The following is a 111,380-nucleotide window of genomic DNA, read 5'->3' as shown; positions in this document are numbered from 1 at the left end:
GATCTTGCCGTTGCGGGCGATCAGGACGACGGCGCCGGGCAACTCGTTGTTCTTCACACCCTCGTTCAGCCGGTCGCTGAGCCGTTTGAGGCGGGTCGAGAGAAACCCTACCTCTTCCGGGGACTGGACCTTGGGGATGCCCTGGGCCCCTGCCGGACACGTCAGGGCGAGGCCAAGCGCCACGGCGGCGGCCATCCGAATCATCGACATTTTGCAGTCTCCTCCCGATATTTGAAGCATCAAAGCAATTGACCGAGGGCGAGCGCAAGCTTAACGAGTGCCTATCGACGGTCCTCCTTAACCGGAGGCTAACAGGGAATGCCGTGCCGCTCCCTCGGCTGGGAGCCAATCGGCAGCTGTACCCGCAGCTGTAAGCGGCGAGCGAGAGCCCATATGTCACTGGACTTCGGTCTGGGAAGACGGGCAGGAGCTGCGACCCGCGAGCCAGAAGACCTGCCGGCGATAGCGTCGCTCTTCCGATGGACGGGATGATCCAACGGGACGGTCAACCGAGCGGTGACGCGCTTAGTGCGAACCGTTTGGGAGATCGTCAGATGACGTCGATCCGAGGAATCCTGCCTGCGCTTCTTACAAATGCCACGCCGGCCGATGGGCCCGCCAGGCGCATGCAACGCTATGCGTCCACCTTGCATTCGAGCCCGGAACGCTGGGTCACGGTCCCGACCCCGACCCACAATGTCTCGCTGCCCTTCCGCCGCGGCGGCTTCACCAGCCTGACCGAGGCGCTGGACTACGCTGCCCGCGGCGAGACCGGCTTCAACTTCTTCGATGCCCGCGGCAAGCTCCTGACCCGCCTGCCCTACAGCCATCTCCGTACTGAGGCATTGTCGTTCGCGCGCCGCCTGATCGGTGCCGGCATCGAGCCGGGCGAGCGGCTCATCCTCATCGCAGACACCTGGCCGGGCTTCTGTATCGCCTTCTTCGGCTGCCAATATGCCGGCATCGTGCCGGTTCCGGTGCCCGTGCCGGTCGGACTCGGCGCCAAGGCGCATTACATCTTCCAGCTCAGGAAGCAGATCACCGCGGCACAGGCCGTGGGCGTGCTCGCCCCCGACGAGCTGGTCGAGTTCGCCCGCAGCGCCGCCGAAGGCACGACCGCGCGTCTCGCCGGTGGCATGGAAATCTTCACCGCCCTACCCGAGGCCAAGGTCGACCTGCAGCCGCTGCGCGCCGGCATGGCCTGCTACGTGCAGTTCTCCTCCGGCAGCACGCGGGCGCCGCTCGGCGTCGAGATCCGCCAGGACCAGCTCATGGCGAACATCGACGGCTCGATTGCCGCCCAGGGACTCGACGAGAACGATTCCGGCGTGAGCTGGCTGCCGCTCTATCACGACATGGGCCTGATCGGCTTCATCCTGGCGCCGATGTGCGCGCAGCGCAGCGTCGACCTGCTGGCGCCCCGCGACTTCGCGCGGCGGCCGATGCAGTGGCTTTCCCTGATCTCACGGCGCCGCGCCACGATCACCTACAGTCCGAGCTTCGGCTACGACCTCCTGACCCGGCGCGCGCTGACGGCGCCGGTAGGCGAACTCGACCTGTCGAGCGTGCGTCTGGCCGGCGTGGGGGCCGACATGATCCAGCTTCCCGTCCTGCGGCGTTTCACCGAGGCCTTCAAGGCGGCGGGCTTCGACGAGCGCGCCTTCATGCCGAGCTATGGCATGGCCGAGGTCTGTGTCGGCCTGAGCTTCGGCGCGTCGTTCGGCGGCGTCAAAGTCGACAGCTTCACCGATCCGCAATCGGGCCGTTCACGAGACTTCGTCGTCTGCGGCAAGGTGATGGCCGGACACAGCGTCGAGATCCGCGACGAGTCCGGCACGCCTCTCGGCGAACGCCATGTCGGCCGGCTGTTCGTTCGCGGCCCCAGCGTCATGCCGGGCTACTTCCAGAAGTGCGAGGAAACCGCGCGCGTGCTTCGCGACGGCTGGCTCGACACCGGCGATCTCGGATACTGGCACAAGGGCGAGCTGGTGATCACCGGCCGCGCCAAGGACCTGATCATCGTGAACGGCCGCAACATCTGGCCGCAGGACATCGAGTGGGCCGTCGAGGCGCTGCCGCAGGTCGGCCGCGGCGACGCCTGCGCCTTCTCGGTCGAGGACGGCGACATCGAAGCCGTCGTTGTCATCGTTCAGGCCTATCCGAGCGAGCCCGCGGAACGCGAGGCGCTGGTGGGCGACATCAAGCAGGCGGTCAAGGAAGCCGCCGGCGTCGACGGCCGGGTCGTCCTGATCAAGCGCCAACCCGGCCTGCCGCGCACCTCTTCCGGAAAACTCAGCCGTACGCACGCCAAATCGAAGTTCGCCGCCGGCGATTATCCGACCTAGCGCGCTCCTTCGGCACCCGATCAGGTGACCGCGATGGGGCCGCCGTTCGATCCCGTCGCGCCCCTGATGGGTGCGGGCGAGAAGATGTAGGCGAACTGGTATTTGCGGTCGGCGATCAGCCCGGTGAAATCCAGGTTCTCGTGGTTGAAGATGCCGTTCTTGGCGATCAGTTCGGCATGGACCGGGAAGGCCAGATCCTTGTTCGGGTTGGGCACGACCTCGGTTCCCCAGGTGTCGGCGCCGGTAAGCGCGATGCCCTTGTCGATGAACCACTTGGCCGCCTCCAGCCCGATGCCCGGTTCGCCGCCGTTGAACTTGTCGTTGTTCTTCATCCAGAGCTTTCCCCAGCCGGTGTTGAAGAACACCGCATCGCCTTCCTTGATGTCGGCTTCCTGCATGTTCTGCTTCTGCAGCGCGGCCTTCAGGTCGGCGATGGTGATCTCCTGGCCGGCTTCCATCATGGCGCCCTTGACCGCCTCGACGTCGAACAGATGGCCGCGCGTGAAGAACGGCTTCACGTTCTCGATGCCGAGCTTCTTCATGCCATAGGCGCTGTTCATCTCCTGGTCGGTGACGCCGTTGTAGTAGCGCATCTCGTTCTTGTCGCCGTCCTTGCCCATCTGGATGCCGATGTGGGCGAGGCCGTCGAACTGCGTTCCGGTCTGGCCGATCTCCGTCGACAGATACTCGTCGTTGTAGATCAGCCTGTTGGTGCCGAAGGGACCGCCGGTCGGGCTGCCGGGAATGCGCAAGGTGAAGGCGCGCTCGCCGAACTTCGGCATGGAAGATTCATAGATGCGGCCGATGCGGTAGACCTTGCCGTCCTTGATCAGCTTCACCGTGTCGAGGACCTTGGCCGGCGTCATGTAGTTCGAGGCGCCGGCCTGATCGTCCTTGCCCCACTTGGGATGCGGCCACCAGGCCTTGTCGGTCAGCGCGGGGGCCTGCGCGATCTGCTGCGCATGCGCGGCACCGGCCGCCAGCGTCCCGGCCGCCACGGCGCCGCCGATCAGGCCTGCCGTCAGGAACGAGCGGCGATCCTCGTCGATCTCCTGTTGCGGCCGCTTGAGCTCTTCGTTGTTCTGAAGATATCTCGAGTCCATGGACGCCCCTCCTTTTCTTTGTTGATCCCGAAAGCGTCATACCCTCAGGTTGCATCGTCAAGCAGAAGCGGCATCGTTACTTTGTTACATATGCGTATGTGAGGGTGTCATTCGATGAGCCTCTTCGATCGCGACAAGTCGGCCGGGCGGATGCCGGTGACGCTGTTCACCGGCTTCCTCGGCAGTGGCAAGACAACGTTACTCAACCGCGTGCTCGGCGACCCGCGCATGGCCCGAAGCCTGGTGCTGGTGAACGAGTTCGGCGAAGTCGGGCTCGATCATCTCTTCATGGAGCAGGTCGGCGGCGACATGGTGCTGCTGCAATCGGGGTGCGTGTGCTGCACCATCCAGGGTGACCTCGACAAGACCCTGCGCGACATCGCGAGCCGCCGTGCAAAGGACGAGATCCCGCCCTTCGACCGCGTGCTCCTTGAGACGACGGGCCTTGCCGATCCCGCGCCGATCCTGCAGCTCCTGCTCAATCATCCGATGATCAGCCATGACTACCGGCTCGACGGCGTCGTGACGACGGTCGATGCCGTGAACGGCGCGCGCCAGCTCGACGAGCATCCGGAGGCCGTGAAGCAGGCGGCCGTCGCCGACCGGCTGCTGATCAGCAAGACCGACCTCGCCGAGATCGCGGCCAGCGCCGGCCTGCGCGCACGGCTGACCGGTCTCAATCCCGGTGCCTCTCTCTTCGAGATCGTGCAGGGCGACATCGATCCGGCTCTTCTGTTCGACTCAGGCCCGTTCGATCCCGCGGGCAAGAGCGACAAAGTGCAGGCATGGCTGAACGCCGAGGCTCACGACCATGCGCATCATCCCCACCATCACGACCGGTCACGCCACGATGCGCACATCGCCTCGTTTTGCCTAGGCTTCGACGAGCCGCTGGACTGGGACCTCTTCAATCGCTGGCTGATGGCCGTGCGCGCCGCGTGGGGCGATCGGCTGCTGCGCGTGAAGGGCGTGCTGAACATCGTTGGCGAGGACCAGCCGCTGGTGATCCACGGCGTGCACCGCACCTTCCATCCGCCCACCCTGCTCGCCCGCTGGCCGGACGAGGACCGCCGGTCGCGGCTGGTGTTCATCACCCGCGACCTCGACCGCAAGAGCGTCGAGGAAAGCTGGAGGGAAATGACGGCGATGGCCTGATGGGGGTCACGTCCGAAAATCGCCAGACGCAACGCCAGCCGGTCGCCTAGATGACGCTCCCGATCAAGGAGCGCCGTCGATGGCAACCCAGCGCCGAGAGATTTCCCTGACTTCTTCAGCCGATCGTGTGTGGTCGGCCGTTCGTGACTTCAGCCGGGTTCACACGCGCGTGGCGCCGGGCTTCCTGACGGCGCTGGAGATGCAGGACGGCGACCGCCTCGTCACCTTCTTCAACGGCATGGTGGCGCGGGAACGGCTGGTCACTCTCGACGACGAGGGCCGGCGGCTGGTCTACGCCGTCGTCGACGGCCGGGCCAGCCACTACAACGCCGCGCTAGAAGTCATTCCTGCAGGGCCCCAGGGCAGCAGGCTGGTCTGGACGATCGACCTGCTGCCGGACGAACTCGCCCCGATTGTCGGCGCGATGATGGATCAGGCGGCAGGCGCCGTGCAGAAGACGCTGTCCGCCTGAGCCAAGGGTCGCTCAGGCCGCGTCCTGCTTCGGCAGAACGTCCTCGTACTTCTTGAAGCCGGGCAGCTTCTCGACCCGGCCCATCCACGCCTTCACGTTGGCATAGGGGCTGAGATCGATGGCGCCCTCTTCGGCGTAGGCAACGTCGCCATAAACCGCGACATCGGCGATGGTCGCTTCGCTGCCGACCAGGAAGTCCGACTTGGCCAGCGCGGCGTCGAGCACCTTGAGCGCATCGCCCGCCTGGTTGACGTACATCTGATGCACGTTGTCGTCGGCCTTCATGAAGCCGCGCTTGATCGCGCGCGGGCGATAGATGTTGGAGGCGAGCCGGTCGAACTCCCAGAACAGCCACTCGCGTACGCGCGCCTTCTCCTCGGCCGTCTTGCCGCCCATCTTGCCGAACTTCTCGGCGAGATAGAGCAGGATCGAGCCCGATTGGCAGAGCTTGAGATCGCCGTCGACCAGCGCCGGCACCTGACCGAAACGGTTGATGGCGAGATACTCGGGCTGCTTGTGCGCGCCGGCCCGCAGGTCGACATGCTTGTAGGCGAAGGGCTGCCCCATCAGCGACAGGGCAAGACCGGCCTTATAGGTCGGGCCGCTCAGCCAAATGCCGTACAGCGTGATCTTGGACATCGATATCTCCCTTGGATTCAGGCCGTCAGCATCGCACTTGAGGGAGGCCGGGGTAAGACTGTATGAGCGGGCATGAAGATTTCAGCACGCGATATCGATCACCTTTCCTTGACCGCCTCGGACCCTGCGGATACCGCCGCCCGGCTGGGCCAGATCGGCTTCAATCTGACGCCCGACGGGGTAGAGCCCCGGTGCATCTGCTTCCAGCCCGACCGCGACGACGTGCCGAATTACATCGAGGTGCTGCAGGGCCATCCGCCGCAGATTGCACTGGCCGTGAACGTCGCCGAACTCGAGGGCGAGGAGCGCACGCATGCCTGGGAAACCGAGGACGGTTTCGAGGTCGATGCCGGCGTCGTGGTCGGCGAGACCGCCGGCCCCCTTCCTTGGTTCCCCGTGAAACACGAGACGCCGGACGCCTTCATGGAACCGGAATGGATCGTCCATCCGAACGGCGCGCTGGGCATGATGGCCATCCACGCCATCGCCGAAAAGCCCAACGACACGGCCAAGGCGCTGAAGGCTGCCTGGGGCGCCAGCGTCGAGGAGATCTTCGACGGCTGCACCATGGTGAAGGCGGGCTCCGTCGAGCTGCTGATCTGGTCGCCGCTCGCTTTCCAGCTCGAATACAAGGCGCTTGAGATGATGCCGCCGAGCGAGCTCCCCGCCGTCGTCGGCGCCGCCATCGCCGTCGAGCGGGCACGCCCGCTGCAGGGCCTGCTCAGCGCCAACAACGTTCCCTTCGCCCTGGCGGAAGGCGATCGCGTCCTTGTCGCGCCGGAGCAGACCGGCGGCCTGATGATCGAGTTCATCCCGCAGAACTGACGGGTACGCCTCTCAGAATGCCGGTACCGGCGCCTGCGGCACGTACTTCCAGAAGTCGGGATCATGGCCGAAGAAGAGGCGCGCGCCACCTCTCTCCAGGGCTTCGAGCCGGTCGAGCGACGCCAGCATCTGCTCTCGGTCGTAGACGAAGCGCGGCAGGCGGCGCTCGCGCAGGGTCCGGCAGAAGTAGCAAGCGTCGCCCGTGATCACGATCTCGCCCGCCTCGGTCCGCACCTTCAGCGACTGATGGCCGGGCGTATGGCCGTAGGTCGGGATGCAGACCACGGAACCGTCGCCGAACAGGTCGTGCTCTCCCTCCACCTGCTTCACCGGATGGCCATGATCGAAGTCGGCCCGGAAGAAGCCGATCCTGGCGGCCAGCTCGGGATCGTGCGCCGCCTCCCATTCGCGCTTCTGGACCACGACCGTCGCGTTGGGCACCAGCTCGTTGCCACCGGCATGGTCGAAATGCAGATGCGAATTCACGATGAAATCGACTTTGCCGGGATCTCGATCGATCGACTCGAGGCGCGACTTCACGTCGTCCTCGGGACCGTACTGCTCGAACCCGAAGATCCGCGCGACCTGCAGCCCCAGGCGTCCGGCGGCATCGGTCCGGCATTGCGGGTGCATACCGGTATCGAACACCGCTCGGCCCTTGGGGTGTTCGATCAGGTAGGATGGGATGGGCAGTGCCACCTGCCCGTCTTCGCCCTCGATCATGTCCTTGAGGCGGCCAATCAGCCGCCCGCAGGTCATGGCGTAGAGCCTGGCGGCCATCGTCAGGCGTCGAGCGCTTTCTTGAGCAGCTCGTTCACGACCTTGGGGTTGGCCTTGCCGCCGGTCGACTTCATGACCTGGCCGACGAACCAGCCGAACAGCGTCGGCTTCGCCTTATAGGCCGCGAGCTGGCCAGGGTTGGCATCGATGACCGCCTTGATCGCGGCCTCGATCGCGCCGGTGTCCGTCACCTGCTTCAGCCCGCGCTCCTCGACCAGGGCGGCCGGGTCCTTGCCCGTCTCTTCCATGGCGATGAACAGGTCCTTCGCGATGCGGCCGGAAATCGTACCGTCGGCCTGCAGGTCGAGCAGTTTGCCGAGGTGGGCGGCGCTGATCGGCGAGGTTTCGAAGGTCGCCCCACGGCGCTTCAGCATGGCAAAGAAATCACCCGTCACCAGGTTGGCCGCCTGCTTGGCATCGCGGCCCTTGGCAACGGCTTCGAAGAACTCGGCCGTCGCCTTCTCGGCCGTCAGCACGCCCGCGTCATAGGCCGAGAGGCCGTAATCCTTGATGTAGCGGTTCTTCCGCGCGTCCGGCAGTTCCGGCAGAGTCGCCCGGATCTGGTCGACATACTCCTGCGTGAAGATCAGCGGCAGCAGGTCGGGATCGGGGAAGTAGCGGTAGTCCTGTGCATCTTCCTTCGAACGCGACGAACGCGTCTCGCCGCGCCCCGGATCGAAGTTCCGGGTTTCCTGCTTGATCGGGCCGCCCGCTTCGATCACCTCGACCTGACGGCGCGCCTCGTACTCGATCGCCTGCTTCACGAAGCGGATCGAATTCACGTTCTTGATCTCGCAGCGCGTGCCCAGCTCTCCGCCCGGCCTGCGCACCGAAACGTTGACGTCGCAGCGCATGGAACCCTCGTCCATGTTGCCGTCGCAGGTTCCGAGATAGCGCACGATCGAGCGCAGCTTGGTGAGATAGGCCGCCGCTTCGTCGGCGGTGCGCATGTCGGGCTTGCTGACGATCTCCATCAGCGCCACGCCGGATCGGTTCAGGTCGACGTAGGTCTGGCTCGGATGCTGGTCGTGCATACTCTTGCCCGCATCCTGCTCGAGATGCAGCCGCTCGATGCCGATCTTCTTGGTGACGCCGCCGTCGAGATCGATCTCGACCACGCCCTCGCCCACGATCGGGTCCTTGTACTGCGAGATCTGGTAGCCCTGCGGCAGGTCCTGGTAGAAGTAATTCTTGCGGTCGAAGATGGAGCGCAGGTTGATCTTGGCATTGAGGCCGAGACCGGTCCGGATCGCCTGCTCCACGCAGCGCTCGTTGATCACGGGCAGCATGCCGGGCATGGCGGCGTCGACCAGCGACACCTGGGTGTTGGGATCGGCCCCGAACGTCGTCGGGGCGCCGGAGAAGAGCTTGGCGTCGGAAATCACCTGGGCATGCACTTCCAGCCCGAGGACGATCTCCCACTCGCCGGTTTCACCTTTGATAAGCGACATAGCCGGTAAATAGCCAATACGGCCCCACTTGGCAAAAAAATCGATCCGTGGCCTGCTGTCCCGGAACCGGGGGCCTCCATGAACCTTTCCATGCGCCGCATCGTGCTTTTTACGAAGGACATGCCGGGAATGACCGCCTTCTATCGCGACGTGCTCGGCCTTCGGTTGCGAAAGGACGAGAAGGGTTGGAAGGAGTTCGACGCCAATGGCTGCGTCATCGCCCTGCACAACGGGACTTCGGAGGTCGGCCGGCGCCCGCCCAAGATCGGCTTCTGGGCCGCCGACATCGCCGCCGCGCGCCAGGAACTGATCCGCCGCGGTGCGAAGATGTCGAAGCTCATAGAAGGTGCGGGGCTGGTTCGTTGCGAAGGCAAGGATCCGGATGGCAATCCCTTCTCCGTCTCCGACCGACAATGACGTTTGAAATTCGCGAAGCGACGGAGGCCGATGCCGACCAGGGGTGCGAGGTCATGAAGCGGTCCATCCGCGAACTCTGCATCGCCGATCACCAGCACAAGGCCGGGATCCTGGACCGCTGGCTCGCCAACAAGCATCCCGATGTCTTCAGGGGATGGCTCAGGCAACCGGGTAATTCCCTGATGGTCGCGGTGGAGCACGGAGCGGTGCTCGCCGTCGGCGCCGTCACCGACGGTGGTGAAATCACCCTGAACTATGTCTCGCCCGACGCCCGCTTTCGCGGCATCAGCCGGGCGCTGCTCGCCAGCCTGGAAAGGCGTGCGGTCGAGCAGGGCAATGCGATCTCCAGACTGACGAGCACGGCAACGGCCCGGCGATTCTATCTTGCGAACGGCTACGAGGAAGCGGGTCCGCCGCGCCACAATTTCGGCACAACATCGGGCTTTCCGATGCGGAAGATGCTGAAGTAAAAGCGTGGACAAGGAGCGGTCGCCGCCGGCGCCGCCCAAAACAAGACGTATCCGCAGGGAGGATTCCATGACGACGTTCAATCGCCGTACGCTGCTCGTCGGCACCGCCGCCGCCGCGCTGGCCGCCCCCGCCCTCGTGCGCGCTCAGGGCACGGCCGACTGGCCGAAGGGTGCCGTCAAGATCATCGTCCCCTTCCCGCCGGGCGGTTCGACCGATCCGGTGGCCCGCATCATCCAGGCGAAGATGATCGAGAACACGGGCTGGAACATCCTGATCGACAACAAGCCGGGTGGCACCGGCGCGGTCGGTTCGGCGATCGCCGCCAAGTCTCCGCCCGACGGCCAGACCTGGATGCTCACCTTCGACAGCCACATCCTCAATCCCGCCTTTGCCTCGGGCCTGCCGTACAAGGATTCCGAGCTCCTCAACGTCATGCTGATCGGCCGCACACCGCAGGCGATCTGCGCCCATCCCGACCGGCCCTACAAGAATTTCGCCGAGGTCATTGCCGACGCCAAGGCGCGGCCGGGCAAGGTGAATGTCGGCGTGCTGGGCGCCAGCCAGGCGCTGGTGCTGATGACGCTCATCAAGAAAGAGAACGGCGTCGACCTCAACCTGATCCCCTACAAGGGCGGCGGACCGCTCAACCAGGACATCCTCGCCGGCGTCACCGACGTGGCCATCGGCAGCTTGACCTCCTTCAGCCCGCACGTCCGCGCCAACAAGGTGCGTGCGCTGGCCGTGACCGGCGAGAAGCGCACACCGGCGCTCCCCGATACGCCGACGCTGCTCGAACAGGGCGTGAAGAGCTTTCCGTCCTATTCGTGGTGGGGCGTCTATGCGCCGACCGGCACCCCGCGCCCGATCGTCGACCGCATGCATGCCGAGATCAAGAAGGCCGTGCTGGCGCCCGACGTGACGCAGAAGTTCATCGACCAGTTCAACATGGAAATCCTGACGACCTCGCCCGAGGAGTTCGCGGCCTACCAGAAGAGCGAACAGGACCGCTGGTTCAAGGTCATCAAGGACAACGACATCAAGGGCGACTGATCGCCCCCGATGCCGAGGTCGCGCGGGCCGCTCAGCCGGCCTGCGCGCCGCGCACCAGGCGCCCCGGCAGTGCGCCGGTGGCCTCGCCATCACGATAGGTGACGGCTCCCGAGACTATGGTCGCGCGGTAACCGCTCGCGCGCTGCAGCAGGCGCTTGCCGCCGGCCGGCAGGTCCCACTTCATGATCGGGGCCTCGACGCGCAGCTTGTCGAAGTCGATGACATTGAGGTCGGCCTTCTTGCCGACCGCCACGACGCCGCGGTCGTTGAGACCCACGGCCTTGGCGCTGTCGAGCGTCTGACGCTTCACCAGCCAGCTCACGTCGAGCCGCCCGGAGGGGCGATCGCGTCCCCAGTGGGACAGGAGATAGGTCGGGAACGAGCCGTCGGAGATCAGACCGACATGCGCGCCACCGTCGCCGAGGCCGATCAGCGTGTGCGGGCTCTGCATCATCTCGCTGCAGCAGTCGAGATTGTAGGCCGCATAGTTCGCGAACGGCGCGAAGATGAAGTTCTTGCCCTCACCCTCGATCAGGTAGTCGTAGACCAGCTCGCGCGGATCGCGGCCCTCGCGCGCGGCGCGGGCGCCGAACGAGCTTTCCTGCGGCGGCTCGTAGTTCGGCGGATCGCCCAGCGGGAACATGCGGTCGAAGTCGGTGAGACGCGCCGCCATCTCCGACCGCAGCGGCTCGCTGCTCTCCTTCAGGATGCGGGCGCGGAAGGACGGATCGCGCATGATCGCCAGCCGCTCCTCGACCGACTTGTGCTGGATCTCCTTGTAGGCGGCGCACATCGAGAACGGGATGCGGCTCGCCTGCAGACCCTGCAGCACGCCGATCGGCCGCGGCGCGACCTGCGCCTTCGCGCTGTGGCCCTTGGCGACCAGGCCCTCGACCAGGCCGAGCAGACGACGCCAGCCATCGGGTCGCGAGTGGCGCTGGGCCAGCGACACCGAGAACGGACGGCCCGACGCCGTGAGCAGCCGGTCGAGCATCTCGAACTCGCTCTCGGGATTGGGCGTGTTGAAATCGGAGATGAATTCGATGACGCCACGGCCGGCATCCTTCATGCCGAGCGCGATGCCGAGCAGCTCCTCTTCGGAGGCGCGCAGCGACGGCGTGGGATCGCCCTTGACCGTGCGATGATTGAGCGTGCGCGACGTCGAGAAGCCGATGGCGCCGTCGCGCATCGCCTGCGCGGTCAGGGCGCGCATCTGCGCCACTTCTTCCGAGGTCGCTTCCTCCAGTCGCGCCGCGCGCTCGCCCATCACGAAGACGCGCAGCGCACCGTGCGGCAGCTGGGCGCCGAGATCCATGTCGCGCGGCTTGGCATCGAGCGCGTCGAGATACTGGCCGAACGACTCCCACGACCAGTTGAGGCCCTCGTCGAGCGCCGCGCCGGGGATGTCCTCGACGCCTTCCATCAGCTCGATCAGGCGCTGGCGATCCTCGATCCTCACCGGCGCGAAGCCGACGCCGCAATTACCCATCACCGCGGTCGTGACGCCGTGCCAGCTCGAGGGCTGCAGGTAGGAATCCCAGGTCGCCTGGCCGTCATAGTGGGTATGGATGTCGACGAATCCGGGCGTGACCAGCATGCCCTTGGCGTCGATCTCTTCCCGGCCCTGCCCGCTCACCGTGCCGACGGCGGCGATCCTGCCATCCTTCACCGCGACATCGGCTTCCCTGATGGCGGCTCCCGTGCCGTCCGCCACGTTGCCGCCACGCACTACGAGATCGAAGTCCGCCATGTTCGTTCCTCCGGAATTTCCCGAAGTCTAACGCAAGTGGTCGCTGAACGAGAGGAACGTCCGGCTCCAAAGCCGCCATTCGGCCCGAAACAGGGCCGGCTTCTCGCCCTGCGATCCGATGTTGGACGCCGCATCGTTCAAGGCGCTGGCGGCCTCATTCGATGGTGATGTTCCCGTCGCGGACGACCTTGCCCCACTTGCCGATCTCTTCTCGAACGAACGCCGCGAAATCCGTGGTCGGCGCGCCTCCCGGAGCGGCCCCCTGCTCGTCCCAGATCTTCTTGAGGTCGGCGGCGGCGAACGCGGTTGCGACCGCGGCCTGCATCCGGGCAATGACGGCGGCATCGGTGCCCGCCGGCGCCCACAGCCCGTACCATGAAAGCGATTCCGAAGCCCGGCAGTCCCGCCTCGGCGGCTGTCGGGATATCGGGAAAGGCCGGCGAGCGTTGCGCCGTGAAGACCGCCAGTGCCCGCGCCTTGCCGCTGCGGATGTAAGGGACGGCGCTGCCCAGTCCCTCGAAGACCGCCGTCACTTCGCCACTGATCAAGGCTGCCGTGGCCGGCCCCGATCCCTTGTAGGGAACGTGCGTCATGCCGGCGCCCGTCTTGGCGTTGAAGATCTCGCCCGCGAGATGTCGGGTCGTGCCGAGTCCGGCCGAACCGTAGTTCACCTTGCCCGGATTGGCCTTGCAGTACGCAATGAACTCCTGGAGCGTCTTGGCCGGTATCCCTGGATAGACGACCAGGACATCGGGAACCGAGGCGACGCTGGTGACCGGCGCGAGATCCTTCACCAGGTCGTACGGCAACTGCTTGTAGGCCGTGACCGCGACGGCGTGGTGTACCGAGCCCAGCAGGAACGTGTAGCCATCGGGCTTCGCCTTGGCGACCATGGCCGCGCCCACAGTGCCGCCCGCGCCGGCGCGATTGTCGATCACCACCTGCTGTCCCAGTTCCTGGGAGAGCCTGGCCGCGAACGGACGGGCGAAGGTGTCGGTCCCGCCCCCGGGCGCGAAGGGAACGACCAGCGTGATCGACCGGGACGGCCACGCCTGCGCGCGCGCCGATCCCGCGAGCAACGGCGCCGCGAGGGCTCCGGCCAGAAAGGCGCGGCGCGCCGGACCCGTCTTGATGTTCATTGCCATCCCCCCTCGTTCGCTCGTCGCCCGTTCGAGAGAGGCAACGTTTCATGAAGGAAGATTGACATGCGGCAGCGGCCCTGTCGCCGCCGCGCGCTCAGTATCCGGCTGGCCTCGCGGCGAAGGCGGCCGCCTTCTCGAGCGCTGCCGCGGCACGCAGCAACGTCTCCTCGTCGAAGGAACGGCCGATGAGCTGCAGCCCGAGCGGCAGCCCGTCCTTGTCGAGGCTCACCGGCACCGAGATACCCGGCAGGCCGGCCATCGACGCCGGGATCGTGAACATGTCGTTGAGGTACATGGTCACCGGATCGTCCATCTTGTCGCCGGCCGCAAAGGCCGCCGTCGGCGCGGTCGGCGTCAGCAGCACGTCGCATTTCTCGAAGGCCTGCTTGAAGTCGCGCGCGATCAGCGCCCGGATCTGCTGCGCCTTCTTGTAGTAGGCGTCGTAGTAGCCGGCCGAGAGGACGTAGGTGCCGATGAGGATGCGCCGGCGGGTTTCCTTGCCGAAGCCGGCGCCGCGCGTGTTCTCGTAGAGCTCGGTCAGGTCCTTGCCCGGCACGCGCAGGCCGAAGCGGACGCCGTCGTAACGCGCCAGGTTGGACGAGCACTCCGCCGGCGCCACGATGTAATAGGCCGGCAGGGCGTACTTGGTATGGGGCAGCGAAACCTCGACCGGCTCCGCGCCGGCCGCCTTCAGCATGTCCATGCCCTTCGACCACAGGGCAACGATCTCCTCGGAGGTGCCGTCGACGCGGTACTCCTTCGGAATGCCGACCTTCATGCCCCTGATGTCGGGATTGCGCGCCGCGGCGGCGAAGTCCGGCACCGGCAATGGGGCCGAGGTCGAATCCTTCGGGTCATGGCCCGACATGGCCTGCAGCATCAGCGCCGTGTCCTCGACGGTGCGGGCGAACGGGCCCGGCTGGTCGAGCGAACTGGCGAAGGCCACGACACCCCAGCGCGAGCAGCGGCCGTAGGTCGGCTTCAGGCCGACGATGCCGCAGAAGGCCGCCGGCTGGCGGATCGAACCGCCGGTATCCGTTCCCGTGCTGCCGGGCACCATGTAGGCGGCGACGGCGGCGGCAGAACCACCGGACGAGCCGCCGGGCACCAGCTTGCGGTTGTCGCCCTTGCGCTTCCACGGATTCTCGACGCCGCCGAAGTGGCTGGTCATGTTCGAGGAGCCCATGGCGAACTCGTCGAGGTTGGTCTTGCCGACCATCACCGCGCCCGACTTCCACAGGTTCGCCGTCACCGTGCTCTCGTACTGGGGCACGAATCCCTTCAGGATGTTCGACGCCGCCGTCGTCTGTACGCCCTCGGTGCAGAACAGGTCCTTGATCGCCAGCGGCACGCCCTCGAGCAGGCCCGCCTCGCCCCTGGCGCGGCGCGCGTCGGAGGCCTCGGCCATCTCGCGTGCCTTGTCGGGCGTCTCGGTGATGAAGGCGTTGAGCGCGCGGTGCTCGTCGAGCTTGGCGAGGTGCGCGTCGGCCACCTCGACAGCACTCGCTTCCTTCTTGGCCAGCGCCGACGTGAGCTGGGCGATGGTGAGATCGGTAAGAGCCGCCATCGTCTACTCCAGCACCTTGGGAACGGTGAAGAAGCCACCGGCATTCTTGTCGGAGGGGTCGATATAAACCGCACCACCCGGCGCGTTGGCGAGCACCTTCTCCGCGATGCCGCCGTCGGTAACCTTGTCCGCGCGCATCGGGAGCGTGACGTCGGAGACCGACGACATCGGCTCGACATTGTCGGTGTCGACTTCGTTCAACTGCTCGATCCAGGCAAAAATACCCGAAAGCTCTCCGGCGAGCGGCGCCAGCTCCTCCTCGGGAACCTTGAGACGGGCCAGTCGCGCGATCCGCGCCACGGTCTCCTTGTCGAGCGACATCACAGCACTCCAAAACGCCCAGAAACAAAGCAATAATCGCGGTTGGTAGCCGGTTTGCCTTACAGGAGCAACTCGACTAGGAAGCTGCCTTGGCCTGGTTCTCCGCCTCACGCCGTGCCGCCACGGCCTCGACGGCCTCGCGCACTTCCGGCCGTCCGGCCAGTACCTTGTCGAAATCCTTCTTGTAGAGCACGAGCAGGTGGCAATAGCCGTTGGCGGTTACGTCGGCGCTGCGCGGCTGCGAGGTCAGCAAGCCCATTTCACCGAAGAAATCGCCTTCCTTCAACGTAATCTGCAGTCCCCGCACATGGACGGTGACCTCACCCGCCGCAACGAAATACATCGAGTCGGAAGGCGCACCGACTGCGACGATCTTCTCTCCCGGGAAGGCGACGAGGGCGCGCAGACGCTTGCCCACCTGGACGATGGTTTCCCGGTCCAGGGCCGCGAACAGCGACACACGGCCGATCATCGCCTGCAGCTCGAGGCCGAGATCGAGCGGCGGGCGCTGACTTACGGCGCCGCGCCGTTCGGCGAGCTTGTCCCGGAGGTCGTTGTAGACTTCGCGGCTGATGATGCCTTCGCGCAGCCGGCGGACGTATTCCGCAGCTTCGAAGCGAATGGCGGCCCGCTCGAGCTGGCGCTGCTGCACCGACTCCGAGTAGCCGGGATATTGCAGTGAGAGCGCCTTGAGCGCGCCCTCCACGCCCGCCTGCCGGCTGGCGATCAGGGCGGCGAGGCGTTCCTCGGCATCATGCTCCAGGAGGTCGGCAATCGAGTTGGCGTTGAACACCGCCAGCTCCCCCAGCACGCTGAGCGACACCATGAGGATCTCGAACCGATCGGCCAGTCGATCGGTCAGCAGGCGCTCGAAGCCGAAACGTCGATGCAGCCAGAGCGCGACGCGAAACCCGTAGTCTGGCTTCGAGATCTCCTCCAGCCACTCCTCGTAGCCTTGCACGCCCTTGTCGCGGACCGTGTCGATCAGGCGGTCGGCGTTGGCCGCGAGGATAGCCACCATGCGGCGGGACAGGATCTGTTGCTGGAACAGCTCGAGATAGAGCTCCTTCTCGCGTGTGCAGAGCGTCACGAGGCCGATCTTGACCCGCTCGTCCAGATCGAGAGCGAGATCCGGCGGTACGGGCTCGGCGGAAGGGTCGCCGGCAGAGGCCGGATCGACCGCAAACCCGTCCGTGCGCTCATTGTGCTGGCGGATGATCTGCTGCAGATGCCGCTCGACATTGATACGCGACAGCGCAAGGACGCGATCACGCAGGGCGAGTTCGAGGCGGCTGAGCTTGTCGAGGCCGAAAAAATGCATCACCAGCCCAAGCGTCGTGGCATTCACGAACAGCGTGAACAGCACGAACAGGACGGCCGAGATGGCGATGAAATCGCGGGTCTCCTCGGGAAGCTGTTGGTGGCCGGCGGCGACCATGGCCAGGACGATCGTCACCGCGCCGCGCAAGCCTCCCCAGACCAGAATCGCCTTGTAGCGGCGGTTCACGGGCTGGACGAGCCTGAGGGTCTCGAGCACCGGCAGCATGCCGAACACGACCAGAGCGCGGGCCGAGAAGGCGCCGACGGCAACCGCCGCGACCCCCCAGATGTAAAGCCAGCTGATCTTGAGCAGCACGTCAGCCGCGATCATCGACGCCAACACGAAGATGAGGCAGTTCGCCCAGAATTCGAGCTGCGCCCAAAGCTGGCGCAACGCCGTCCATTGCCTTGGATGCAGGTGGGTCGGCCCGTAGGCCGCCACGGTGAGGGCGGCCATGACGACGGAGACCACGCCGGAAACGTGGATGTACCGGTCGGCGACGATGAAGCAGAGATAGGTGAGACTTACCGTGACCGAAGCGATGGCGGCGTCCGAATCGCCCAGTCGCGGCAGGATCATCATGGCGACCCTCGCCATGGCGAAACCCAGAACGAGACCACCGACGAACTCGCGCAGGAACACGCCGATGGCCGCCGTCGGGTCGGCCGGCATGGCATCAAATGGATCCGAGGACGCACGGGCCACCAGGATACCCATGAACAGGCCGAAAGCGGCGATCGCCACCGCGTCGTTCAGCAGCGATTCGCCTTCGGCCAGAATCGACAGCCGCTTGGGTGCGCCGACGTCCCGGAAGATGCCGATGACCGCTGCCGGATCGGTCGTCGAGACGACGGCACCGAGCAGCAGGCAGACAACGATGTCGATGCCGGTCGCGAAATGGACGACCCCCGCCACGCAGGCGATGCAGACGAGCACCGCAACGACCGCCAGCAGGAGGACGGCATGGATCTCGTCCATCAGGCGCCGCACGTCGATCGTGAGACCTGCCGTGAACAGCAGGGGCGGCAGGAACAGCGGCAGGAACACTTCGGTGCCGACCTCGAGCTTGTCGAGACCGACGAAAGCGTCGGTGAGAACGCCGAGATCGATGCCGCGGCTTATGATCCACGATCCCAGGAAGCCCATGCCCATGCCGGCGATGGCCAGCAGCACGGTGTGCGGAAGCCGAAATCGTTCGGCGACCGGCACCAGCACACTCACAACCGTGAGAACGATCGCAATCGCCAGCAGGGCATAGAGAGTATCTGTCACCGTGTTCCAGCACCTTTCATCGGACCGTGTCGACCCGGTCCGCTGCACGCCTTATAACCTTGGTTATGGCCGGCTTGGCAGTCCTGATTCACGGCATGTGGGGAACGGCCGGCGTCTGGCATAGATGGCGCCCGTTCCTGCAAGACCGCGGGTGGGAAACGATTGCACACTCCCTGCGACACCATGACATGTCACCGGACGCGCCTCCCGTCGCGCTGGGTGAGACCAGCCTCCTCGACTATGTCGCCGATCTCGAGACGATGATCCTGGCACTTCCGGAAAAGCCGATGATCATCGGCCATTCGATGGGCGGGTTGCTGGCGCTCATGTTGTGCGCGAAGGGGCTGGGACGCGCCGGTGTTCTGCTCACTCCCGCCCCGCCCTCGAGCATTGTTGCCATCAGGCCGTCCAACCTCATGGCCTTTGCCCGGATCCAGGCACGCTGGGGCTGGTGGCGTAAGCCGCACAGGGCAACTCTCGGCGAGGCACTTTCCTACACTTTCAATACGGCAGATCGAGCGATGGCTGCCGAAGAGCATAGAGGTTTCGTCCACGAATCGGGACGTGCGCTGTTCGAGATCGGCTTGCCGTGGCTCGACCGGTCGAAGGCTGCGACCGTCGATCCGCGACGCGTGACCGTACCGCTGCTCTTCGTTGCCGCCGAGAAGGACCGGCTCGTGCCACCGGGCGTCGTGCGACGAACTGCGAAACAATTCGGCCACGTCTCCGACTATATCGAGTATCACGGCCAGGGACATTGGGTCCTGGGTCAGCCAGGCTGGGAGCGCATTGCAGACCATGCCGAAACCTGGCTCAAAGGTAGGGCGCTCTGAAATGCCGGTCATCGATTTCCCGGAACTCAAGTCGCTGCTGGTACGTGACGGCCGTTTGATGGCGCTCGATCTCGGCAGCAAGACCATTGGCATCGCCACATCCGACGTCCTGCGCATGCTGGCGACGCCCCTCACCACTTTGAAGCGAACGAAGCTGGCGACTGATCTTGCCACCCTCGCCGACCTGACCCGCAAGCATGAGGTCAAGGCGCTTGCGGTCGGCCTGCCTCTCAACATGGACGGCACTGAAGGTCCGCGTTGCCAATCGGTGCGTCAGTTCGTGACGAACATCCAGAATCACGGAGCGCCGGCGCTTGCGGCCCTGCCCATCATCTTCCAGGACGAAAGACTAAGTACCGCCGCGGTGACGCGTGGCATGATTGACGACTATGACATGACACGCGCAAAGCGTGCCGAACGCGTCGATGCGGCCGCTGCTGCCTGGATTCTCGAAAGCGTCATTGCGCGCCTGCGTTGAACGTCATCTGACAAAAAGCCGCAAACTTAACGGCACTGCAGCAAAGAAGTATGCATGATCAGCGCATGCTTCATGTTTGCAATCATATTGCACTCTTCGATCTTCGCGCGTACTTCATGATGACTTACGTAAAGAACGAGGACGGGTAAGCATGAAGATTAAGTCGATGGCCTTTGATGACCTCGTCGTGATGCGCGCGCAGATCGATGCCGAAATCGAGACCCGCATTTCAAAGCAACGCATGAAGTTGATCGAAGCTATTGCCGACCTTCGTGGAACGGTCCCCGGCAGGACGGGTTCGGAGCGTAGCGGCAAGTCGCATCCGTTGAAGGGAAGAGAACTGCCGCCGCTCTACCGCAATCCCAAGAACGCCGCAGAGACGTGGGCAGGTCGCGGAAATCGCCCGAGGTGGCTGACGGCGGCTCTCAAGAGCGGAAAGAAGCTGGAAGCATTTCTGATCAAGTAGAGCGCCAAAGCCCGCCGAACGCTCGCCTCAGGGGCAGAGCGATGACGGCGCCGGGCGGATCGGCGGCTCGGCGTCCAGCGTACGCAGAAAGGCCACGAGGTCGGCGCTCTGCTCCGTCGTCAGGCCGAGCGGCCGCACCAGTGCAATGCCGTCGCTATGCAGACGATCGGGACTTACCTCCGAATAGTGCCTGACGACGTCATTGAGCGTCGCAAGGCTGCCATTGTGCATGTAAGGGCCGCCGCGGCCCACTTGGCGCAAGCCGGGCACGCGGAATTCGCCGAAGTTCGAGTGCTGTCGCTGGACGTGCCGCGTTCGCCGCGTGGTGTTCCCCGTGGGATCGTCATTGTACTTGCCGAGCAGGTTGAAGGGGCTGGCTGCAAGGCGCCCTAGTCCGCCATGTCTGCCCGAGTCGACTTCTCCTGGGCGCACGAAGAACGGAATGCCGATGTCGCCGAACTCGCCGTTCGTGAATCGGGGTCCTATATGGCAGAGGTTGCAGCTGGCCTCGCCGATGAACAATTTGAGGCCGCGTTGCGCTGCAAGGGGATAACGCGACGCGTGCTCGCGATCGCCCGCCACCAGGGCATCACGGAAATCATCGAACGAAGTGCGCGGGCTGACCAGGGTCGCCTGGAAGGCCGCCAGCGCCTTGGCCGTATCCACCAGCAGCTGCTCGTCGTCGGTTCCGGGCCTGCGGCCAAAGGCTCGCTCGTAGCCGCATGCAAGCGTGGCATCGCCTCGCAACACCTCGGCGGCCCGCATCGGTCCGCCGTTCATCTCTCGCGGATCGAGCAACGGGCGGAGACTCTGGGCCCAAAGAGAATCGCCTGCGCCGTCCCAGCCGAACCAATGGAGATAGCCGATGTTCCAGAGCGACGGCGTGCGACGGTCGAGTTCGACCGCCCCGCGTCCCCTGGCGAGTCCGTCGCTCCACTCGCGCCCGGCCTGATGACAGGTCGCGCAGCTCATGCGTCCGTCGCCCGACAGACGCGCCTCGTTGAACAAATGCTCACCCAGCGCAATCCCGGCCGGCGTGCCGGACACCTTGTTCGAAAGATCGCGCACCGGTGGTGGCGGCCAGGGGCCGTGCTGACCGATTGCCCTGACCTCCTCCGGCGACCAGTCGAGTAGCTGTTGCGCCAGTACGCTGCCCGCCCATGCGACCAGCAACGACGCCAGCAGCGGCAGCAACCGGATCACTTGAGGATGATGTCGTGCGTCAGGCGCTCGCTTTCCTCGCCGGCGCGCACGTCGAAGGTGATCTCCCAGCGCCCGGGCATGTGGAACAACAGGCCCTCGGCCGTGAAGCGTCCGTCGCCCTTCCCGACGATGCTGGGATGGTAATTCATCAGATGGCGATGCTCGGGCATGTTGGCATCGACGGCCAGCAGCTCGGCGGGATCGCCGCTCTTGGTGCAGACATTCAGGAACAGCGCGAACGGCTCACCCACCTCGATGCGCAGCGGATCGGGACGGAACGCCATCAGGAAGTGATCGGAGAAGACGACCCACCCCGTGCCGCGGCCGAGATCGAGCGGACAGTCGGCCCAGGCCGGCGTCGCCAGAAGAACTCCCAGCAACGCGGCGGGCAGTCTCATTGCGGGCCTCCGAACAGCCGGTCACCGTTCTCGTAGGCAATCTTGCGTGCGACGTCGGGCGGCAGGTCCGAGAGCCATTGCCGCGACCAGCGCGCGTTCTCGATCACATAATGCCAGCGCTCCGGCGTGAACGTGTCGCTGCCCAGCACGAAGCGGTCGGGAAACTCGATGAAGAGTTCGCGCCAGCCCGGCGCCACCTTGCCGTTGGAGACATGCGACGTCAGGAAGGCGAGATCGCACCACAGGGTCGGATACTTGCGCAGCATCTCGCGCACCTTCTCCGGGCGTTCAAATCCCGAATGCGCCCACAGGACCTTGGCAGCGGGATCCTGCTGGAAATGGCGCGTCACAGCGTCGGCGTCGGAATGCGAATGCAGGAAGAGTCCGTACTGTTTTGCGAGTTCGACGACGCGGCGGACGTTGGGAAGGTCGGCATCGGCGCCATAGATGTGGAACTCGCCGATTGCCCGGTACTTGCGCTTCGACAACAGATCCTCGAGGTACGCGATCAGCGCCGGATCCTTGGCCCAGGTCGAGATCTCGCCGCGCGAGCGATAGGGCCGCAGCTCGGGCACGATCGTGCCGGGCGCCACGTCCTGCAGCATCTTGGTGCCCTCGTTGTTCGAGCTCGACACCATGGCGCGCTTGATCCCCGCCTTCTTCAGGATCTCGATCACCTCCTGCGGCGGCACCACCGACCAGGCATCGTGGCTGTAGTGCATGTGCGCGTCGAAGATCGGCAGCTCGTCGGCCGCTCTTGCGGCGGACACACCGGCCGTGGCGACCAGAAGAAGGACCAGGGCAATGAGGCGCATCGGCATTCCTTCAGCGGCCCACTTTCGGTGGACAGGCATAGTTGAAACTGATCGAGATGCGTTCGCCGGAGAAGTGCGCGGGCGGCACCTCGTGGCGCAGCCAGCTTTCGAAAAGAACGAGGTCGCCGTCATGAGCCGCGAGGCTCACGAAGGCGCGATAGGCCTCAGGCGTATCGGCGCGGCGCGGTGGCGCCGCCATCTGATAGCCGAGCCGCGGATCCTCGAACTTGATCGCCCCCGCTCCCTTCGGCACCGACACGTAATAGGTCCCGCTGACGAAGGAGGTCGGATGGATATGCATGGAATGGACCGTGCCGGCCGGCATGAGGTTGGCCCAGCAATCCGTCATCGCCAGTGTCCGGCCGGCAAGATCGTAGTGCAGGTCGCGTGCGAAGCTCTTCACATGCGAATCGATGCGACGGCGCAGCCGGTCGAACAGCGAAGAGACGAGGTGCAGGCGGTCTAGTGAACCGTAGGACGTATAGCCACCGAGATAGTTCTTGGCCGACCAGCGCTGTCCCGCCGCATCCGAGGCCGCCAGCGACTGGCACTCGTCGGCGAGATCCTGGTTGAAACGTCTCCAGCGCCGGTCGACGAGCGACTCGCGGTAGACAAGGGTGGGAAAAAGGGCACGGCTCGTCATCGCGCGATTATCGATGATGCGGGCTTCGCGTGCTATGATTTCCGCATGCTGACCGATCATCAAATCGAGAGCTACCGCCGCGACGGCTATCTCGTCATCCCTCGCCTGATCGAAGGGGCACAGCTTGCCGAACTGAGGCGGCTGACCGACCAGCTCGTTTCGGAGGCGCGCGGCGTGTCCGTCAACGACGATCTCTACGACCTAGAGCCCAGCCACAGCGCGACGATGCCTAGGGTGCGCCGCCTGAAACCCGCGATGTTCAAGCGCCATGCCTTCTTCCGCGACCTCGCCCGCGATCCCAAGATCACCTCTCTCCTGTCGCAGCTCATCGGACCGGCCATCCGCCTGCATGGCGGCAAGCTCAACATGAAATCGGCAGGCTATGGCTCGCCGGTCGAATGGCACCAGGACTGGGCCTTCTATCCGCACAGCAACGACGACGTGCTGGCGATCGGCATCTATCTCGACGATTGCGACGAGGCCAACGGCCCGCTCATGGTCGTGCCGGGCACGCACCACGGTCCGGTCCACGATCACCATGCAAACGGCCGCTTCTGCGGCGCGTTCGATCCGCAGGCAAGCGGCGTCGATGTCGGCAAGGCGGTGCCCCTCATGGGTCCGGCCGGGTCGATGACCATCCATCATGCGCGGCTGGTCCATGGCTCGGCGCTCAACCGCTCCAATCGCCAGCGCCGCCTCCTGCTGCACGAATATGCCGCCGCCGATGCCTGGCCGCTGATGGGAGTCGCCGACTTCGACGAGTTCAACAGCCGCATGGTGTTGGGCGAGCCGACGATCGAGCCGCGCGTGCGACCGGCACCGGTCCGCATGCCGCTGCCGCCGGCCGATCACCAGGGCTCGATCTATGAGAACCAGCGCGGATCGGGCCGCCGCTTCTTTGCCACCTACGAGGAGCAGCCCGCCCTTGCCGGCTAGGCTCGCCCGCACATGATCACGCGGCGGCGCGCGCTTGCCGTCACCGGCCTGCTGCTCGCCGCGACGCCCGCGCAGGCTCAACAAGTTCAATGGGCGGGTTGGCTTGGCACCTATGCCGGCACCGCTCGCTTCTATCGCTCGATCCCGCTGGAGGACATCGTCCCGCCGCCGAAGGTGCCGCGGGAGGAATTCGACGACGGAAAGCCTTTCGCTCTCCAGTTCGCGGTGCGCAACGTCGATGACAGGCCCGCCGTCTGGCTGCGCATCGACGGCGGACCCATGCAGACGGATGAGGCGGGAGAAACGATGTTCTTCGGCCAGGTGACGGGCGGTTTGGCTTTGCTGCGCTCGGCCGATGCGCGCGCCATGCCGCGTTCCGCCAGTCTGACGGTTCGGCCCAACCAACTCGGCACCGAGGCGTTGTTCACCCACGCCGACGGCAGCTTCTGGCGGCGGTATTTCACCGCCACCTTCACGTCGGCCGGCGCCGACGTGATTCTCTGGGTGTTCGACGCCACCGGGACGCGCGCCCGGACCTGGCGCGGCGCCACCGTGCGTCGCGCCTGAGGCTCAGTCCGGCCGCGGTCCGACATAGGTCGACTGCGGCCGGATCAGCCGCCCGCCCTTCTCCTGCTCGAAGATGTGTGCGCACCAGCCTGCCGCGCGACCGACGGCGAACAAGGCGGTGAACGCACTGCGCGGCATGTCGAGCGCCTCCAGCAGGAGTGCCGTGTAGTATTCGACATTGGTGTCGAGCCGCTGCTTCGGCTTGTACTTGCGCAAGGAGGCTATGGCGCTGCGCTCGACCTCGACCGCGAAGGCCAGCCGACCCGCCGTCTGCGGCAGCATCGCCACGGCGTTCTTCAGCACGTCGGCCCGCGGATCGCGCTTCTTGTAGACGCGATGGCCGAAGCCCATCAGGCGCGTGCCCTTGCCGAAGGCATCGTCCAGCCATGCCTCGGCACGCTCGGGTGATCCGATCTCGTCGAACATGTCCAGCACCGGGCCGGGTGCGCCGCCGTGCAGCGGGCCCTTCAGCGCACACAGCGCCGCCAACACCGAGGAGATCAGTCCGGCCCGCGTCGAAGCGACGACCCTGGCCGTGAAGGTCGAGGCGTTGAAGCCGTGATCGGTCACCGTCGCGAGATAGGTATCGAGACCCTTCTCGAAGGCCTCGTCGACACGGCTGCCCCGGATCATGCGCAGAAGATCCTGCGCCGTGGTGAGCGACGGATCGGGCGCGAGGGCCGGCTTGGAGTCTGCCGCTCGGAGCAACGCCGCGAGGAAGACCGGCAGCGCACCGCAGACCAGATAGTGGTGAGGTAACGGATCCAAATCGGGGAGCATGCCGAGCCCGACGCGCAGCCCCTCCACGGGGTTGAGGCCCGCGGTGGCCGTGAGCAGCTTCGGAACGTCCGCGAAGGCGCGCAGGCGTGCCGCCGCGAGGCCCGCGCGCACCGCCGCCTCGTCGCCGCCGCCCTCGGCAAGGCCTTCCCAGAGAAGCGCGGCGACGCCCTCGAAGCCACGTGTGCGGACGAGATCCTCGATCGCCTGCCCGCGGACGATCAGCCGGCCGGCCTCCCCATCCACCTCGCTCATCATCGTGTCGGCCACGATCACGCCGTCGAGCCCGCTGTCCACCCGTGTCTGCAGCATCGCAAATCCCCTTGTTGAGTCGGGGCCAACATTCGATCCAGCCTATGTGTTGTCAATATTGACTGACTTAATACATAATAAGAAATGGCAACGGAATGGCTGAGTTCGAAGGAAGCGGCGCGACGCCTCGGCGTCTCGGCCGCCACTCTCTACGCCTATGTGAGCCGCGGCCTACTGCGCTCCGAGGGCACCAACGGCCAGCGCGAGCGGCGCTACAGGGCCGACGATGTCGCCCAGCTCAAGCGCCGCCGCGACGTCGGCCGCAAGGCCGAATCGATCGCGGCCCATGCGCTCGACTTCGGCACGCCGGTGCTGGAATCCTCGCTCACGCTGATCGAGAGCGGACGGCTCTTCTATCGCGGCCAGGACGCGGCGCGGCTGGCCCGCAACAGCTCCCTGGAGCAGGTCGCGCAGCTTCTCTGGGATTGCGACGACCGCCCCTTCGCCCCCCGCAACCTGCCGCCGATGTCGGCCGCGCTGCGCAGCGCCTGGCAGGCCGCGTCCGCCTTGCCGCCGGTCGATGCCTGCCTCGTCCTCCTCCCCGCGGCGTCTCGCTGGGATCATCCGAGCTGGGTCGAGGATCGCACCGCCATGCTGGAAACGGGCGTGCGCATACTGCGGCTGCTGGCGGCTGCCGTGACCGGCCAGCCTCTGTCCGACCGCCCGGTCCACGAGCAGGTCGCCGCGGCCTGGAGGGTCCCGCCCGAGCACGCGCCGCTGATCCGGGCCGCGCTCGTCCTGTCGGCCGATCATGAGTTTAACGCATCCGCCTTCGCCGCCCGCGTCGTCGCCTCGACGGGCGCCAATCTCTATGCCTCGACAATGGCGGGGCTGGTGGCGATCAACGGCCCGCGTCACGGCGGCCTGACGCGCCGGGTGGCGGGTCTCCTTGCCGATCTTGCGGAAGCGCCCGATATCGACGCCGAGATCGCACGCCGGGTGACAGCGCGAGTCTACATCCCGGGCTTCGGTCACCAGCTCTATCCGGACGGTGACATCCGGGCCGCAGCCCTCTTCGCCATGATGCGTGAACGCGTCCCCGGCTCTGCAGAGCTGGCCTTCGCCGAACGCGTGGCAACCGCCGTCGAGCAGCAGATCGATCGCAAACCGAACGTCGATTTTGCGACGGTTACGCTGGAGCGGGTGCTCGGCCTGCCGAAGGATTCGGCGCTGGCCCTGTTCCTTCTCGGACGCACCGTCGGCTGGATCGCCCACGCCATCGAGCAAGCCGCACACGGTGCGCTGATTAGGCCTCGGGCGCGCTATATCGGACCACGGCCGGCAGCCTGAATTCAGTCTCGTCGGTTATCCACCAAAACGCTTCCTTGCGAGGGCAGCGCGTGCGTGCTTAACGTCGCGCTTTAGTGACAAACAATCGCGCGGGCGTGCCGAGGTTGCCCCACCTTCTCGGCATCGAAGGTCTTTCGCCTGAAACGATTTCGGGCTTGCTCGACCTATCTGAAACCTACATCGACCAGAACAGGTCCGTGGACAAACGGCGCGACAGGCTCGCCGGCCGCACGATCATGAACCTGTTCTTCGAGAATTCGACGCGCACGCGGACGAGCTTCGAGGTCGCCGCCAAGCGGCTCGGTGCCGACGTGATCAACATGGATGTCGCCACCTCGTCCGTCCGCAAGGGCGAGACCCTGCTCGACACGGCGATGACGCTCAACGCCATGCGACCCGACGCCATCGTCGTGCGCCACCACGAATCCGGCGCCGTCAATCTCTTGTCTCAGAAGGTCAACTGCGCCGTCATCAACGCCGGTGACGGCCAGCACGAGCATCCGACCCAGGCGCTGCTCGACGCGCTGACCATCCGACGACGACGCGGCAGCCTCGAAGGTCTTCTCGTGGCGATCTGCGGCGACATCATGCACAGCCGCGTGGCGCGCTCGAACATCCACCTTCTGCAGATCATGGGTGCGCGCGTGCGCGTGGTCGGACCGCCGACCCTGATGCCGACCGACATCGACAAGATGGGGGTCGAGGTTCACTACAGCATGAAGACCGGCCTCAAGGACGTCGACATCGTCATGATGCTGCGGCTGCAGACCGAGCGGATGCAGGGCTCGTTCGTCCCCTCGATCAGCGAATACTTCCATTTCTTCGGCCTCGACCGCGCCAAGCTGCAATACGCCAAGCCCGATGCGCTGATCATGCACCCCGGCCCGATGAACCGCGGTGTCGAAATCGACTCGGAAGTCGCCGACGATCTCGACCGCAGCGTCATCCACGAGCAGGTCGAGATGGGCGTCACCGTTCGCATGGCCTGCCTCGATGCCCTGATCGGCGGACAGCGTAACCAGTTCGGAGCCGTGGCATGAGCGGCAAGATCGACAAGACCGCACCGCCGCACGCGGGCTCGACCGCCTATATCAACGCCCGCATCGTCGACCCGACCGCCAACACCGAGTATCTCGGCGCCGTCCTGATCAGCGACGGCAAGATCGCCGATTTCGGCCCCAACCTCTTCGCCTCGGGCGCGCCCTACGGCATCCAGTCGGTCGACTGCCGTGGCTACTACCTCGCCCCCGGCCTGGTCGACACGCGCGTCCACACCGGGGAACCCGGCGAGGAGCACAAGGAGACGCTGGAAAGCGCCGGTGCCGCAGCCGCGGTGGGCGGCATCACCTCGATGGTGCTGCTGCCCGACACCGAGCCGCCGTTCGACGACGCCTCGCTGATCGAGTTCGTGGCCCGCCGCGCCCGCCAGGTGAAGCTGGCAAACATGTATGCCTACGGCGCGCTGACGGTAGGCCTCGAAGGCAAGGAACTGGCCGAGATCGGCCTGCTCGCCGAGGCCGGTGCCGTGGCCTTCACCGATGCGGACCATGCCGTCGCCAGCGCCCAGGTCATGCGTCGCGCCCTCTACTACGCCAAGACCTTCGACGCCCTCATCGTCCACCTGCCGCAGGAGCCGACACTGTCCGGCGGCACCATGACGAACGGTGCGATGGCGACACGGCTTGGCCTGTCCGGCTGTCCGCCGCTCGCCGAAGTGATGATGGTCGAACGCGACATCAGGCTCGCCGAGATGACCGGTGGCCGCATGCATCTCACCAAGATCTCGACGGCGGAGTCGGTCGAGGTGATCGCGGCCGCCAAGGCGCGCGGCCTCAGGATCACCTGCGATACCGCCGCGCCCTACTTTGCGCTGAACGATCTCGCCGTCGGCGACTATCGCACCTTCGGCAAGCTGGTGCCGCCGCTGCGCGCCGAGAAGGACCGGCTGGCGGTCGTCGAAGGGCTGAAGGACGGCACGATCGACGCCATCGTCTCCGATCACCGGCCGCAGGATCAGGACAGCAAGCGCGTGCCCTTCGCCCAGGCGGAGCCGGGCGGCATCGGACTGGAGACCCTGCTGGCGATCTCGCTGGAACTGGTGCACGGCGGCCATCTCACCCTGCCGCGGCTGTTCCAGCTCCTCTCGTCGACACCGGCGTCGCTGTTCGGCCTGCCGGCCGGCAAACTCGCCAAGGGTGCGCCGGCGGATCTGGTGCTGTTCGACGCCGACTATGCCTGGAAGATCGATCGCGACGATCTCTGGAGCAAGACCAAGAACTCGCCGTTCGACGAGCGCCCGGTGCAGGGCCGCGTCATGGCCACCATCGTCGGGGGGCGGACCATCTATCGCGACGACAGTTTCGTGACGGCGGCCGCTCTCGCCTAACGGCCGCCTTCAATCGGCCATTTGGTCTGATATGGTCGTTTCGTCTTTCAACGGGGAACCGATGATGCTCCGGCACTCACTTCTTCTCGGCGTCGCGTCCGTCGCGCTCGCCGGCACCGCCCACGCCCAGCAGCGCGGCGGGTCGCGCGACGACCTTCTGGATGCGCTGACGCGCCATATCCAGATCTGCGGCGAGATGACGGAAACCCAGGCGCGCCTGTCCTGCTACGATCGCCTGCAGACCCAGGTCGGCGGCGTGCAGGCGCCGGCAGCGGCGCCCGCCGCCGCGATACCCGCCCCGACCCCGACGCCGCTGCAGGCGACGCCCACTCCGCTTTCGCCGATGCCGAGTACCGGCTCGTCGATCAATGCCGCCCCGCTGGCCCCTCAGCCGCTGGGCGTGCCGGGTGGCGGCACGGCGACCCTGGGGAGCCCCCAGCCGCTCGGCGCGCCCGCGTCCTCCGGACCGGCGCCCTACGATCCCAACGCGGCGTTCGATCCCAGCCAGTCCACCTACCGGCCGCCGGAGGCCATGGGTCCGAAGCCGCAGCCGCAGGCCCGCCGCAGCGGCCCGCGCCCGGTGCCGAACTTCGCCACGCCGCAGCCGCTGGTCACCATCGGCGCCAACAACCTGACCTACGGGCCGTCGCGCTACTGGCAGGTCACGATCGTGCTGAAATCCAACATCCAGCGCGCGGTCGAAACCCAGGCGGTCTGCACCTTCATGAACGGCAGCCGCGCCCTGGAGGATGCCTATTACGGTCCGGTATCGATCCAGCCCGGCGAGCAGATCACGACGGAACTGATCGGACCGCCGACCACGGCCTATGTCGATTCGACGAACTGCAGGCTGCTGAGCCCGTAAGGACGCGGCCATGGTCTCGACCCTCATCCTGATGGCTGGCCCGTTCCTGATGGGCTACCTCATGGGCTCGATCCCGTTCGGCCTCCTGTTGACGCGAGCGGCCGGCCTCGGCGACATCCGCAATGTCGGTTCCGGCAATATCGGCGCCACCAACGTGCTGCGCACCGGCCGCAAGGGACTGGCCGCGGCGACGCTGCTGCTCGACGCGCTGAAGGGCGTCGCGGCCGTGCTGATCGCCGACCAGGTCGGCCAGCTTCCGGCCGTCGGTGCCGCCGCGGGCGCCGTGCTGGGGCACATGTTTCCGGTGTGGCTGGGATTCAAGGGCGGCAAGGGCGTCGCCACGACGCTCGGGGTCATGTGGGGCCTGTCCTGGCCGGTCGGCGCCATCGCCTGCGCGGCCTGGCTGCTGTTTGCCGCCGCCTTCCGCTACTCTTCCCTGGCCGCCCTGCTCAGCGTCGTGATCGCCGCGATCGCCGCCTGGTTCCTCACCGATCCGCGCGCCGCGATGCTGCTCACGCTCCTCGTGCCGCTCGTCTGGGTGCGCCACCACGAGAACATCGCGCGCCTGCTCAACGGCACGGAGTCCAAGATCGGAGGCGGCAAGAAGCAAGCGGCCTGATTACTTTTTCGCGGCCTTGCCCTCGTAGCGCTTCGTCCACTCCGCGAGGATGCGCGTGCGGTTCTCCGAAGCCCAAGCGAAGTCGTTCCTGATCATCGACTCGGCGACGCCCGCCGGATAATCGGGGATGTTGCTGGCGATGCCGGCCATCGCGACCTGGCTGACGAACGAGGCATAGAGTTCGTTGGCGCGCCGGCTGGCCGCGAAATCCATGAGGCGGCGCGCCGCTTCCGGCTTCTTGGTGCCGCGCAGGATCGCCGCGGCATCCATGTCCCAGCCGCCGCCCTCCTTCATCATCAGCCCGTCGATCGGGGCTCCCTTCTGCCGGGCGCTGGCGGCCGCCAGCTCATAGGAGATCCCAACCGGGAATTCGCCTGCCGCCGCCTGACGGCAGGGGCGCGTGCCGGAATGCTCATAGACCGCGATGTTGTCGTGGAGCCTGTCCATGAACTCCCAGGCCCTCGCCTCGCCGAACATCTGGATCCAGGCCGAGACGTGAAAGTAGCCCGTCCCTGAGGAGGCCGGATGGGGCATCGTGAGCTTGCCCTTGAAGCGCGGATCCAGCAGGTCGAACCAGGATTGCGGCTTCGGCAGCGAGAGCTTCCCCGCCTCGATGGTGTTGAAGCAGACGGCAGCCACCCAGGCTTCCATGCCCACCCAGGCGGGCGGGTTTGCGGGGTCGCGAAAGGCGGGCTTGATCGCCGCCAGGTTCTTCGGCGCATAGGGCTCGAGCAGACCACGCTGGTCCAGCAGCAGCATCGACGTGACCGCCAGCCCCCAGATCGCGTCGGCACGCTGCTGTCCCTGCTCGGCCAGGATCTTCGCCGTGACCACGCCGGTCGAATCGCGATTCCACTGGATCTCGATATCGGGATTCTCCGCCTCGAACGTCCTCTTGAAGTCGTTGAGGTTCTCGATCTCGAGAGTCGAGTAGACCTCCAGGCGCGTACGGTCCTGCGCCATTGCCGCGGATGCCGCCAGCATGCCCGCGATCGCCGCCCACCATCTCGTCATCGCACGTTCCCTCAAAACATTCCGCCGGGCGCAGGGTCACGGCGTCACATGGCTCATATATGCATCCTGCCGGTGCAGGTCGCTGCCATTCCTGTCATAGCAGCGGCGCATGAGCGTTTCCCCGTCCCGCAGCCTGCCGTGGGCATTGATCGGCGCCGCCTGCCTGGGGTCGTTCGCCGCGACCTCGAGCGGCACAACGCGGGCGCCGTTTCTTCTGGAAATGTCTCACGACCTCGATGTCGCAATGCCGCTCGTCGCCAACCTCGTTTCGCTGACGGCGACCGCCTGGGGCCTCACCTCGGCACTGGGCGGCTGGATGTCCGACGTGATCGGTCGGCGGTCGATTCTGATCGCCGCGCCCTTGGCGCTTGCCCTCACCCTGGTCGCCCAGGCGGCCGCCGGGTCGTTCTTCTGGGTCGCCGTATGGGCGGCCGCGGGCGGCGGCTGCGCCGGCGCCTTCACCGGAGTCGTCTTCGCCGAAGTCTCCTCGCGCGTGCCCGACAGTCAGCGCGGCCGCGCGCTGGGATGGGTGATGAGCGGCCAATCGCTGACGCTCGTCGTCGGCATACCGATGGCGGCAGCCGTCGGCGCCCTCATCGGCTGGCGCGGCTGGCTTCTCTGCGTCGCCGGCCTCTCGATCGCCGCCGTGCTGAGCCTGTTCCTCACCCTGGGGCGCGGCAGCGGCGGCCGCACGCGCGGCGCGGCGCAGCGCCCCTCGATGCGCTCGGCCCTCTCGCCGCGGGTCCTGGGGCTCCTCGGCACCGGAGTCGCCGAGCGCATCTGCTACGGGCTCGCCGTCGTCTATTTCGCCACCTTCATGCAGGTCACCTATCACATGACCCTGCTCGAACTCGCCCTCCCGCTGGTCGTGTTCGCGCTGGGCAATGTCGCGGGCACGGTGTTGGGCGGCCAGCTCGCAGACCGGCTGCGCGACCGGCTGCTCACCTTCGCCATTGCCATGGCGCTCTCCGGCGTCGCGGCGCTGCTTCTCTTCACCTGGCATCCCGGCCCGTTCGTCTCCGTGACGGTGGGCTTCTTCTATGTGCTGCTGAACGCCTTGGGGCGGCCTTCGTACATGGCGGCGCTCGCATCGGTCCCGGAAGATGTAAGGGGCACGGTGCTCGGCCTCAACGGCACCTCGGCCAGCGTGGGCTGGATCGGCGCCGCCGCCCTCGGTGCCGTCATGATCGGCTGGGGCGGCTTCGAAGGCTTCGGTCCGCTGATTGCCCTGCTGGCGCTGCTTGGCGCGGCGGGCGCCCTGCTCAGCCGCCGCAGCCGATCCTGACGGGTCGATTGCTACTATCGGTTGTTTTACACGCAGATATCACTCGCATAAAGTCGACCTCATGTTTGACGGTTCTGACCCTAGCGACATCGCCCCGGCGGAGCGCCGGGCCCGGCTGAGGCTGGCGCGCAGCGCACGGGTGGGCCCCATCACCTTCCACGAGGCGCTGGCGCATTTCGGATCGGCGCGCGCCGCCTGCGCCACCCTGGCGACGGTCTCCGAGACTGCGATCGAACGCGAAGAACAGGCGGTCGCGGCGCTGGGAGGGCGCTTCCTGGTGATCGGCGACGCCCACTATCCGGCCGCGCTGGCCGCCCTGCCCGACGCCCCGCCGGTCCTGTCGATGCTCGGCGATCCCGGCCTGCTCGGTCGCCCGACCCTGGCGATCGTGGGCGCCCGCGAAGCGTCACTGGCAGGACGCCACTTCGCGGCCGAACTCTCTTCCACTCTGGGCGCGGCTGGCTTCGTCATCGCGTCCGGTCTCGCCCGGGGCATAGATGCGGCCGCCCACGAGGCGGCGCTCGACACCGGCACGGTGGCCGTCCTGGCCTGCGGCGTGGATCAGGTCTACCCGCCGCAGAACGCTGCCCTCCAGAAAGCCATCGGTGCGCACGGCCTGATCCTGAGCGAGGTGGCGCTGGGCGCACCGCCGATCGCGCGCGCCTTCCCCCGGCGCAACCGGATCGTGAGCGGCCTCTCGGCCGGGATTGTCGTGATCGAGGCGGCTGCACGGTCGGGCTCGCTGATCACTGCCCAGCGCGCCGCCGAACAGGGCCGCGAGGTGTTCGTGGTGCCGGGCTCTCCCATGGATCCGCGATACGCCGGGTCTAACAGCCTCATAAAAGATGGGGCCATTCTGGTCCGTGACGCCAACGATATTCTGAGCGTCCTGGGTCGACCCGCGACTGACCGGCAACTCGTTGAAAAAACAACCCGAATCTCGGATGACACAGATACTGCACGAGTGGTGCAGGCGCTGGGCGCCGTGCCCACTGCGGTTGACGAACTGGTACGCCGATGCCAAGTGTCCGCCGCCTTCGTAGCGGAGGTTCTCATGGCTCTCGAGCTGGAGGGCCGCTTGGAGAGGCACCGGGGAAACCGTGTATCTCTGATATAAATCAGGGGTTTAGCTCCCGGTCTTTGTTGTCGAACCTGGAGCATTTTCCGGCGATGGACGTACTGGTCGTCGAGTCCCCGGCCAAGGCTAAGACCATTGGGAAATACCTTGGCCCCGGTTTCACCGTGCTGGCCTCGTACGGTCATGTCCGCGACCTTCCTCCCAAGGATGGCTCGGTGCGGCCCGAGGAGGACTTCGCCATGGACTGGGAAGTCGACGCCCAGTCGCAGAAGCGCATCGACGCGATCGCCCAGGCCGTCACCAAGGGCGGCAAGCTCTACCTCGCCACCGACCCGGATCGCGAAGGCGAAGCCATTTCCTGGCACGTGCTCGACATCCTGCAGCACAAGAAGGCGCTGGCCGGCGTCGACGTGAAGCGCGTCACCTTCAACGCGATCACCAAGAAGTCGGTCCTCGACGCGGTGGCCAATCCGCGCGACCTCGACCAGCCGCTGATCGACGCCTACCTGGCACGCCGTGCGCTCGACTATCTCGTGGGCTTCACGCTCTCGCCCGTGCTGTGGCGAAAGCTGCCGGGCAGCCGTTCGGCCGGCCGCGTCCAGTCCGTGGCGCTGCGTCTGATCTGCGAGCGCGAATCGGAAATCGAGGTTTTCAAGACCCGCGAATACTGGACGGTCGATGCCTATTTCGGCACGGCCAAGAAGCAGGTGCTGAAGGCCCGCCTTACCCATCTCGACGGCCGCAAGCTCGAGAAGTTCGACCTCGACACCAAGGAGCGCGCCGAGCAGGCCAAGCTCGAGATCGAGCGCCGCGCCTTCGCCGTCGCCTCCGTCGACCGCCGCCAGGTCCGGCGCAACCCGCCGCCCCCCTTCATCACCTCGACCCTGCAGCAGGAAGCATCGCGCAAGCTGGGCCTCGGCGCCGCCACCGCCATGCGCATCGCCCAGCGCCTGTACGAAGGCGTCGACATCGGCGGCGAAACGGTCGGCCTCATCACCTACATGCGTACCGATGGCGTGCAACTCGCGCCCGAGGCGATCGGCCAGACCCGCCGCCTGATCGAGACCAAGTACGGCGCCGACTATGTGCCGGCGAGTCCGCGTGTCTATACGTCCAAGGCCAAGAACGCCCAGGAAGCGCATGAAGCGGTCCGCCCGACCGACCTCTTCCGCACGCCGCAGGACGTCGCCGCCTATTTGGACAAGGACCAGCTCGGCCTCTACGAACTGATCTGGAAGCGCACCGTCGCCAGCCAGATGGAAAGCGCCGTGCTGGACCAGGTGACGGTCGACATCGCCAGCGGCGACAAGACCGTCCAGCTTCGCGCCACCGGCTCGGTCGTGAAGTTCAACGGCTTCCTCACGCTCTACGACGAGGGCCAGGACGACAAGAGCGACGACGAAGAGACCGGCGCCATCCTGCCCGACGTTGCCGAAAACGAGGCGATGGACCGGCGCGAGGTCGTGCCGGAACAGCATTTCACCGAGCCGCCGCCGCGCTATTCGGAAGCCAGCCTGGTCAAGAAGCTCGAGGAGCTCGGCATCGGCCGTCCCTCGACCTATGCCAGCATCATCGAGGTGCTGCAGCGCCGCAATTACGTGCGCATCGACCGCAAGCGGTTCATTCCCGAGGATCGCGGCCGTATCGTCACCGCGTTCCTCCAGACCTATTTCCCTCGCTACGTGGAATACGGCTTCACCGCCCATCTCGAGGAAGAGCTCGACGATATTTCCAGCGGCAAGATCGACTGGCACGAGGTCCTGCGCGAGTTCTGGAAGGCCTTTTCCGCCGCCGTCGGTGAGACCAAGGACCTACGCGTCAAGGAAGTGCTGGACAAGCTCGACGAGGAGCTGGGCCCCCACTTCTTCCCGGCCAACGACAATGGCGGCAAGAACCCGCGCGATTGCCCGTCCTGCGCGAACGGCCGACTGGGCCTCAAGCTCGGCAAGTTCGGCGCCTTCATCGGCTGCTCCAACTATCCGGAATGCCGCTTCACGCGGAAACTCGGCATCGTCGATGCCGACGCCGACGCGGCAAGCGGCGAGAGTCTTGACGGCCCAAAGATCCTGGGGATCGATCCTGTCACCGGCAAGCAGGTGACGCTGCGCAAGGGCCCCTATGGCCTTTACGTCCAGCTCGGCGAACCGGAGGGCAAGGAGAAGCCCAAGCGCCAGTCGCTGCTGCGCGACATGACGCCGGCCGACCTGACGCTGGAGAAGGCGCTGGCGCTGCTCTCGCTGCCGCGCGAACTGGGGCCGCATCCCGAGGATGGCGAAGTCATCCTGGCCGGTGTCGGCCGCTTCGGCCCCTACGTGAAGCACGGGCCGAAATACAAATCCGTCCCGTCCGACGAGAGCGTCCTCGACATCGGCATGAACCGCGCCGTGGCCCTGCTGGCCGAGGCGAAAACTCCCCGCGGCCGGGCCGTGGTCAAGCCGATCCGCAGCATCGGCAACCACCCGTCCGACGAGGCGCCGGTCGAACTCTATGACGGCCGCTACGGGCCCTATGTGAAGCACGGCAGCGTCAACGCCACGGTGCCGCGCGACATCAAGCCGGAAGAGCTGACGCTCGACCAGGCGGTCGCGCTTCTGGCCGAACGCGCCGCCAAGGGCGGAGGCAAGAAGCCGAAGGCGGCACGGCCCAAGAAGGCGCCAGCCGCAGCGGCCAACGACGCCGGCGACAAGCCGAAGGCGAAGAAGGCCGCGGCCAAGAAGAAGCCTGCTGCAAAGAAAAAGAAGGCGGCCAAGGCGAAGGACAAGGACGACGCCCCGCCCCGTACCGGTACCGATGGCTAAGGGCAAGGTTCCGACCCGCGACGAACTGCTGGCCTTCATCCGCGACAGCGAGACGCCGGTTGGAAAGCGCGAGATCGCCCGCGCCTACGGGCTCAAGGGCGACCAGCGCATCGAACTCAAGGAACTGCTGCGCGACCTGCGCGATGCCGGCGAAATCACGCCGGATCGCGCCAAGACCTTCCGTCATCCCGAGTCGCTGAGCGACATGATCGTGCTCGAGATCGTCTCGGTGGACGGCGACGGCCATCTCCTGGCCGTGCCGCGCCGTCACGACGACGACAAGGACGGCCCGCCGCCGCGCATCGAGGTCTCCGCGCCGGCGTCGCGCACCGTGCCTGCCCCGGCGGTCGGTGACCGCGTGCTGGCGAGCATGAAGCGCCGCGGCAAGAATACCTACGAGGCGAAAGTCGTTCGCCGGCTGGGCAGCGGACCGAAGAAGATCCTCGGCCTCTACGAAGAACCGCCCGGCCGCAACGGACTCGGCCTCGTCACGCCGACCGATCGCAAGCTGCGCCGCGAATTCGACGTGCGCCCCACCGACAGGAACGGCGCACTGCCCGGCGACATCGTGTGGATCGAGGAGACCGGCGGCGCACTCGCGCGGCGAGCGCGCATCGTCGAGCGCATCGGCCCGATGAGCGATCCGCGCACCGTCAGCCTGATCTCGATCGCCACCAACGACATTCCCGTCGACTTCCCCGAAGCCGCGATCGAGGAAGCCGACAAGGCCAAGGCCGCGCCGATGGGCCACCGCCTCGACCTGCGCGCCGTGCCGCTGGTGACGATCGACGGCGAGGACGCCCGCGACTTCGACGATGCCGTGTTCGCCGAGCCCGATCCCGACCATCCCGGCGGCTGGCACATCCTCGTCGCCATCGCCGACGTCGCCTGGTACGTGCGCCACGACCGGCCGCTCGACCGCGCCGCCTATCGCCGCGGCACGTCGGTCTACTTTCCGGATCGCGTCGTGCCGATGCTGCCTGAGCAGCTCTCCAACCACTGGTGCTCGCTGGTGCCGCACGAGGATCGCCCCGTGCTGGTGGCCGAGATGTGGATCGACGCCGAGGGTCATCTCAAGCGCCACAAGTTCCACCGCGCGATGATGCGCTCGGCCGCCCGCCTCACCTACAACCGCGTGCAACGTGCCATGAACGGCACGCCGGACGCCGAGATCGAGCCGCTGATGGACGCCGTCGTGCGGCCGCTCTACGGCGCCTACCGCGTCCTGCTGGCGGCGCGCGAAGCCCGCGGCGCGCTCGACCTCGACCTGCCGGAGCGCCAGGTGACGCTGGGCAAGGATGGCCATATCGCCACGATCGGCGTGCGCGAGCGTCTCGACAGCCACAAGCTGATCGAGGAATTCATGGTGCTGGCCAACGTGGCGGCGGCGCAGGCGCTGGAGCAGCGCCAGGCCCCCTGCCTCTATCGCGTCCACGATCAGCCCGATCTCGCCAAGCTCGAAGCCTTGCGCGAGTTCCTCGGCACGCTCGGCATCAAGGTCCCGACTGGCCAGCGGCTCCGCCCGGCCGACCTCAACCGCGTCCTGCACGAGGTCGCCGACAAGCCGGTTTCCCAGCTCGTCAGCCAGACCGTCCTGCGCAGCCAGAGCCAGGCCGTCTACAGCCCCGACAATCTCGGCCATTTCGGCCTCGCCCTTGCGCGCTATGCCCACTTCACCTCGCCGATCCGCCGCTTCCCCGACCTGATCGTGCATCGTGCGCTCATCGCCGCCTACGGGCTGGGCGAAGGCGGCCTCTCCACCGAGGACAGGGGTCGCTTCACCGAGTTCGGCGAGCATCTGTCGATGTGCGAGCGTCGCGCGGTCGCCGCCGAGCGCGGCGCCATGGACCGCTACGTCGCGGCGTTCATGGCCGGCCATGTCGGGGCCGTATTCCCCGGCCGCGTGAATGGCGTGACCCGCTTCGGCCTGTTCGCCACGCTCGAGGGCACCGGTGCCGACGGGCTGATTCCCATCCGCTCGCTGGGGCAGGAGTTCTTCCGCCACGACGAGGGACGGCAGGTCCTGATCGGCGAACGCACGGGCGAGACCTTCGGCCTGGGCGACCGGTTGCAGATCAAGCTTGTCGAGGCCGATACCGCCACCGGCGGCCTGCTGTTCGAGATCGTCGACGTGATCGAACGTGTGGAGCGACAAGCCGCGCCCCGCAGCTTCCGTTCGCCACAGGGCAGAGACGGTAACGGGCCGCCGCGGCGTCCGGTCGCGCATCGCGGGCCGTCACGGGACAAAGGGTCACGCCGACGCAAGTAGATGCTAGGCCCATCTTGCTTGCATGGATGACGAACACGCTCCGGTTGATTTCTGGACCGCCCTGATGCGGGGCTGGCACGGCCGATGCCCGCGCTGCAATCAGGGCCGGCTGTTCAGCAGCTACCTGAAGATGAAGGGCCATTGCGAGGTCTGCGACCTGGCGCTCGAACCCTATCGCGCCGACGACGCGCCGGCCTATTTCACCATTTTCGTCGTGGGCCACATCGTCGTGCCGCTGGTCCTGCTGGTCGAGCGCTGGGGGACCGAGCCCCCCCTGTGGGTCCATGCCCTTCTGTGGCTTCCCCTGTCCGTCGTCTTGGCGCTTTTTTTGCTGCCGCGCATCAAGGGTGCCGTAATTGCGCTGCTTTGGGCCCAGAAAATGGGTTCTCACAAGGCTGCGGCGACCGGAAGCCTCGACCGCTCAGCCTGATCGACGTGGCCGCCCGCCGACGGCCTGTGCTATGGTCCTGCCGCCGGATATGGATGTGCCTCAATTCCCTTTTCTGCGCTTGACGCTGCCGCGCGCGATCCTGTCGCTGCTGGCGGCCTGTCTGGTCGTGTCGTGCGCGACCTCGCCCGACACGCCGAGCCCCCAGGCTGACGCTCGCGCTCCCGCCGCCGCCGATGCCGGCATCGAACGAGTCGTTCTCCAGGCGTACCGAGCCATCGGCGACCGCCATCTCTACGAGCCCAACTTCCGAAATCTGTCGGTCGAGGCCTATCGGGGCTTCGCCAGCAGCGATTCGACGCTCGCCCTCGAGGCCAGCGACGGCAGCCTCACGGTGAAGCGCAACGGCAAGGAAATCGTGAGCCGCCCTGCTCCTGCCGACACGACGGACGGCCGCGCCTGGGGCAACACACTCACTGAATTGATGGCCGGGTCGATCGAGGCTTCCCCCGCTCTGCAACAGGTCGACCGCCAGGTTCTGATCCGCCAGGCGATGGCGGCCACGACCAAGCAACTCGACCGCAACAGCCGCTATGCCGACCCCGATGAAGCGAAGGACAACCGGTTCCAGCGCGACGGCGGCGGCGGCATCGGCATCACCGTCGAACGGACCGACGAGAAGAAGATCCTGATCCGCGCGGTCCAGGACGGTTCGCCGGCCGCCAAGGCGGGCGTGCAGGTCGGCGACCAGATCCTGGCCATCGATTCCGACTCGATGATAGACCGGCCCTTGTCCGACGTCGTGTCGAAGCTGCGCGGCGCGGTCGGCGCGCCGGTGAACATGACCGTGCTCCGCCCGTCCCAGGGCGCCGAACTCACCCTGGCGATGAAGCGCAGCCGCATCGTCCCGACCACGGTCGTCTATGAGCGCCGCGGCGACGTGGCGCTGATCCACCTGACGGGGTTCAACACCGCGACGACGGACAATCTCCGCGCCGCCCTCGACAAGGCAAAGGCCGAGATCGGCAAGGACCTGGCCGGCCTCATCATCGACATGCGCTCCAACCGCGGCGGCCTGCTCGACCAGGCGCAATCGGTCTCGGAAGTGTTCATCGCCGATGGCACGATCTTCTCGACCAACGGCCGCCATCCCGACAGCAAGCGCACCTACCGCAGCTCCAACGGCCGCGCCAACGGCAATCAGCTGCCGATCGTCGTGCTGATGAACGGCGGCTCCGCCTCGGCCGCCGAAATCGTGGCGGCGGCACTGCAGGATCGCGGGCGCGCCGTGGTTATCGGCACCACCAGCTACGGCAAGGGCACCGTCCAGACCGTCGTCCGGCTGGCCAACGAGGGCGAGTTGATCCTCACCTGGTCACGTCTGCAAGCGCCGTCCGGCTACACCTGGAACGAGCTGGGCGTGCTGCCCAACATCTGCACCTCCAAGGTCGGCGATGCGAGCAAGCTGGGCGTGGCGTCGGTCGATTCGAACCACACCTCGCTGATGCGCTGGCACGCGCTGCGCAATCCGACGCCTCAGGAAGTGTCCGACCTCCGCAAGATCTGCCCGCCGGGCGAATCCGCCCCGGAAGCGGATGTCGACCTGGCCGTCCGCCTGCTGCGCGACCGGGCTCTTTATGCCCATGCCGTGCAATCTGCGACCTTCCAGGCGGCTGCCCGACCCTAGCCCTTTTCATGGCTCGGCGCTTGACACGCCAGCCCTGCCGACTACTTTGCGCGCCTCTGCGAATTCGCCCTCCAGGGCTTAAGGACAATCGACATGGCCAAGCCGACTTCCATCCTGATCAAGATGATCTCCAGCGCCGACACCGGCTTCTTCTACGTCACCAAGAAGAACCCGCGCACCAAGACCGAGAAGCTCGAACTCAAGAAGTACGATCCGGTCGCGCGCAAGCACGTCGTGTTCAAGGAATCGAAGATCAAGTAACAGCCTGTCGCTCTGCAGGCTCGACGACCAAGCCGCCCTTCCGGGCGGCTTTTTCGTGGGATAGTCTCCCGCGCAATCCAAAGAGGAGGAAAGAGATCATGAGCGCCCAGCTTTCGCGCGACGACTGGAAAGGCCGCATCGGCGGTCTCAGCTACCGGAACCAGGCCTTCATCGGCGGCAAGTTCGTAGCCTCGCTGACCGGCAAGACCTTCGACTGCGTGAACCCGGCCACGGGCCAGGTCCTGACCAAGGTCGCCGCCTGCGAGCAGGCCGATGTCGACGCCGCCGTGAAGGCCGCGCGCGCCGCCTTCGAGAAGGGCACCTGGGCCAACATGGCGCCGGCCCAGCGCAAGCGCATCATGCTGAAGCTCGCCGACCTCATGATGAAGAACCGCGAGGAACTGGCCCTGCTCGAGACGCTCGACATGGGCAAGCCGATCGCCTTCTCGACCACGGTCGACATCCCGGGCTCGGCGAATACGGTGCAGTGGTTCGGCGAGGCGATCGACAAGATTTATGACGAGGTCGCCCCGACCCCGGGCAACGTCATCGCCATGATCACCCGCGAAGCCGCGGGCGTTGTGGCCTGCGTCGTGCCCTGGAACTTCCCGCTGCTGATGGCCTGCTGGAAGATTTCGCCCGCGCTGGCCGCCGGCAACTCGGTCATCCTGAAGCCGGCCGAACAGTCTCCCCTCACCGCGCTGCGTCTCGCCGAACTGGCGGCCGAGGCCGGCATCCCCGAAGGCGTGTTCAACGTGCTGCCCGGCTTCGGCGAGACCGCCGGCCAGGCGCTCGGCCGTCACATGGACGTCGACGTGCTGGCCTTCACCGGCTCGACGGAGGTCGGCAAGTACTTCCTGCGCTACTCCGGCGAATCCAACATGAAGCAGGTCTGGCTCGAGTGCGGCGGCAAGTCGCCGAACATCGTGCTGGCCGACGCGCCCAACCTCGACATCGCGGCGCGCCGCACCGCGTTCGGCATCTGGTTCAACCAGGGCGAGGTCTGCACCGCCGGTTCGCGCCTGATCGTCGAGGACAAGATCAAGGACGAGTTCCTCGCCAAGGTCATGGCGATCGGCCAGAAGATGATGCCGGGCGACCCGCTCGACCCGAAGACGCAGATGGGCGCCATGGTCGACGAGACCCAGACCAAGCGGGTCATGGGCTTCATCGACGCCGGCCAGAAGGAAGGCGCCAAACTCGCCATGGGCGGCAAGCAGGTGCACATCGACAATGCCGGCTCCTTCATCGAGCCGACCGTTTTCGACAATGTCGACAACCGGATGAAGATCGCCCAGGAGGAGATCTTCGGGCCGGTCCTGTCGGTCATCCCGGTCAAGGACGCCGAACAGGCCCTCACCGTCGCCAACGACACGATCTACGGCCTCGCCTCCGCGATCTTCACCTCCGACATCAACAAGGCGTTCAAGTTCTCCAAGGCCCTGCGCGCCGGCTCGGTGTGGGTGAACACCTATGACGGCGGCGACATCACCACGCCGTTCGGCGGCTACAAGCAGTCGGGCAATGGCCGGGACAAGTCCCTGCATGCTTTCGACAAGTTCACGCAGATGAAGACGACCTGGATCCAGCTCGGCTGAACCGTCTCCAATTGACCACACGACAAGGCGGCCCGCGGGCCGCCTTGTTTCGTTTGCTGTATCGGCTTGGCTCGAAACGTGCTTGATGAGGTCATGGGAGGCGTCATGACGTCACTGACGATCCGGCACGTCACGACCTACCGATACCGGCACCCGGTCGCCTTCGGCGAACACCGCATGATGCTGCTGCCCCGCGACTCGCACGATCAGCGCGTGATCGAGGTCAGCCTCGATATCAACCCCGCCCCCTCCAGCCTGCGCTACGAGAAGGACGATTTCGGCAACCACGTCGCCATTGCCGAGTTCGCCGGTGTCGCCACCGAGCTCACCTTCGCGAGCGTCGTCAGCCTCGAACATTCACCCGCCCGCGCCGCTCATCCCGATCTCGACGATGCCGCGGCCCTCTTTCCCGTCGACTACGCCGAGGAGAGGGCCGACCTCGCCCATTGCATCCATCGCTCCGATAGCGGGCCCGACGACGCGGTCGCCCAATGGGCGCGCCGGTTCCTGCCCGCGGACGGTCAGATCCCTGCCCTCGAACTCCTCAAGCGTCTTTCTCAGGGCATCCACGAGGGTTTCCTCTATCGTCGTCGCGAGGCCAAGGGCGTGCAGGCGCCGCTCGAGACGCTTGAGCTCGGGCATGGCAGCTGCCGCGACTTCGCGCTCCTGATGATCGATGCCGCACGCTCGCTGGGCCTCGCCGCCCGCTTCGCCTCCGGCTATCTCGCCACCATGCCGGACGTGGCGCCGACCGAGGCGCACGGCGCGACGCATGCGTGGGCGCAGGTCTACCTGCCCGGCACCGGATGGGTCGATTTCGATCCGACCAGCGGCAACGTCGGCAAGGCCAGTCTCGTTACGGTGGCGGTCGTGCGCGATCCCGAGCAGGCATTGCCGCTGCACGGTACCTTCGTCGGCTCCCGGGCCGACACTCTTGGCATGGAGGTTCACGTCAGCGTCACGCCCCATCCGGCCGAGACGGCCTGATCGATCTCCGCCGTATTGCGATTCGAGGGGCGTCCGGATGAAGATCCGCATTGGTTACGAGATCGTCTACGACCTACCGCAGCCCACGCCGATGATCATGATATTGGGCGCCCACCCGACGCGGTCCGGCGACCTCATCGAGCCCGACAGGCTGAAAACCGATCCGGCCGTCCCGATCACCCGCTATCGCGACGGGTTCGGCAACATGTGCAGCCGCCTGGTCGCACCGGCCGGACGCTTCCGGCTGTTCGGCAACGGCGTCGTCCGCGATTCGGGCATCCCGGAAAAGATCTTCCCGTCGGCTCCGCAGCATGCGGTCGAGGATCTGCCCTCCGATACCCTGGTCTATCTTCTCGGCAGCCGCTATTGCGACACCGACCGCCTGTCCGAAATCGCGTGGAGCCTGTTCAGTAACGGGCCGCCAGGCTGGGCCCGGGTCCAGGCGATCTGCGACTACGTGCACAATCACATCACCTTCGGCTACGAGTACGCCCGGCCGACCAAGACGGCGTGGGAGGCCTTCAACGAAGGCAACGGCGTGTGCCGCGACTACGCTCATCTCGCCATCGCCTTCTGCCGGTGCATGAACATCCCCGCGCGATACTGCACGGGCTATCTCGGCGACATCGGTGTGCCGCCGGTCGATGCGCCGATGGATTTCGCCGGATTCTTCGAAGCCTATCTCGGCGGCCAGTGGCACGTGTTCGATGCGCGCAACAACACGCCGCGCATCGGCCGAATCCTGATCGGCCGCGGCCGCGACGCCGCCGACGTGCCGATCACCCACACGTTCGGTCCCAACACGCTGGTGAGTTTCAAGGTCGTCACCGACGAGATCGTCTGACCGGCCCCCTGGCGCCGACCTTCGCAGCATCGCCTTCGACGCGTCCTGCGCGCCTCTGTATGCTCCGGAGACGCGACGGCACATCCTGGGAGCACGGGCGGCCGGCGCGACCGTGGGGGAGATCTCGAAGTGTTGGAACTCTGTATCGTGCAGCGCCTCCGGGCCTGCAATCCTGCCGTGCGGATCCCTTGGGACGAGATGGCGCACGCCGACCGGCCGCCCTCGGGCCGGTCATGAACAGCGAAGGATTGCACCGACTGAAGGAGCGCGGTCTCGACGAGATGCGCCGCTTCCTCCTCATGTTCGCCTATCTCTACGTGGTCTTCGGCCTGTTCGTCCTGAACGAAAGCCTGGTCCTCTCGGAGCGGAACCTGTCTTTCGCGCCCCAGGGGTTCGCGCTGATCAATGCCGCCGTCATGGCCAAGGTCATGCTGATCGCCGAGAACCTGAAGCTCGGCCGCCGGTTCGACCATATGCCCCTGATCTGGCCCGTGGCCTACAAGGCCGGCTTGTTCGCCCTGGCTTTCATGCTCTTCCACGCCGCCGAGCGAATCGGCCTCGGCATGGTGGCGGGCAAGACTCTGGCGGCCAGCATGCCCCATATCGGCGGCGTCACCTGGGAGGGCAAGCTGACGGTATGGGCCATCCTGGCCATCTCGCTCCTGCCATTCTTCGCGCTGCGCGAGATCGGGCAGATTATGGGTGAAGGAAGACTCTGGCGGTTGATGTTCCAGGCGCGTGATGCATCCGCGTCGGACAGGCGGCCGGTGGACACGCCCTAGACTCGACCGCGCAGGATCGCGTCGACGGAGGTCACCTGGGCGTATTCGCCATCGAGCAGCGCCAGCGTGAGCTGGTGCACGTCCTCCGCCGGCCAGAGCCGGCCCCTCAGGTCGCGCTTGTCGCACGACCAGCAGGCATCTGCCGGCAGCCGGATTTCGAAGCCGAGATTGGCGGCCACCCGCACGGTGGCCTCGACCGAGTTGGCGAGCAGGACGCCGCAGATCACGAGTCGAGGTTTCGCTCCGCCGCCTCCCGCCATCGCCTGCAGGCCGGCGGCAAGGTCGGTGCCGATGAAGGCGCTGTGGACCTTCTTGGCCACCACCAGTTCGCCGTCCAGCGGGGCCGTCAGGGGCAGGAAGTCGTTGCCTTCCTGGCCCGGGCGGAAGGGCGATTCGGGGTCGGTGCTGTCATGCTTCACATGGACGACCGGTGCCCCGCGGCGGCGCCAGTCGGCCAGCAGCCGGGCGATATTGGCCTCAGCGCCGGGATTGTTGCGGGGTCCCCATTTGGGATGATCCATGGCCTTCTGCTGGTCGATCACGATCAGAACGTCGTCAGCCATGCATCCCTGCCCTCTTGCGCCTCGCGCGCAATGGTAGTGGAGTTGCAGGCAACAAAAACAGGAGGAAACGATGCAGTTCGGTTATTTCACCATGCCCTCCCATCCACCTGAGCGCTCCCTGAAGGACGGGCACGAATGGGATCTTCAGGTGATCCGCTGGCTCGACGAACTCGGCTTCTCCGAGGCCTGGATCGGCGAGCATCACACCGCACCCTGGGAGCCGCATCCCTCGCCCGACCTGCTGGTGGCGCAGGCGCTCCTGCAGACCAAGAACATCCGCCTCGGTCCCGGCGGCTTCCTGCTGCCGTACCATCACCCGGCCGAGCTCGCGAACCGGGTCGCCATGCTGGATCACATTTCGGGCGGACGGCTGAACTTCGGCATCGCCGCCTCCGGCCTGCCCAGCGACTGGGCGATGTTCAACGTCGATGGCATGTCGGGCACGAACCGCGAGATGACGCGCGAGGCGCTCGACATCATCCTCAAGCTCTGGTCCTCGGCCGAGCCCTTCGACTACAAGGGCAAGTACTGGCACGTCACCAAGCCCGACACGATGTTCGGGTTCCTGAAGCCGCACATCAGGCCGCTGCAGACGCCGCATCCGCCGATCGGCGTCGCCGGCCTGTCCAAGGGCTCCGACACGCTGAAGCTCGCGGGAGAGAAGGGCTACATTCCGATGAGCCTCAATCTCAACCCCGCCTATGTGAAGAGCCACTGGGAGTCGGTGGAGATCGGCGCCGCCAAGTCGGGCCGCACGCCCGACCGCAACCAGTGGCGCCTGGTGCGCGAGGTCTTCGTGGCCGACACCGACGAAGAGGCGATGCGCCTGTCGGTCGGCTCGCACATGGGCCGCATGATGAGGGAATACTTCCTGCCCCTGCTCTCGCAATTCGGGTTTTTCGAATACCTGAAGCACGATGCCGGCGCGGCCGACTCCGACGTGACGCCGGAATATTGCGCCAAGCACAACTGGATCATCGGCTCGCCAAAGACCGTCGTCGAGAAGATCGAGAAGATCTATGACGAGGTCGGCGGCTTCGGCCAGCTCCTGGTCTTCGGCTTCGACTATGTCGAGAACCCGCAGGCCTGGCGCCGGTCCCTCGAACTTCTCTCGAAGGAAGTCATGCCCAAGGTGCAGCACCTCAAGCCCGGGATGGCGAGACTGGCGGCGGAGTAACGCCGCCGCCAGCCGATCCTGTTACGCCGCGACCGGCACGCTCTTGCCGGTCGCCGAGGCGACGCTGCCATGGAGATGTGCAACCAAGGCGTCGTCGAGCCTGAGGCGTGCGGCCAGCATCGCGAGATAGCCGCGCTCGGCGGCATTGTCGACGTCGATGGCCAGCAGCGAGGCGGTGTAGATTTCGGCCGCCTCCTCCGGCGTCGCCGCCGCGCCCGCGACGGCATCGACATCGAGCTTGGCGCGCAGCTCGTCCATCACGAACGCCTTGTCGTCGGCGCCCAGAGGCAGCTTGTCCATCTCGGCGAAAATGCGCGCCTGCTCCTGCGCGTCGACATGGCCGTCCGCCTTGGCGGCGGCGATCATGGCGCGCAACAGATGACGCGCCAGGGTCTGCTGGCCCGACTCGGTCGAGGGATTGAACGGGGTGCCGCTGGGCGCCGGCAACATGAGTACCGGAGCCTGCGGCGCTTGAGTCGCCGGCGCGGCGGCTTTGCCGCTCTGCCAGTCGTTGTAGGCCTTGTAGGCCAGCGCACCGACCGCAGCCATGCCACCGAGCTTCAGGGCCTCTCCGCCGATCTCGCGGCCGGCCTTACTGCCGAGCAGCAGCGCCGCAAGGCCCCCGGCCAGCGCCCCGCCACCGGCCCCGCTCAGGAAGCCGCCACCGCTGCCTTGGCTGCCGGTCGGGCCGACGCCCTGGCCGCCCGCCTGACCACCCATGAACTGTTCCAGCAAACGCTTCGCATCGAACATGACGCCTCGCCTTATTGGTTAGCTTGCGGGCTCAGATGATGTGCAATTGTGGCAAAACCGGGAGATTCAGGCTCGTTTCGAGAGAAACGCTGCCGCCGCGAACCCGAGGGCGGCGACCAGCATGATCCCGGCCAGGCCCCACAGGACGGGCGCGTACCCCCCGAACGCACCCCAGGCGAGCGAAGCCAGAACCGGCCCCGCGGCGCGCATGACGTTGGTTGGCATGGTCAGCGCCCCGGAGACGACGCCGTACCCCTCGGGGCCGATGAACTCGGGCACCGCCATGCCGCGCAGGATCGTCACGAGACCGTTGGCGACGCCGTAGACCACGGCAAACAGGATCAGAGCATAGACGTCGGTGATGCCCGTCGCGAGGAAGCCCATGGCAAGCGGAAAGGCGAAGTAGATCAGCGCACCCAGCTGGATGGTCGTGACGTGGCGCTGCCCGACCATCAGCAGCACCCGCCCCACGACCTGCATGGGGCCGATCAGGGCGATGATCGCCATGACCACGCCGGTCGGTACGCCGCGATCGTCGAGCAGCGGGATCAGATGGAAGCTCATGGCCGAGAAAGCGAGCCCGTAGCCCGCAAAGGCTACGACGAGCCCCCAGAAGGCCGGCACGCGGATGGCGGCGGCCAGGGGGCTCCTCCTCGCGATGCCTTCGGAGGGCGGCTTGGGCGCCGCGATGGGAACCGCCTCCACGCTCGGACCGGGCACGAACAGCCAGTGCATGACGGCGACACCGAGAACGATGACCGCCAGCACGTCGAGCGCGGGACGCCAGCCGATCCGCTCGACCAGGAACTGCGTGAAGGGAATGCCGAAGGTGCTCGCCAGGCCACCGAGGAACGTCATCAGCAGGATCGCCTGCTTGTAGCGCGGACCATAGACGCGGGTGATCACCGCGAAGGCGGGTTCGTAGAGCGTCACCGCCTGGCAGGCTCCGAGCCCGATCCACAACGCGTAGAACACCGGCAGGGACTCGACCCTCGACCACAGGAAAAGCAGCACCGAAGCGAGCACCGAACCGCCGGTCATCAGCAGGCGACCGTGACCGCGATCGATCCAGGCACCCACGGCGATGGAGCAGAGACCCGCGGTGAGCAGCCCCGCCGAGAGAGCACCGAACATCGCGCTGCGCGACCAGCCCAGCTCCCCGGTCATCGGCACGACGAACAGTGGGAAGGTGTAGTAGACGATGCCCCACGTCACGAGCTGGCCGAACGAGAGCATCCAGAGGATCGTCGACGGGCGCTTTCGCCACGCTCCCCCTGTTTCTTCCTTCGCCATAATGCCGCCAGCTCTGCCCGCTTCTTTACCGAACGATGACCCTAACGCCGCAAGGGCAGCGAGGATAGGCGCATGACCGACACCAAACGCATCAACCTCGCCCTGCAGGGCGGTGGCAGCCACGGCGCCTATACCTGGGGCGTGCTCGACGCGCTGATCGAGGACGGGCGACTCGAGTTCGAGGCGGTCAGCGGCACGAGCGCCGGGGCCATGAACGCCGCCATTCTCCTCCAGGGCTGGGCCAGAGGCGGCCCGGCCGGCGCGCGCGCGGCGCTGTCAGCCTTCTGGGGCGAACTCGGCCGGTTGTCGATCGCCAGCCCGATCCGGCGCACGCCGCTCGACCGGCTTCAGGGCAACTGGAACCTCGACGATTCACCCGGTGCCCTGTGGGCCGACCTGATCCAGCGCACCCTCACGCCCTGGCAGCGCAACCCGCTCAAGTACGATCCGCTGCGGGATCTGCTGACCCGGCACTTCGATCAGGAGTCGGTGCGCGCCTGTCACCAGATCAAGGCCTTCATCGCCGCGACCAACGTGGCGACCGGCAAGGTGCGCATCTTCACGCGCGAGGAACTGTCGATCGACGCGCTTCTGGCGTCCGCCTGCCTGCCCAGCATCCACGAAGCCGTAGTGATCGACGGCGAGCCCTACTGGGATGGCGGCTTCCGCGGCAACCCGCCGATCTGGCCGTTCATCTACAACAGCGACAGCGCCGACGTGGTGATCGTCGAGGTCGACCCGCCGCACCGCGAAGGCGTGCCCCGTTCAAATGCCGAGATTGCCGACCGACTGAACGAGATCACCTTCGGCGGGGCGCTGATGGCGGAGATGCGCGCCATCGCCTTCGTGCAGGAACTGATCGACAACGGCGCCCTCACCGGCGAATTCGGCGACCGCCTGAAGAAGCTCCTCATCCACTCGATCGGCGATCCCGCGACGCTGGCGCCGCTCGGCGCCGTCAGCAAGTTCAATATCGAGCCCGAATTCCTCGCCCATCTGTTCGAGGCCGGCCGCGCCTCCGCGACCGCATGGCTGGCGTCGACGTTCGACAAAGTCGGCGTCGAAAACAGCATCGACATCCGCGCGCGCTTCTTGTGAGATCGCTGCCGGGCAGGCAACGATGGAACGAAAGATGACACGTCTTCTCTCGGGAATTTGCGCGTTCGCAGTCGCCGCAGCGACCCTCGCGGCACCGGTACTGGCTTGCACGCGAACGCTCTATGTCGGCTCCGACAACATGGTCATCACCGGGCGCAACATGGACTGGGACGAGGACATGTCCTCGAACCTGTGGGTATTCCCGGCCGGGATGAAACGCAACGGAGCGGCCGGAGCGAACTCCATCGAATGGGTCTCCCGATACGGCAGCGTCGTGGCGTCTGGCTATGAAGCCGGCAGCGCCGATGGCATGAACGAGAAGGGTCTGGTCGCAAACCTGCTCTATCTTGCCGAATCGAAGTACGCACCGGCGGCGGTCGGACGGCCCGACCTTTCGATCGTCGCCTGGCCACAATACGTGCTCGACAACTATGCCACCGTCGCCGAAGCGGTGGAGGCGCTCCGCGGGGAGCCGTTCACGGTGCTGGCGCCCACCCTGCCCAACGGCGCGCCAGCCGCGCTGCATCTTTCGATTTCCGACCCTTCGGGCGATTCGGCCATCTTCGAGTATATCGACGGCAAGCTCATCATCCATCATGGCAAACGCTATACGGTGATGACCAACTCGCCGAGCTACGACCAGCAGCTTTCACTCGACGAATACTGGAAGACGGTTGGCGGCACGGCGTTCCTGCCCGGAACGGCGCGTGCAGCCGACCGCTTCGTGCGCGCCTCTTTCCTGTTGAGCGCCATTCCCCGCAAGGCCGACAAGAATTTCATCAAGGGCGTGCCGGAGCAGTCCTATGACTATCAGGCTGTAGCTAGCGTGATGAGTGTCATGCGATCGGTCAGTGTCCCGCTTGGCCTGACGACGCCGAACGAGCCCAACATCGCCTCGACCCTCTGGCGGACCGTCGCGGACCAAAAAAACCTCATTTACTATTTCGACTCGGCAACCCGTCCGAACACTTTCTGGGTGTCGCTCGGCAAGCTCGACCTGAAACCCGGCGCGCCGGTGAGGAAGCTCACCATCCAGAATGGCGAGGTCTTTTCCGGCGAGGTCGCTGGCTCGTTCAAGTCCGCCGAGCCGTTCAAGTTCCTGCCGGCCAGCCCGAACTGAGCACATGCGACTCCGGCTTCTCTTCAACCCGGCCGCGCCTGCGCAACCGGAGGGCTGAGCTCGACGTTCGATAAGTCGGCGCAGAGGACCTCATCAACATACCCGCGCGCTTTATATGAACAGGCAATGCGATTATATGGACGCTTCAGCCCCGAAAGGAACTCCATGAAGTCGCGCCTGTCCAAGATTTCGACCTTTGCTCTCTCCCTGGGTCTCGTCGCTGCGGCAGGCACGGCCTGGGCCTGCACCCGCACGCTTTACGTGGCCCCCGACAATACCGTCATGACCGGTCGAAACATGGACTGGGCCGAGGACATGGGCTCGAACCTCTGGGCGTTCCCGGCCGGCATGGCGCGGAACGGCGCGGCTGGCCCACAATCCATCGCCTGGACGTCCAAGTACGGCAGCGTCATCACCTCGAGCTATGAAGTCGGGACCGCCGACGGCATGAACGAAAAGGGCCTCGTCGGGAACCTGCTCTATCTGGCGGAGTCGGAGTATGCGAAGCCCGTGGCGGGCAAGCCCTATCTCTCGATCGCAGCGTGGGTTCAGTACGTGCTGGACAATTACGCTACAGTCGCTGAAACGGTCGAGGCGCTGCAGCAGACGCCTTTCAACCTGCTTGCGCCCACGCTGCCCAACGGCAAGGCCTCGACGTTGCATCTCGCGATCTCCGACGCCACGGGCGATTCGGCGATCTTCGAGTATGTCGGCGGCAAGCTTCAGGTGCATCACGGCAAGCAATATACGGTGATGACCAACTCGCCGATTTACGACCAGCAGCTCGCGCTGAATGAATACTGGAAGAGCATCGGTGGTCTCGTCTTTCTGCCGGGCACCAATCGCGCCGCGGACCGCTTCGCGCGGGCGTCGTTTCTCCTCGACGCGATTCCGCGAAAGGCCGACCCGTCCTACATCAAGAGCGTCCCGCAACAGTCTTTCTCGAACCAGGCTGTGGCGAGCGTCATGGGCGTCATGCGCTCGGTCAGCGTGCCGCTCGGCATTACGACCCCGGACCAGCCCAACATCTCGTCGACGATCTGGCGCACCGTCTCAGATCAGAAAAACCTGGTCTATTTCTTCGATTCGGCCACCCGGCCGAATACGTTCTGGGTGTCTTTCTCCAAGCTCGATCTCAAGCCGGGGGCTCCGGTGAAGAAGCTCACCATCCAGGATGGCGAAGTCTTCTCCGGCGAGACGGCTGGCGCATTCAAGGCGGCGGAGCCCTTCAAGTTCCTGCCGGCCACGCCCTGAAGCGATGCGGATAGGCATTGATCTCGGCGGAACCAAGATCGAAGGCCTCGTCCTTGACGATGATGGCTCGGAGCGCGCACGCCTGCGCGCGCCGACGCCCCGTGAAAGCTACGAAGCGACGGTCGCGGCCGTCGTTTCCGTAGTGCATGACCTGGAACGTGAGGTGGGCGCCCGTTGCCGGATCGGCATCGGGCATCCCGGCGCCATCTCGCCCGCCACGGGTCTCGTGAAGAATGCAAATTCCACCCGGCTGAACGGCCACCCGCTCGACCTCGACCTGAAAAAGGCCCTCGATCGCGAGGAAGTGCGCCTGTCGAACGACGCGAATTGCTTCGCCGTCTCAGAAGCGGCTGATGGTTCCGGTGCCGGTAGTGCCGTCGTTTTCGGCGTCATCCTGGGGACCGGAGTCGGCGGCGGTATCGTCATTGATGGGAAGCCGCTCATCGGTGCCCATGCCATCGCCGGTGAGTGGGGCCACAACGCCCTGCCCCTGCCGCGCGACGACGAGCGGCCCGGCCCGGGCTGCTACTGCGGGAGACGGGGCTGCATCGAAGCCTGGCTGAGCGGCCCCGCCTTCCAGAAGCAGTTCACACAGGCGTCCGGCCGCGACCTGCGTGCCACCGCCATCGCCGAGGCCGCCGCGTCAGGCGATACGCTGGCGTTGGAATGCCTAGAAACCTACTGTGATCGTCTGGCTCGAGCGCTCGCCAGCGTCATAAACCTGCTCGATCCGGACGCCATCGTGCTGGGTGGCGGGCTTTCCAAGATCCCGCAACTCTACGATCGCGTTCCCGAACTCTGGAAAGACTACGTCTTCTCGGAGCGCGACAGTATCGTCACGAAATTGCGGCCGCCCCGGCATGGCGATTCGAGCGGCGTGCGCGGCGCCGCCTGGCTCTGGCCGCTCTAGCGTCCTCTTCGCGGCACGGAGACGCGTCGCAACGCTCGCCAATTGCCCGGAATTGCCTTCACCTAAAAGGAAAATTTACTGCATCAATGCAACCCTAATGTTATGTATATTACTTAAGCTGTCATAGATTTTTCTCGTCGCGTGAGTTTTGCATGTCCCTGTTGCGCTCTGTCGGAATCGCCCTGGCCGCTTTGATCGCCAGTTGCACTTACGCAAGTGCCCAAACTTCCGCCGCGCCTCCGCCGGGAATGACCCAGGAACAGTTCAACAGCCTCGTCGATGCGATCAGCGATTCGGTGACGGAGAAGCTGAAGGCGGAAGGGGTAACGACCGCTCCCGCGGCAGCACCTGCAACGGCGCCGGCACCCGCTGCCGCCAGCAAGTCCAAGTCGAGCAAGGGGCCGCCGCCCGGCCCGAAGGTCGTGGTGACATCGATCAAGGATCGGCCTGACGAGTTCGGCATCTTCCTCGAAAAGGCCAGCCACGTGCCGGCCGCCCTGCCCGTCCTCGGAGAGAAGATCTCAAGTATTCCGAGCCTGCTCGATCGCAGCGCCCATGGCGGCCGCGGCGCATCGACCTTCCTGCTCCTGCTCGGAGCTGTCGCGATGGCCGCGCTGGCCGCGGAGGCGGTCCTTCGACTGCTGACACAGCGGCTTCGGATCCGGCTGTCGAGCGACGCCGGCCCCGAATTCGGGCTGCGTTCGCTGGCGCATGTCTCCGCCCTGGCCCTCATCGACGGCCTCGGCGTCCTTGCCGTCTGGGTCATCTGCCATGGCGCCGTCGGTGCCTGGTTTACGGGTCCGACGGGCCAGGACAAGCTCGCGGCCGCGGTGCTGACGGGTATCTTCTCCTGGCGCCTCTACATGCTGGTGTTCCGCATCATCCTGCAGCCGAATCTGAAGGCGGCACGGCTCTGTGATGTGCTCGACCAGGACGCCCGCGGGATGTACCTGCGAATCGCGGCTGTCATGTTCGTGATCATCCTCGGCCGCATTCTCGGCCAGGTCCTGGTTGCGATCGGCACGCCTCACGAAGCGATGATCGCCTATCAGGTCGTCGGGGCTGTGGCCTACGTCTGTGCCTTCCTCTGGCTGGTCCTGCGATCCCGCGAGGCCGCGCGGCAATGGTTCGTCGGCCTCGGGACGCTCGCACCGGTCATCGGCGCCATCGGGCGCAAGTGGGTGCCCCTCGCCACGGCCTTCTTCCTGGCACTCGGCGCCACACAGATCTATGGGGCCATTGCGGAACGGGCGCACGTCGCCAGCGCCATGCTGCTGACGCTCACCATCGTTGTCGGCATCCTGATCTTCGAGACCCTCATGCAGGCCGTCGTACGCCGGCTCGACTCGCTGATCGCGAGCCACAAGGCGGGCAGAACGACGACCACCCTGCCCGACATCGTGGCGCGCTGCGTCCGCGTCGCGATCATCATCGCCGCCGCTGTGATGATCGCCCAGAGCTGGGTCGTCGAAGTGTTCGCTCTCGTGAGCGAAGACGAGTGGGCCCACATCACGACCTCCTCGCGCACGGCAGGCTTCACCCTGTTCCTGGCGTTCGTGCTGTGGGAACTGCTCAAGTTCGTGACCGACCCCTACATGGGTGTGAAGAACAAGAGCGCGGCCGAGGCCATCGCCGATGGAGACGCGGCCGCCTCACCCGCCTCGCGCATCAGCACCATGATGCCGCTGCTGCGCAGGAGCGCGGCCGTCCTGATCGCCCTGGTGGCGATCATGGTCGCGCTCGACGATTTCGGCGTGAACATCACGCCGCTGATCGCCGGTGCTTCGGTGTTCGGCATCGCCATCTCCTTCGGCAGCCAGACGCTGGTGAAGGACATCGTCTCGGGCATCTTCTACCTGACCGACGATGCTTTCCGGGTCGGCGAGTACATCGACTGCGGAAAGGCCAAGGGCACGGTCGAAGGCTTCACCCTGCGCTCGATCAAGCTGCGCCACCAGAATGGCCAGGTCCATACGATCCCGTTCGGCCAGCTCGGCCAGATCACCAACTTCAGCCGCGACTGGATCACGACGAAATTCAATCTCCGTTTCGCCCGCGACACGGACATCGAGAAACTGCGCAAGGCGGCGAAGAAGATCGGAGCCGACATGATGGAGATACCGGCAATCAAGGCGGATATCCTGGCTCCCTTCAAGATGCAGGGCGTGGCCGACATTACCGACAACGCCTTGCTGGTGCGCTTCAAGTTCACGGCCAAGCCGGGCAATCCGGCCGCAATCCAGCGCGAAGCCATCAAGCGCATGTTCAACACGCTGCCGACCCTCGGGATCGAGTTCGCCAAGGAAGGCGCTGCAGTGGTGCTTCACACGACGACCGCCAGCGTCAACCCGGGCCAGGTCGCCCCGTCGGCTTCCGACACGCCCGTCGACGCAGTGGCCGCGGACATGCCGAAGGCTGCCGCAAGCTGAGGTGATCCCAGGGGGGGGGCGGTATCAACGCCGAACAAGCACCCAGGCAGGGAGGCCGGCCCGCGTCGGACGGTCCCTTTCAGAGAAAGTCTCTCGAATGAACACTGAAACAGAGTACCGCGCGGTGCCGGCACGCCGGCGGTGGGCTGGCGCGGCGCTCGCCGTCGCGCTTTCCGGCCTGCTCCCGTCAGGCGTGGCGCAGGCCGAGGAAGTGGAAGCTGACGGCTGGCGCTTCAATGCGACGGCCTATGGCTGGCTGACGAGCGTGAGCGGAAACGTGACGGCCAAGGGCCAGACCGTCGACATCAATGCCGGCTTCTTCGACGTCATCAACAACAGCAGTTCGGTGGCGGCCTTCAACGGCTACCTGGAGGCCGGCAAGGGCCCGGTCAGCGTCTATGGCGATCTCGTCTGGTCGAGCCTCGGTTTCTCCAAGTCCGCCGCGCGCTATCGCAATCCGCTGCCGCAGCTCACCGTCTCCGGCGTCGCCAACGCCCAAGCCAATTATACGATGACCATCGTCGAGGTGGGCGGGCTCTACGAACTCAAGCGCTGGGCTCCCAGCGAGGGTTCGTTCACGGCGTTGGATGCCCTGCTGGGTTTCCGATACTGGAACAATTCCGTCACCGCCAACCTCGGCGCGACGATCACCGCCGATCTCTACAATATGGGCTTCGAGCGCTCGTTCGGGCTGGCCACCGCCCGCTCCGGCACTCTCCAATGGATCGATCCGGTCGTGGGCCTGCGCCTGCGTCACCAGTTTGCACCGGGTCAGAACGTCTTCATTCGTGGTGACGTCGGTGGGTTCGGCCTGGGCAGCGTCTTCGCCTGGCAGGCCGTCGCGGCCTACACCTACTCCTGGCAGCGTCAGGGCTACGCCCTCGGCGCCACCCTGGGCTATCGCGCCCTCTCGACGAGCTATACCACCGGCTCAGGCCTCGATACCCAGGGCATCGACCTGATCCTGCACGGCCCGCTCATCGGCTTCAGCATTCGCTTCTAGGGGCGCCCGCCCGGCTACTTGCACTCGGGCTTGGGGAGCGCCTCCAGGCGGGTGATGCGGTATTCGATGCCGCCCTCGCCCTGCTCGTGGGTGCCGTAGAGTTCGATGCCGTTGTCCAGCGTGACGCTGCTCATCTCGAAGGCCGGTTCGCCCTGACCCTTGGCGTCGGTGTCGAAGAACCCGGCGCGGTAGTAGATGCGGGTGCGGCCGTCGACCAGCTCCTCGGCCCCTTCCGGGATCTTCACGTCGGCCAGCCGCCGCGGCACCTTGCCGATGACGGCATTGACCCGCTGGGGCGGCTTCACCTTGTCGCCGAAGAAGAACGGCGCATCGATGCCGTTCTCGCCGGCCTTTGCGGCGCGAATGGTTGCGCGCGCGATGGCGACCGGGAACAGCGTTCCGGCGGGCAGGGCAACCGTCTGGTTCGGAGGATCGCTGAAACGCGCCTCTCCGGTGCCATCGTCGGACATGGTCGCCTCGCCCTTCAGCAGGCTGGTCTGCTTGCCACCCGTGACGGAGCGATGCTCGAAGGTCAGCTTCCGGCCATCCTTGCTCTCGGTCATCTGCGTCTGCTGCTCGCTCACCACATCTGAGCGCTGGCCGGCGGTCTCCAGGCGAAGACGCTGGTAAATCACGTAGCCGTCACACGTGAGCTTCAGTTCGTAGGCGTAGGTGCCTGGCGTATTGCCCGTCGGCTTGCCGTTCTCGATCGCGGCGACTTCATAAACGGCCCGATGAGGCACCATCTCCTGCGCCGTCGCCGGAGACGCCAGGAGGACAAGGCCGGCAACGGGGACAAGCAGGGGACGGATCAGCATCGTGGCCTCGGCAGGGCTTGAAGTTGAACGAGACGGGAATCCACGGCGAAGTCACCGTAGTCCAACAGCATCGAGCGGGCGATGCCGTTACCCAGCAAGTCGAGGGCCAATTCGTACTCCGGATGGGCGCCCTGGTCACCGGTGGCGAAGAAGGCGAACCGCACGCTCCATGCGGGTTGGTTGCGCAGGAGCCCCACGTCGCCGCGCACCACCGGCGCACCGGTCTGCCGCGGCGGTCTGCCGATCACCGCATTCACCTGGAAGGCCCCGTCGAGACGCGCGCCGTCGAACACCAGATAGGACGCCGATTTGTCGCCGTCGCGGGCGTGGCGAAGGATCAGCGCGAGATGCGTCGTCGGGAACAGGGTCCCCGCCGGAAGCTCGAAGCTCCGCGCCTCCGGAAGCGTGAAACTCGCCCGCCCCTTGGCGCCCGGCGCATCGAGATCGGCATTGCCCCGCAACTCCTCCTCGACTTCGTTGTCCTGGATGTTGCGCACGCTGAACCGCAGCGAGAGGCCGTCCTTGGTCTCGTAGCTCGTGAAGCTCGAATCGGTCGTGAACTCATCCCCGTCGTTGCGCAGGAACGTCAGCTTGATCCGCTGCTTGACCTCCCAACCCTCGCAGGCCTCGACGGTCTCGAGCACCATGCGCCCGCTCACCTCCACGATCCCGCTGTTGGGACGTGCCACCGACAATTTCATGTCGTACGTCGCACGATGCGGCACGAGCGGCTGCTCCGCCTGTTGCGCCCGGGCGCCGCTTATCCACAGGCCCAGCAACAGCAGAACGGCGACGGCAGCGAGGACGACCGCTGTTTGGACGCGAGGACGGCGAATACTATACGTGGTCAACTGACGATGGCTTGAGCGCCTAGGCCTTGTAGCCGGACGGACAAGCGTAATATCCATGCGCGCGGAATACCAGAATGATCGCCTGCGTCAGGGCTGCACAGGGAGGATATCGTCAATGAGCAAAGCCAAGCCCCGGGTTATCGCCACCCGGCACTTCCCGCCCGACGTCGAGGCCCGTCTGGCAGAAAATTTCGACGCGCTGCTCAATCCCGAGGATCGACTTTACGACGGCCCGGCGCTGGCCCAAGCGTCCGTAGGCTTCGACGGCATCATGTGCGCTGCCGGCGACGCGCTGAATGCTGCGACCATCGCCGCCCTGCCCGCCTCGGTGCGCATGATCGCCACCTTCTCCGTCGGGTACGAGCATGTGGACGTGGCCGCGGCGGCCAGGCGCAACATCGTGGTCAGCAACACGCCCGACGTGCTGACCGACGCAACCGCCGACATCACGATGCTCTGCCTGCTGGGCGCTGCGCGGCGGGCGCACGAGGGCGCAACGATGCTGCGGACCCACAACTGGGTCGGCTGGACGCCGACGCAGCTCATGGGCACCCAAGTTACGGGCAAGAGACTGGGTATCCTCGGCATGGGTCGTATCGGCCAGGCGACGGCCGACCGCGCGCGCGCCTTCCGCATGCAGATCCACTACTCCAACCGCAGCCGGCTGGCGCCCGACCTCGAGAAGGGCGCGGTGTTCCACGCCAATCCCGACGACATGCTGCCGCATTGCGACTTCCTGTCGATCAATGCGCCGATGACGCCCGCGACCGCCAAGTGGGTGAATGCCGAGCGCATCGCCAGGCTGCCCAAAGGCGCGATCGTGGTGAACACGGCCCGTGGCGGCGTCGTGGATGACGAGGCCCTGATCGCCGCCCTGAAGAGCGGTCATCTCGCCTCGGCCGGCCTCGACGTGTTCGACGGCGAGCCCCGGCTGCACCAGGGCTACTACGGCCTCGAGAACGCGTTCCTGCTGCCTCATATGGGCTCGGCCACGGTCGAGACGCGCAATGCGATGGGCTTCAAGGCGCTCGACAATCTCGAGGCCTTCCTGCTCAGGGGGCAGACGCCGCCGGACCTCGTAAGGGCTTCTTAGCCGAGCGCTGGACCGTCTTCGCCTTCTTGGATTTGGCCGCCGCCGACGGCGCGGCCGCGACCGGCTTGGCCGGCTCGACGGTCGCCGTCATCGGCCCTTCCGCCGCGGGAGGCGGGGGCGGTGTGGTCTTGTAGGCGGCAGCATCCCAGCTCACGGCCGGCGCGTCGGAGGCCGGACGAAGTGGCGCGGAATACTCGACACCGCTCTCAGAGACCGAGCGCTGAGGCTCGGTATAGTCCGTGTTATAAGGATCCTTGCCGTCGACACGGGCCGTGCAGATCTGCCGGCCCCGGAAGATGCGCCAGATCGCGCAATCCTGCTTGGTCACCACTGAGTACACGTGGTCGGTCGACGTCTTGTCCGAGGCCGCAAGCATGCCGCCATCGGCCGCGTAGCTCGCCGCCGAAACGGCGACGGGCACCCCGCAGGCACTCGTCAGGAGAGGCATTCCCGCCACCAGCGGCAGCAGGAACCAGGAGAGCTGAAATGAGCTCATAATCTTCTTTATGAAAAGACTATAACTCATTGACCGTACTGGACTTTGCCAACCCGGTCAATTTGCACTCCTGGTGCCGGACCTAGTCCTTGCGGGCTGGCGGCAGGCGCAGCCCGATATGCAGCTCGCGCAGCTTCTCGGCCGGCACCTCGGCCGGGGCATCCATCATCAGATCCACCGCCGACTGGTTCATCGGGAAGGTAATGATCTCGCGGATGTTCGGCTCATCGGCCAGCAGCATCACGATGCGGTCGACGCCCGGGGCGGCGCCGCCGTGCGGCGGGGCGCCGAACTTGAACGCGTTCAGCATGCCGCCGAACCGCGCCTCGACCTCTTCCTTGCTGTAGCCTGCGATGCCGAACGCCTTGTACATGATGTCCGGCTTGTGGTTCCGGATCGCGCCCGAGCACAGTTCGATGCCGTTGCAGACGATGTCGTACTGCCAGGCCTTGATGGTGAGCGGGTCCTGCGTCTCCAGCGCCTCGAGCCCGCCCTGCGGCATCGAGAACGGGTTATGGCTGAAGTCGATCTTCTTCAGCTTGTCGTCGTATTCGAACATCGGGAAGTCGACGACCCAGCACAGCGCAAACTGGTCCTCGTCGATCACGCCCAGCTCCTGGCCGATCTTGGTCCGCGCCTGGCCGGCGAACTTCCAGGCGGTGTCGGCCGTGTCGGCGACGAAGAACACCGAGTCGCCATCCTCGGCACCGGTCAGCTCCTTCAGCTTGGCCAGACGCTCGTCGGCCACGAACTTGGCGATCGGGCCCTTCCCGGCCCCGTTCTCCAGCGTGATGTAACCGAGCCCCGGCTTGCCCTCGCCCTGGGCCCAGCTGTTCAGCTTGTCGAAGAAGCTGCGCGGCTGGCTGGCGGCCTTCGGTGCCCGGATCGCACGGACCACGCCGCCCTTGGCCACGATGCCGGCGAACACCTTGAAGTCGGAGCCGGCGAAGACCTCGCCCACCTCGTAGATGCGCAGCGGGTTGCGCAGGTCGGGCTTGTCCGTGCCGAAGCTCAGAAGCGCCTCGGCGAACGGGATGCGCGGGAACGGGAAGGCCGAAACCTTGCGCGGCGTCTCGCGGTTGAACGACGCGAACTCCTGGAAAACGCCGCCCAGCACCGGCTCGATCGCCTCGAACACGTCGTCCTGGGTGACGAAGCTCATCTCGAAATCGAGCTGGTAGAACTCGCCTGGCGAACGGTCGGCGCGAGCATCCTCGTCGCGGAAACAGGGCGCGATCTGGAAGTAGCGGTCGAAGCCCGACACCATCAGGAGCTGCTTGAACATCTGCGGCGCCTGCGGCAGGGCATAAAACTTGCCCGGATGCAGGCGGCTCGGCACGAGGTAGGAGCGCGCGCCTTCGGGGCTGTCGGCCGTCAGGATCGGCGTCTGGAACTCGGTGAAGCCCTGGTCGATCATCCGACGGCGCAGGCTGGCGATCACCTGGCTGCGCAGAATGATGTTCTTGTGCAGCTTTTCCTTGCGCAGATCGAGGAAGCGGTACTTGAGCCGCAGCTCCTCCGGCGTGGTGTCGTTTTCCTGGTAGACCGGGATCGGCAGCGGATCGGCCATGGACTGTACGATCAGATCGGCCGCATCGAGCTCGACGGCGCCGGTCGACAGCTTGGCGTTGACGGTCGAGGCCTCGCGGGCCACCACCTTGCCCGACACCGTGATCACGCTTTCGGTGCGAACGGCCTCGGCGGCCTTGAAGACCGGGCTGGACACGTCCACCACCACCTGGGTCACGCCGTAATGGTCGCGCAGGTCGATGAACAGCAGGTTGCCATGGTCGCGCTTGCGCTGCACCCAGCCTGACAGACGGGCCGGCTGGCCGACATGCTCGGGCCGCAGCTGGCCGCACGTATGGGTTCGGTAGACTGAAGACATTACGTTTTTCCGGGTTTGGAGGCCCGGCAAAAGGCACCGAAAGCCGAGGCAAGTCAAGGGAATGGCCGGTTCCCGCTCACGACAACTTTGCCGAAGGCGCCGCGGGGTCTATAGATCGTCCCCAATGAAGCTCATCACCACGACTGACGAGTTGGCGGCATTCTGCAAGCCCCTCGCCGATACCGAGTTTGTCGCCGTCGACACCGAGTTCATGCGTGAGCGGACCTATTGGCCCAAGCTCTGCCTGGCCCAGGTCGCCGGCCCCGACGACGCGGCCGCGATCGACACGCTGGCCGAGGGCATCGATCTCGCCCCGCTGGACGAGCTGATGCTCAACCCCAAGGTCCTCAAGGTCTTCCATGCGGCCCGCCAGGACCTGGAGATCTTCTATTTGCGCCTTCAGAAGGTGCCGGGCCCGCTGTTCGACACTCAGGTCGCCGCCATGGTCTGCGGCCACGGCGAGGCCGCCTCCTACGAATCGCTCGCGACACGTCTTGCCAAGGCCAAGATCGACAAGTCGAGCCGGTTCACCGACTGGAGCCGCCGCCCGCTCAGCGAGCGTCAGATCACCTACGCGCTCTCGGACGTCACCCACCTGCGGGTCGTCTACGAGAAGCTGAAGAAGCAGCTCGACAAGACCGGGCGGCTGTCCTGGATCTCCGAGGAGATGGCGATCCTGAACGATCCGGCGATCTATCGCGCCGATCCCGAGCAGGCCTGGCGCCGGCTGAAACCCCGCGGGGCCTCCCCGCGCGTCATGGCGATCCTGAAGGAGGTTGCGGCGTGGCGCGAGCGGACCGCGCAGCGCATCGACATTCCCCGCCAGCGCCTCGTGCGTGACGAGCAGTTGCTCGAGATCGCGGCCCATGCCCCGAAGTCGATCGAGGAACTCGCCGCGACGCGCGGCCTGGGCCGCGGCTTCGCGGAAGGCTGGCAGGGCCGCGAACTGATGGAAGCCATCGAACGCGCCCGGGCGCTGCCCGAGTCGGAACTGCCGGTCCGCGACAAGGCGCCCGAACAGATCCGGGCGCCCGGTGCCATCGTCGACCTCCTGCGCACGCTGCTGCGGCTGAAGGCCGAGCAGGCCGGCGTGGCGGGCCGCCTGGTGGCGAGCGCCGACGAGCTGGACCGGCTGGCCGCCGGCCAACGCGACATCGCGGCCCTCAAGGGCTGGCGACAGGAGGTGTTCGGGGCGGACGCCGTGGACCTGATCGAGGGCCGGCTGGCGCTGGCGCTGAACGGGGACCAGCCGAAACTGATCCAGCTCAAGCCGTCGTCCTGATCCCCAAATCTAGGCCGACACGATCATCGGCTTGAGTTCGAAGGCCTGGGCGGCCGTCTCCAGCCGTCGCGCGGTGACGTCTCCCAGGCTCCTCTTGAGCGCCGTCGGCACCAGCAACCGCAGCTCCCGCTCCGTCCGGCGAAGCTGCAGTTGCGGCAGCAGGCCGGGAGCGCCGCCGCTCAGATTGTAGGCAAGCCGCAGGCAGGCGCCGAGACGCCGGGCGAAGCTGCGGCCCTTGCTGTCGGTCAGGCGCAATGCCGTGTCGATCATCGCCGCCTTGGGGTCGCTCTTGTAGCGATAGGTGAGCGTCATCGCGAGGATGGCGCGCTCGCGGTGGCTCATCCCCGGCGCCGGCAGGTGCAGCACGCGGAAATAGGCTTGGTCGGCGCGATAGTCGGGATGGTCGTCCCATGAAATGTCGCTGAGGTGGCAGGCGGCCGTGCGCAGGATCCGCTCGCTCTCGCTCTCGCCGGCAAAGACCGGCGACAGCCAGTCGAAGATTTCTTGCGGCGAGAGATCGAACCGGTGCCAGCTCTCGCCCTGCTCCTCGGCGAAGGCGATCAAGGGATGACGAGCCCGCTCCTGCTCGCTCAGTCGCGAATAATAGAAACCCTCGCGCAGGCCGAAGGCCGAGAAGACGACGGTCTTGGGCTTCAGGACGGCCAGCAGCCGGTCGAGCGCCAGGCAGGCGAGCGGCAGGGTGTCGACCCGACGACGCGAGACGCCCGGCATTTTTTCCAGCGACTTGGGGCTTTGCACGGCGATCAGCCGCGCCACCGCCCGTGCCTCGTCGGCGGGAATCTCGTACTGGTGGATGATGTGCAGCGGGTAGCCCGCCTGCTCCATGTGCAACCGGGCAAAAGCACGCCACGCCCCGCCGACCGCATAGAAGACCTTGCCCGGCTCCTCACGCAGCCAGCGCACGCCCTCGATCGCATCGACGACGGCCTTGCGGGGATCGCCCTTGCCGGAGGACATGAGGCGCAGAGGTCCCACCGGCAGCGTGGTCGAAGAGCCGAGACGCCCCTGGGAGAGCGACGCCAGTTCGAGACTGCCGCCGCCCAGGTCGCCCATGACGCCCTCGGCACCGGGCATGCCGCACATCACGCCGTAGCCCGAGTAGCGTGCCTCGTCCTGGCCGCTCACCGTATGCGCAACGATGCCCGGACGACTCGCCAGCTCCCTCATGAAATCGGCGCCGTCGGCCGCATCGCGCACGGCGGCGGTTGCAAGCAGGTCGAGCGACGTGACCTTCATGTTGTGGGCCAGCGTCGCAAAGCGGTCGATGTTGGCCAACGCCATCTCGACGCCTTCGGGATTGAGGCGCCCGGTCGCGTCGAGGCCGCGTGCCAGCCCGCACAGGACCTTCTCGTTGAAAACCGGCAACGGCGCACGGCTCGCGCGCTCGTAGACGACGAGTCGGATCGAATTCGAGCCGACGTCGATGATGCCAACGCGGCCCTTTCGGAGAGGGTTGTGCGAGGCGGTGGCGCCCGTGGTCGGATGGCCGTCCATGTGCGCTCCCTCTAGCCGAAACCGCGGCGGATTGCAGCGCCGCAATGGGCGCGACCCGACGCCGCTGGCCCGCTCAGGAGCTCAGAACCAGTCGCGGCACCGCACCGCTCAACTTCAGCGCGCTGCCGCGCCCGGAGAGCGACGGGTTCGTCATGAAGTAGTGGTGCGCGATGAAGGGTTCCTTGCCGGTCTGCGGCCGGTGATAGTTACCGTCCTGTGACATCAGCCAGCTCTGGCCGTCATCCTTCAGGTTGGCCACCATGATCTGGTCGAGGACCTGCTCGCGAACGGTCTGGTTCTCCACCGGGCAAAGGAGCTCGACACGCCGGTCGAGATTGCGCGGCATCCAGTCGGCCGAGGACAGGAAGACCTTGGCCTCGAGCGAGGGCAACGCCCGGCCGTTACCGAAGCAGATGATGCGCGCATGCTCCAGGAACCGGCCGACCATGCTCTTGACGCGGATATGCTCGCTGAGACCCGGAACGCCGGGCCTGAGGCAGCAGATGCCGCGCACGACCAGGTCGATCTGGACGCCGGCGCCGGACGCCGCATAGAGGCGATCGATCAACGCGCCATCCACCAGCGAGTTGAGCTTGGCCCAGATCGCCGCCGGCTTGCCCGCCTTGGCGTTGGCGATCTCGGCATCGATCAGGCTGTAGAGGGTCGGCCGCAACGTCACCGGTGCGAACGCGATCTTCTCCATCTGCTCGGGGCGCGCATAGCCGGTCATGTAGTTGAACAGGCGCGCCGCATCGCGACACATCGCGGGATCGCAGGTGAAGAACGACAGGTCGGTGTAGATGCGCGCGGTGATCGGGTGATAGTTGCCGGTGCCGAAATGCACGTAGGTGCGGATCGACTGCGCCTCGCGGCGGACCACCATCGAGACCTTGGCGTGCGTCTTGAGGTCGATGAAACCGTAGACCACCTGCACGCCGGCGCGCTCTAGATCGCGCGCCCAGCGGATGTTGGCCTCTTCGTCGAAGCGCGCCTTGAGTTCGACCAGCGCCGACACGGTCTTGCCCGCCTCTGCCGCCGCGATCAGCTCCTTCACGATCGGCGAATCGGCACTCGTCCGGTACAGCGTCTGCTTGATCGCCACGACCGCGGGATCGCGCGCCGCCTGGCGCAGGAACTGCACCACGACGTCGAAGCTCTCGTAGGGATGATGGACGACGATGTCCTTCGCGCGGATCGCCGCAAAGCAGTCGCCGCCAAAATCGCGGATACGCTCGGGAAAGCGCGCATTGTAGGGCTCGAACTTGAGGTCGGCCCGGTCGTCGACAATCACCGCCTTCACGTCGCCGATGTTCAGCATGCGGTCGAGGTGGAAGACATGGACGGTCTGGGTCTGCTCCGGGATCTCCAGCTGGTCGAACAGGAAGTCGCGCAGCTCGGCCGGCATGGCGCTGTTGACCGAGATGGAGATCAGGTCGCCGCGGCGGCGGCGCTTCAGCGCGCTCTCATAGAGCAGGACGAGGTCCTCGGCCTCCTCGTTGATCTCGACGTCGCTGTCGCGGATCACGCGGAAGAACGCGCGTTCGATGACATCGTAACCGGGGAACAGACGCGGCAGATAGATGTCGATCAGATCTTCGAGCGGCAGGAAGCGGATGTCCGGCCCCGGCAACCGCACGAAGCGGTCGACCTGCGGCGGCAACGGAAGCAGCGCCATCAGCGGACGGCGATCGTCACGCCGCTGCAGCTTCAGGATCGCCGAGAACCCGCCATTGGGAATGAACGGAAACGGGTGCGCTGGGTCGATCGCCAGCGGCGTGAGGATCGGGAAGACCTGGTCGATGAAATAGGTATCGAGCCAGCTCCGCTCCGCCTCCGTGAGCTCACCCGCGTCCAGCACGGCGATGCCCGCTTCGCGCAGATCGTCCTGCAGCGACGCCCAGACGTCCTGCTGATGGGCCATCAGCGTGGAGGCGCGCTCGCGGATCGCCACCAGTTGCTCAGCCGGCGTCATGCCGTCATCGCTCAGCATCGTCGACCGCGTCTGCAGCATGTCGACCAGACCCGCGACCCGGACCATGTAGAACTCGTCGAGGTTCGCCGCCGAAATCGACAGGAAGCGCACCCGTTCCAGCAGCGGATGGCGCTTGTTCGTCGCCTCCTCCAGCACGCGGGTGTTGAAGGCCAGCCACGACAGTTCACGATTGATGAAGCGTCGGGGGCTATCGGGTGGTATTTCGAGCGAAGCCGGATCGGCGGAGTTGAGCGCGTCCATGTGAACCCCGTGCGGGGCACTCTCCCTGAAATTATGCACAGGAACGGTAGCGTCTCCACATGACCCTGTCATGGCAATTAACTAAACCATTGTTCCTGTTGGATTTATTGGAATGACGGGCGTGAAGAACATTCTCCTCCTGCGCCACGCAAAATCCGCCTGGAACACGCCGCAGCAGAGCGATCACGATCGGCCCCTCAACGATCGCGGCGAGCGCGCGGCCCGGGCGATGGCCGACCACATCGCCGCCAAGGCGCCCCGCCCCGGTTTGATCCTGTGCTCCACGGCTGCCCGGACACGCCAGACGCTGGCGCCGCTCGTGAAGAGCCTCGGCAGTCCCACCCCGCCGATTTCGCTCGAGAAGCAACTCTACCTCGCCTCCGAGAGCGAACTCCTGGAGCGCCTGCAGGCGCTGTCGGACGACCTCGAGACCGTACTGCTGATCGGCCACAACGAGGGCATCGGCGAACTCGCTGTCGCCCTGGCCGGACAGGGGCCGCGCGAGGTGCTGCAACGCCTCTGGGAGAAATATCCGACCGGGACCCTGGCCACGCTCCGTTTCCCGCAAGACCCCTGGAGCGCCCTGGCTCCGGGGACCTGCGAGCTTCTGGCCTTCGTCCGGCCGCGCGATCTCGACCCGCGCTGACGCGTCAGTAGGTGCCGGGATACTGGCCGCCATCCATCAGGATGTTCTGGCCGGTCATGTAGCCCGCGTGAACGCTGCACAGGAACGCGCACATCATGCCGAACTCCTCGGCGGTACCGAAGCGTCCGGCCGGGTGCGCCTTGGCGCCCGCGGCGTACTCTTCCTCGAAGGTACGCCCGGCCTTCGCGGCACGCGCCTTCGTCGTGCCGCGCAGCCGGTCGGTGTCGAAGGGTCCCGGCAGCAGGCCGTTGATCGTCACGCCATGACGGATCGTCGTGCGCGCGACGCCGGCCACGAAGCCCGTGAGGCCCGACCGCGCGCCGTTGCTGAGGCCCAGAATGTCGATCGGCGCCTTCACCGAGCTCGAGGTGATGTTCACGATGCGCCCGAAGCCGCGCTTCATCATGCCGTCGACGCTCGCCTTGATGAACTCGATGGGCGTCAGCATGTTGGCGTCGAGTGCCTTGATCCAGTCCTCGCGGTTCCAGTCCCGGAAGTTGCCCGGCGGCGGGCCGCCGGCGTTGTTCACGATGATGTCGGGCTCCGGGCAGGCCGCCAGAACCTGCTTGCGGCCCTCTTCGGTCGTGACGTCGACGGCAACCGCCGTGACCTTCACGCCGTACTTGGTCCTGATCTCCTCCGCCGTTGCGTCGAGCTCCGACTTGGTGCGCGCGTTGATCACCAGATCGACGCCCTCGCCCGCCAGCGCCATCGCGCAGCCCTTGCCCAATCCCTTGCTCGCCGCGCAGACGATGGCCTTGCGGCCCTTGATGCCCATGTCCATTTGCGTTTCCTCTCTAGTTCACGCGTGTCCAGAACTGTGTCGTGCCGAACATCGGCGTCCCGACGAACCCGCGCAGACGCAGTCTGCCGTCCGGCTGCAGGCTGATGTTGGCGCTGTAGGTCTTGCCGTCCTCGCCGTTGTAGACCTTGCCGTCCTCGTAGGTGTTGGGTTCGGCGGCCTTCTTGAATCCCCAGATCAGCGGCATGCCGATCACCTTGCGGGTGCGCAGCGCCGGGTTTTCGTTGCGGTAGTCGGTGGCGGCATCGGGAGCGACGGCGGCCCCATCCGGGCCCCTCGGATCGATCAGGTTCACGACGAAGCCGCAAAGCGGCCCGGCCGCGGCATCCGGGCAGGGTCCGATCTTGATCTGGGCCACGCCCGACTCCGAGAGCCAGGTTCCCATCACCGTCCCCTGCTGTGCCGATGCCACCGAGGCCAGAAGGCTGAGCGCGCAAACCGCGAGGATCGTCTTCATGGCTTCCTCCCTCTCACGAAGCGCCGGCGAGATCCGCCAACACGTCCATCGCCAGGCGACGATCTATTTCGCGCCGCTCGATCAACGCTCGCCGATCGAGCCCGGCCACGACATGCCGTGCCGCATCGGCCGATCGCTCCATGTGCGAGACGAGATACTGCACGACGCCCGCGCCCGCGTGCAATTGCCTGTCCGCCAATTGCTTCAGGATGATCGAGCCCAGCAGTTCGTCATCCGGCGGCGCGACCGCGACGGCCGGCGCGGCCCGCAGCCGCGAGGCGAGGTCGGGCAACGCGATCGACCAGCGGGCGGGCGGTTCACCGGAGATCAGAAGCATGTGGCCGCCGCGCTCGCGCACGAGATTGTACAGATGGAAGAGACCGCGCTCGGGCGCCTGCTCGGCCGCCTCGATCACGATAGCGGGCGAGGCCGCCGCGAGGTCGGTAAGGTCGGCGACGCTCTTGCCCTCGAGGTCGCGGCCGGCCATCACGGTCGCGCCGCTGCGAACCGCCCAGATGCGCCCGAGATGGGTCTTGCCGCAGCCGGTCGGGCCGCTCAGCGCCAGGGCCGGCGCCGGCCAGTCCGGCCAGCGGTCGATCCACGCCAGGGCCTCGCGGTTTCCATCGGCCACGACGAAATCTTCCCGGGCGTAGGTCGGCGGCGGCAGGGCGAGGTCCAGGGTGAGCTGGTTTGCCATGGGCCGGCTCAACTGGGCGCGCTGCCGCGATAGAGGTCGCTCTCGCGATAGCGGGCGATAAAGTGGCGGGCGACCACGCCGAGGATCGCCGCAACCGGAACGGCGATCAGCACCCCGGTGAAGCCGAACAGCGAGCCGCCGGCCAGAAGCGCAAACATGATCCAGACCGGATGCAGCCCGACGCGATCGCCGACCAGCTTGGGCGAGAGGAAATTGCCCTCCAGCATCTGGCCGACCACGAACACCGCCCCGACCTTGACGACACCGATCCAGTCCGGCGGGAACTGCGCCAGCGCCATGCCGAGCGCCATCACCCCGCCCACGAACGTGCCGACGAAGGGCACGAAGGAAATGGCGCCGGCGATGAGCCCGATGACGAGGCCGAACTGGAGACCGACCAGCGTGAGGCCGATGCCGTAGAACGTGCCCAGGGCCAGGCAGACCAGGGCCTGGCCCCGCACGAAACCGGCGATGGCGGCATTGGATTCGGCGGTGAGCTTGCGGATCGTGTCGGCCTGATCGAGCGGAAGGGCGCCGTCGATCGCCGCCAACAGCTTCTCCCAGTCCCGCAGCATGTAGAACGTGACCACCGGCGTGATGAAGAGCAGGCCGAGCAGGTTGATGACCGCCACGCCGCGTTTGGCGAGCGCGCCAGCGACCCCTCCAGCGACGGCCAGCCCCTTCCCCGCCCACTGTGTCGCCTCGGACTGCAGGTCGTGCAGGCTGAGCGGCTCGAGGCCGAGCCTGATACGCAGCGGTTCGAGCAGCGGCTGGACGCGGCCAAGCGCCTTCACGATGTATTCGGGCGCGCTGGTGATCAGCGACTGGATCTGCCCGAACAGCGGCGGCAGGATCGCCATCACCACGCCCACGCCCACCAGCACCGCCACGATCGTCACGACCGTGGTGGCCATCGCCCGCGACAGGCCGGCGCGCTGCAACCGCACCACCACCGGATCGAGGAAGTAGGCCACGACCATGCCGACGACGAACGGCAGCAGGATGTCGCTGAGCAGCCACAGGAGCACCAGGAAGATCGCGGCTGCCGCGACCCAGAAAACCCAGCGCCCCGTCGAGAGGGTTTGCCCCATACGTCAGACTCCCTGATGCGCGTCTAACGCGCTTGCAACTGCCACTGCCCCGCCTCCTGGGACAGGCTCAGGCCCGCCTGGGCAAGCGTGCGCTGCAGCTCCTCCGGCGAGCCGAAAAATTCGAGTCTCAGTTCCGCGCGGTCCGACTCGAGCGACTTCACCGTCATGGATTTCACCGACGGGATCGCCCCGAGCCGTTGCCTCACCTGCACCCAGTCGCTGAGCGCCCGGATCGGCACGACGACGTCCAGCGAATCCTGCGAATCGCGCCGCACCGTGCCGATGCCGCGCCAGTCCTGATCGGCCTTGGCATGGATCGCCTTCACCGCCGCCGGCAGGTCGGCCGCACTGGCGACCGGCATGGGCGGGATCTCGCTGCGGGCGCCCGTCTGGGTGTCGTAGCGCATACCGCGCACCGTGAGGCCGCCGCTGGTCTTGTCGCCCTCGACGGTGGCCACGATGATCGTCGGCGCCCGATAGCGCTCGTTCAGTCGTGCCAGCGCGGATACGTCGCCGACATAGGCCTGCTCGGCCGAGAGCACGCCCTGGTCTGTCGGATCACCGCGCAGCAGGGTGACCGGGACCGCGCTGCCGGCCGTGTCGAGCTGCTGCCACGCCTCACGCCAGGCGTTGCGGTCGTTGAGTGCCTCCAACCCGGCGGGGCCCTTCCACAGCGGGATCACGAGGGCCGGGCGCGACACGGTCTCGACAATCTTTGCGCCCGCCCCGCTCAGGTACGATTTCACGGCATCGGGGACGAACACCACGTTCAAGGTCGCGCTGTAGCGGCCGGGCGCTGGACGTTCGCGCACGAATTCGATGCCGCGCACCATGTTCTCGAGCTGGGCGTCGTCGATCTGCGGCAACCGTGCACGATCTTCCGCGGGCACCAGGCGGTTCACGAGAAGGCCGAACGCCTTGCGCCGCGCCTCGCGGATTCCCTGTGCCCGTGCCTGCACGGCATCCGCGCCGCTCACGTCCACGTCGACCCCCGTCACGTCATACCCGGTGCCCCCGGGAGACTGCGCCAGGACGACATTTGCGGCGAGGACCGCCAGGAGCACGGCAGCTATCGTGGAAAAGACGCGGCCTATCGGCATTGCGGGGGTCCGGTTTTTGGCTATGTTCGCGCACCGTATTAGCATGAATGAGCCCGGCTTGAAGCCTGACGCCCCCGGCCACAATCGGCCCCCCCTCACCTACAAGGACGCCGGCGTCGACATCGACGCGGGCGACAACCTCGTCGAGCACATCAAGCCGTTGGCGAAGAGCACCAACCGTCCAGGCGTCATGGGCGGATTGGGCGGCTTCGGAGGCCTGTTCGACCTCAAGGCGGCCGGGTTCACCGATCCGATCCTGGTGTCCGGCACCGACGGCGTCGGTACCAAGCTCAAGGTCGCCATCGAAGCGGCGGTGCCCGACACGGTCGGCATCGACCTCGTGGCGATGTGCGTCAACGACATCGTGGTGCAGGGCGCCGAGCCGCTGTTCTTCCTCGACTACTATGCCAGCGGCCGGCTCGACGTCGATGTCGGGCGCCGCCTCGTCGCCGGCATCGCCGAAGGCTGCCGCCGAGCAGGATGCGCGCTGGTCGGCGGCGAGACCGCGGAGATGCCCGGCATGTATGCCGACGGCGACTACGATCTGGCGGGCTTCACGGTCGGCGCGGCCGAACGCAACGCCCTGCTGCCCCGCACCGACATCGCGCCCGGCGACGTCGTGCTGGGTATCGCCTCGAGCGGCCCGCATTCCAACGGCTATTCGCTGGTGCGCCGTATCGTCGAGCGCAGCGGCCTGAAGTACGCCGACCGTGCGCCGTTCGCCGAAGCGACGCTGGGCGAGGCCCTGCTTGAGCCGACGCGCATCTACGTGAAGCAGCTCCTGCAGGTGATCCGGAGCACCGGCGCGATCAAGGGCCTCGCCCACATCACCGGCGGCGGCCTGCCCGGCAACGTGCCGCGTTGCCTGCCGGACGGGACGCGTGCCCGGCTCGACGCCCGCCAATGGACGCCGCCGCGCGTCTTCCGGTGGCTGCGCGAGGTCGGCCAGGTGCCGACCGACGACATGCTGCGGACCTTCAACTGCGGCCTGGGCATGATCGTGGTCGTGGCGAAGGACGATGCCGCTCGCGTCGCCCGGGCGCTGACGGAGACCGGCGAGACGGTGAGCGAGATCGGCGTGATCGAGAAGGCGCCGACCGACGAGGCCGACTGCGTCGTCGATCATGCCGAGAGCCTATGGCGAAGCTGAAGGTCGGGGTTCTCATCTCCGGCCGCGGCAGCAACCTGGCGGCATTGATCGACGCGGCGAAGGCCGCCGACTATCCCGCCGAGATCGGCTGCGTCGTGAGCAACCGGGAGAACGCGCCAGGGCTGGCGATTGCCGCCGCGGCCGGTATCCCGACCGCCATCGTCTCCCACCGCGACCATCCCGATCGGGAGACCTTCGACCGCGCCGTCTCGACGGAACTCGAGCGTGAGGGTGTCGAGTTGGTCGTGCTGGCCGGTTTCATGCGCATTTTCAGCCCGTGGTTTCCCGCCCGCTGGAAGGACCGGCTGATCAACATCCACCCGTCCCTGCTACCGGCCTTCAAGGGCCTGCACGTGCAGCGCCAGGCGCTTGATGCCGGCGTTCGCGTGAGCGGCTGCACCGCCCATCTGGTCACCCCGGATCTCGATTCGGGGCCGATCATCGCGCAAGCGGCAGTGCCGGTGCTGACCGGCGACACGGAGGAGACGCTCTCGGCGCGCATCCTACGCCAGGAACATCGCCTCTATCCTCTGGTGGTGCGCTGGTTCGGCGAAGGCCGGATCGCGATCGACGGCGACAGGGTCACCGTCGCAGGCGTGGCCTGCGACGCCACGCTCCTCTTTTCCCGAGAAACCTAGTCCGATATAAGATCGCCAACGATTTCAAGCGGGGATGAGATATGGCTGAAGCAAAGGATGACTTTCCGGCTCACGCGGCGACCTACGCGTCGTTCAGCAAGCTGGTCACGTTCACGCTCCTCTGGATCATCGTTCTTCTGGTGTCCATGGCCCTCGGCCTGATCGCGCACCTGCCGCTGCTGGGCCTCGTTCTGGGCATCGGCGGCTCGATCGCTCTCCTGATCGGCTTTGCCATCCTGGACTGACGTCGCAGGCAACGTCTCCAAAAGAAAAGCGGCCCGTTCGGGCCGCTTTTTTCGTTCCGGTGCGTGCGCCGCGTCAGCCGACGATCTCGGAGCCCGCGAAGAAGTAGGCGATCTCGATGGCCGCGTTCTCGAGCGAGTCCGAGCCGTGCACCGAGTTGGCTTCGATCGACTCGGCGAAGTCCTTGCGGATCGTGCCGGCATCGGCGTTGGCCGGGTTGGTCGCGCCCATGATCTCGCGGTTCTTCGCGACGGCGTTCTCGCCTTCGAGGACCTGCACCACGACCGGGCCGGAGGTCATGAACGTGCAGAGTTCACCGAAGAACGGACGGTCCTTGTGGACGCCGTAGAACTGCTCGGCCTGCTGCCGGCTCATCTGGATGCGCTTCTGGGCGACGATGCGCAGGCCCTTCTCCTCGAAGCGGGCGTTGATCTTGCCGGTCAGGTTCCGGCGAGTCGCGTCCGGCTTGAGGATCGAGAAAGTACGTTCGACGGCCATGAATTCCCTCTTGGAGGCAGTGATTTCAATGCTTGGGCGCGCCTTATAGACGCGGGGTTTGGACCGGGCAAGCGTGCCCAATGAGCTTGGTTTGCGGCCAAAGCGCATGGTAAACGGCGCCGCCCATGCTCCACATCAGCGATATCTCCTTCCGCCACGGCGAGCGGGTACTGTTCGACCGCGCTTCCGCGGCCCTTTCCGACGGCTGGAAGGTCGGCCTGGTCGGCCGCAACGGCGCCGGCAAGTCGACGCTGCTGCGCCTGATCCAGGGCCAGATCGAAGCCGACAGCGGCGAGATCAACCTGATGGGCCGCACCCGCGTCGGTTCGGTCCCGCAGGACCCGCCCGGCGGCGATATCAGGGTAATCGATGCCGTGCTCGCGGCCGACGTCGAGCGCAGCGCGCTGCTGGCCGAGGATGCAACGTGCCAGGACGGCGTGCGCCTGGCGGAGATCCACGCCCGCCTCGAGGAAATTGGCGCGGCCGCTGCACCTTCCCGCGCGGCCTCGATCCTGAACGGCCTGGGTTTCGACAACGAAAAGCAGTCCCGCCCCTGCGGCGAATTCTCCGGCGGCTGGCGCATGCGCGTGGCCCTGGCCGGAACGCTGTTCAGCAGCCCGGACCTCCTGATCCTCGACGAGCCGTCGAACCACCTCGATGTCGAGGCGATGATCTGGCTCACCGAGTATCTGAAGCGCTTCCGCAACACCGTCCTGATGGTGAGCCACGATCGTGACCTGCTGAACGACGTGTGCGACCACATCGTGCACATCGACCAGCAGAAGCTCGTGGCCTACACCGGCAACTACGACTTCTTCGAGCGCACGCGCGCCGAGCGCCTCGCCAACGATGCCGCGCAGCAGGCCAAGGTCGCCGCGCAGCGCAAGCACATGCAGGCCTTCGTCGACCGCTTCAAGGCCAAGGCCAGCAAGGCGCGCCAGGCCCAGTCGCGCATGAAGATGATCGAAAAGCTCGGGCCCGTCGCCTCGGTGCCGATCGACGAGCGCATCTCGTTCAACTTCCCCTCACCCGAGATTCTCGCCTCGCCGATCGAGACGCTCGACGACGTGTCGGTCGGCTATCCCGACGGGCCGCCGGTGCTGCGCAACCTCGACCTGCGCATCGACATGGAAGACCGCATCGCCCTGCTCGGCCAGAACGGCAACGGCAAGTCGACGTTCATCCGCCTGCTCTCGCAGAGGCTCGAGCCGCGCGAAGGCCAGCTGAAGAAGACGCCGAAGCTCAGGGTCGGCTACTTCTCGCAGGATCAGGAGGAAGGTCTCGACTTCGAGGCGACACCGTTCGACCACATGGCCCGTGCGCTCGGGCCCGGCGCCGGCGAGGCCAAGGTGCGCGCCCAGCTCGGCCGGTTCGGCTTCTCGCGCGACCGCGCCAACCTCAAGGTCGGTGTCATGTCGGGCGGCGAGAAGACCCGACTGCTGCTCGCGCTCGCCACGCGCACCGCGCCGCACATGCTGCTGCTCGATGAGCCGACCAACCATCTCGACATGGACGCGCGCGCCTCGCTGGTCGACGCCATCAACGACTTCGAGGGTGCCGTCGTGCTGGTGAGCCACGACACACATCTTGTGAAGATGGTCGCGGACGCCCTGTGGGTGGTCCAGGGCGGGACGGTGAAGGCCTTCGATGGCGACATCGACGAGTACCAGGCCAAGCTTCTCAAGGAGCGCGGGGCGCGTCCGCCCAAGGCCGAGAAGCCGGCCGACGCCGGCAGCAAGAAGGACCAGCGCAAGGCCGCCGCGGACAATCGCAGCAACAAGGCGCCGCTCAAGAAGGCCGTCGACAGCGCCGAGAAGATGCTGGCGCGTCTCACGGAACAGCTGGACGGTGTCCTGGCCAAGCTCGCCGATCCGGCGATCTATGCCGGCCCCGGCAGCGTCGTCACGGAGCTGCAAAAGGAAAAAGCCCGCCTCGAGCGCGAGGTCCAGAACGCGGAGAAGCGCTGGCTGACCGCGCAGGAAGCTCTGGAAGCGGCCGCCTGATCCCTACTCGGCCGCTGCCGGGTAAGCCGGCTTGCGTGTGCTGTTGTTGCGAATCAGCATCACCATCCCGGCGTTGAAGGTGTAGAGCCCGACGGCGATCCAGAAGATCACGGCCGGCTGGCCGCCGTTCATCAGCAGGCCGTACAGCGGCGGCGCCACGAAGGAGCCGATGTCGAGCCCCGAATAGACGAAGCCGAAGACCTTGCCCGACGCGCCGGGAGGCGTCGCGCCGCGCACGATCATGTCGCGTGACGGATTGGTGATGCCGCCGGCGGCCCCGGCAAGCGCCAGCAGCACCGGCAGCAGCGCCGGCGACACGGTCTGGGTTGCGATCGGCACGGTGAGGGCCGCTGCCGCCAGGAGGCCGAACGCCGCCACCAGATCGTGCCGGCGGACGCGGTCGGCGAAATAGCCGCCGACCAGGATGCCCGCCGCCGAGCCGCCGATGAAAACGATCAGGCAGAACGCGGCATAGTTCTCGGTGACGCCGAACATGCCGCTCCAGGCAGGCACGGCGAACTGCTGGATGCCGACCGTGTTCGCGGCGATCAGCGCGAAGTATGCGAGGCAGAGCAGCAGCGCCGGCTGCAGGAACAGCGCCAGCCCCGGCCGGCCGCCGGCTTGCGCCGCGGCCGCACGCACCTTGACCCTGTGATCGACCAGCTGCTCGCGATGGACGAGCACCAGCCCCGACAGCACGATGCCGGGCAAGGCGCCGATCAGCGCCGCCCCGACCCAGCCGAACATGCTGTCGAGGAAGTACATCACCGGTGCGGCCGCCCAGCCCAGCGATCCGCCGAGCCCGTGGATGCTGAAGGCACGGCCGAGGCGGTGCGCGTTCACGGAAGAATTCAGCAGCGCGAAGTCGGCGGGATGAAAGACCGAATTGCCCAGCCCGGCAATGACCGCGATGCAGGCGAACCCGATGAAGGAATGCGCGACCGAGATGCAGGCGAGGCCGAGGCCGACGACGAACAGGCCGCCGGCAAGAATGGGTCGGGCGCCGAATCGGTCCACCGCGAATCCCGCCGCCGTCTGTGCGATCCCGGATACGCCGTAGAAGATGCCGGCCAGCAGGCCGACATCGGCGTAGCTCAACCCGGCTTCCTGCCGGACGATCAGGAGCATGGTGGCGAAGGCGAGCTGGTAGTAGTGGCTCACCCCGTGGGCGACGCCGATCAGACTGATCACACGGAAGTCATGCGGGAGCGGCGCGGTGGTGGCAGCGGACATGGAAACCTCTTCCCGACCATCATAAGCGATCCGCATGGCGAACGTTTCCGGAAATGCGCGGGGGAGCCATGCGCATGTGATGACGCGCTCCGGCGGCCCTAGTAGTGTCCCCGCCGGCAAGAGGGAGAAACGCATCATGAAGCGCTGGAAACATCGCCCTGAAGGATCGACCTGGGGCGACTGGGGCGACGACGATCAGCTCGGACGTCTCAACCTGATCACGCCGAAGAAGGTGCTCGAGGGCATTGCCGAGGTGAAGGAAGGGCTCTCCTTCTGCCTCAGTCTTCCGCTCGACTTCCCGGGCGGCAACGTCCTGAACCCGCGCCGTCTGCCCCCCGTCCTGTCGCCCACGGGCGACGAGAATGGCTGGCGCTTCAACTTCCTCACCAACAGCCTCAACCCGCAGTTCGTCGACGTCGCCAGCGACGACCGGGTGATCCTGACGCTGCAGTATTCGACGCAGTGGGACACGCTGGCCCATGTCGGCGGCCTGTTCGATGCCGACGGCGACGGCGTGCCCGAGCCGCTCTATTACAATGGCTTCAAGGCCGGTTCCGACGTGGTCGGTCCGCTGCCCGACGCCGGCCGCGACGGGTGCGGCCACCTCTCCTACGCCCACAAGCTCGGCGTCGAGAACATGGCGGCCAAGGCGATCCAGGGCCGTGCCGTCCTGATCGATCTCGAGAAGCATTACGGCCGCGACCACAAGTATGTGAGCTACGACGACTTCAAGCGCGTGCTCGACGCCGACAAGGTCGTGGTCGAACCCGGCGACATGCTGCTGCTGTACACGGGCTTCACCGACGAGATCATGAAGATGAACAAGAACGTCGACCCGGCGCGCGCGCATGCGATGTGCTGCGTGCTCGACGGCCGCGACAAGCGCCTGCTGCAGTGGATCACCGACAGCCAGATCTCGGCGCTGATCGCCGACAATTACGGCGTCGAGGCCGTGCCGGCGAAGCCCGGCCCGGAGGATGCCGAGCATCCGTCGCTGCCGCTCCACAATCACTGCCTGTTCAAGCTGGGACTCAATCTCGGCGAGATCTGGTGGCTGAAGGACCTGGCGCTCTGGCTTCGCGGCAAGCAGCGGTCGCGTTTCCTGCTGACGGCGCCGCCGCTGCGTCTGCCCGGCGCGGTCGGTTCGCCCGCGACTCCCGTCGCCACGGTCTGAGGTCGGCTGTCGCGATGTCGTTCACGGCGTTCGTCGCCCAGGGGCTGAAGGCGGAGCGGTTCGCGCTGCTGGACATCGGTTGTTCCGGTGGCCTCGATCCGAAATGGCGTGCCTTCGGCGACAGGCTGGAGGCGCTGGGAATCGACGCCAGCGCCAGCGAATGCCAGCGTCTCGCGGCGGAGGAAAAGAACCCCGACGTCTCCTACGTGGCGGCCTTCGTCAGTCCGAGCGCCGACAGGCCGATCGACCTGTCGGCCGGGCCGGCCGCACCGCTGATCATGAAGATGCGCGATCGCATGAGCTTCATGCGCACACGCGAAATCCGCGACGCCAAGCTGCGGACGGCCTCCACCGAGGAGCAGCTCCGGCACAATGCCTGGGAACTGACCGGACTGGCCGATCCGGCGAAGCCCGTTGTCGTGCCCGACCTTCTGGCGGCGCGCGGCTGGAACGACCTCGACTACATGAAGATCGATACCGACGGCATCGACTGGCAGATCCTGCAGAGCTTCGAAGGACGGCTGCCGGCGCACCTGCTGGCCGTCCAGATGGAAGTGAACTTCGTGGGCGACGGCGGCCACGACGAGCACTCCTTCCACAACACCGACCGCTTCATGCGCCGTCACGGTTTCGATCTCTTCCGGCTCGACGTGCGCAATTATTCCTCGCGCGCCCTCCCTGCCCGCTACATCTGGCCGACGCCGGCCGAGACGCATTCCGGGCGCCCCTTCCAAGGCGAGGCCTACTACGCCCTCGATCTGCCTGGCCCGAACGGTCCGGCAAAGCTTGCGAGCCTCGGCGCCGAGAAAGTGGCCAAGCTGGCCGCGATCCTGTCGGCCTGGGACGTGCCCGACGCCGCCGCCGAACTGCTGCTCGGCTGTCGCGACAGGCTGAAGCCGGTCATCGACGTCGATCGCGGCCTCGATCTGCTCGCGGCCCAGGCCCAGGGTGATCGCGCCCGGCCGCTCGACTATCGCAGCTACATGGCCCGCTTCGAATCCGATCCGCCGGACTTCTATCGTCCCGAAGGACCGATCCCGTTGCGCGAACGCCTGGCGGCTGCCTGGCAGGCCTATCTGAGGCCCCGCGACAGGCGTTAGTTCAAGCCTTCTTTTCCCAGCCGCCCGTCTCTGTCTGCTGCCAATAGGCGACTGCGTGACCCGCGGTCTTGTAGGCCTTCCAGCGCTCGCGCGCGTCGTCGACGGCCGTCTCGTCACGGCCATCGAACAGTTCGAAGCAGCGCTTGTAGTCCCCGACCTTCTCCGACCTGGCGCGATCGGCGACGAAGAGGAAAGCGGCGCCGTTCGGGTTTTCGTCGACATGCGTGAGCCAGACCGGTTGCCGGTCGGCCTCACCGTCACGGGCCGCGCCGTGCGGCAGGAAGCCGTCGGGATCGTAGACCCAGAGATGGGTGTTCAACGCATCCACCCGCTCCGGCGAGCCGAGCAGCACCACCGCCCGCTCCCCCGCCTGCAATGTCTTGGTCAGCAGGCGTGGCAGCGTGTCTTCCAGCGACGATCGGGTCAGATGATAGAAATTGACCTCTGTCGCCATCGGCTGGGTCAGCGCTCGTAGTTCTCGGCGATGAGCCGGTCGAGCAGGCGCACGCCGAAGGCGGTCGCACCCTTGGGCGTGGTGGTGTCGCCCTTACCGGACCAGGCCACGCCCGCGATGTCGATATGCGCCCAGGCGACGCCCTCCTGCACGAAGCGCTGCAGGAACTGCGCGGCGGTGATCGAGCCGCCATCGCGCCCGCCGCCGACATTCTTCATGTCGGCGATCTCCGAATCGATAAGCTTGTCGTACTTCGGCCCGAGCGGCATCCGCCACAGCTTCTCGCCGATCCCCGAACCCGCCGCGCGCAGCCGGTTGGACAGCTCGGTGTCGTTGCAGAACAGGCCCGCCCGCTCATGCCCGAGGGCCACGATGATGGCGCCGGTGAGGGTCGAAAGCTCGACCATCGCCTGCGGCTTGAACTTCTCCTGCGCGTACCACATGGCATCGCACAGGATCAGGCGGCCTTCGGCGTCCGTATTGATGACCTCGACCGTCTGTCCCGACATCGACTTCACCACGTCGCCCGGACGCTGGGCATTGCCGTCGGGCATGTTCTCGACGAGCGCGCACACCGCCACGACGTTCGCCTTGGCCTTGCGGCCGGCGATCAGCCTCATGGCCCCCGTGACGGCGCCGGCACCGCCCATGTCCCACTTCATGTCTTCCATGCCGGCGGCCGGCTTCAGAGAGATGCCGCCGGTATCGAAGCACACGCCCTTGCCGATCAGGGCGACGGGCGCCTGCCCCTTCGGGCCGTTCATCCACGTCATGACGAGGAGCTGCGAGTCGCGCCCACTGCCCTGTCCGACGGCCAGCAGGGTCTCCATCCCGAGCTTCTTCATCTGGGCCTCGCCCAGGATCTCGACCTTCACGCCGAGCTTGGTGAGCTCCTTGGCGCGGCGGGCGAACTCGACCGGATACAGCACGTTCGGCGGCTCGCTCACCAGATCGCGGGTCAGGAACACCGCATCCACCACCGGCTCGAGCGGGCCGTAGGCCTTGCGCGCATCGGCGGGCGTGGCCAGGACGACGGTGAGCCGCTGCAGCGACAGCTTCTGCTCCGGCTTGTCCTTGGTCTTGTACTTGTCGAACCGGTAGCTGCGCAGGCGGACGCCCAGCGCCAGATGCGCGGCGATCTCGGCCGGCGACAGGCGGCTGCGCTTGACCGGGTCGATCACCACGGTCACGGCGGTATGGCCCGCGGCATTGGCCTCGGCTGCGACAACGCCGCCCAGCTCCTCTGCCGCCCGCGCATCCAGATCCTCGCCCTTGCCGATTCCCAGTAGCAGAAGGCGTGCAATATCCCCGGACTGGCCGAGCAAGGTCTGGGTCTGGCCCTTGGCGCCGGTGAACCGCCCTGCCTCCAGAGCGCGCGCGACGGCCCCATCTGCGGCCTTGTCGACGGCTTCGGCCGTCGCGAGGAGCTGCTTTCCGGCCCCGACGAAAACCGCAACATTGCCGGAAAAGGCCTTCGGAAAGGCCAAAAACTCCACTTTCATCTACATCCCCTGCGCCTGGCGCCTGATTTGACCCGATATTTCGCCCCTGCGACGGGACCGCGCAAGCTGTGTTTGTCCGCCGCGCCCCTGCAAAATCGGGGTGGCATCGGAGCGCCAGCGCCAGTATCAGTACCGGCCCTCAAAACGGACATGGAAATGACCACAGCAACTCTGCCTCGCGTCTCGGTCGTCGGTCTCGGAAAGCTCGGCGCCCCTCTGGCCGCTGTCCTCGCCAGCCGCGGCTTCACCGTCATCGGCCTGGATGTGAACAAGACGCTCGTGGACGCGATGAATGCCGGCAAGATGCCGATCGTCGAGCCGCAGCTCAACGAGTTGATCGCCGCCAACAGGGATCGCCTTTCGGCGACCATGGACGCCAACGAGGCGATCCAGAAGAGCGACGCCAGCTTCGTGATCGTCCCGACCCCGTCGGACAGCACCGGCTTCTTTTCCAACCGTTTCGTGCTCCAGGCCATGGAGACGCTCGGCAAGGCCCTGAAGAACAAGACGGGCTACCACATGGTCGTCATCACCAGCACGGTGATGCCCGGCACCACAGGCACCGAGATCAAGGATGCGCTCGAAGCCGCCTCCGGCCGCAAGGTCGGTCCCGACCTCGGCCTCTGCTACAATCCGGAATTCATCGCGCTGGGCAGCGTCGTGCGCGACATGCTCTTCCCCGACTCGATCCTGATCGGCGAGAGCGACAGCAAGGCCGGCGACATGCTGCAGACCATCTACCTGCAGATGTGCGAGAAGAAGCCGCCGGTGCAGCGCATGAACTTCGTCAACGCCGAGCTCACCAAGATCTCGGTGAACACCTACGTCACCACCAAGATCTCCTACGCCAACATGCTGGCCGACATCTGCGACCGCATCCCGGGCGCCGACGTCGACGCCGTGACCAAGGCGCTGGGCGCCGACACCCGCATCGGCGCAAAGTACCTCAAGGGCGCGATGGGGTATGGCGGCCCCTGCTTCCCGCGCGACAACGTTGCCTTCGCCGCCTTCGCCCGCAAGATCGGCGCGCGCGCCGACGTGGCCGAGGCGACCGACCGCATCAACAACTTCCAGGTCGAGCGTCTTTCCGCCCTCGTCTCGAAGTTCGCCAAGGCCGGCACCCGCATCGCCATCCTGGGCCTCTCCTACAAGCCGCATACGCCGGTGGTGGAAGAGAGCCACAGCGTGAAGCTCGCCGCCAAGCTCGCCGATGCGGGCTATGTCGTCAGCGTGCACGATCCGCTGGCCCAGGATGCGGCGCTGGCCGTGCTGGGCGACAAGGTGGTCGGCGCCTCCTCGATCGAGGGCGCCGTGCGCGAGTGCGACCTGCTGATCGTCGCGACCGGCTGGCCGCAGTACAAGGAGATCTCGCCGGCGTGGTGCAAACGCGACGGCCAACGCCTGACCGTTCTCGACCTGTGGCGGACCCTGCCCGCCGACCAGTTCGAAGAAGTCGCCGACCTGCTCTATCTCGGCTCCGGCCGGTAAGAGAGATACAGCCAGTCGGCAGATGACGAAGCCCGCCACGCGCGGGCTTTTTCATGGCCGCTCCACGCGCATCGCGTCGATCGCACCCTCGCTCCGCCCATTCTGCCGCCGCCCGCCATGTCCGGTCTCCACATCAACGACTCGCCTCGAATGACGGCCGCGCTGGTCGAGGCCGGCGCATTTCGCAAGCAGCCCTTCACCGTCGTCGATGTCGGCGCGCGCGGCGGCATTGCTTCCTATTGGTCGGTCTTCGCCGACGACCTGCGCATCGTCGGCTTCGACCTGGATCCCCAAGAGTGCAGGCGACTGAACGCCATCGACCTTCGTACCCGGTATCTGCCCTTCGCGCTCGATCGCCGCAAAGGCCGACGCGCAGTCTACGTTGCCAACCACGCCGCCTCCTCCTCGTTTTACCGGAGCGATCCGGCCTACTTCGGGCGCTACACGGCAAGCCAGAACGCCACCGTGTTGTCAGAGCAGACGCTGGAGACGACGACGCTTTCGTCGGCGCTGGCATCGATCGGCCTCACCGCGGCAGATTTCATCAAGGTCGATGCCGAGGGGGCTGAACTCGAGATCCTCCAGGGCGGCGAGGACCTGCTGCCCAGCGTCCAGGGCGTCCTGTCCGAGGTACGCTTCAGCCGGAAGATCTCCGGCTGTCCGGTTTACTGGGAGCTCGAGAAGTACCTGCGCGAACAGTCCTTCGAGCTCTATGATCTGGACGTCTACCGGCTGAGCAGAAAGGCCCTGCCCTATCCGTATCTCTACTCCAACTATTTCGACGATGGCCGGCCGGCAGCCGGTCCGTCGACGCAGGGACAGGTCTTCGAGGCCAACGCGCTCTACATGCGTGACCTGCTGGACACCTCACCCGACGCACGGCGTCTGGTCGTCGCAGCCTGTCTCTTCGAAATCTTCGGACTGTCCGATTGCGCCGCCGAGTTGATCCAGGCGCACGGCAGCACGTTCGATTCGCTCGTGCCTGTCCAAACACTCCTCGATCTGCTCGTGCCGGAGGTGAAGGGAAGGTCGCTGACCTACCGGCAATACATGGATCGCGATCTGGTGGCGGATCCGCTCCTCAGGCCGGCCGACGGTCGGCGCTTTCCCGAGTCCGTCATCCCGCAATACGATGGCGAGTTCGCCGCCTCGTGGGAAGACAAGCGCGTGGTGAAGGATTCCTTCTGGCAGCGCCTGCTCGCCCGCTTCGGCGGATCCATCCCCCGCTGACGCCTGGTCGCCACAGCGCGTGGCGTCAGATCGCGCGACGCCCCCGGAACCGCAGCACCTTGCCGCGAAGGCTCGGATCGTGGCGCGCCAATCCCGCGAGCACCTGGCTGCAGAACGGGTTGATGTTGGCGCCCACGTAGTCCGTGAAGAGCGGCCAGAACTTGTTGTAGATGACGTTCACGCCCACGAATCGCCGCGGAGTCCGCCGGCCCGGGGGCCGCGTTTCCGCTTCCGTCGCGGCCGCCTGCCTGAACAGCTTCGCGACCGCCTTGAGCCGCTTGCTATCGAGCGGCCCGGCCACGCGCCCCGTCCGTATGGGCTCGTCGGCATGCTGCGTCGCCAGGCCGAACTCGAAGATGAACATCTCCGCCTTCGGCAACAGTTCCTCGAAGCTGCCTCTCACCAGCCCCGGCAGATCCGTCGGAAGGCCTTCGCACTCGTTCGGCACCAGTACCGGTCCGGTAAAGCCCATCGCCTTCCAGGCGGTCACGAACCGGTCGACGAAGGCCCGGCGCGTCGCCACGACCATGACCGCCGTCGAGCGCGGATAGGTCAGCATCTGATCGGTGACGAAAGGCAGCGTATGATCGAGATCGTAGGTCAGGTCGTCGTAGAGGTGCCATTCGAGGCTGGTCGCCGTATAGGGCGCCGTGGCCGGCTTCAGGGCGGCGTCGAGACCCGCCGTGAAGCGCTCATAGGAGGTGTCGCGATCCAGCTTGATTTCCTCGATCTCGACGTCCGGCCATCCCCAATTGTCGGCCTGCGCCGGCACGTACGGCGTCGCCACGTTCCAGATGTAGTCGTCCTGGTTGTTCATCCGCGTCTGCCGCCCCTTGTTGTTGGCGGCGGCGACACGGGTATGGTCGCAGTGGTAGCCGAACAGCTTGTCGATCAGCGTATCCACGCGGCCGCGGTACAGCGCGAGTCGAGCGGCGAGGTTCGAATCGCAATGCCAGCCCAGCAGCATCGATTCGTCGAACCCATGGATGGCGAACATGTCCTCGCGCAGGGCGGCCTGGAAATCACCCAGCGCGTCGTACTTCATGGGCATGAAATTGTGGACCACCTGGTTCAGGTGATACCGCACCGACCAGTCGCGCAGCTTGGCGAGATTGCCCGCAGGGTCCCGACGGTCGAACGCGGCCTCCCACAGCATCTCCGGCAATTCGAAGCGCGGGATCTGGTAGAAGCCGTCCGGTACGGAACCCAGGATGTCGCTGAGCGATTCCCCCTCGGTTCGCGGCACCAGCAGCATGTCGGTGTTCGTGTAGAGGACCCAGCGGTTCCTCGGGTTCGAGCGGCGCAAGGCGACGTTGCGCGACTGTGCCTCCAGCGCCACGAGATGGGTCTTGGACTTGAGATGCGCGTGCTGTTCGGGACGGATCCTCAACACCCGCAAGACCTTCTTGGCCTTCTCGGTCAGCGTGTCGTGGATCGCCTCCGGAAATGTCGGGTGATCGTCCGGCGTGTTGTAGTCGACGAAGAGAATCTCGTCGTCCGGATCGGACATCACCTCGGCCAGCGCATTGAAGCTGATGGCCGCGCGCTTGTGAAGGTTATACCCGTGGGTGTCGTTGCGGCCGTACAGGATGACGGAAAACATGGTACCTCGCGTGAGGGTCGATCACTCAGGAAGCAGAACGCGACAATTCGTTTCGCGCGGCTGCATGTTCGACGAGCGCCGGCTGACCGAGTTCCACGACCTGCTGCCAATAGGCACGCGCGGCGGAACGATCCCCGCCATGGGCCAGGACGCCGCGTTGAAACAGCACCTCTGCTCGCCGGCCGGCCGTATCGGCCATGGCCATGACCTGTTCGCTGGAAACGGAGCCGTCCTGCAGGGCCAGTAGCGAGGCGACCCATTCATCCCCAGCGGCGGCTTGCGCCGAGGCAGGCGCCTGCCCGAGTCGGATTTGCGCCGTGCGCAGGTACAAGGCCCAATAGGAATCGCGCCTGTCGTTCCGCACCATCGTCTCGAGGTGCGGCAGCGCGGCCTCATAGTCTGCGAGACGCAGGGCAACATAGGCACTTGCCGACGGGCGCCCGCCGAGCAACTCTAGTTGGCGCCGCCAATCGGTATTGGCCTGCTCGACATGCCCGAGGGCCATATGCGCAATGCCCCGCGCATTCAGCGAGTCGGGCGACTTGGGCGTCGCGGCGATGACCTTGTCGAGATCTTCGACGGCTGCGGCATACTTGCCGAGGGCGGACAGGGCCTCCGCCTTCAGGGCCAGGGCGTCCAGGGAGGCGGGATGAAGCTTCAGCGTACGTTCATAGTCGGCGAGTGCAAGTTCAGGCTGCCGATCGGCCAGATAGGCATTCCCTCTCGCGAGATTCGGCAGGGCAAACTTCTTGAGGGATTTAAGGACTCTCGTGTAGGCGACGATTTCCGAAGTATGGGAGCCCATCTGGCGCAGCACGAAATGCCGGTCGGGGGCCCCTGCACGCCCCTTCTGCCTCAGCCTGCGCGCTTCCTCGTACCTGGCCAGCGCCGCGGCCGTATCGCCGCTCATGTCCAGGACTTCGCCTTCGGCCTCGATCGCATCCGCAAAGGCCGGTGCGATCGCCGTCGCCTGACGGAGCAGATTGATGGCGGCCCGGCCATCGCCCATGCGATAGAGCGCCATCGCGCGCAGGAAGAGATGCTCCGCTTCGCTTCCGTTCGGACCGGGAGCCCACTCATCCACCGTCTGGCGTCGCCGAGCGCCCAATGTCCCCCGCAGGCTTCCCGACAGCCGCACCAACATCCCTGAATTACTCACTCAATTGCTCCTGCACGGTAAGGGGCCAGATACCGGTGAGACGGCCTGGAGCCACCCCATGCCGGGGCAGCTCGCAGAAGTGTCAGATAGCTCCGATTGCCTGCAATCCGCTGTAATCCTGTCCGCTAACTTAGCGTCGACGGCACGTCAAGGCACCCCGCCCGACAGTGCGCCGTTCGGCCCCGAATTGCGGGAATTTGACGGAATCCTACCGCATCGATAACAAACCGACAGATGAGTACGGCCTTCGCAGCGCACGTCGCTGGCACTTCCTACCGGGAAACATACCTTCAGGGGGAGCGGCGTTCTGCACAATTGCGCGCGGGTGCGACCGACTCGCAAATCAGGAATTTGATCCCTTGCGCCTCGGGCGATGCGGATTCGGCTCGAGCAGGTGTCATCGAATGGTAGTTCAGCCCTATCTCAGCATTGTCGGCTGGGCACGAAACGACGGCTATACGCCGAACTACGAGAAGCGGCTGGAACACGCCCTCGGCGTCCTCGTCCGCCAGCTGGACAAGCACGCGATCCCCTCCGAGTTGATCGTCGTCGAGTGGAATCCTCCGCCCGACCGGCCTCTTCTCGCGGAGGAATTGGGCTCGTTGGGTCCCACAGGGAATGTGACGGTTCGTTTCATCGTCGTTCCCCCTCAGCATCACGAAGGCCTGCAAGGGTGGCGGACTCGAGGCATGCATGTGAACAACGCCGCGAACGTCGGCATCAGGCGAGCCAGAGGAAAGTTCGTCACGCCCAAGGCGCTGGACACGTTCTATTCGGAGCAGCTCGTCACACGGCTCGGCCAGCGCACCCTGGACGATGGCTGCGTCTATCGATGCGACAGGCTGGACGCGCGCATGGAGGACGAGAGCTGGCTCGACCTTCCGGACGACCAGCTCCTGGCCGCGCTCGCGCGCAGCACCGTCCACAGGAACGACCGCCTGACGCACAGCATCGACTGGAAGATGCGGGACCTGCATACCAATGCCTGCGGCGACTTCATCCTCATGTCGACCCAGAGATGGCACGATATCCGCGCGTACCAGAAGGATCCGAGCGTGCTCTGCCTGGATTCGGACTCGATCGCGCTCCATGCCGCCGCGGCGCATGGGGCGTCCGAGATCCACTGGCAGGACGAGTGCATCTACAAGGTCATCCACGGAAACACTCACGCGCAACGCACGGCGACCGTCTGGAAGGACTGGCAGCTTCGGCTCGACCACTATCTGGTCGCGCGGCATCGGCGCGAGCTCGCCATGTCGCTCCGGGTCTGGCTCGACTATCCCCGCCGGCGGGTCCGCGGCCTGGAGGAAATCCTGGCCCCGTCGATCGAGCGCAACTTCGTGGCCAAGGCCGCCCGCTATGCGAGGAACGACACGTCCTTCGAGACGAACGATGCCGACTGGGGGCTGGCGCGCGAAACCTTGTCCGAACGAACCGTGCTGCGCGCCGCCTGGGACACACCATGACCGTGCGGCAGGCCGTCTGCCTGGTCGGAGGCCGAGGGACACGCCTCGGCGCGCTCACGGAAAGCACGCCGAAACCCCTTCTCGAAGTCGGCGGACGGCCGTTCCTCGACTACCTGATCGGCGAGGCCAGTCGCTTCGGCCTCGAGCGGCTGCTGCTGCTGGCCGGACACAATGCCGGGGAAGTCGTCGGCAACTATGCGGGCAAGGTCGTCGGCGGCCTGTCGATCGACGTGATCGTCGAAGCGACACCGGCCGGCACGGCCGGTGCCCTGTCCAACGCCGCCGACGCTCTCGATCCCGTCTTCTTTCTCTTCAATGGCGATTCCTTCTTCGGCTTCAACTGGCTGTCCCTGGTGCCCCCGCTCGACCGGGACGACTGGACCCTGCAACTCGCGCTCGCGCGCGGCGTCCGCGGCGGACGGTACGGGCGCGTGGAAACCGAGGGCGACCGGATAACGCGCTTCCTGCCCAAGGGGGAAAGCGACCTGCCCATCAACGCCGGCATCTACCTGGTCCGGCGTCGGCTCCTCGACCGGATCCAGAGCGTTCCTTGCTCGCTCGAAAACGACATACTCCCGCCGCTTGCTGCGGAGGGTGAGCTGCTTGGGTTCGCAGCAGAAGGCACTTTCATCGACATCGGCGTTCCCGACGACTTTGCCCGCGGACAGGATGCGATGCCGGCTTTCATTCGCCGGCCGGCGGCCTTCTTGGACCGCGACGGCGTCCTCAATCACGACGACAACTACGTCCACAGGCCGGACCAGATCCGCTGGATCGACGGGGCAAAGGACGCCATCCGATGGCTGAACGACGCCGGCTACTACGTGTTCGTGATCACGAACCAGGCCGGCGTTGCGCACGGCCACTATGGCGAGGAACAGGTTCACTCGCTGCATGCCTGGATGCAGCGCGAATTACAGGACGCCGGCGCACACGTCGATCGGTTCGAATATTGCCCCTATCACCCCGAGGGAGCTGTCGAGCGCTATCGTCGGACGTCGGAGCTGCGCAAGCCGGGCCCCGGGATGATCCTCAAGGTCAGGGACGAGTGGCCTGTCGACATGGCAGGGTCCTTCATGATCGGCGATCGCGACATCGACATGCAGGCGGCCGCGGCGGCGGGAATCGCGGGCCATCAATTCCCCGGCGGCAACCTCCTCGACTTCGTCAGGACGCACGCGCCGGCGAGACGAAGAAATCCCTCTTCGCGTTGATCGCCAGCACTTTCTCCAGGATCTCCGGCCGTAAGGGCCCCTGCTCGCTCGCTTCGGCATTCGTCTCCGCTTCGGCGGGATGCAGGATGCCTGGAATGACGCTCGAAACAGTTTCGAACGAAAGACAGAAGCGCAGCGCACTCAGCACGGCTTGACGGCCCGGCGTCGCCGGGACGGCGGCGATCAGGTCCTTTGCTCCATCGATCCAGTTGTCGAGCTGGGCCCGCGACCAGCCTGCCCGGTGGTCTCCGTCCGCAAAGGCGGTGCTCCGGTCGATCGTCCCGGTGAGGAAGCCGAAGCAAAGCGGAGTCCGGGCGATGAACGCCGCTCCACGTCGGGCAACTTCCTCAAGCAGCCCGTCGGTGACCACGCGGACGTCCATCATGTTGAAGTTGGCCTGGACGATCGGCGCGCCTGCGACGCGCAACGCTTCGACCGCACCGGCGGGATTCTTTGCAGATACGCCCCAGGACCGGATTTTGCCCTCGGCCAGCAACGAGGCGAGCACCTCGGTCGTCTCTCCGGCGGCCAGAACCTCCGAGGGAGGATTGTGGAGCTGCAGGACGTCCAGATAGTCCGTACCGAGCCGCTTCAGGCTCGCCTCCGTCGAGCGCCTGATCGCGGCCGCCGAGAAATCCGGTGGCTTCGTCCAGTCGTCGTAGCCGGCCTTGGTGGCGATCACGGCCTTGTGCCGCCCGCCCGCCACCGCCCTGCCGATCAGCACTTCGCTATGGCCCGAACCGTAGGCGCTGGAGGTGTCGAAGAAGGTGATCCCCAAGTCCAGCGCCCGGTGAAGCGCCTTCAGGGATTGCGCGTCATCGGTATCGCCGTAGGACGTGGTGCCGGCCGTTCTTCCGCCGATTCCCCAGGCACCGAATCCGACCTCCGAGACCAGAATGCCGGTCCCGCCCAGCTCACGATACTTCATCGCCGGGGCCGCAGGCTCAGTAGTGTCCGGCCAGCTCGGGCGTGATCTCCACGGCGCGAGGCGAGTAGAGATACGCCCCCTTCTTGTTGCCCCACCAGACGATCTCCCGGCACCATTTCTGGAAGTCGTCGTAAGGCCGGCTCGTCCGATCCACTTCGACGACGATGGGGGCCTTGCGCAGCAGCGCGGGCTCACCGCCGCGCACCTTGTTCCAATAGTCCAGCAGGTCGTAGCTGAGCTTCACCGTCACGTCGCCCTTGGCGAAGGGCTGATGCACCAGCGCGTGGTTCAGCCTGACCGCCTCTTCGACGATCTCGATCGGAAGACCGTCGCTGCGCGCGCGCACGGTCTCCGACAGGAGTTCGCCCGCCTCCTTGTAGAAGGCGTCGAACCGGCCCTCGGCCGTGAGCTTGACGAAGATGTACTCGTCGGCCGGCCAGAAGATGTTGAGATACTCCTTCGAGAACACGTACTCGGATCCGCCCTGCTGGATGGACCGGGCCTCGCTCTCGAAGAAGGCATTGATCTGCGCAATGGTCGGGAACCGCTTGGCGTCGGCCGCCATGAAGGCCTCGATCATGTCGCGGTAGGAAATGCCGGAGATGCCGTGCGCCAGGATCAGCGGGATCTGGAACAGCTTGTCGAAGTGGAGGAGCGCCGTCATCCAGCAGAAGATGCGCGTGCGGCGCCAGTCGTCGAGCGGGGTCGCCGCGGTGGCGATCACCAGATCCTGAACCTCCGGCACGTCGTCATCGAGCTCGATGCGCTCGCCGTGGATGTTGATGATCTTCGATTCCACCGTGACCATGCCGTACTTCGCCTGATAGGCGGGATCGCCCATCTCGGCGTTCGGCAGGATCGACAGGTTGTTGAACTGGATGCGGTTGTGCTGGCCGTTCTCCATCAGCAGGTCGACGCCGCGCACGAACGACTCGTAGGTCTCGCCGGGCAAGCCCAGGATCAGGTCCGAGTAGGTTTCGACCTTGTCTCGCGTGAAGCGGCGCTGCAGCTCCATGTAGGTGCCGAGCGAAATGTTGTCGCGCTTGATCGCCTCCAGCGTCGGCATGTCGACGCTCTGCATCGACAGGGCCACGCCCTTGTTCAGGCCGGCATCGGACAGGATCTTCTGCGTTTCGTAGGCACGTTCCGTCGCGTTCTTGGTGTTCTGCACGGACAAGGCCACCGGATAGCCGGTCGTCTGCTTCACGTCGGCAACGTAGTTGGCGATGTCGACGTCACGCTTCTGGATGCCGAAGTTGGCATCGCAGCAGAAGATGTACTCGATCTTCTTCTCGGCAAACCAATCGACTTCGCGATAGAGCCGCTCCTCGCCGAACTTGGTGACCTTGCCGGCGGTGGCCGAGCCCCAGTCGCAGAACGTGCAGCGGAAAGGACACCCCCGGTTGGTTTCCCAGAGACCGATCCAGCTTTCCGTCTGGTTCGCCGCCATGATCTCGTCGAAGGCGCCTTCGAGGAACGGCGACGGAATTTCGTCGAGATCGCGAACGCGGTCGAGATTCTTGGTGCGAACGAAACTGCCGTCGGCCTTCACCATGCTGACGCCCGGAATGGCTTCCCATGTCGAACGATCGTGGAACGTTTCCAGCAGCTTGAGGAATGTCCGCTCGCCCTCGTTATGGACCGCGAGGTCGATCTGGCGATTGGCCCGCATGAAGGCCTCGGGCTGATCGGGCACGTGCGGCCCGCCGAAGATGATGACGATGCCGGGCTTCAAGGCCTTCAGGCGACGGGCGATCTCGAGCGAAATCCGGCCGTTCCACACATAGGTGCTGAAGCCGACGATATCGGCATCCTTGAGGGCCTCGACCGCATCGGCGATGCGCACGCGCTTGTAGAGCGACGGCAGAAACCGATAGAGCTCGGGCCGGGCCGCGAACTTCTTTACGTAGGTCTGCAGCAAGGCGACCGAATAGGGCAGATAATTCTGGCCGGAGAAGGAATTGTTGATCTGCACCAGGCCGACAACCAACGGCTTCGTCGGCGGCATCGTTTGCACGGTGGCTTCTTCGGCGTGTGGCGTCGACATTCGCTGCGCCCCGTTGTCCTCGGTCCCTTGGCGGAATCCAGCCAAAGTAATGGATGATATGTCTGTGGAAGTCGCCCTGAGAGGTAGAGCGGCACACTTCGCATTGCAATAGGATTGACTGGCATAATCCCATGGTCCAGCAGGGATTTTTGGGTACACCGGGGTAACATGCAGTTTGCGGGCAAAAAGATACTGATCACCGGTGGGGCCGGCTTCCTGGGAACCAATCTGGCGCGGAAACTGGCCACCCTCGGCGCCGAACTGCGTCTGTCGGTTCACCGCAAGCCCCTGCAGGCGGCGTTTCCGGAGGCCGAGATCGTGGTGGCGGACCTCCGGCGCCCCGAGGAGTGCGCCCGGGTCGTCGAGGGGATGGACATCGTCTTCATCTGCTCGGCGCAGACCTCGGGAGCGGGAGTTATCCGGACCACTCCTCTCGTCCACGTGACGCCGAACGTCCTGATCAACACCCTCCTTCTCGAGGCCGCCTATCAGGCGCAGGTGAAAAAGGTCTGCTTCATCTCCAGCGGCGCGGCCTACCCCGGCACCGGCGCGCGCCCCGTCACCGAGGCGGAAATGTTCGACGGAGATCCGGAGGAAGTGTATTTCCCGGCAGGCTGGATGAAGCGCTACGCCGAAATCCTCTGCCGGACCTATGCCGAGAAAATTGCGAAGCCGATGCCCACCGTGGTCATCCGCCCCTCGAACGTCTACGGCCCCTACGACAAGTTCGACTTCGCCGTCAGCCACGTCACGGCCGCGCTCGTGCGGCGGGTTGCCGAGCGGCAGACTCCTCTTCAGGTCTGGGGCACCGGCGAGGACATACGCGACCTGATCTACATCGACGACTTCGTCGACGGCACGCTGGCCGCCGTCGCGACGGACCTGCCCTTCCTCGCGGTCAACATCTGCGCTGGCCGGGGCTATGGCGTCCGCGAGGTCCTCGAAACGCTGCTGGAGGTCGATGGCTTCTCCGACGCCCAGGTGACGTTCGACGCGTCGAAACCGAGTACGGTTCCGGTGCGCCTCATGGACAACGGTCTCGCGCGCTCGCTGCTCGGCTTCGAGGCGAAACTATCCCTGGCCGAGGGGCTGAAGCGAACGCTGGCCTGGTACAGGAACGACCCGGCCAGCCCCGCCCGTCGTTAGAACGGTCCCCTGAAGCGCTTGTAGCCTTCGGTCATCGATCGCTCGACCGGCAGTTCGATGCCATGGCCGCTGCCGCGCACCTGGGTCAGGATCGCTTCAACGGTCTCGTGCTGGCTCGGGTAATAGATGTCTTCGAGGCTCTTGGCCGTCGGACAGGGTGCTGCGGCCATGCCGAGCATCGCCGGCGCCTGCCGCAGCATCGAGGGGTCGCGCAGCATGACCTGGCGGCAGACCTCTCCCGCCACGCCGTATTCGAGCCAGGACGTGTCGGCAATGACCAGCCTGCCCGTCTTGCGGATGCTGCCGATGACGAGTTCCCAGTCCGGATGGCTGATGGAGTTGAGATCGATGACCTCGACCTCGATGCCCGCCTTTTCGGCCACATACTGGGCCGCACGCAGGGCCTCGAGCACCATCACCGACGTCGCCACGACCGTCACGTCGCGGCCCTCGCGCGCCACATAGCTGGTGAGCGGGATCGGCTTCGCGGGAGTCTCGGCGGAAACCGAGAAGTCGAGGTTGTAGAGCAACCGGTGCTCGATGCTCACCACCGGACCGGGATGACGGGCGATGATCTGCGGGTACATGTCGACGATCGCCTGGCTGGTCGACGGCATGACCACCGTCAGGCCGGGATAGTGGGCGAAGGTCGCCTGCGGGCTCTGCGAATGCTGCGCGCCCTGCCCCCAGCTGCGGCCGACGACCAGGCGGATCAGCATCGGGCATGACATGATGCCGCCGAACATGTAGCTGTATTTGGACGCCAGATTCACGATCTGGTTCATCGCCAGGAACGAGAAGTCGGCGCGGATATGAGTCGTGATCGGATAGTCGCCGACCAGCGCCGCACCGATCGCCACGCCCGTCATGCCTTCTTCCATCAGTGGCACGTCGAAAACGCGGTCGGCGCCGTACTTCTCGGCGAGGCCGGTCGTCGAGCCGAAGATGCCCTTAAAGTCGTCGACCCCCTGGCCCATGATGAAGGTGTTCGGATGGTCGGCCAGCGCCGCATCCATGGTCTCCAGCAAGGCACCGGCATAGGACAGGACGCGCGTCTGTGTCGACGGACGCTCTTTCGTAGAGACGTTCATGCTTCAAGCCCTGCCTAGATGATGTCGGTCAGCAATTCGTCTCGCCCCGGGAAGGGGCTGTTCTCGGCGAACTCGGCAGCCGCCGCGATCTCCCGATCGATCTCCGGCTTGAGTTCTGCAACGAGCTTCTCGTCGAGCAGAAGCGGATCCCGCGCCTTCCAGGCATCGATCTCGGCGGCACTGCGGTAGCCGAAATGGAAATCGTCGCCCACGCCGACATGCTCCTTGTAGCGCCCGGTCGCGATCTCGAGCACGAAGGGCCGCCCCGCCCGGACGACGGATAGCGCGTCCAGCGTGGCCTGCCGGATCGCCAGCATGTCCCAGCCCTCGTCCACGCGCCGCGATTCGATGCCGAAGGTCGCGGCGTGTTCGAGCAGATTGTAGGACTGTCGGGCATTCTTGAAACTGTGCACGGCCAGCCCGTTATCCTCGCAGAGGAACAGCACCGGCACCTTCATGAGGGCCGCGAAATTCAGGCTCTCGTGATAGACGCCCTCTTCGGTCGCGCCGTCGCCGAACACCGCCACCGCCACGCGCGAACTGCCCCGGCGCTTGAACGAGAGCGCGGCTCCGACGGCATGGGGAATCGAACTGGCGACGACCGCGGACGAGCCCATCAGCCCGACTTCGGGGGCCGACAGGTGCATCGAGCCGGCCTTGCCCTTGGAGATACCTCCGACACGGCCGTAGAGTTCGGCGAACATCTTGTCGAGCGGGCCGCCCTTGGCGATGTAGAAGCCATGCGAGCGATACGTCGCGAAGACGAGATCGTCCGGGTTCAAGGCATCGCACACCCCAGCGGCGACGGCTTCCTGGCCGATCGACAGGTGAACCGGGCTTTGGATCCTGTCCGAAGGGTAGAGCTCGATGATGCGCTCTTCGACCAGCCGGATCGTCAGCGCTGTCCGGAAAAGTCGGCGATAGCGCTCGTCGCTGTCCATCAAACTATATTCCCCAAGCCTGAAAGTCGGCCCGAGCGGCCGTCCCTGACGCCTCTCCTAGCGATACACCTGCAACTATTCAACATTCCGGTTGGCCCGATACCAGGCGAGCAACTCGGTCAGGCCGTCGGCGACAGAGGTCGCCGGCCGCCAGCCCGTGGCGTCCATGAAGCGGCGCCCCGAAACGCGCAGCATCGCCGGGCCCAGATTCTGGCCTTCCAGTTCGACCGCGGCATCGTCGAACCCGTCGGCATCGAGCAGCGCCTGCAGGATCGATCGGACGGACACCTCGTCCGGCGTTGCCACGTTGAAGGCCCGGAACCCCTTTAAACCGGGCTGGAGGGCCGCCGCGACGGCACTCGCGAGGTCACGGGCATGGATCAGGTTTCGCGTCTGGGTGCCGTCGCCGGCCAGCCGGATCGGTCGCGCGCGTTCGACGACACGCCGCACGAGCGAAGGCAGGAAATGCCCGGTTCGCGGATCGAAGTCGTCATGCGGCCCATAGACCAGGGTCGGTCTCAGGGCGACGGCAGAGTCGAGCCACCCCAACGTCCGAACGTACCATTCGAGCTGCTTTTCCAGGGAGCGATGCATCCACCCCACGCCGAACCAGTGTCCGGGCGGGTTGCCGGTCTCATATTGCTCCTCCTCCAGCAATTCCAGGGAGGGCGGATAGCCTGTACACGAACTCACAAGGACGACGTGCCTCGCGTCGCCCCGGGCAGCGGCTTCCATGGCGTTCGTGACGATGCGCAGATTGTCGAGCACCGATTCCGCCGGCTCGTCCCGCAACACGGCGCTGGTGGATACTCGACCTGCACAGAGAATGACGGTGTCGCAACCGGCGAAAGCACGGGAGGCCTGGTCCCTGTCCGTGAAGTCGCACTGGACCCACCGGACGCCCTCGGTGGGGAAGGGTGCACGCGATCTGTAGGTCGCGACCACGGGCTCTCCCGCCCGACCGGCGAGCGCATCGACGACATGCCGTCCGATCAGCCCCGTTGCACCCGCCACCGCGATCGTCATCTTCCCTCGGCCCTCCGTCACCTGCATGCCGCGCCGACCGTAACCGCCGGCCGGCAGATTGTCGCACAGTTCGGTCGACCGAGGTGCCGGACGTGCTAAGGAACGCCCCCGAACGGACGAGTTGACAGGAAATGGGAATGTCGCCGCATCAGCGCCTGGGACAAAGAGAGTTCGAAATTGCGTGTGGCCTCCCGGCGGGAAGCCTCGACGAGCGCACCAAGGCGCTGCTGGAGAAGACTCCCCTGCTCTACACGGCTCTCGACGAGGCGGCCCAGGCGGCTGCCCGCGCGAAGGTGGCCGAGGACATCGATCGCGGTTTCACCGTCGTCGGCGAGCATCGCGCCTCGATCTGGCGCGACGCGTGGCAGGATCATCTGGACGACTTCATCAGCTCGGGACACGCGCTCGAAGCGCTCAATCCACGGTTCGTCGGCGGTACAGTGCTTCTGCGCTGGCAAGGTGCCTACGTCGAAGGCGTCACCGAGCGGCTCGAGCTGGCCTTCCTCGAGATCTTCCGGGACTGGCTGTTCCGGACCTATCTCGCCGATACGTCGCATCTCTACGAGTTCGGCAGCGGCAGCGCCTTCAACGTTGCGGCCTATGCGAAGCTCTATCCCCAAACTGACATCACCGCCCTCGACTGGGCACCCGCCGCGGTCACGATTGCGAATCTTCTCGGCGAGCGTCACGGGATGAAGATCGCGGGAGAACGGTTCGATTTCTTCGCCCCCGACAGCGGCTTCGAGTTCGCCCCGAACAGCAGCGTTCTCACCATGTGCGCTCTCGAGCAGGTGGGCGAGAGGTTCCGTCCCTTCCTGGATTTCATTCTGGAGAAGCGTCCGAAAAGGGTGGTCCATGTGGAGCCCATGCTGGAACTCTACGATCCCGCGCTGCCGCACGACGCCCTGGCCATCCGCTACCACCAGCAGCGCAAATACCTGACCGGTCTCCTGCCTCATCTCCGCTCCCTCGAGCAGGCCGGTTCGATCCGGCTCCTGAAGGTGCAGCGGCTGAAATTCGGCAGCCGCTTCCACGAATGCTTCTCATTGGTCGCCTGGGAGCCGGTCTAGCCAGCCCGAACGGGCCCCGGCCCGCCGCGGCGCGGCGGGCAATCACGGGGTCGCATTCACGGGCGAGACCGGCTATTGAGGCCCCGACCGGTGCGCGTGGGCGGCCGGACAGATCAAAAGCCAAGCGAAAGGCACTTAAAGATGTCGGCCAAGCGCGCCCTGATCACGGGCATCACGGGAATGGTCGGCTCTCACCTCGCCGAATACATCCTGAAGCACACCGACTGGGACATCGTCGGGCTTCTGCGCTGGCGCAGCCCGCTCGACAATCTCAGCGCCATCGTCGGGCCGATCAATTCGGGCTCCCGGGTGCGGCTGGTCTACGGCGACCTGCGCGATACCCTGTCCATCCAGCGCGCCGTCGAATCGGCGAAGCCGGACTATGTGTTCCATCTGGCTGCGCAGAGCTTTCCCCGCACCAGCTTCGATTCTCCTCTCGACACGATGGACACCAACATCCTCGGGACGGTCAGGGTTCTGGACGCCCTGCGCACGACCGCGCCGGAGGCCGTGATCCACGTCTGCGCCTCGTCCGAGGTCTTCGGCCGGGTGCCGAAGGAAAAACTGCCGATCGCCGAGGAATGCAGCTTCCACCCCGCCTCGCCCTACGCCATCTCCAAAGTCGGGACCGATCTCGTCGGGCGCTTCTATGCCGAGGCCTACGGCATGAAGGTCATGACCACGCGGATGTTCACCCATACCGGCCCTCGCCGCGGCGACGTGTTCGCCGAGTCGACCTTCGCCAAGCAGATCGCGATGATCGAGCACGGCCTGGTTCCGCCGGTGGTCAAGGTCGGCAACCTGGAATCGCTGCGCACCGTGGCCGACGTGCGCGACGCCGTGCGCGCCTACTATCTTCTGGTGACGAAGGATCCGGTCGCAGGCGCCTACTACAATATCGGCGGCACTCATTCCTGCACCATCGGCAACATCCTCGAGCATCTCATCGCGCTGTCGCCGAAGCGTACGGAGATCAAGGTGGAGGTCGATCCCGACCGGCTTCGCCCCATCGATGCCGACCTCCAGGTCCCGGACACCTCGAAGTTCGAGCAGCACACGGGCTGGCGGCCGGAAATTCCCTTCGAGCAGACGATGCGCGATCTTCTCGACTACTGGCGGCAGCGGGTCGCCGTCGAGGGCAACCGCTTCCTGACGCGATAGCCATCAGAACCGAACCGAGCATCCGAAAATGAAGCGCCCTGCGGCAAGCGACAACATGTCGATGGCAATGTCGAGAACGCCCTACCGCGTGTCGTTCTTCGGCGGCGGCACGGACTATCCCGAATGGTATCGGGAACATGGCGGCAACGTACTGTCGATGGCCATCAACAGGTACTGCTACATCGTCGGGCGTCACCTGCCCCCCTTCTTTGCCACGCGTCACAGGGTCGTCTGGTCCCACATCGAGACCGTCAACTCGATCTCCGAGATCCTCCATCCGGCGGTCCGGGCAGGACTGGAGTTCATGGAGTTCGACAACGAACGTGGCGTCGAGATCCATCATCAGGGTGATCTTCCGGCCCGCTCCGGGATCGGGTCCAGTTCCTCGTTCTCCGTGGGACTGATCAACGTTCTCCACGCGATGCGCGGCCAGACGATCAACAAGCGTGACCTCGCCAATGCCGCAATCCACCTGGAACGCGACATTCTCCAGGAAACGGTCGGATGCCAGGACCAGGTGGCCAGCGCCTATGGCGGCCTGAACGTCATCAAGTTTGGAACGGACGGCGCGATCGACGTGCTGCCGCTGGACCTGTCGGGCCAGAATCAGCGGAAGCTGGAAGACTGGCTTTTGCTTTTCTACACCGGAACGACCAGGCTCTCTTCGACGATCGCAAAACTGCTGGTCTCGAATTTCAGCGCCAAGAGCAACCACCTCCGGCGCATGCACGACATGGTCGGTCCGGCGTCTAAGCAGCTGCGAACGGGAGACATGGAGTCGTTCGGGCAGCTCCTGCACGAAGCCTGGCAACTCAAGCGCCAGCTGTCGGACGGCGTCACGACGACCAGCATCGATGATGTCTACTCGGCCGCTCTTTCCGCAGGCGCGCTCGGCGGCAAGCTGCTCGGTGCCGGCGGCGCGGGTTTCATGGCCTTCATCGTGCCGCCCGAGAAGCAGCCCCAGGTTCGAGCAGCCCTCTCCCATCTTCTTCACGTGCCGGCGGGAATCGACTTTACCGGATCGACGATCGTCTACCGTCAGCTCGACACGCTGCCCCAGTCCTGATAGCGCCGGGAATTATCATGGAGACCTATCCGACCGCCCTCGACTCTGTCCGGCTGATCAAGCCGCTGACCATCTTCGAGGATTTTCGCGGCCATTACATCGAGACCTACAACGAACGCCTCTACCGTGAGGCCGGGATCGACCAGCATTTCATCCAGGACGACATATCGGTGTCGCGCCGGCATGTGCTGCGCGGCATCCACGGCGACGACAAGACGTGGAAGCTCATCTCCTGCCTGCAGGGAAGCTTCTACATGGTCGTGATCAACAACGATCCCCAGTCCGCGCAATACCGGAAGTGGACGTCGTTCACCCTGTCGGAGAGCAACAGGCTGCAGGTGCTGGTGCCGCCGAAGTTCGGCAACGGCCATGTCGTCATGAGCGAACAGGCGATCTTCCACTACAAGCAGACCACGGACTACGATCGATCGGGCCAGTTCACGCTCGTCTGGAACGATCCGGCATTGAACATCTGGTGGCCGGTCCAGAACCCGATCATTTCGGAACGGGACCAGGGACGGTAGTCTTCCCGCTAGGGTCGTTCGGCGGCCGGGAAGCCTGAAAGCTCATCGACCGCGCCGACCAGATGATAGAGGCTGGTCGCGGGCATGAAATCGACGAGCCATGATCCGTCCGGCCCGAGGCGGTCGACCCATCCGCCGCGCGGCGCCGTGACCAGGAAGCGATCGTGCAGCGCTTCGGTCAGCGCAACGGCCCTCTCCCTCGCGCCTGGCCGGCCGCGCAGCGCCTCCCCCAGATCACCCTTGATGGCTTCGGTCATCGGCCAAAGTCGCCGGGACGCCTTGGCGATCGTGCCATTGGGGTGGAGTTCGTCGACGATCAGCCCCTCCGCGTCGAAGCCGCTTCGACTTGCATGTTCGTACAAGTTGTCGACGATCGCCTCGACCCGATGGTCGCCCGTCTCGCTTTGATAGCGACGGAGCAGCCAGCACCATTCGAAGTGGTGTCCGGGCTCGACAATGGCGCCCTCTTCGTCGACCGGCCTCAGCTCTTCATCGAAATACTCGAGAAGCACGCCCTGCCCGACCTCGAAGAACCTCGACAGGAAGAGTTTGAACAGCTTCTCGGCGCGCTCGAGAAAGAGCCGGTCGCGCGAACATTCCCACAAGGCGAGCAGCGCCTCGAACAGATGCATATGAGGGTTCTGGCGACGGGGGCCGGGAGGGACCGGCAAGGCTTCGACGTAGCCCCCGCCCCGCGGCGCCACCATCTCACGGTCGAGGAAAGCCAGCGTTTCGCGGGCGAGCGCCAGTTCTGCCTGCCTCCCGGTTGCCCGCACATACGCGGCCACCGCCAGAAGCACGAAAGCATGGGCATAGAGGTCGCGTCTGGGGTCGGCGACCGTTCCGTCCCGAGCGACCGAGAATACCCAACCGTCGCGATCGTCGCGGCGGTAATAGTCCCGGCGCATCGACACGAAGGCGCGTTCGACGAGAGCACCGGCCCCCGCGATCCATTGCCGACGTTCTGCAATCGAATAGACGAAAATCTGCCGCGCCTGGACAAGGAGCCGGATCGGAACGTCGGCGCGTGGCCGGCCTTCGAATGTCAGGCCCTCCTCGAACCGCCCGGTCGCGGCATCGAACCCCGACGTCGCCCACAGCGGCAGCGCCTGCTCGCGCATCCACGCTTCCATCAGCGTCGCAGCAGACCGGAGATCACGATTCATCAACGCCGGATCCCGGTCCACGGCGGACGTTGGGTTCTAGCGCTTGAGCAGGTCGTCGGCACGTTCGTTCGGCACCGCCACGACATTCGGCGACAACGGCGCTCCCTCGACGGCACGTTCGGGCCAGCCGCCATCCGGGGAGAAGGACAAAATCTGATAATCGAGTTCCTTGCGGAGCACGCCCAGCAGCGAGTCCGCACTCTGGCCCTGCGCATGCAACGCCCGCTCGTTGAGCTCCATCAGGAGTACAGGCCGCGATGCCGATAGCACCTGTCGCGCGCCGGCAACGACACCGGCCTCGCCGCCCTCGACATCGATTTTGACCATGTCGACCCGTGACAGTCCCTGCTTGGCGACGACCGCGTCGAGCGTCTCGAGCGGGACTCGCTCCGAACTGGCGCGCACGACGTCGTCATGCGCGAAATCACCCAGCGTATTGTGGCCGGCATGCACGCCGTGGGCGAGATGGAGGTCGACGAACCCCGCCTGGGCGCCAAGCGCAGCGGCAACCACCTGAACGTTCTCGAGGCCGTTGCGCCCGAGATTGCGCTGGAGATGGGCGCGCTCGCGCGAACTCGGTTCGACGGCGATCACCCTCCCGGCCGGACCGACGCGACGGGCGGCGAAGAGCGTATAGTAGCCGTCGTTGGCGCCAACATCGATGAAGACCATCCCCGGCTTCAGCACGCGATCAACGAAGGCAAACTCGTTGGGCTCGAACGAGCCGCACACGTAGAGACAAAGGCTGTTGTCGTTGCCCAGGGTCACGTCCACCGTGGTGCCGCCGTGCCAGCGCACGGTGAGCGGCACCGCCAGATCCTTCTCACGGGCCGCTTCCCACAGGGCGCCCCGCCGGCAGGCGAGCCACTGTCTCTGGTCGTAATATTCTTCGGCAAACCGCCAACCGGGCCGCGGCTCGAGCCGCGGCGCACCGGGGGCCAGAATTGCGGCATAGGCAGCGCCGATCGCGGGAGCCCGCACAATCAGCCAGCGGCCCATATTATCGAGATGGTAGCCAACGCCCGAGCAAATACGCTCCCAGGTGCTGGCGACGCTGATCGGACGGCGGGCCGTCGTCATGCCTGAACTGTTTGCCCCCAACTATGCCGAGTTCGGCTAACGTACCCACCGTCAAGCGTCAAGCGTGCCTGTGTGTTGCCACTTTCTGTCCGTAGTGGCTTACGTTGCAGCTTCGATGCTGCGGAAATATAATGATCGTCCCTCTCACACTTCGTCGGTGAAATGTTCGCGCCTCTCCCCCGCGCTCTCGTCGTTCTCACGATCATGCTGCTGCCCGCCGCTGCGTCTGCCCAGAGGCCGACCGGGCAAGGCGTGGCAGCCCAGACCGCGCCCAGCCAGGGTTTGCGCGTCGTGGCTCGCGTCAACGACGACGCCATCACCGATTTCGACCTGTCGCAACGGGTCCTTTTCGCCATCCGCACCTCCGGCTTGACGGACAGCCCGGACCTGCGCCAGCGCATGGCGCCGCAGATGCTGCGACAGATGATCGACGAGCGTCTGCAGGTTCAGGATGCCAAGAAGCTGGGCGTCAAGCCGTCGGACTCCGAGATTGCCGGCCGCTATGCCGAGATCGAACGCGCCGCCGGCCTGGGTCAGGGTCAGTTCAAGCAATACCTCCAGAGCGTCGGTGTCGCTCCCGATATTGCGACGCAGCAGATCGAGGCCCAGATCGCCTGGGGCAAGATCATCCGGCGCAAGGTTCGATCCCAGGTCGACGTCTCCGAGGCGGAAGTCGACGATACTCTGAGCCGGATGCGCTCCAACGTCGGCAAGACGGAAACGCGCGTCGCGGAGATCTTCGTGCCGGTCGACCGCGCCGATGGCGTCGACGAGGGCAAGCGCAGCGCCGACCGCATCATGGAGCAGCTCCGGCGGGGTGCGCCGTTCGGCGCCGTCGCGCAGCAGTTCTCCCAGGGCGCCTCGGCTGCCTCGGGTGGAGACCTGGGCTGGGTTCTGCCCGGCGCGCTCGACCCATCGCTGGATGCCGCCCTAGAGAAGACACAGCCGCGCACCTATTCCGAGCCCGTTCGCTCGGGTGCCGGCTGGCACATTCTGTACGTCGTCGATCGCCGGCCATTCGCGGCCGCCCGGCCCGACGACGTGAAGCTCAACCTGGTTCAGTTGACTCTCTCGCTGCCGGCGAACGCCTCCCCGGAAGAAGTCAATCGCGCGACCGCGGATGCCCAGAAGGCGATGAGCGGTGTCCGGCAATGCAGCGATCTGCACGTCCAGGCTCGCCAGATCAAAGGCAGCACGTCGGGCGATCTCAACGGCTTACGGGTCGGCGACCTCGCCGCTAATCCGCAGATGTACGAGCAAATCCCGCGCCTCTCGATCGGCGGCACGGCGGGGCCCTTCCGCGTTGCCGAAGGCCTGCAGGTCGTCGCGCTCTGCAGCAAGGCGGGCGGCGACGGCATGCCGACGCGCGAGGCCATCCAGCAGCAGCTGCTCATCCAGAAGCTCGACGCTGCGGGACGGCGATACATGCGCGATCTGCGCCGGCAAGCCACTGTCGACATCAAGTCGTGATGGCCCGGACATGACGTGTCGGCCATGACGATGGCCGCGCCGCTCGCCGTGACGATGGGCGAGCCGGCCGGCGTTGGCGCCGAACTCAGTCTCAAGGCCTGGCTGTCGCGGCGCGGTGCCGCGCGCCCGTTCTTCGTCCTGGACGATCCAGCCCGGCTGTCGGCTCTCGCCCGGCAGCTTGGCCTGAACGTTCCGGTCGCGGAGATTTCGCGGCCCGAGGACGCCGCCTCCACCTTCGGCGCCGCCCTCCCTGTTCTTCCGGTACGTCTCGCCGCGCCGCCCACGCCCGGTCATCCGGACGTCGCCAATGCGGGTGCCACCATCGAGGCGATCGAGCGGGCGACGGCATTTGCGATGGCCGGATCGGTCGCCGGGATCGTCACCAATCCGATCCAGAAGAAGACGCTGCAGGATGCGGGGTTCCGTCATCCCGGGCACACCGAGTTCCTCGCCGAACTCGCGGGCGGGGTCGAGGTAGCGATGATGCTCGCCTGCCCCGAGCTCCGGGTCGTGCCAGTGACCATTCATCTTTCACTGGGCGACGCCGTACGCGCGCTCGACGGTGACGCCATCGTGCGCGCCGGACGGATCGCCGCGAGGGGATTGCGCGACCTGTTCGGCATCGAGCATCCCCGGCTGGCCGTGGCCGCCCTCAATCCGCATGCCGGCGAACAGGGCGCCATGGGCGACGAAGAGCGCCGCATCATCGTACCCGCGATAGAAACGCTGCAGCGCGAGGGAATCGCAGCGCGCGGACCGGCGCCTGCCGACACGCTGTTCCATGCGGCGGCGCGCACCGCCTATGACGTCGCGCTCTGTATGTATCACGACCAGGCGCTGATCCCGATCAAGACGATCGACTTCTCGGGAGGCGTCAACGTGACGCTCGGCCTGCCCTTCGTGCGCACGTCGCCCGACCACGGCACGGCGCTCGACATCGCCGGCACGGGTCGTGCCGACCCGGCGAGCCTTCTGGCGGCCATCGACATGGCTGACGACATGGCGCGCCGGCGCGCCGCCTGATCATGGACGGCGTCGAGGCCCTGCCGCCCCTGCGCGAGACGATTGCGGCGCACGGGCTCGATGCGAAGAAGCGCTTCGGCCAGCACTTCCTGCTCGACCTCAACCTCACGCGGCGCATCGCGCGCGCCGCCGCGCCGCTCGGCGACGGAACCGTGATCGAAATCGGTCCGGGTCCCGGCGGGCTGACGCGTGCGCTGCTGCTCGAAGGGGCAGGCCACGTCGTCGCCGTCGAGGTGGACGGCAGAGCCTTCGGCCCCCTGCTCGAGTTGCAGGCAGCGGCCGGCGGGCGGCTCGACCTGATCGAGGCCGATGCCCTGAAGATCGAGCCGCGGGACCTCGGAGCGGCCCCGCGCCGGATCGTGGCCAACCTGCCCTACAACGTCTCGACCGCCCTGCTGGTGCGCTGGCTTCACACCGCGAACGACATCGCAGACATGGTGCTGATGTTCCAGAAGGAGGTCGTCGATCGGCTGGTGGCCGAGCCGCGAACCAAGGACTATGGCCGCCTTTCGGTGCTTGCCCAGCATGTCTGCGAGGTTCGCCGGCTGTTCGACGTGGCGCCGACCGCCTTCGTGCCGCCGCCGAAGGTCACGTCGGCCGTGGCGCGGCTCACGCCCCGGCCCCAGACCGTGCGTCTGGCCGATCTGAGGCCTCTGGAGCGCATCACCGCCGCCGCCTTTGGCCAGCGCCGCAAGATGCTGCGCGGGTCTCTGGCGGGCGTCTTTGCCGAGCCCGTGGCTACGCTGGAGCGACTTGAGCTGAAGCCCACGGCCCGGGCCGAGGAACTTTCGGTCGACGACTTCGTAAGGCTGGCAGGCGCCCTTGACAGTGAGTGAGCGCTCACTATTATAAAGACATGATCCGCTCCCTCGCTTTCAACGCCTATTTTTACGTCGGCACCTTGCTGGTGGCGATCATCGGCATTGTCCTGGTGCCCATCCCCACGCCGGTCCTGCTGCGCGGCCTGCTCTTCCACTGGGCCCGGGCGGTCGTCTGGGGCATGCGCTGGGTCGGCGGCATGAAGATCGAGTACAGGGGCCTCGAGCACCTGCCGGCCAACGGGCCCGCGCTGCTGGCAAACAAGCATCACAGCGAGAGCGACGGCATCCTGCTGGCGGCTCGTATCCGCGGCATTGCCTTCGTGGCCATGCAGGAGCTCTTCCGCTACCCGCTGATCGGCGCGATGCTGTACCGGTTGCAGATGATCCGCGTGGACACCTGCGGCGGCGGCCGCGAACGCGAGAACCTTGCCCAGTTCGCCAAGCGCGCCTGCGACAGCGGCCGGCACATTGCGATCTATCCCGAGGGCAACCTGATGGCGCCGGGCGAACGCGAGCGCTATCGCTCGGGCATCTACTATCTCTATCGCGACCTCGGCCTGCCCGTGACGCCGGTTGCCACGTCGGTGGGCCTGCTGTGGAATCGCCGCGACTGGCGCAAGAGGGCCGGACGTGCCGCCATCGAGTTCCTCCCTGCTATCGAGACGGGGCTCGACAAGGACAGCTTCATGCGCCGTCTCGAGGACGAGATCGAAAGCGCGAGCGACCGTCTGATCGCCGAGTTCTCGGGTCGGCCCTACCGGCCCAGCCAGCTCGTCCTGCGCTCGCAGGGCCAGACCGGCATCGGCGCGCCGGTCACCGCCCCTCGCGCAGCGCCTTGACGAAGTTCGACAGGCCGACCTGGCGTTCGCGCTTCAGCCGCTCGGCCGTCAGGATCGACTTGAGTTCCATCAGGCTGGTGGCGATGTCGCGATTGATGATCTGGTAGTCGTACTCGGCCCAGTGGCTCATCTCGTCGGCGGCCTTGGCCATCCGCTTCTGCACGACTTCCATCGAGTCCTGCGCACGGGTGATCAGCCGACGCTCCAGATCGCGCGTCGAGGGCGGCAGGATGAACACCGTCACCAGATCGCTGCCGGCCTTCTCCTTCAGCTGCTGCGTGCCTTGCCAGTCGATGTCGAACAGCACGTCCCGACCGGCCATCAAGGCGGCTTCGACCGGCGCGCGCGGCGTGCCGTAGAAATGGTCGAACACCCGTGCATGCTCGAGGAACTCGCCGCGCTCCACCATGCCGCTGAAGGTGGCGGTGTCGACGAACTGGTAGTCGACGCCATCCTTCTCGCCGGATCGGCGGGCACGCGTGGTCGCCGAGACGCTGAGCTGGATCTGCTTGTCGTTGTCGAGCAGCTGCCGCGACAGGGTCGTCTTGCCCGCGCCCGAAGGCGAGGACAGGACGAGCATCAGGCCGCGCCGCTGGATCTGGCCGGAATCCACCTCATTCGACATTCTGAACCTGCTCCCGCATGCGCTCGACGGCGCCCTTGAGATCGATGCCGATGCGCGTCAGCTCGATGTCTGCGGACTTCGAGCAGAGCGTGTTGGCTTCGCGATTGAACTCCTGGCACAGGAAATCGAACTTCCGGCCGACCGGATTGTCCGACCGTGCGTCGGCCAGCAGCGTCCGCGCCTGCGCGATATGGGCGGCCAGACGATCGAGTTCCTCGCGCACGTCGGCCTTGCCGACCTGCAGCGCCACTTCCTGCGCGAAGCGCTCCTCCGACAGGGCCGGCACCCGGCCCAGAAGCTCGGCAATCTGCGCCTCGAAGCGCGCCCGCACGGTGCCGATCTGCGCGAGCGCCCGCTCGGTCGCGCGACCGCACAGGCTTTCGATTTCCGCGACATGGCCTTCGATGACCTTGGCCAGCGCCTTGCCCTCGGCGGCGCGCGATGTGACGAGGGCCTTCAGCGCCTCGTCCAGCGTCGCCTGCAGCCCCTTGTCGAGCAGAGCAAGCGCCTCCTCGGTGTCCTCGCCGGCATCCTCCTCCTCGATGACGCCACGCACCCGCAGCAACCCGTCGGCCGACGGGGCTGCCGCACCGGTCGTCCGGCGTACCTCCTCGACCAGGGTCGCCAGCTCCGCCAGCAAAGTGCGATTGATGCTGAGCGGCTTGGCCTGGCGCTCGCTGGTGATGGTGAGGGTGAGCGAGACGTTGCCGCGCTTCATCTTGCCGCCGACCGCGGCCCGGGACGGGTTCTCGAGGCGGTCGAAGCCCGGCGGCACGCGACACCTGATCTCGAGGTTCCGGCCGTTGACGCTGCGCGCTTCCCAGACCCAGCGGCGCCGATCATCCGATCCTTGCGCACGGGCGTATCCCGTCATGCTTGCAATCAATTTGCCCCCTGCCCTGTTTGTGGGCACCGTTATCCCTTAAGTGGATCGACATTTCGATTCAATCGGCTATTGAGGCGAGCTTTATCATGGCGAACAAGACCGCGGCACGGCAGACGGGCCTCAAGGTGGCGGCCCTGTGCATAGGGCTTGTCGTGGCGTTGGCAGGCCTCGAGATCCTCTCCACGGCGTGGCTGACGATTCGGGACGGTCGCTACACCCCGGCCAGGGAGCTGTTCGCCACGTCCCGGAATACCTACATCCAGGACATTACCGGCAGCGGCAGCAGCAATTGCCGATACGTCGACACGATGTTTCCCCATCCCTACCTGGCCTTCGTCCATCATCGCGACGATCCCTGCGGCGTTCCCAGTGCCAACGACATCGGCATGCTGGGCGACAACTATCCGGTCGCCCGAAATCCCGACCGCTACGTCATCCTCCTCGCCGGCGGATCCGTGGCCTCGCAGATCAGCCAACTCGTCCAACCCGGCCGCCGGAGCTTCATCGAGGAAGAACTCAACCGGCACTATGTCAGCCCGACCGGCAAGCCCTTCCTCGTGCTGAATGGCGGACTGGGCGCCTGGAAACAGCCCCAGCAGCTGATCCTGCTGGCGATCTACGGCGACTTCATCGATGCCGTGGTCACGCTCGACGGCTACAACGAGCAGCACCTGATCCAGCCGGGCCTCAAGGTCCGCTTCGAGATGCCGGGCGCGAACTACCTCGGCGTGAACCCGATCATCGCCAAGGACGGTTTCGGCAGCCTCGCGGTGAGCTGGTTCATGGGCCGCATCTCCGGCTGGCTTGGGACCGGCCTCACGAGCCATTCGCACGCCGCCTACCTGCTGGCTTCGGCCCTGGCCTCGAAGCCGGCCGACGACGGTTCGGGGTTTGGCGCGAAGACCTACTCGGAGATGATGAGCCTTCCCAGCGACATCACGAACTCCGCGTCGACCTACATGGACTGGCAGATCGCGCAGTACGCCAAGTACATACGCGTCATGGACGTGACGGCCCGCGACTTCGGCATCAAGTCGATGTTCTTTCTCCAGCCCGTCCCCGCCGTGGACAAGACGCTGACGCCGGAGGAGAGCCGCGCCACCCCCGATCTCAAGTATGGCGAGCGTTACGTCGAAATCGTGCGGCGCCTCCTCGCGCTGCGCGAGCGCAACATCGAGGTCCGCAGCCTCCTCGACGTCTTCAAGGACGAGAAGGAGACGATCTACAGCGACGACATCCACCCCAAGCGGGACCTGATGGACAGCCGCGGCTATTCGCTGATGGCCGCCCGCATGGCGCAGGAAATGGCCGGCACCTGGGGCTGGCGCACGAAACCCCAACAATAGGCGCGCCGCACATGAAAACTTTCTCCAGCATCGTGCTGACCGGCGCCTCAAGCGGCATCGGCGAAGCCCTTGCGCTCGACTACGCCGCTCCGGGCGTGGCGCTGGCCCTGACCGGGCGGGACGCCGAGCGGCTCGAAGCGGTCGCCGGCGCCTGTCGCGCCAAGGGTGCCATCGTCGTCGCGGACACGATCGATGTGACCGACCGCGACCGCATGCTGCCCTGGCTGACCGCCTTCGACCAGGCGCACCCGGTCGACCTGGTGATCGCCAATGCCGGCATCTCGATCGACAAGGACAATTCCTCGCTCGACGATTTCTCGATCATCCGCAAGACGCTCGACGTCAACGTCAACGGCATGCTGAACACCGTCGAGCCGCTGCTGGCCCCAATGATCGCGCGAAAGCGCGGTCAGATCGCCGTGGTGTCGTCGCTCGCCGGCTTCATCGGGCTGCCCTACTCGGCGTCCTACAATGCCAGCAAGGCCGCGGTGCGCGTCTGGGGCGAAAGCATCCGGTATGTGCTGAAGAAGGACGGTATCGGCGTCAGCGTCATCTGCCCAGGCTTCGTGGTCAGCCGCCTCACCGCCGAAGCCCCGTTCCCCATGCCGTTTATCATGACCTCGGCGAAGGCGTCGGCGATCATCCGTCGCGGCCTCGCTGCCAACCGGCCGCGCATCGCCTTCCCGATCGGCACCAAGGCCGCCGTCTGGCTGGGAACGACGCTGCCGGGCCGCTGGACG

Annotated in this window: 104 protein-coding genes and 1 riboswitch (2 of these 105 running past the window's edge); of the genes, 59 read left to right on the top strand and 45 right to left on the bottom strand. The window is 66.1% G+C overall.

The features are described from left to right. Nucleotides 1-210 carry the start of a serine hydrolase domain-containing protein gene (locus ACP15H_RS06820; protein WP_425065446.1) on the bottom strand. It extends 1,080 nt beyond the left edge of the window, so 210 of the gene's 1,290 nt are visible here — the first part of the coding sequence; it begins with the start codon at nucleotides 208-210; its stop codon lies off the left edge, out of view. 61 nt (nucleotides 211-271) lie between these two features. After that, nucleotides 272-475, top strand: a riboswitch (cobalamin riboswitch). Nucleotides 476-554: 79 nt separating this feature from the next. Here ACP15H_RS06820 and ACP15H_RS06815 point away from each other — a divergent pair. Beyond that, entirely contained in the window at nucleotides 555-2,345 is a 1,791-nt protein-coding gene (locus ACP15H_RS06815) for a fatty acyl-AMP ligase (RefSeq protein WP_425065445.1), read from the top strand. A gap of 20 nt (nucleotides 2,346-2,365) precedes the next feature. Here ACP15H_RS06815 and ACP15H_RS06810 read toward each other — a convergent pair whose 3' ends face one another. Beyond that, nucleotides 2,366-3,448, bottom strand: a complete 1,083-nt coding sequence (locus tag ACP15H_RS06810; RefSeq protein ID WP_425065444.1) for a cyclase family protein — start codon at nucleotides 3,446-3,448, stop codon at nucleotides 2,366-2,368. A 114-nt stretch (nucleotides 3,449-3,562) separates the two neighbouring features. Between ACP15H_RS06810 and ACP15H_RS06805 the strand changes: the two genes are divergently transcribed. Beyond that, complete coding sequence (locus ACP15H_RS06805; RefSeq protein WP_425065443.1) at nucleotides 3,563-4,603, top strand: CobW family GTP-binding protein; 1,041 nt, start codon at nucleotides 3,563-3,565, stop codon at nucleotides 4,601-4,603. 79 nt (nucleotides 4,604-4,682) lie between these two features. Beyond that, nucleotides 4,683-5,075, top strand: a complete 393-nt coding sequence (locus ACP15H_RS06800; RefSeq protein ID WP_425065442.1) for an SRPBCC family protein — start codon at nucleotides 4,683-4,685, stop codon at nucleotides 5,073-5,075. 12 nt (nucleotides 5,076-5,087) lie between these two features. On the opposite strand, the gene ACP15H_RS06795 is transcribed toward ACP15H_RS06800, so the two are convergent. Next, the gene (locus ACP15H_RS06795) at nucleotides 5,088-5,714 is read right to left on the bottom strand and encodes a glutathione S-transferase family protein (protein WP_425065441.1); all 627 of its coding nucleotides are present in this window, start codon (nucleotides 5,712-5,714) and stop codon (nucleotides 5,088-5,090) included. 72 nt (nucleotides 5,715-5,786) lie between these two features. On the opposite strand from ACP15H_RS06795, the gene ACP15H_RS06790 reads away from it, so the two are divergent. Beyond that, nucleotides 5,787-6,539, top strand: a complete 753-nt coding sequence (locus tag ACP15H_RS06790) for a VOC family protein (RefSeq protein WP_425065440.1) — start codon at nucleotides 5,787-5,789, stop codon at nucleotides 6,537-6,539. Nucleotides 6,540-6,551: 12 nt separating this feature from the next. Here ACP15H_RS06790 and ACP15H_RS06785 read toward each other — a convergent pair whose 3' ends face one another. Together ACP15H_RS06785 and gatB are read right to left on the bottom strand one after the other, a co-directional pair. Then, on the bottom strand, nucleotides 6,552-7,319 hold the full coding sequence (locus tag ACP15H_RS06785) for an N-acyl homoserine lactonase family protein (protein WP_425065439.1): 768 nt from the start codon (nucleotides 7,317-7,319) through the stop codon (nucleotides 6,552-6,554). 2 nt (nucleotides 7,320-7,321) lie between these two features. Then, complete coding sequence (gene gatB, locus ACP15H_RS06780) at nucleotides 7,322-8,770, bottom strand: Asp-tRNA(Asn)/Glu-tRNA(Gln) amidotransferase subunit GatB (RefSeq protein WP_425065438.1); 1,449 nt, start codon at nucleotides 8,768-8,770, stop codon at nucleotides 7,322-7,324. Between the two features lie 78 nt (nucleotides 8,771-8,848). On the opposite strand from gatB, the gene ACP15H_RS06775 reads away from it, so the two are divergent. The 3 genes from ACP15H_RS06775 to ACP15H_RS06765 all read left to right on the top strand — a co-directional run bounded on the left by ACP15H_RS06775 (nucleotide 8,849) and on the right by ACP15H_RS06765 (nucleotide 10,708). Next, nucleotides 8,849-9,187 carry a VOC family protein gene (locus ACP15H_RS06775; RefSeq protein WP_425065437.1) on the top strand — a complete coding sequence of 113 codons (339 nt, stop codon included), beginning with the start codon at nucleotides 8,849-8,851 and terminating at the stop codon, nucleotides 9,185-9,187. After that, nucleotides 9,184-9,657, top strand: coding sequence for a GNAT family N-acetyltransferase (locus ACP15H_RS06770; protein WP_425065436.1), 474 nt, complete (start codon nucleotides 9,184-9,186; stop codon nucleotides 9,655-9,657). Before ACP15H_RS06775 ends, ACP15H_RS06770 begins: the two co-directional genes overlap by 4 nt. Nucleotides 9,658-9,724: 67 nt before the next feature. Continuing rightward, nucleotides 9,725-10,708, top strand: a complete 984-nt coding sequence (locus tag ACP15H_RS06765; protein WP_425065435.1) for a Bug family tripartite tricarboxylate transporter substrate binding protein — start codon at nucleotides 9,725-9,727, stop codon at nucleotides 10,706-10,708. Between the two features lie 31 nt (nucleotides 10,709-10,739). On the opposite strand, the gene ACP15H_RS06760 is transcribed toward ACP15H_RS06765, so the two are convergent. The 5 genes from ACP15H_RS06760 to ACP15H_RS06740 form a co-directional block, all read right to left on the bottom strand. Next, a complete protein-coding gene (locus ACP15H_RS06760) occupies nucleotides 10,740-12,458 on the bottom strand; it encodes an N-acyl-D-amino-acid deacylase family protein (protein WP_425065434.1) in 1,719 nt (572 codons plus the stop codon). Nucleotides 12,459-12,595: 137 nt separating this feature from the next. Further along, nucleotides 12,596-13,597: a Bug family tripartite tricarboxylate transporter substrate binding protein gene (locus tag ACP15H_RS06755; protein ID WP_425065433.1), complete on the bottom strand. Its 1,002-nt coding sequence runs from the start codon at nucleotides 13,595-13,597 to the stop codon at nucleotides 12,596-12,598. Between the two features lie 97 nt (nucleotides 13,598-13,694). Continuing rightward, a complete protein-coding gene (gene gatA, locus ACP15H_RS06750; protein WP_425065432.1) occupies nucleotides 13,695-15,167 on the bottom strand; it encodes an Asp-tRNA(Asn)/Glu-tRNA(Gln) amidotransferase subunit GatA in 1,473 nt (490 codons plus the stop codon). Between the two features lie 3 nt (nucleotides 15,168-15,170). Then, the gene (gene gatC / locus ACP15H_RS06745; RefSeq protein ID WP_425065431.1) at nucleotides 15,171-15,488 is read right to left on the bottom strand and encodes an Asp-tRNA(Asn)/Glu-tRNA(Gln) amidotransferase subunit GatC; all 318 of its coding nucleotides are present in this window, start codon (nucleotides 15,486-15,488) and stop codon (nucleotides 15,171-15,173) included. A 76-nt stretch (nucleotides 15,489-15,564) separates the two neighbouring features. Next, complete coding sequence (locus ACP15H_RS06740) at nucleotides 15,565-18,081, bottom strand: cation:proton antiporter (protein ID WP_425065430.1); 2,517 nt, start codon at nucleotides 18,079-18,081, stop codon at nucleotides 15,565-15,567. Between the two features lie 65 nt (nucleotides 18,082-18,146). Here ACP15H_RS06740 and ACP15H_RS06735 point away from each other — a divergent pair, with 65 nt between their 5' ends. The 3 genes from ACP15H_RS06735 to ACP15H_RS06725 all read left to right on the top strand — a co-directional run bounded on the left by ACP15H_RS06735 (nucleotide 18,147) and on the right by ACP15H_RS06725 (nucleotide 19,858). Continuing rightward, nucleotides 18,147-18,914 carry an alpha/beta hydrolase gene (locus ACP15H_RS06735; protein ID WP_425069871.1) on the top strand — a complete coding sequence of 256 codons (768 nt, stop codon included), beginning with the start codon at nucleotides 18,147-18,149 and terminating at the stop codon, nucleotides 18,912-18,914. A gap of 1 nt (nucleotide 18,915) precedes the next feature. After that, complete coding sequence (gene ruvX, locus ACP15H_RS06730; protein WP_425065429.1) at nucleotides 18,916-19,392, top strand: Holliday junction resolvase RuvX; 477 nt, start codon at nucleotides 18,916-18,918, stop codon at nucleotides 19,390-19,392. Between the two features lie 151 nt (nucleotides 19,393-19,543). Next, the gene (locus ACP15H_RS06725) at nucleotides 19,544-19,858 is read left to right on the top strand and encodes an H-NS family nucleoid-associated regulatory protein (RefSeq protein ID WP_425065428.1); all 315 of its coding nucleotides are present in this window, start codon (nucleotides 19,544-19,546) and stop codon (nucleotides 19,856-19,858) included. 27 nt (nucleotides 19,859-19,885) lie between these two features. Here ACP15H_RS06725 and ACP15H_RS06720 read toward each other — a convergent pair whose 3' ends face one another. Genes ACP15H_RS06720 through ACP15H_RS06705 form a run of 4 tightly spaced genes read right to left on the bottom strand, consistent with a single transcriptional unit; the run spans nucleotide 19,886 to nucleotide 22,917 of the window. After that, complete coding sequence (locus ACP15H_RS06720; protein ID WP_425065427.1) at nucleotides 19,886-21,061, bottom strand: cytochrome-c peroxidase; 1,176 nt, start codon at nucleotides 21,059-21,061, stop codon at nucleotides 19,886-19,888. Then, nucleotides 21,058-21,459, bottom strand: coding sequence for a hypothetical protein (locus tag ACP15H_RS06715; RefSeq protein ID WP_425065426.1), 402 nt, complete (start codon nucleotides 21,457-21,459; stop codon nucleotides 21,058-21,060). Before ACP15H_RS06715 ends, ACP15H_RS06720 begins: the two co-directional genes overlap by 4 nt. Next, nucleotides 21,456-22,274: an amidohydrolase family protein gene (locus ACP15H_RS06710; RefSeq protein WP_425065425.1), complete on the bottom strand. Its 819-nt coding sequence runs from the start codon at nucleotides 22,272-22,274 to the stop codon at nucleotides 21,456-21,458. The genes ACP15H_RS06715 and ACP15H_RS06710 overlap by 4 nt, the downstream gene beginning before the upstream one ends. Before the next feature lie 10 nt (nucleotides 22,275-22,284). Then, nucleotides 22,285-22,917, bottom strand: coding sequence for a TIGR02466 family protein (locus ACP15H_RS06705; RefSeq protein ID WP_425065424.1), 633 nt, complete (start codon nucleotides 22,915-22,917; stop codon nucleotides 22,285-22,287). A 45-nt stretch (nucleotides 22,918-22,962) separates the two neighbouring features. Between ACP15H_RS06705 and ACP15H_RS06700 the strand changes: the two genes are divergently transcribed. Together ACP15H_RS06700 and ACP15H_RS06695 are read left to right on the top strand one after the other, a co-directional pair. Next, nucleotides 22,963-23,853: a phytanoyl-CoA dioxygenase family protein gene (locus ACP15H_RS06700; protein ID WP_425065423.1), complete on the top strand. Its 891-nt coding sequence runs from the start codon at nucleotides 22,963-22,965 to the stop codon at nucleotides 23,851-23,853. Nucleotides 23,854-23,865: 12 nt separating this feature from the next. Further along, nucleotides 23,866-24,420 carry a hypothetical protein gene (locus tag ACP15H_RS06695; RefSeq protein WP_425065422.1) on the top strand — a complete coding sequence of 185 codons (555 nt, stop codon included), beginning with the start codon at nucleotides 23,866-23,868 and terminating at the stop codon, nucleotides 24,418-24,420. A 3-nt stretch (nucleotides 24,421-24,423) separates the two neighbouring features. Here the strand turns inward: ACP15H_RS06695 and ACP15H_RS06690 are convergent, their stop codons facing one another. Then, entirely contained in the window at nucleotides 24,424-25,509 is a 1,086-nt protein-coding gene (locus tag ACP15H_RS06690; protein ID WP_425065421.1) for a citrate synthase/methylcitrate synthase, read from the bottom strand. Between the two features lie 84 nt (nucleotides 25,510-25,593). Between ACP15H_RS06690 and ACP15H_RS06685 the strand changes: the two genes are divergently transcribed. The 5 genes from ACP15H_RS06685 to plsY all read left to right on the top strand — a co-directional run bounded on the left by ACP15H_RS06685 (nucleotide 25,594) and on the right by plsY (nucleotide 30,669). Continuing rightward, complete coding sequence (locus ACP15H_RS06685) at nucleotides 25,594-26,799, top strand: citrate/2-methylcitrate synthase (protein ID WP_425065420.1); 1,206 nt, start codon at nucleotides 25,594-25,596, stop codon at nucleotides 26,797-26,799. Nucleotides 26,800-26,873: 74 nt separating this feature from the next. After that, nucleotides 26,874-27,839 carry an aspartate carbamoyltransferase catalytic subunit gene (locus tag ACP15H_RS06680; protein ID WP_425065419.1) on the top strand — a complete coding sequence of 322 codons (966 nt, stop codon included), beginning with the start codon at nucleotides 26,874-26,876 and terminating at the stop codon, nucleotides 27,837-27,839. After that, nucleotides 27,836-29,185 (top strand): dihydroorotase, encoded by a 1,350-nt coding sequence (pyrC, locus tag ACP15H_RS06675; protein WP_425065418.1) that lies wholly within the window; start codon nucleotides 27,836-27,838, stop codon nucleotides 29,183-29,185. The genes ACP15H_RS06680 and pyrC overlap by 4 nt, the downstream gene beginning before the upstream one ends. Before the next feature lie 61 nt (nucleotides 29,186-29,246). After that, the gene (locus tag ACP15H_RS06670) at nucleotides 29,247-30,050 is read left to right on the top strand and encodes a hypothetical protein (RefSeq protein ID WP_425065417.1); all 804 of its coding nucleotides are present in this window, start codon (nucleotides 29,247-29,249) and stop codon (nucleotides 30,048-30,050) included. 10 nt (nucleotides 30,051-30,060) lie between these two features. After that, nucleotides 30,061-30,669, top strand: coding sequence for a glycerol-3-phosphate 1-O-acyltransferase PlsY (gene plsY / locus ACP15H_RS06665; RefSeq protein WP_425065416.1), 609 nt, complete (start codon nucleotides 30,061-30,063; stop codon nucleotides 30,667-30,669). Here plsY and ACP15H_RS06660 read toward each other — a convergent pair whose 3' ends face one another. Further along, a complete protein-coding gene (locus ACP15H_RS06660) occupies nucleotides 30,670-31,683 on the bottom strand; it encodes a putative 2-aminoethylphosphonate ABC transporter substrate-binding protein (protein WP_425065415.1) in 1,014 nt (337 codons plus the stop codon). Nucleotides 31,684-31,792: 109 nt separating this feature from the next. Between ACP15H_RS06660 and ACP15H_RS06655 the strand changes: the two genes are divergently transcribed. From ACP15H_RS06655 to ACP15H_RS06605, 11 genes are all read left to right on the top strand, one after another. Beyond that, nucleotides 31,793-32,968 (top strand): MFS transporter, encoded by a 1,176-nt coding sequence (locus ACP15H_RS06655; protein ID WP_425065414.1) that lies wholly within the window; start codon nucleotides 31,793-31,795, stop codon nucleotides 32,966-32,968. Nucleotides 32,969-33,029: 61 nt separating this feature from the next. After that, complete coding sequence (dprA, locus tag ACP15H_RS06650; RefSeq protein ID WP_425065413.1) at nucleotides 33,030-34,085, top strand: DNA-processing protein DprA; 1,056 nt, start codon at nucleotides 33,030-33,032, stop codon at nucleotides 34,083-34,085. A 53-nt stretch (nucleotides 34,086-34,138) separates the two neighbouring features. Continuing rightward, entirely contained in the window at nucleotides 34,139-36,844 is a 2,706-nt protein-coding gene (gene topA, locus ACP15H_RS06645) for a type I DNA topoisomerase (RefSeq protein ID WP_425065412.1), read from the top strand. After that, on the top strand, nucleotides 36,837-39,113 hold the full coding sequence (gene rnr, locus ACP15H_RS06640) for a ribonuclease R (protein WP_425065411.1): 2,277 nt from the start codon (nucleotides 36,837-36,839) through the stop codon (nucleotides 39,111-39,113). Before topA ends, rnr begins: the two co-directional genes overlap by 8 nt. Nucleotides 39,114-39,135: 22 nt before the next feature. Beyond that, the gene (locus tag ACP15H_RS06635; protein WP_425065410.1) at nucleotides 39,136-39,543 is read left to right on the top strand and encodes a DUF983 domain-containing protein; all 408 of its coding nucleotides are present in this window, start codon (nucleotides 39,136-39,138) and stop codon (nucleotides 39,541-39,543) included. A 79-nt stretch (nucleotides 39,544-39,622) separates the two neighbouring features. Continuing rightward, entirely contained in the window at nucleotides 39,623-41,188 is a 1,566-nt protein-coding gene (locus tag ACP15H_RS06630; protein WP_425065409.1) for a S41 family peptidase, read from the top strand. 93 nt (nucleotides 41,189-41,281) lie between these two features. Continuing rightward, nucleotides 41,282-41,449, top strand: coding sequence for a 50S ribosomal protein L33 (gene rpmG / locus ACP15H_RS06625; RefSeq protein ID WP_020696277.1), 168 nt, complete (start codon nucleotides 41,282-41,284; stop codon nucleotides 41,447-41,449). A 98-nt stretch (nucleotides 41,450-41,547) separates the two neighbouring features. Continuing rightward, the gene (locus ACP15H_RS06620; protein ID WP_425065408.1) at nucleotides 41,548-43,047 is read left to right on the top strand and encodes an aldehyde dehydrogenase; all 1,500 of its coding nucleotides are present in this window, start codon (nucleotides 41,548-41,550) and stop codon (nucleotides 43,045-43,047) included. A gap of 105 nt (nucleotides 43,048-43,152) precedes the next feature. Further along, on the top strand, nucleotides 43,153-44,034 hold the full coding sequence (locus ACP15H_RS06615) for a transglutaminase family protein (protein WP_425065407.1): 882 nt from the start codon (nucleotides 43,153-43,155) through the stop codon (nucleotides 44,032-44,034). A 37-nt stretch (nucleotides 44,035-44,071) separates the two neighbouring features. Beyond that, a complete protein-coding gene (locus tag ACP15H_RS06610; protein ID WP_425065406.1) occupies nucleotides 44,072-44,878 on the top strand; it encodes a transglutaminase-like domain-containing protein in 807 nt (268 codons plus the stop codon). Nucleotides 44,879-45,111: 233 nt separating this feature from the next. After that, nucleotides 45,112-45,660, top strand: coding sequence for a hypothetical protein (locus ACP15H_RS06605; protein WP_425065405.1), 549 nt, complete (start codon nucleotides 45,112-45,114; stop codon nucleotides 45,658-45,660). Here ACP15H_RS06605 and ACP15H_RS06600 read toward each other — a convergent pair. Then, nucleotides 45,657-46,223: a cysteine hydrolase family protein gene (locus ACP15H_RS06600; protein ID WP_425065404.1), complete on the bottom strand. Its 567-nt coding sequence runs from the start codon at nucleotides 46,221-46,223 to the stop codon at nucleotides 45,657-45,659. The genes ACP15H_RS06605 and ACP15H_RS06600 overlap by 4 nt on opposite strands. Nucleotides 46,224-46,293: 70 nt before the next feature. On the opposite strand from ACP15H_RS06600, the gene ACP15H_RS06595 reads away from it, so the two are divergent. After that, complete coding sequence (locus ACP15H_RS06595; RefSeq protein ID WP_425065403.1) at nucleotides 46,294-47,400, top strand: LLM class flavin-dependent oxidoreductase; 1,107 nt, start codon at nucleotides 46,294-46,296, stop codon at nucleotides 47,398-47,400. A 21-nt stretch (nucleotides 47,401-47,421) separates the two neighbouring features. Here ACP15H_RS06595 and ACP15H_RS06590 read toward each other — a convergent pair whose 3' ends face one another. Together ACP15H_RS06590 and ACP15H_RS06585 are read right to left on the bottom strand one after the other, a co-directional pair. Then, nucleotides 47,422-48,153: a tellurite resistance TerB family protein gene (locus ACP15H_RS06590; protein ID WP_425065402.1), complete on the bottom strand. Its 732-nt coding sequence runs from the start codon at nucleotides 48,151-48,153 to the stop codon at nucleotides 47,422-47,424. 66 nt (nucleotides 48,154-48,219) lie between these two features. Then, entirely contained in the window at nucleotides 48,220-49,446 is a 1,227-nt protein-coding gene (locus tag ACP15H_RS06585; RefSeq protein WP_425065401.1) for an MFS transporter, read from the bottom strand. Between the two features lie 72 nt (nucleotides 49,447-49,518). On the opposite strand from ACP15H_RS06585, the gene ACP15H_RS06580 reads away from it, so the two are divergent. The 6 genes from ACP15H_RS06580 (at nucleotide 49,519) to ACP15H_RS06555 (ending at nucleotide 57,260) form a co-directional block, all read left to right on the top strand. Continuing rightward, on the top strand, nucleotides 49,519-50,544 hold the full coding sequence (locus ACP15H_RS06580) for a patatin-like phospholipase family protein (RefSeq protein WP_425065400.1): 1,026 nt from the start codon (nucleotides 49,519-49,521) through the stop codon (nucleotides 50,542-50,544). 34 nt (nucleotides 50,545-50,578) lie between these two features. After that, the gene (locus ACP15H_RS06575; protein ID WP_425065399.1) at nucleotides 50,579-51,664 is read left to right on the top strand and encodes a linear amide C-N hydrolase; all 1,086 of its coding nucleotides are present in this window, start codon (nucleotides 50,579-50,581) and stop codon (nucleotides 51,662-51,664) included. A gap of 165 nt (nucleotides 51,665-51,829) precedes the next feature. Continuing rightward, complete coding sequence (locus tag ACP15H_RS06570) at nucleotides 51,830-52,918, top strand: linear amide C-N hydrolase (RefSeq protein WP_425065398.1); 1,089 nt, start codon at nucleotides 51,830-51,832, stop codon at nucleotides 52,916-52,918. After that, nucleotides 52,839-53,828, top strand: a complete 990-nt coding sequence (locus ACP15H_RS06565; RefSeq protein WP_425065397.1) for an ROK family protein — start codon at nucleotides 52,839-52,841, stop codon at nucleotides 53,826-53,828. The genes ACP15H_RS06570 and ACP15H_RS06565 overlap by 80 nt, the downstream gene beginning before the upstream one ends. 248 nt (nucleotides 53,829-54,076) lie before the next feature. Further along, on the top strand, nucleotides 54,077-56,257 hold the full coding sequence (locus ACP15H_RS06560) for a mechanosensitive ion channel family protein (RefSeq protein WP_425065396.1): 2,181 nt from the start codon (nucleotides 54,077-54,079) through the stop codon (nucleotides 56,255-56,257). Between the two features lie 97 nt (nucleotides 56,258-56,354). After that, nucleotides 56,355-57,260 carry a hypothetical protein gene (locus ACP15H_RS06555; protein WP_425065395.1) on the top strand — a complete coding sequence of 302 codons (906 nt, stop codon included), beginning with the start codon at nucleotides 56,355-56,357 and terminating at the stop codon, nucleotides 57,258-57,260. A 14-nt stretch (nucleotides 57,261-57,274) separates the two neighbouring features. Here the strand turns inward: ACP15H_RS06555 and ACP15H_RS06550 are convergent, their stop codons facing one another. Next, on the bottom strand, nucleotides 57,275-58,078 hold the full coding sequence (locus tag ACP15H_RS06550) for an EipB family protein (protein WP_425065394.1): 804 nt from the start codon (nucleotides 58,076-58,078) through the stop codon (nucleotides 57,275-57,277). After that, nucleotides 58,072-58,986, bottom strand: coding sequence for an EipB family protein (locus ACP15H_RS06545; protein ID WP_425065393.1), 915 nt, complete (start codon nucleotides 58,984-58,986; stop codon nucleotides 58,072-58,074). Before ACP15H_RS06545 ends, ACP15H_RS06550 begins: the two co-directional genes overlap by 7 nt. 58 nt (nucleotides 58,987-59,044) lie before the next feature. Here ACP15H_RS06545 and ACP15H_RS06540 point away from each other — a divergent pair, with 58 nt between their 5' ends. After that, nucleotides 59,045-60,022, top strand: a complete 978-nt coding sequence (locus ACP15H_RS06540) for a 2-hydroxyacid dehydrogenase (protein ID WP_425065392.1) — start codon at nucleotides 59,045-59,047, stop codon at nucleotides 60,020-60,022. Here the strand turns inward: ACP15H_RS06540 and ACP15H_RS06535 are convergent. Both ACP15H_RS06535 and aspS read right to left on the bottom strand, forming a co-directional pair. Beyond that, nucleotides 59,982-60,518, bottom strand: a complete 537-nt coding sequence (locus tag ACP15H_RS06535; RefSeq protein WP_425065391.1) for a hypothetical protein — start codon at nucleotides 60,516-60,518, stop codon at nucleotides 59,982-59,984. The genes ACP15H_RS06540 and ACP15H_RS06535 overlap by 41 nt on opposite strands. 82 nt (nucleotides 60,519-60,600) lie before the next feature. After that, the gene (gene aspS, locus ACP15H_RS06530) at nucleotides 60,601-62,406 is read right to left on the bottom strand and encodes an aspartate--tRNA ligase (RefSeq protein WP_425065390.1); all 1,806 of its coding nucleotides are present in this window, start codon (nucleotides 62,404-62,406) and stop codon (nucleotides 60,601-60,603) included. A gap of 124 nt (nucleotides 62,407-62,530) precedes the next feature. Between aspS and rnd the strand changes: the two genes are divergently transcribed. Further along, a complete protein-coding gene (gene rnd / locus ACP15H_RS06525) occupies nucleotides 62,531-63,688 on the top strand; it encodes a ribonuclease D (RefSeq protein WP_425065389.1) in 1,158 nt (385 codons plus the stop codon). 9 nt (nucleotides 63,689-63,697) lie between these two features. Here the strand turns inward: rnd and ACP15H_RS06520 are convergent, their stop codons facing one another. Then, nucleotides 63,698-65,203: an exopolyphosphatase gene (locus ACP15H_RS06520; RefSeq protein ID WP_425065388.1), complete on the bottom strand. Its 1,506-nt coding sequence runs from the start codon at nucleotides 65,201-65,203 to the stop codon at nucleotides 63,698-63,700. 73 nt (nucleotides 65,204-65,276) lie between these two features. Beyond that, nucleotides 65,277-67,436: an RNA degradosome polyphosphate kinase gene (locus tag ACP15H_RS06515; RefSeq protein ID WP_425065387.1), complete on the bottom strand. Its 2,160-nt coding sequence runs from the start codon at nucleotides 67,434-67,436 to the stop codon at nucleotides 65,277-65,279. A 121-nt stretch (nucleotides 67,437-67,557) separates the two neighbouring features. On the opposite strand from ACP15H_RS06515, the gene ACP15H_RS06510 reads away from it, so the two are divergent. Next, entirely contained in the window at nucleotides 67,558-68,082 is a 525-nt protein-coding gene (locus ACP15H_RS06510; RefSeq protein ID WP_425065386.1) for a SixA phosphatase family protein, read from the top strand. 4 nt (nucleotides 68,083-68,086) lie between these two features. On the opposite strand, the gene ACP15H_RS06505 is transcribed toward ACP15H_RS06510, so the two are convergent. Genes ACP15H_RS06505 through ACP15H_RS06485 form a run of 5 tightly spaced genes read right to left on the bottom strand, consistent with a single transcriptional unit; the run spans nucleotide 68,087 to nucleotide 72,193 of the window. After that, nucleotides 68,087-68,866: an SDR family oxidoreductase gene (locus ACP15H_RS06505; protein WP_425065385.1), complete on the bottom strand. Its 780-nt coding sequence runs from the start codon at nucleotides 68,864-68,866 to the stop codon at nucleotides 68,087-68,089. Nucleotides 68,867-68,879: 13 nt separating this feature from the next. Further along, on the bottom strand, nucleotides 68,880-69,341 hold the full coding sequence (locus ACP15H_RS06500; RefSeq protein ID WP_425065384.1) for a DUF2147 domain-containing protein: 462 nt from the start codon (nucleotides 69,339-69,341) through the stop codon (nucleotides 68,880-68,882). A gap of 13 nt (nucleotides 69,342-69,354) precedes the next feature. Then, complete coding sequence (locus tag ACP15H_RS06495) at nucleotides 69,355-70,038, bottom strand: hypothetical protein (protein ID WP_425065383.1); 684 nt, start codon at nucleotides 70,036-70,038, stop codon at nucleotides 69,355-69,357. A gap of 8 nt (nucleotides 70,039-70,046) precedes the next feature. Beyond that, nucleotides 70,047-71,129 carry an AI-2E family transporter gene (locus ACP15H_RS06490; RefSeq protein WP_425065382.1) on the bottom strand — a complete coding sequence of 361 codons (1,083 nt, stop codon included), beginning with the start codon at nucleotides 71,127-71,129 and terminating at the stop codon, nucleotides 70,047-70,049. Between the two features lie 23 nt (nucleotides 71,130-71,152). Next, the gene (locus tag ACP15H_RS06485) at nucleotides 71,153-72,193 is read right to left on the bottom strand and encodes a DUF2066 domain-containing protein (RefSeq protein ID WP_425065381.1); all 1,041 of its coding nucleotides are present in this window, start codon (nucleotides 72,191-72,193) and stop codon (nucleotides 71,153-71,155) included. Nucleotides 72,194-72,287: 94 nt separating this feature from the next. Between ACP15H_RS06485 and purM the strand changes: the two genes are divergently transcribed. Genes purM through ACP15H_RS06470 form a run of 3 tightly spaced genes read left to right on the top strand, consistent with a single transcriptional unit; the run spans nucleotide 72,288 to nucleotide 74,262 of the window. Then, nucleotides 72,288-73,379 carry a phosphoribosylformylglycinamidine cyclo-ligase gene (gene purM, locus ACP15H_RS06480; RefSeq protein ID WP_425065380.1) on the top strand — a complete coding sequence of 364 codons (1,092 nt, stop codon included), beginning with the start codon at nucleotides 72,288-72,290 and terminating at the stop codon, nucleotides 73,377-73,379. Beyond that, entirely contained in the window at nucleotides 73,367-74,017 is a 651-nt protein-coding gene (purN, locus tag ACP15H_RS06475) for a phosphoribosylglycinamide formyltransferase (RefSeq protein ID WP_425065379.1), read from the top strand. Before purM ends, purN begins: the two co-directional genes overlap by 13 nt. A 41-nt stretch (nucleotides 74,018-74,058) precedes the next feature. Beyond that, nucleotides 74,059-74,262, top strand: a complete 204-nt coding sequence (locus ACP15H_RS06470; protein WP_298317426.1) for an aa3-type cytochrome c oxidase subunit IV — start codon at nucleotides 74,059-74,061, stop codon at nucleotides 74,260-74,262. 73 nt (nucleotides 74,263-74,335) lie between these two features. Here the strand turns inward: ACP15H_RS06470 and ndk are convergent, their stop codons facing one another. Continuing rightward, nucleotides 74,336-74,758 (bottom strand): nucleoside-diphosphate kinase, encoded by a 423-nt coding sequence (ndk, locus tag ACP15H_RS06465; RefSeq protein WP_425065378.1) that lies wholly within the window; start codon nucleotides 74,756-74,758, stop codon nucleotides 74,336-74,338. Between the two features lie 125 nt (nucleotides 74,759-74,883). On the opposite strand from ndk, the gene ACP15H_RS06460 reads away from it, so the two are divergent. Next, complete coding sequence (locus ACP15H_RS06460) at nucleotides 74,884-76,761, top strand: ABC-F family ATP-binding cassette domain-containing protein (RefSeq protein WP_425065377.1); 1,878 nt, start codon at nucleotides 74,884-74,886, stop codon at nucleotides 76,759-76,761. 3 nt (nucleotides 76,762-76,764) lie between these two features. Here the strand turns inward: ACP15H_RS06460 and ACP15H_RS06455 are convergent, their stop codons facing one another. After that, nucleotides 76,765-77,994 (bottom strand): MFS transporter, encoded by a 1,230-nt coding sequence (locus tag ACP15H_RS06455; protein ID WP_425065376.1) that lies wholly within the window; start codon nucleotides 77,992-77,994, stop codon nucleotides 76,765-76,767. A 133-nt stretch (nucleotides 77,995-78,127) separates the two neighbouring features. Here ACP15H_RS06455 and ACP15H_RS06450 point away from each other — a divergent pair, with 133 nt between their 5' ends. After that, on the top strand, nucleotides 78,128-79,168 hold the full coding sequence (locus tag ACP15H_RS06450; RefSeq protein WP_425069870.1) for a cyclase family protein: 1,041 nt from the start codon (nucleotides 78,128-78,130) through the stop codon (nucleotides 79,166-79,168). 14 nt (nucleotides 79,169-79,182) lie between these two features. Further along, nucleotides 79,183-80,268 (top strand): hypothetical protein, encoded by a 1,086-nt coding sequence (locus tag ACP15H_RS06445; protein WP_425065375.1) that lies wholly within the window; start codon nucleotides 79,183-79,185, stop codon nucleotides 80,266-80,268. Between the two features lies 1 nt (nucleotide 80,269). Here ACP15H_RS06445 and ACP15H_RS06440 read toward each other — a convergent pair whose 3' ends face one another. Together ACP15H_RS06440 and ACP15H_RS06435 are read right to left on the bottom strand one after the other, a co-directional pair. Continuing rightward, nucleotides 80,270-80,722 (bottom strand): DNA polymerase III subunit chi, encoded by a 453-nt coding sequence (locus tag ACP15H_RS06440; RefSeq protein WP_425065374.1) that lies wholly within the window; start codon nucleotides 80,720-80,722, stop codon nucleotides 80,270-80,272. Nucleotides 80,723-80,730: 8 nt separating this feature from the next. Next, complete coding sequence (locus ACP15H_RS06435; protein ID WP_425065373.1) at nucleotides 80,731-82,224, bottom strand: leucyl aminopeptidase; 1,494 nt, start codon at nucleotides 82,222-82,224, stop codon at nucleotides 80,731-80,733. Nucleotides 82,225-82,380: 156 nt separating this feature from the next. Between ACP15H_RS06435 and ACP15H_RS06430 the strand changes: the two genes are divergently transcribed. Then, a complete protein-coding gene (locus ACP15H_RS06430; RefSeq protein ID WP_425065372.1) occupies nucleotides 82,381-83,712 on the top strand; it encodes a UDP-glucose dehydrogenase family protein in 1,332 nt (443 codons plus the stop codon). A gap of 117 nt (nucleotides 83,713-83,829) precedes the next feature. Next, nucleotides 83,830-84,942, top strand: coding sequence for an FkbM family methyltransferase (locus ACP15H_RS06425; protein ID WP_425065371.1), 1,113 nt, complete (start codon nucleotides 83,830-83,832; stop codon nucleotides 84,940-84,942). 25 nt (nucleotides 84,943-84,967) lie between these two features. Here the strand turns inward: ACP15H_RS06425 and ACP15H_RS06420 are convergent, their stop codons facing one another. Together ACP15H_RS06420 and ACP15H_RS06415 are read right to left on the bottom strand one after the other, a co-directional pair. Then, nucleotides 84,968-86,545, bottom strand: a complete 1,578-nt coding sequence (locus ACP15H_RS06420; RefSeq protein WP_425065370.1) for a hypothetical protein — start codon at nucleotides 86,543-86,545, stop codon at nucleotides 84,968-84,970. Nucleotides 86,546-86,570: 25 nt separating this feature from the next. Then, nucleotides 86,571-87,689, bottom strand: coding sequence for a tetratricopeptide repeat protein (locus ACP15H_RS06415; RefSeq protein ID WP_425065369.1), 1,119 nt, complete (start codon nucleotides 87,687-87,689; stop codon nucleotides 86,571-86,573). Nucleotides 87,690-88,108: 419 nt separating this feature from the next. Between ACP15H_RS06415 and ACP15H_RS06410 the strand changes: the two genes are divergently transcribed. Together ACP15H_RS06410 and ACP15H_RS06405 are read left to right on the top strand one after the other, a co-directional pair. Continuing rightward, on the top strand, nucleotides 88,109-89,170 hold the full coding sequence (locus ACP15H_RS06410; protein WP_425065368.1) for a hypothetical protein: 1,062 nt from the start codon (nucleotides 88,109-88,111) through the stop codon (nucleotides 89,168-89,170). Continuing rightward, the gene (locus tag ACP15H_RS06405) at nucleotides 89,167-90,384 is read left to right on the top strand and encodes an HAD-IIIA family hydrolase (RefSeq protein WP_425065367.1); all 1,218 of its coding nucleotides are present in this window, start codon (nucleotides 89,167-89,169) and stop codon (nucleotides 90,382-90,384) included. Before ACP15H_RS06410 ends, ACP15H_RS06405 begins: the two co-directional genes overlap by 4 nt. Here ACP15H_RS06405 and ACP15H_RS06400 read toward each other — a convergent pair. Continuing rightward, a complete protein-coding gene (locus ACP15H_RS06400) occupies nucleotides 90,338-91,312 on the bottom strand; it encodes an aldo/keto reductase (protein ID WP_425065366.1) in 975 nt (324 codons plus the stop codon). The genes ACP15H_RS06405 and ACP15H_RS06400 overlap by 47 nt on opposite strands. Before the next feature lie 16 nt (nucleotides 91,313-91,328). Then, on the bottom strand, nucleotides 91,329-93,359 hold the full coding sequence (locus tag ACP15H_RS06395) for a B12-binding domain-containing radical SAM protein (RefSeq protein ID WP_425065365.1): 2,031 nt from the start codon (nucleotides 93,357-93,359) through the stop codon (nucleotides 91,329-91,331). Between the two features lie 168 nt (nucleotides 93,360-93,527). On the opposite strand from ACP15H_RS06395, the gene ACP15H_RS06390 reads away from it, so the two are divergent. Beyond that, nucleotides 93,528-94,505 (top strand): NAD-dependent epimerase/dehydratase family protein, encoded by a 978-nt coding sequence (locus tag ACP15H_RS06390; protein WP_425065364.1) that lies wholly within the window; start codon nucleotides 93,528-93,530, stop codon nucleotides 94,503-94,505. Here ACP15H_RS06390 and ACP15H_RS06385 read toward each other — a convergent pair. The 3 genes from ACP15H_RS06385 to ACP15H_RS06375 form a co-directional block, all read right to left on the bottom strand. After that, nucleotides 94,502-95,596 (bottom strand): alpha-ketoacid dehydrogenase subunit beta, encoded by a 1,095-nt coding sequence (locus ACP15H_RS06385; RefSeq protein ID WP_425065363.1) that lies wholly within the window; start codon nucleotides 95,594-95,596, stop codon nucleotides 94,502-94,504. The genes ACP15H_RS06390 and ACP15H_RS06385 overlap by 4 nt on opposite strands. Before the next feature lie 14 nt (nucleotides 95,597-95,610). Continuing rightward, complete coding sequence (locus ACP15H_RS06380) at nucleotides 95,611-96,537, bottom strand: thiamine pyrophosphate-dependent dehydrogenase E1 component subunit alpha (protein WP_425065362.1); 927 nt, start codon at nucleotides 96,535-96,537, stop codon at nucleotides 95,611-95,613. Nucleotides 96,538-96,612: 75 nt separating this feature from the next. Then, nucleotides 96,613-97,563, bottom strand: coding sequence for an NAD-dependent epimerase/dehydratase family protein (locus ACP15H_RS06375; protein ID WP_425065361.1), 951 nt, complete (start codon nucleotides 97,561-97,563; stop codon nucleotides 96,613-96,615). A 137-nt stretch (nucleotides 97,564-97,700) separates the two neighbouring features. On the opposite strand from ACP15H_RS06375, the gene ACP15H_RS06370 reads away from it, so the two are divergent. The 4 genes from ACP15H_RS06370 (at nucleotide 97,701) to rfbC (ending at nucleotide 101,384) form a co-directional block, all read left to right on the top strand. Beyond that, the gene (locus tag ACP15H_RS06370; protein WP_425065360.1) at nucleotides 97,701-98,633 is read left to right on the top strand and encodes a hypothetical protein; all 933 of its coding nucleotides are present in this window, start codon (nucleotides 97,701-97,703) and stop codon (nucleotides 98,631-98,633) included. A gap of 141 nt (nucleotides 98,634-98,774) precedes the next feature. After that, nucleotides 98,775-99,794, top strand: coding sequence for a GDP-mannose 4,6-dehydratase (locus tag ACP15H_RS06365; protein WP_425065359.1), 1,020 nt, complete (start codon nucleotides 98,775-98,777; stop codon nucleotides 99,792-99,794). A gap of 28 nt (nucleotides 99,795-99,822) precedes the next feature. Continuing rightward, nucleotides 99,823-100,860: a kinase gene (locus tag ACP15H_RS06360; protein ID WP_425065358.1), complete on the top strand. Its 1,038-nt coding sequence runs from the start codon at nucleotides 99,823-99,825 to the stop codon at nucleotides 100,858-100,860. 17 nt (nucleotides 100,861-100,877) lie between these two features. Continuing rightward, nucleotides 100,878-101,384: a dTDP-4-dehydrorhamnose 3,5-epimerase gene (gene rfbC / locus ACP15H_RS06355; RefSeq protein ID WP_425065357.1), complete on the top strand. Its 507-nt coding sequence runs from the start codon at nucleotides 100,878-100,880 to the stop codon at nucleotides 101,382-101,384. An 8-nt stretch (nucleotides 101,385-101,392) separates the two neighbouring features. Here rfbC and ACP15H_RS06350 read toward each other — a convergent pair whose 3' ends face one another. Both ACP15H_RS06350 and ACP15H_RS06345 read right to left on the bottom strand, forming a co-directional pair. After that, nucleotides 101,393-102,571: an AGE family epimerase/isomerase gene (locus tag ACP15H_RS06350; protein WP_425065356.1), complete on the bottom strand. Its 1,179-nt coding sequence runs from the start codon at nucleotides 102,569-102,571 to the stop codon at nucleotides 101,393-101,395. Nucleotides 102,572-102,586: 15 nt separating this feature from the next. Further along, nucleotides 102,587-103,630, bottom strand: a complete 1,044-nt coding sequence (locus ACP15H_RS06345; RefSeq protein WP_425065355.1) for an FkbM family methyltransferase — start codon at nucleotides 103,628-103,630, stop codon at nucleotides 102,587-102,589. 162 nt (nucleotides 103,631-103,792) lie between these two features. Between ACP15H_RS06345 and ACP15H_RS06340 the strand changes: the two genes are divergently transcribed. The 4 genes from ACP15H_RS06340 to ACP15H_RS06325 are packed head-to-tail and all read left to right on the top strand — an operon-like array spanning nucleotide 103,793 to nucleotide 107,783. Then, entirely contained in the window at nucleotides 103,793-105,100 is a 1,308-nt protein-coding gene (locus ACP15H_RS06340) for a peptidylprolyl isomerase (RefSeq protein WP_425065354.1), read from the top strand. A 24-nt stretch (nucleotides 105,101-105,124) separates the two neighbouring features. Further along, nucleotides 105,125-106,123: a 4-hydroxythreonine-4-phosphate dehydrogenase PdxA gene (gene pdxA / locus ACP15H_RS06335; RefSeq protein WP_425069869.1), complete on the top strand. Its 999-nt coding sequence runs from the start codon at nucleotides 105,125-105,127 to the stop codon at nucleotides 106,121-106,123. 2 nt (nucleotides 106,124-106,125) lie between these two features. Next, nucleotides 106,126-106,959, top strand: a complete 834-nt coding sequence (rsmA, locus tag ACP15H_RS06330) for a 16S rRNA (adenine(1518)-N(6)/adenine(1519)-N(6))-dimethyltransferase RsmA (RefSeq protein ID WP_425065353.1) — start codon at nucleotides 106,126-106,128, stop codon at nucleotides 106,957-106,959. Nucleotides 106,960-106,979: 20 nt separating this feature from the next. After that, the gene (locus ACP15H_RS06325) at nucleotides 106,980-107,783 is read left to right on the top strand and encodes a lysophospholipid acyltransferase family protein (protein WP_425065352.1); all 804 of its coding nucleotides are present in this window, start codon (nucleotides 106,980-106,982) and stop codon (nucleotides 107,781-107,783) included. Here the strand turns inward: ACP15H_RS06325 and gmk are convergent. Both gmk and ACP15H_RS06315 read right to left on the bottom strand, forming a co-directional pair. Beyond that, nucleotides 107,758-108,408, bottom strand: a complete 651-nt coding sequence (gene gmk, locus ACP15H_RS06320; RefSeq protein WP_425065351.1) for a guanylate kinase — start codon at nucleotides 108,406-108,408, stop codon at nucleotides 107,758-107,760. The two genes, ACP15H_RS06325 and gmk, sit on opposite strands and share 26 nt — an antisense overlap. Further along, nucleotides 108,398-109,282, bottom strand: a complete 885-nt coding sequence (locus ACP15H_RS06315) for a YicC/YloC family endoribonuclease (RefSeq protein WP_425065350.1) — start codon at nucleotides 109,280-109,282, stop codon at nucleotides 108,398-108,400. Before ACP15H_RS06315 ends, gmk begins: the two co-directional genes overlap by 11 nt. Nucleotides 109,283-109,380: 98 nt before the next feature. Here ACP15H_RS06315 and ACP15H_RS06310 point away from each other — a divergent pair, with 98 nt between their 5' ends. Then, on the top strand, nucleotides 109,381-110,640 hold the full coding sequence (locus ACP15H_RS06310; protein ID WP_425065349.1) for a hypothetical protein: 1,260 nt from the start codon (nucleotides 109,381-109,383) through the stop codon (nucleotides 110,638-110,640). An 11-nt stretch (nucleotides 110,641-110,651) separates the two neighbouring features. Then, on the top strand, nucleotides 110,652-111,380 hold the 5' portion of the coding sequence (locus tag ACP15H_RS06305) for an SDR family NAD(P)-dependent oxidoreductase (RefSeq protein WP_425065348.1). The gene runs 24 nt beyond the window's last position; only the first 729 of its 753 coding nucleotides appear in the window; its start codon is at nucleotides 110,652-110,654; its stop codon lies beyond the right edge, outside the window.

This window comes from Reyranella sp. (assembly GCF_965249915.1).
Classification (GTDB): Bacteria; Pseudomonadota; Alphaproteobacteria; order Reyranellales; family Reyranellaceae; genus Reyranella.
Note: the sequence above shows the minus strand (reverse complement) of the source record. Positions and strands in the feature narration are given on the sequence as shown.

What these genes read in the sequence shown, in the direction of transcription:
- ACP15H_RS06815 (WP_425065445.1), top strand. Translation starts at nt 555, where the DNA reads ATGACGTCGATCCGAGGAATCCTGCCTGCGCTTCTTACAAATGCCACG.
- ACP15H_RS06810 (WP_425065444.1), bottom strand. Translation starts at nt 3,448, where the DNA reads ATGGACTCGAGATATCTTCAGAACAACGAAGAGCTCAAGCGGCCGCAA.
- ACP15H_RS06805 (WP_425065443.1), top strand. Translation starts at nt 3,563, where the DNA reads ATGAGCCTCTTCGATCGCGACAAGTCGGCCGGGCGGATGCCGGTGACG.
- ACP15H_RS06800 (WP_425065442.1), top strand. Translation starts at nt 4,683, where the DNA reads ATGGCAACCCAGCGCCGAGAGATTTCCCTGACTTCTTCAGCCGATCGT.
- ACP15H_RS06795 (WP_425065441.1), bottom strand. Translation starts at nt 5,714, where the DNA reads ATGTCCAAGATCACGCTGTACGGCATTTGGCTGAGCGGCCCGACCTAT.
- ACP15H_RS06790 (WP_425065440.1), top strand. Translation starts at nt 5,787, where the DNA reads ATGAAGATTTCAGCACGCGATATCGATCACCTTTCCTTGACCGCCTCG.
- ACP15H_RS06785 (WP_425065439.1), bottom strand. Translation starts at nt 7,319, where the DNA reads ATGGCCGCCAGGCTCTACGCCATGACCTGCGGGCGGCTGATTGGCCGC.
- gatB (WP_425065438.1), bottom strand. Translation starts at nt 8,770, where the DNA reads ATGTCGCTTATCAAAGGTGAAACCGGCGAGTGGGAGATCGTCCTCGGG.
- ACP15H_RS06775 (WP_425065437.1), top strand. Translation starts at nt 8,849, where the DNA reads ATGAACCTTTCCATGCGCCGCATCGTGCTTTTTACGAAGGACATGCCG.
- ACP15H_RS06770 (WP_425065436.1), top strand. Translation starts at nt 9,184, where the DNA reads ATGACGTTTGAAATTCGCGAAGCGACGGAGGCCGATGCCGACCAGGGG.
- ACP15H_RS06765 (WP_425065435.1), top strand. Translation starts at nt 9,725, where the DNA reads ATGACGACGTTCAATCGCCGTACGCTGCTCGTCGGCACCGCCGCCGCC.
- ACP15H_RS06760 (WP_425065434.1), bottom strand. Translation starts at nt 12,458, where the DNA reads ATGGCGGACTTCGATCTCGTAGTGCGTGGCGGCAACGTGGCGGACGGC.
- ACP15H_RS06755 (WP_425065433.1), bottom strand. Translation starts at nt 13,597, where the DNA reads ATGAACATCAAGACGGGTCCGGCGCGCCGCGCCTTTCTGGCCGGAGCC.
- gatA (WP_425065432.1), bottom strand. Translation starts at nt 15,167, where the DNA reads ATGGCGGCTCTTACCGATCTCACCATCGCCCAGCTCACGTCGGCGCTG.
- gatC (WP_425065431.1), bottom strand. Translation starts at nt 15,488, where the DNA reads ATGTCGCTCGACAAGGAGACCGTGGCGCGGATCGCGCGACTGGCCCGT.
- ACP15H_RS06735 (WP_425069871.1), top strand. Translation starts at nt 18,147, where the DNA reads ATGGCCGGCTTGGCAGTCCTGATTCACGGCATGTGGGGAACGGCCGGC.
- ruvX (WP_425065429.1), top strand. Translation starts at nt 18,916, where the DNA reads ATGCCGGTCATCGATTTCCCGGAACTCAAGTCGCTGCTGGTACGTGAC.
- ACP15H_RS06725 (WP_425065428.1), top strand. Translation starts at nt 19,544, where the DNA reads ATGAAGATTAAGTCGATGGCCTTTGATGACCTCGTCGTGATGCGCGCG.
- ACP15H_RS06715 (WP_425065426.1), bottom strand. Translation starts at nt 21,459, where the DNA reads ATGAGACTGCCCGCCGCGTTGCTGGGAGTTCTTCTGGCGACGCCGGCC.
- ACP15H_RS06710 (WP_425065425.1), bottom strand. Translation starts at nt 22,274, where the DNA reads ATGCGCCTCATTGCCCTGGTCCTTCTTCTGGTCGCCACGGCCGGTGTG.
- ACP15H_RS06705 (WP_425065424.1), bottom strand. Translation starts at nt 22,917, where the DNA reads ATGACGAGCCGTGCCCTTTTTCCCACCCTTGTCTACCGCGAGTCGCTC.
- ACP15H_RS06700 (WP_425065423.1), top strand. Translation starts at nt 22,963, where the DNA reads ATGCTGACCGATCATCAAATCGAGAGCTACCGCCGCGACGGCTATCTC.
- ACP15H_RS06695 (WP_425065422.1), top strand. Translation starts at nt 23,866, where the DNA reads ATGATCACGCGGCGGCGCGCGCTTGCCGTCACCGGCCTGCTGCTCGCC.
- ACP15H_RS06690 (WP_425065421.1), bottom strand. Translation starts at nt 25,509, where the DNA reads ATGCTGCAGACACGGGTGGACAGCGGGCTCGACGGCGTGATCGTGGCC.
- ACP15H_RS06685 (WP_425065420.1), top strand. Translation starts at nt 25,594, where the DNA reads ATGGCAACGGAATGGCTGAGTTCGAAGGAAGCGGCGCGACGCCTCGGC.
- pyrC (WP_425065418.1), top strand. Translation starts at nt 27,836, where the DNA reads ATGAGCGGCAAGATCGACAAGACCGCACCGCCGCACGCGGGCTCGACC.
- ACP15H_RS06670 (WP_425065417.1), top strand. Translation starts at nt 29,247, where the DNA reads ATGATGCTCCGGCACTCACTTCTTCTCGGCGTCGCGTCCGTCGCGCTC.
- plsY (WP_425065416.1), top strand. Translation starts at nt 30,061, where the DNA reads ATGGTCTCGACCCTCATCCTGATGGCTGGCCCGTTCCTGATGGGCTAC.
- ACP15H_RS06660 (WP_425065415.1), bottom strand. Translation starts at nt 31,683, where the DNA reads ATGACGAGATGGTGGGCGGCGATCGCGGGCATGCTGGCGGCATCCGCG.
- ACP15H_RS06655 (WP_425065414.1), top strand. Translation starts at nt 31,793, where the DNA reads ATGAGCGTTTCCCCGTCCCGCAGCCTGCCGTGGGCATTGATCGGCGCC.
- dprA (WP_425065413.1), top strand. Translation starts at nt 33,030, where the DNA reads ATGTTTGACGGTTCTGACCCTAGCGACATCGCCCCGGCGGAGCGCCGG.
- topA (WP_425065412.1), top strand. Translation starts at nt 34,139, where the DNA reads ATGGACGTACTGGTCGTCGAGTCCCCGGCCAAGGCTAAGACCATTGGG.
- rnr (WP_425065411.1), top strand. Translation starts at nt 36,837, where the DNA reads ATGGCTAAGGGCAAGGTTCCGACCCGCGACGAACTGCTGGCCTTCATC.
- ACP15H_RS06635 (WP_425065410.1), top strand. Translation starts at nt 39,136, where the DNA reads ATGGATGACGAACACGCTCCGGTTGATTTCTGGACCGCCCTGATGCGG.
- rpmG (WP_020696277.1), top strand. Translation starts at nt 41,282, where the DNA reads ATGGCCAAGCCGACTTCCATCCTGATCAAGATGATCTCCAGCGCCGAC.
- ACP15H_RS06620 (WP_425065408.1), top strand. Translation starts at nt 41,548, where the DNA reads ATGAGCGCCCAGCTTTCGCGCGACGACTGGAAAGGCCGCATCGGCGGT.
- ACP15H_RS06615 (WP_425065407.1), top strand. Translation starts at nt 43,153, where the DNA reads ATGACGTCACTGACGATCCGGCACGTCACGACCTACCGATACCGGCAC.
- ACP15H_RS06610 (WP_425065406.1), top strand. Translation starts at nt 44,072, where the DNA reads ATGAAGATCCGCATTGGTTACGAGATCGTCTACGACCTACCGCAGCCC.
- ACP15H_RS06605 (WP_425065405.1), top strand. Translation starts at nt 45,112, where the DNA reads ATGAACAGCGAAGGATTGCACCGACTGAAGGAGCGCGGTCTCGACGAG.
- ACP15H_RS06600 (WP_425065404.1), bottom strand. Translation starts at nt 46,223, where the DNA reads ATGGCTGACGACGTTCTGATCGTGATCGACCAGCAGAAGGCCATGGAT.
- ACP15H_RS06595 (WP_425065403.1), top strand. Translation starts at nt 46,294, where the DNA reads ATGCAGTTCGGTTATTTCACCATGCCCTCCCATCCACCTGAGCGCTCC.
- ACP15H_RS06590 (WP_425065402.1), bottom strand. Translation starts at nt 48,153, where the DNA reads ATGTTCGATGCGAAGCGTTTGCTGGAACAGTTCATGGGTGGTCAGGCG.
- ACP15H_RS06585 (WP_425065401.1), bottom strand. Translation starts at nt 49,446, where the DNA reads ATGGCGAAGGAAGAAACAGGGGGAGCGTGGCGAAAGCGCCCGTCGACG.
- ACP15H_RS06580 (WP_425065400.1), top strand. Translation starts at nt 49,519, where the DNA reads ATGACCGACACCAAACGCATCAACCTCGCCCTGCAGGGCGGTGGCAGC.
- ACP15H_RS06575 (WP_425065399.1), top strand. Translation starts at nt 50,579, where the DNA reads ATGACACGTCTTCTCTCGGGAATTTGCGCGTTCGCAGTCGCCGCAGCG.
- ACP15H_RS06570 (WP_425065398.1), top strand. Translation starts at nt 51,830, where the DNA reads ATGAAGTCGCGCCTGTCCAAGATTTCGACCTTTGCTCTCTCCCTGGGT.
- ACP15H_RS06565 (WP_425065397.1), top strand. Translation starts at nt 52,839, where the DNA reads ATGGCGAAGTCTTCTCCGGCGAGACGGCTGGCGCATTCAAGGCGGCGG.
- ACP15H_RS06560 (WP_425065396.1), top strand. Translation starts at nt 54,077, where the DNA reads ATGACCCAGGAACAGTTCAACAGCCTCGTCGATGCGATCAGCGATTCG.
- ACP15H_RS06555 (WP_425065395.1), top strand. Translation starts at nt 56,355, where the DNA reads ATGAACACTGAAACAGAGTACCGCGCGGTGCCGGCACGCCGGCGGTGG.
- ACP15H_RS06550 (WP_425065394.1), bottom strand. Translation starts at nt 58,078, where the DNA reads ATGCTGATCCGTCCCCTGCTTGTCCCCGTTGCCGGCCTTGTCCTCCTG.
- ACP15H_RS06545 (WP_425065393.1), bottom strand. Translation starts at nt 58,986, where the DNA reads ATGGATATTACGCTTGTCCGTCCGGCTACAAGGCCTAGGCGCTCAAGC.
- ACP15H_RS06540 (WP_425065392.1), top strand. Translation starts at nt 59,045, where the DNA reads ATGAGCAAAGCCAAGCCCCGGGTTATCGCCACCCGGCACTTCCCGCCC.
- ACP15H_RS06535 (WP_425065391.1), bottom strand. Translation starts at nt 60,518, where the DNA reads ATGAGCTCATTTCAGCTCTCCTGGTTCCTGCTGCCGCTGGTGGCGGGA.
- aspS (WP_425065390.1), bottom strand. Translation starts at nt 62,406, where the DNA reads ATGTCTTCAGTCTACCGAACCCATACGTGCGGCCAGCTGCGGCCCGAG.
- rnd (WP_425065389.1), top strand. Translation starts at nt 62,531, where the DNA reads ATGAAGCTCATCACCACGACTGACGAGTTGGCGGCATTCTGCAAGCCC.
- ACP15H_RS06520 (WP_425065388.1), bottom strand. Translation starts at nt 65,203, where the DNA reads ATGGACGGCCATCCGACCACGGGCGCCACCGCCTCGCACAACCCTCTC.
- ACP15H_RS06515 (WP_425065387.1), bottom strand. Translation starts at nt 67,436, where the DNA reads ATGGACGCGCTCAACTCCGCCGATCCGGCTTCGCTCGAAATACCACCC.
- ACP15H_RS06505 (WP_425065385.1), bottom strand. Translation starts at nt 68,866, where the DNA reads ATGGACATGGGCATCAAGGGCCGCAAGGCCATCGTCTGCGCGGCGAGC.
- ACP15H_RS06500 (WP_425065384.1), bottom strand. Translation starts at nt 69,341, where the DNA reads ATGAAGACGATCCTCGCGGTTTGCGCGCTCAGCCTTCTGGCCTCGGTG.
- ACP15H_RS06495 (WP_425065383.1), bottom strand. Translation starts at nt 70,038, where the DNA reads ATGGCAAACCAGCTCACCCTGGACCTCGCCCTGCCGCCGCCGACCTAC.
- ACP15H_RS06490 (WP_425065382.1), bottom strand. Translation starts at nt 71,129, where the DNA reads ATGGGGCAAACCCTCTCGACGGGGCGCTGGGTTTTCTGGGTCGCGGCA.
- purN (WP_425065379.1), top strand. Translation starts at nt 73,367, where the DNA reads ATGGCGAAGCTGAAGGTCGGGGTTCTCATCTCCGGCCGCGGCAGCAAC.
- ACP15H_RS06470 (WP_298317426.1), top strand. Translation starts at nt 74,059, where the DNA reads ATGGCTGAAGCAAAGGATGACTTTCCGGCTCACGCGGCGACCTACGCG.
- ndk (WP_425065378.1), bottom strand. Translation starts at nt 74,758, where the DNA reads ATGGCCGTCGAACGTACTTTCTCGATCCTCAAGCCGGACGCGACTCGC.
- ACP15H_RS06460 (WP_425065377.1), top strand. Translation starts at nt 74,884, where the DNA reads ATGCTCCACATCAGCGATATCTCCTTCCGCCACGGCGAGCGGGTACTG.
- ACP15H_RS06455 (WP_425065376.1), bottom strand. Translation starts at nt 77,994, where the DNA reads ATGTCCGCTGCCACCACCGCGCCGCTCCCGCATGACTTCCGTGTGATC.
- ACP15H_RS06445 (WP_425065375.1), top strand. Translation starts at nt 79,183, where the DNA reads ATGTCGTTCACGGCGTTCGTCGCCCAGGGGCTGAAGGCGGAGCGGTTC.
- ACP15H_RS06440 (WP_425065374.1), bottom strand. Translation starts at nt 80,722, where the DNA reads ATGGCGACAGAGGTCAATTTCTATCATCTGACCCGATCGTCGCTGGAA.
- ACP15H_RS06435 (WP_425065373.1), bottom strand. Translation starts at nt 82,224, where the DNA reads ATGAAAGTGGAGTTTTTGGCCTTTCCGAAGGCCTTTTCCGGCAATGTT.
- ACP15H_RS06430 (WP_425065372.1), top strand. Translation starts at nt 82,381, where the DNA reads ATGACCACAGCAACTCTGCCTCGCGTCTCGGTCGTCGGTCTCGGAAAG.
- ACP15H_RS06425 (WP_425065371.1), top strand. Translation starts at nt 83,830, where the DNA reads ATGTCCGGTCTCCACATCAACGACTCGCCTCGAATGACGGCCGCGCTG.
- ACP15H_RS06420 (WP_425065370.1), bottom strand. Translation starts at nt 86,545, where the DNA reads ATGTTTTCCGTCATCCTGTACGGCCGCAACGACACCCACGGGTATAAC.
- ACP15H_RS06415 (WP_425065369.1), bottom strand. Translation starts at nt 87,689, where the DNA reads ATGTTGGTGCGGCTGTCGGGAAGCCTGCGGGGGACATTGGGCGCTCGG.
- ACP15H_RS06410 (WP_425065368.1), top strand. Translation starts at nt 88,109, where the DNA reads ATGGTAGTTCAGCCCTATCTCAGCATTGTCGGCTGGGCACGAAACGAC.
- ACP15H_RS06405 (WP_425065367.1), top strand. Translation starts at nt 89,167, where the DNA reads ATGACCGTGCGGCAGGCCGTCTGCCTGGTCGGAGGCCGAGGGACACGC.
- ACP15H_RS06400 (WP_425065366.1), bottom strand. Translation starts at nt 91,312, where the DNA reads ATGAAGTATCGTGAGCTGGGCGGGACCGGCATTCTGGTCTCGGAGGTC.
- ACP15H_RS06395 (WP_425065365.1), bottom strand. Translation starts at nt 93,359, where the DNA reads ATGTCGACGCCACACGCCGAAGAAGCCACCGTGCAAACGATGCCGCCG.
- ACP15H_RS06390 (WP_425065364.1), top strand. Translation starts at nt 93,528, where the DNA reads ATGCAGTTTGCGGGCAAAAAGATACTGATCACCGGTGGGGCCGGCTTC.
- ACP15H_RS06385 (WP_425065363.1), bottom strand. Translation starts at nt 95,596, where the DNA reads ATGAACGTCTCTACGAAAGAGCGTCCGTCGACACAGACGCGCGTCCTG.
- ACP15H_RS06380 (WP_425065362.1), bottom strand. Translation starts at nt 96,537, where the DNA reads ATGGACAGCGACGAGCGCTATCGCCGACTTTTCCGGACAGCGCTGACG.
- ACP15H_RS06375 (WP_425065361.1), bottom strand. Translation starts at nt 97,563, where the DNA reads ATGACGATCGCGGTGGCGGGTGCAACGGGGCTGATCGGACGGCATGTC.
- ACP15H_RS06370 (WP_425065360.1), top strand. Translation starts at nt 97,701, where the DNA reads ATGTCGCCGCATCAGCGCCTGGGACAAAGAGAGTTCGAAATTGCGTGT.
- ACP15H_RS06365 (WP_425065359.1), top strand. Translation starts at nt 98,775, where the DNA reads ATGTCGGCCAAGCGCGCCCTGATCACGGGCATCACGGGAATGGTCGGC.
- ACP15H_RS06360 (WP_425065358.1), top strand. Translation starts at nt 99,823, where the DNA reads ATGAAGCGCCCTGCGGCAAGCGACAACATGTCGATGGCAATGTCGAGA.
- rfbC (WP_425065357.1), top strand. Translation starts at nt 100,878, where the DNA reads ATGGAGACCTATCCGACCGCCCTCGACTCTGTCCGGCTGATCAAGCCG.
- ACP15H_RS06345 (WP_425065355.1), bottom strand. Translation starts at nt 103,630, where the DNA reads ATGACGACGGCCCGCCGTCCGATCAGCGTCGCCAGCACCTGGGAGCGT.
- ACP15H_RS06340 (WP_425065354.1), top strand. Translation starts at nt 103,793, where the DNA reads ATGTTCGCGCCTCTCCCCCGCGCTCTCGTCGTTCTCACGATCATGCTG.
- pdxA (WP_425069869.1), top strand. Translation starts at nt 105,125, where the DNA reads ATGACGATGGCCGCGCCGCTCGCCGTGACGATGGGCGAGCCGGCCGGC.
- rsmA (WP_425065353.1), top strand. Translation starts at nt 106,126, where the DNA reads ATGGACGGCGTCGAGGCCCTGCCGCCCCTGCGCGAGACGATTGCGGCG.
- ACP15H_RS06325 (WP_425065352.1), top strand. Translation starts at nt 106,980, where the DNA reads ATGATCCGCTCCCTCGCTTTCAACGCCTATTTTTACGTCGGCACCTTG.
- gmk (WP_425065351.1), bottom strand. Translation starts at nt 108,408, where the DNA reads ATGTCGAATGAGGTGGATTCCGGCCAGATCCAGCGGCGCGGCCTGATG.
- ACP15H_RS06315 (WP_425065350.1), bottom strand. Translation starts at nt 109,282, where the DNA reads ATGACGGGATACGCCCGTGCGCAAGGATCGGATGATCGGCGCCGCTGG.
- ACP15H_RS06310 (WP_425065349.1), top strand. Translation starts at nt 109,381, where the DNA reads ATGGCGAACAAGACCGCGGCACGGCAGACGGGCCTCAAGGTGGCGGCC.